Raw genomic sequence first — 113,931 nt, 5'->3', positions numbered from 1 at the left:
GAGGTCGAGTCCGAAGCGGTCGAACGGCCCGGGGGTGCGGAAGCGAAGTTCCACGTCGCCCGGCTGGAGGTCGCCGTCGTAGGGCTCCTCGGGGCATTCCACCGCGAGGGACACGAGATGCGGCAGGACCGAGCCGAGTTCGCGCAGGGTGGCTTCGGGAAGATGGGGCGCGTAGGTGATTTCCACGAGTGGCACGGACAACAGCCTAGGACAGGCGAAACTGCTATCGTGGCGGTAGTTGCTTGCTCGCGCGGGAAGATCCCCGGCTGCTGCACTGGAGCCGCACGTTTCTCCCGAGGAGCTGCCATGTCTCTTCCCCTTGCCCGTCGTATGGACGGTGTCACCAGTTCTCCCGTGCGCGATCTGCTCGCGCTCACCGCCCGCCCGGGCGTGATCTCGTTCGCCGGCGGCATACCCGCGCCGGAACTGTTCGATGTGGACGGCCTCCGCGCCGCCTTCGACCGGGCACTCGCGGACGGCGCCGCCCAGCGCGCCTTGCAGTATTCGCCCACTGAAGGGAATCCGCGGCTGCGTGAGCTGCTCGCGCAGCGGCTGTCCGGCCGCGGGCTCCCGACCACTGTGGACGATCTCCTGATCACCACGGGTTCGCAGCAGGGCCTGCAACTGCTGAGCACCGCGTTGCTCGACCCCGGCGCCACCGTGCTGGTGGAAGAACCGGTGTATCTCTCGGCGCTGCAGTGCTTCCAGCTCGCGGAGGCGCGCATCGTGCCCGTCCCCGGTGACGAGGAGGGGATCGACCCGGCGGCGCTGGACGAGATCGCGGCCAGGGAACGGCCTTCGCTGCTGTATCTGGTCCCGACGTTCTCGAATCCGTCCGGGCGCACGGTCAGCCCGGCGCGCCGGCGTGCGCTCGCGGAAGTGATCGCGCGCCACGGGTTCTGGCTCGTCGAGGACGACCCGTACCACGAACTCCGGTATCGCGGCGAACGCGAGGAACCGCTGTCGGCCCGTCCGGAACTCGCCGGGCGCACGATCTACCTCGGCACCTTCTCGAAGGTGATCTCCCCGGGGATGCGGCTGGGCTGGTTCCGGGCGCCGGGCGAGCTCCTGCGGCGGGTCACGATCCTCAAGCAGGCGACCGATCTGCACACGTCGACCATCGATCAGGCGGCCGCGGCCGAGTATCTGGCCGCCGCGGACCTCGACGCGCACGTGCGGCGGCTGTGCGCGACCTACCGCGTGCGCCGCGACGCGATGATGGCCGAACTGCCCGCGGTCACCCCGCCCGGAACGATCTGGACCGACCCGGACGGCGGGATGTTCGTCTGGGTCACCCTTCCCGGCGGCGCGGACACGGACCGGCTGCTCCCCGAGGCGTTGCGTCACGACGTCGCTTTCGTACCGGGCTCGGCGTTCCAGGTGGGGGAGCCGGACCGGTCGGCGTTGCGGCTGTCGTTCGCCGCGCACGGTGCGGAGACGATCGCCGAAGGGCTGCGGCGGTTGGGCAAGGTCTTGTCGCGGTGATCGCCGGGGCGTGGGCAAAGGCGTGACTCACGTGATCAGGCACGTAACTCGCGTGATCAGGGGCGTAACTCGCGTGATCAGAGGGACGACACGCGTGTCCAGAGGGACGACGCGCCGTGTCGCCCGAGCAGTCACGCCCATTCGGTGATCACGGCGGCCGTCTTCGCCGGTTGGTCCTCGGCCGTGTAGGCGTAGCTGTCGGAAATGGTCTTGAGCGGCGCGTCCAGCCGCTCGGCGAACCGCCGGGCGTGGGCGAGCGGGAACACGCGGTCCTCGGCGGCCCAGGCGAGCAGGATCGGCTTGGCGAAGCGGTCGGTGAGGCGGGCCGCCGCCTCACGGGTGTACCGCGCGGACACGCTCCCGATGGCCTTGCGGCCGTCGTGGCGGATCGCCGGATCAGTCAGCACCGGGCCGATGAAGCTCTCCATGGCCCGGGCGTCGATCGGGTACTTGGCCAGCCAGCCGTAAGTGTTGCGCCAGCGCCAGGTGCGGCGGATCCGCAGTGCCTGGTAGAGCGCCCGATAGGTCGCGGGATGGGCGGCGGTCGTCTTGAGGAGCTCGAAGCCGCCGGGGCCGGGCGGCCAGGAGCACTCCGGGGTTTCGCAGCTGTTGAGCACCAGGCGCGCGATGCGGTCGGGGTACGTCGTGGCGGCGATCTGGCTGTAGGCGCCGCCGGAATCGTTGCCGATCAGCGTGACGTCGGTCAGATCGAGCGCTTCGAGGAACTGCGCGATCACGGCGGCCATCCCCGGCGGGGTCAGGTCGGCGTCCCGCCGCATCGGGACGAGGTGCCCGCCGAGCGGCCAGTCCGGGGTGATGCAGCGGAAAGCGGGGGAGAGCAGCGGGACGAGCGCTCGCCAGAGATTCGCGTTCACCAGATAGCCGTGGACGAAAACGAGCACCGGACCCGTCCCGGTCTCGTGATAGCGCACGGTTCCCGAGGGGAGTTCCGCCTCCTTCACGGCGCCGAGCCGGGGATCGCGCCAGCTGGTACCTGCCCAGTTCGTCATGCCCGCCGCCTTTCGTCCGAGACTTCTTGTAATCGTTGCAAAACTGTAGCGTGGTTCTTGCAACGGTTACAAGAACCGGTAAGCTCACGGGGTGGACCCGCGCAAGGAACGGACCATCGCCGCGCTCCTGCGCGCCGCGGACGAGGTCTTTCGAGAACGCCCAGTCGACGACGTCACCGTCGAGGAGATCGCCGAACGGGCGAACGTCGCGGTCGGCTCGCTCTACAACCACTTCGGCTCGAAAGCGGGCCTGCATGCGGCGGTGGTGGAGCGCGCGCTCCAGGCCGATCGCGAGTACATGGATCGCGCGTATGTCCCCGGCCGCACGCCGATCGAGCAGATCTACGCCGCGGCCGACGAGTACCTGGCGTTCTATCTGGCCAACCCCGACTACTTCCGGATGCTGGCGTTCCCGCGCGAGCCCGGTGGCTACGCGGCGGGCCACGAACTCGCCGAGCGGCTCGCCCGGTCGGTCGCCGAGCAGAACGCGCGACTCGTGCGCGCCCTGCGGGAAGGCATGGCGGCGGGCGACTTACGGGACATCGACGCCGAGGAGGCCGCCACCGTGCTGTGGGCGGCGTGGAACGGCGTCATCAGTCTCGGCTGGCGGCCGGATGCCTTGCGGCGCGACGAAAAGCAGCTTCGCCGGCTGCTCACCGTGGCCACGGAGATCGCCGCGAAAGGTCTGCTCGTGCGTTAGTCGGCCTGCGGGTCCCAGGTCAGCAGCCGGACCTTGCTGACGGTCTGGACGTGCTGTCGCATCGCGTTCGCCGCCGCCTTCGGTGCGCCTGCCCGGATGGCCTCGGCGATCCTCTGGTGCTGGCTCAGCGAACGCCACGGCCTGCCGGGCTGCCGCAGCGACTCGTTCCGGCTTTCCGCGATCTGCATGTCGATCGAGCGCATGAACTCGGCGAGGAGGGCGTTCCTCGCAGCCGCGGTGATCGCTTCATGGAACCGGCGGTCGCCCTCGGCGCCGTGCCCACCGTCCTCGATCTCGGACTTCATGAACTCCAGCGCCGCGTCGATGGCGGCGAGATCCTCGTCGGATCGCCGCAGCGCGGCCAGCTCGGCCAGCTTGGTCTCCATCGCTTCCCGTGCTTCGAGCACTTCCGGAAGCCGGCTGCGACGGGCGACGAGTTCGTCGACCGGTTCGACGTCGAGGTGGTCGTTGCGCAGATAGGTGCCCCCGCCGTGGCGGGACTCGAGCAGCCCCTGCACTTCGAGCACGACGATCGCCTGCTTGATCGACGCACGGCTGACCCCGAGCCGCTCGGCGAGATCGCGTTCGCTGGGGAGCTTGTCTCCCGCGTGCAGGCCGGACTCCTCGACGTGCGCCTTGATCCGCTCGACGACCTGCTCGTAGAGCTTCGCCCGGTTCAACCGGCTCAACGCCTCCGGCACTCGGTCCCCTCCCGTGACTGGACAAGTGGCTCAGCCAATTTACCACCCATCCCTTCACTGGCTGATCCCTTGACAGAGTGAGCCACTCGCAGGGAAAGTGGCTCAGCCACTAGTCCACTCGGCCACTCGCCAGGGGGCTCCCGCCGTCAAGGAGGACGGTCATGTCCGCCCAGCTGATCTCGATCCTCGTCCTCGTGGTGATCTTCGCGCTCGCCACGACCCGCTCGATCAACATGGGGGCACTAGCCTTCGCCGGCGCGTTCCTCGTCGGCACTCTCGCCGGTGGACTGGACACCGACGGCATCTTCGCCGGCTTCCCCGGCGACATCTTCGTGGTGCTGGTGGGGGTCACCTATCTGTTCGCCATCGCCAGGGCCAACGGCACCACCGACTGGCTGGTGGCGGCGGCCGTCCGGCTGGTCGGCGGCCGGATCGCGCTCATCCCGTGGGTGATGTTCGTGGTCACCGGCGCGCTGACCGCGATCGGCGCGGTGAGCCCGGCGGCCTGCGCGATCGTCGCGCCGATCGCGCTCGGTTTCGCCGCCCGCTACAAGATCAGCCCGCTGCTCATGGGCGCCATGGTGGTGCACGGCGCGCAAGGCGGCGGGTTCTCGCCGATCAGCGTCTACGGCTCGATCGTCAACGGCATCGTCGAACGCAACCACATCGCCGGCAGCCCCGTGGTGCTGTTCTTCGCGAGCCTGGGCATGAACCTCGCCATCGCGGGCGTCCTCTTCGTCGTCCTCGGCGGGACCAAACTGCGGCGCCGCCAGCTCGTGACGGCGGGCGCCGGCGGAGCCGAGACCGACGAGGAGCCGCTGCCGCACGAACAGCGCATTCCCTTGGACGGCCCCAAGATCGTGACGCTGACCGGGCTGGTCGCGCTCGTCGTCGGCACCCTGGTGTTCGACCTCGACCCCGGGCTGACCGCCATCACCGTCGCCGTCCTGCTGAGCGTCGCGTGGCCCAAGACGAGCCGCTCCGCGGTTTCCGAAATCACCTGGCCGACGGTGCTGCTGATCTGCGGCGTGCTGACCTACGTGGCGGTGCTGAAGGAGATCGGCACCATCGACTACGTCGGCAACGCGGTCACCACCGTGGGGATCCCGCTGCTCGCGGCGCTTCTCCTCTGCTACATCGGCGGTGTGGTCTCCGCGTTCGCGTCTTCGGTCGGGTTGATGGGCGCGCTCATCCCGCTCGCCGTCCCGTTCCTGGCGCAGGGCACGATCGGGCCGGTCGGCATGATCGCCGCCCTCGCGGTCTCGGCGACGATGGTGGACGTCAGTCCCTTCTCCACCAACGGTGCGCTCGTCCTCGCCAACGCGAAGGACGTCGACCGCGACAAGTTCTTCAAACAACTTCTGGTCTACGGGGCGCTCGTGGTGGCCGTCGTGCCGCTGATCGCCTGGCTCGTGTTCGTCGTGCCCAACTGGGGCTGAGGAGGAGATCCATGCTGTCCGGACTGACCGCCGGGAACGACCGCGTCGCCCTGCGCTTCGGTGACGAATCCCTGACCTACGGCGAACTCGCGTCCGTCGCGGGGCCGATCGCCACCGGGCTCGCGGGCCGCACGCGGGTCGCGGTGTGGGCGACGCCGACGCTGCGGACCTGTGTCGCGATCGTGGCCGCGCTGACCGCCGGAGTCCCGGTGGTGCCGATCAACCCGAAGGCCGGATCGCGTGAACTCGCGCATATCGTCGCCGACAGCACGCCGGAGCTCGTGCTGGCCGAGCCAGATGTCGCGCTGCCACCGGAACTCGGGGCGCTGCAACGGGTTCCGGTCGAGCTGGACGTCTCGGGCACGCCGTGGCGAGGCGACGAACCGGATCCGGAGGCTCCGGCATTCGTCATCTACACCTCGGGCACCACCGGGCCACCGAAGGGAGTCCTGCTCCCGCGTCGCGCGGTGGCGTCGAATCTCGACGCGCTCGCCGAGATCTGGGCCTGGACCGAGGCCGACGTCCTCGTGCACGCCCTCCCGCTCTTCCATGTGCACGGCCTGATCCTGGGCGTGGTGGGCCCGCTGCGGCGGGGCGGCTCGCTGCACCACCTCGGGCGGTTCTCGAGTGAAGCCGCCGCGAAAGAACTCGCCGGGGACGGGACGATGCTCTTCGGTGTCCCGACGATGTATCACCGGCTGGCGGCCGATTGCGAGGCCGATCCCGCGCTGGCCGCCGGGGTGGGCGCGGCGCGGCTGCTCGTCTCGGGTTCGGCGGCCCTGCCCGCGACCGACCACGAGCGGATCACCGCCGCGACCGGGCAACGCGTCGTCGAACGTTATGGCATGACCGAGACGCTGATGAACTGCGGTGTCCGGGCCACGGGGGACCGGCGGCCCGGCGCGGTCGGACCGCCGGTGCCCGGTGTCGAACTGAGGCTGGTCGACGACGCCGGGGAACCACTCGACGGTGAGACGGTCGGCGAGATCGAGGTCCGCGGCCCGAACCTGTTCCTCGGCTACCTGAACCGGCCCGACGCCACGGAAGCCGCGCTGCACGACGGATGGTTCAAGACCGGAGACATGGCGATCCGCGACCCGGACGGCTACGTGCGCATCGTCGGCCGCCGGGCCACCGACCTGATCAAGAGCGGCGGCTACAAGATCGGCGCGGGCGAGATCGAGAACGCGCTCCTGGAACATCCGGGGGTCGTCGAAGCGGCCGTCACGGGGGAGCCGGACGACGACCTCGGCGAGCGCATCGTGGCCTGGATCGTCCCCGCCGCGGACAAACCGACGGCGGCCGAACTCGCCGACCACGTCGCCGGACTTCTGTCACCGCACAAGCGGCCGCGGGTGGTGCACTACCTGGAAGCGCTGCCGCGCAACGAGATGGGCAAGGTCCTCAAGAGGGCGCTCCATGACTGACCCGCTGGGCTGGGACGGTTACGCCGAATCCCTGGCGCGCGCCAGGGAACGTACGGGCACGGACGAGTCGGTCGTCTGGGAACGCGCGAAATTCGGCGGCCACGAGGCCGTGACGATCCGCTTCGAGTTCGGCTTCCTCGGCGGCTCGGTCGGCACCCGCACCGGCGCGCTGCTCGAAGAAGCGCTCGATCAGGCCCGCTCACACCGGCTTCCCGTCGTCTCCCTGTTGTCGACGGGCGGGACCCGGATGCAGGAAGGCGTTCCCGCGCTCCGGCAACTGCAACGGATCGCGCGTGGTCTCGCGCGGTTGCGGGAAGCAGGGCTGCCGCACATCACCGTCGCGCGGCACCCCACCACCGGCGGCGTGTGGGCCTCCCTCGGCGCCTATGCCGATGTCGTGCTCGCCGTACCCGGCGCGCAGGTGGGCTTCGCCGGCCGCCGGGTGCGGCCGCGGCGGTACGCCGACGATCCCGCATATACGGCGGAAAGCCAGTACGCGGCCGGATATGTCGACGAACTGGTGGCCGAGGACGAGATCGCCGACCGGCTGGAGATCTGGCTCGGCCTGCTGACCGGCGGTTCTCGGAACCGTCCGGCGGAGCTGCCCCGCGCGCTCGGCGCCCTCGATGCCGCGCCGGACGGCTGGCGGGCCGTCCAACGCGCCCGGTCGGCGGACAGGCCCCGCGCGGACCCTTACCTCGACGACTACTTCGACACCCGCGTCACCCTCAGGGGCGGCGTCGACGACGATGGCGCCGTCTGCGGGATCGGCAGCCGGGGCGGGCGGGCCATCGCGTTCGCGGCGCAGACCGGGACGGCGACCACCCCCGGCGGTTTCCGGTCCGCGACCCGGCTGATCCGTCTCGCCGACCGGCTGGGGCTGCCGGTGCTGACGCTCGTGGACACCCCGGGCGCGGCCGCCGATCCGGCCGCGGAGGCCGACGGCGCCGTGAACGCGATCGCCGAACTGTTCGGCACCATCGCGGCGGCGGAGGTGCCGATCACCACCCTGGTGATCGGTGAAGGGGGATCGGGCGGCGCGCTCGCCTTCTGCTCGGCGGACCGGATCTGGCTCACCCCGGACGCCTGTTTCTCCGTCATCGCCCCGGAACTGGCGGCCGGGATCCTCAAGCGGGGACACGAAGACGTTCCCACGCTCGCCGACGCGCTCAAGCCACGCCCCGAAGATCTGCTCGCCCTCGGTGCCATCGACGGCATCGCGGGACCGGAACCGGTCACCTTTACGAGATAAGGGGTTCGACATGTTCAAGCGGATATCCGCCGCGGTGCTCGCCGCGGCCTCGGTCGCCCTTCTGGCCACCCCGCCCGCGCAAGCGGACGCACCCGCCCGCTACGTCGCCATGGGCAGTTCCTTCGCGGCGGGGCCGGGAATCCCACCGCAGCAAACCGGAACTCCGGCGGCATGCGGACGTTCGACGAAGAACTACGCGAGTCTCGTCGCGGGGTCACGCGGTCTCGCCCTCACCGATGTCACCTGCAGCGGCGCGACGACGGCGAATATCCTCACCACCGGTCAAGCCGGGCAGCCGCCGCAGATCGAGGCCGTCACCCAGGACACCCGGCTCGTGACGATCACCATCGGCGGCAACGACGTCGGCTACGTCGGGAGCCTGTTCACCTACGGCTGCCAGAACACCGGCGGCGCGAACTGCGGTCAGGTCGACCGGAACGCCGTCCGCACGGCGCTCACCACGGTGCACGAGAAGATCGGCGCCGTCATCGCGGAGGTCCATCGGCGCGCGCCGCGGGCACGGGTGCTGGTCGTCGACTACCTGACGATCGTTCCGGGCGAAAGGCCCGCGTGTGACGGCGTTCCGCTCACGCCGGAGCAACTCGCCTTCGAACGCGAGGTGGCGGACCGGCTGGCGGTGGCGACCCGGCGGGCGGCGCGCGCCGAGCGGGCCACCCTGATCCCGGCGGCCGCGGCCAGTGCCGATCACGACGCCTGCGCCGCCGTCCCGTGGATGGAGCGCTACTCGACCACGCAGGGCCGCGTGCCGTACCACCCGAACGAGGCCGGGATGACGGCCGTCGCGGATCTGATCACGGCACGGCTGCGCTAGCCGCGCGGAAGGTGCGGCGGTAGCTGTCCGGCGGCACGCCGACGGTTCGGTTGAAGTGCCGCCGCAAGGTCGCGGCGGTGCCCATCCCGGTGGCCTCCGCGATCAGGTCGATGCTGTCGTCGGTCCGCTCCAGGAGTTCCTGCGCGCGGCGGATGCGCTGGGTCAGCAGCCAGCGCAGCGGCGTCGTCCCGGTCGCCGACCGGAAATGCCTGGCCAGGTTGCGGGAGCTCATGTTGGCCTGCCGGGCGAGGTCTTCGACGGTCAGCGGCCGGTCCAGCCGTTCGGTGACCCAGGGGAGCAGCCCGCCGAGCGGATGGTCGTCCTGGTCGGGCACCGGGGTGGTGACGAACTGGGCCTGCCCGCCCGCGCGGTGCGGCGGCACGACCAGACGGCGGGCGACGGTGTTCGCGACCGCCGAACCGTGGTCGCGGCGGACCAGGTGCAGGCACAGGTCCATCGCGGCGGCCTTGCCCGCCGAGGTCAGCACGCTGCCGTTGTCGACGTAGAGGACGTCGGGATCGACCTCGACCGCGGGATACCGGGCGGCGAGGACGTCGGTGTGCGCCCAATGCGTCGTCGCGCGGCGGCCGTCGAGCAGGCCGGCGGCCGCCAGGACGAACGCGCCCGTGCAGAGGGAGGCGACCCGCGCGCCCGCTTCGTGGGCGGCACGCACGGCCTCGACCAGGTCCGCGGGCGGATCGGTGTCGATGTCGGCCCAGCCGGGGACGATGACGGTGTGGGCACGCGCGAGACGTTCGAGCCCGTGATCCGGTTCGAGCAGGAAGCGCCCGACCTGCACCGCTTCCGAGCCGTAGACCCCGAATTCGTACAGGCCCGTGTCGAAGACCTCGTGGGCGATGGACAGCTCGAACTGCAGCATGCCGTCCGTGGCGGCGAGGGCGACCGTACTCATGTCCGAAAGTGTACGCATGATGGCGTTCCGGACACTGTCGACCGGCGTGCTCCGCCGACAGGATGGTCCACAGTGGATCAACCGAGGGCAGGAGAAACCATGGGTACGTACGACGTCGCGGTGTTCGGGGCCTACGGGCACACCGGGCGGTTCGTGGTGGCGGAATTGCGCGAGCGCGGCTTCGGCGTGCTCGCCGTCGGGCGCGACGAGGCCAAACTGCATGCCCTGCCTTGGACCGACGTCGAGATCCGTCAGGCTTCGGTCGACGACCCGGCTTCGCTCGACCGCGCGTTCGTGGGCGCGGACGCGGTGATCAACGCCGCCGGGCCGTTCGCGGACACCGCCGCGCCGGTGATCGAAGCGGCGCTGCGGGCAGGCGTCCCGTATCTGGACGTGGCCGCGGAACTCGAAGCGAACATGGACACCTTCGCGGACTTCGCCGGCCGTGCCGGGGGAGCGACGGTGGTCCCGGCGATGGCGTTCTTCGGCGGGCTCGGCGACCTGATGGTCACCGCCGCCATGGGCGAGTGGACTTCGGCGGACGAAGCGCACATCGCCTACGCGCTGAGCAGCTGGCATCCGACGGACGGGACCCGCGCGGCGGGCAAGGTCTCGCGGGAACGGCGCGACGGCAAGCGGATCCGGTTCTCCGGCGGCCGCATCGAACGCCGCGAGGACGAGCTGCCGGAGCTGGACTGGGACTTCCCCGCGCCGCTCGGGACCCGCGCCGTGCTCGGCGAGTTCACGATGGCCGACGTCGTCACCGTGCCGAGTCACCTCGACATCCCCGAAGTCACCACGTACATGACCGTGGACGCGGCACGCGAGGTGGTGACGCCCGAGACGCCCGCGCCTCCCTCCGACGGCCCGTCCTCGCAGGAGTTCGTGGTCGACGTCGTCGTGCGGTCTGGCGGGGAGGAACGGCGGATCGTCGCGCGGGGCCAGGACATCTACGCGATCACGGCGCCGCTGGTGGTGGAGGCCGTCCAGCGCGTGCTCGACGGACGGGTCAAGGCGACCGGGGTCGTGTCGGCGGGCGAGATCTTCGACGCGCCCGATTTCCTGGCGGCACTGGCACCGCGGATCACGGTCACCGGCTGACACCGGCCCGCCAGCCCGGATGCGGCAACCGCTCGGGCGGAACCTCGCCGGGCCGGTACTCGAAATGCCACCATTCGTTGTCGTAGATCCGGTAAAGCGCGAAGCGGGCGCCATGGTCCTCCAGCCACTGCGCGCCTTCGCGCGGCCGGACGTCCAGCGCGGTGCCCCGGACGTGCGCGGAATCCTTCGGTGGCAGGACCCGTTTCCGCCCGGCTTCGGCGAGGAACAGCCGATGCTGCTCGGCGGCGTCGCGATGGCCCGAGGTCACGCCGAGGAGCGTGCGATGCCGCCAGAACGCCTCGGTCCTGGCGTCGGTGAACGCGGCGAGCGTTCCGGGGGTGAGCCCGGCGAGGTTCTCGGCGGGGAACCGCAGCGACAGCGCCCAGCCGCAGGCGAGACCGCGGGCCCGGCCGGGGGAGACCAGCCACGCCGGGATCAGCAGCAGGACCGCGAGGACTCGGGTGATCGCCGCGAGCAGGAGTTCTTTCATGCCGTCAACGGTCGCGGCCGCCTGTCCGAACCCGATCGCGGCGACGTGCGCGAACGCCGACGAAAATGTCACCGTTCCGCACGGTTCACGTCGTGACGCAACGATGACATTCCGTGGACGTTCCGCGGAAACAGGATGGGCACCATGGCGTGTCATGGACGAGCGGATTCCGTCCGGCGCTGCGATAGTCGTCGGCATGCCCAGGGTGCTGCTCATCGAGGACGACCAAGCCGTGCGTGACGGGCTCAGCATGGCGCTGGGCGGACGCGGTCACGCGGTCGACGCGGTGGCCACCGGTGAGGAAGGCCTCGCCCGGCTCGCGTCGAAGCCGCCGGACATCGTCGTGCTGGACCTCATGCTGCCCGGACTCGACGGCTTCGAGGTGTGCCGCCGGATCCGCGCGGCGGGGGATCTGCCGATCATCATGCTCACCGCGCGCAACGAGGACATCGACGTGGTGGCCGGGCTCGCCGCGGCGGCGGACGACTACGTGGTCAAACCCGCCAGGGCCCAGGTGCTGGAGGCCAGGATCCGCGCGGTGCTGCGCCGCACCGGGCAACCGGCGCCCGCGGTGCCCGCGCCCGCCGAGAGCGAGCGGCACGGTGATCTCGGCGTCGACCGTGCCGGGCTGACGGTGACCAAGGCGGGCAAGCCGCTCGCCCTCGCCCCGACCGAACTGCGGCTGCTGCTCGAACTCACCCAGGTCCCCGGCCGCGTGCTCAGCCGCCAGTACCTGCTGGAAAGTGTGTGGGAGCACGGCTATTTCGGCGACTCCCGCGTCGTCGACGCCTGCGTGCAGAGGCTGCGCGCGAAGATCGAGGACGACTCGTCCGCGCCGGTGTACGTGCAGACGGTCCGCGGATTCGGTTACCGGTTCGGGCCGCTGTGAAACTTTGGGGTCTGCGTACGCGGCTGCTGGTCGCGTTCAGCCTGCTGGTCGTGATCACCGCCGCGACCGTCGCCGGCGGCACCTATGTCCAGTCCCGGACACTGATCCTCCAGCAGGCGCAGGACGCCACCGCCCGCGTCCTGGTCGACAAGGCCACCGCGCTGTATCCGCTCGGCCCGCTGCCGCCGAGCGACGCGACACTGAACCGGATCAGCGGGGAACTGTCGGATCGCGACCTGAACTCGCTGGTCTTCTACGAGGACAAGGCGGTCGGGAGCGAGCAGATGCGGGCGCTGATCTCGCCGGAACTCCGGGCGGCGGTCAAGTCCGGGTCGGTCGCGTGGCAGCGGGTCATGTCCGAAGGGAAACCGATGCTGGTGGTGGGAACCGCGTTCATCGTCGTCCTGCCGAACGGCAAACGGCAGGCGTCCGGGATCGAGGCCTATGTCGCCGGCTGGCTGGTGCCGGAGGAACGGAACATCGGTGAACTCGCCACCCGGGCCTGGCTGATCGGCGGGCTGGCGCTCGTTTTCGCGATCGGGCTGGCGCTGCTGGCCGCCCGCGGGGTCCTGCGGCCGGTGCGGGAACTGGGTGACGCGGCGCGGCGGCTGGGCAAAGGCGACCTGCGGGCCAGGGTCAGCGTCCGCGGTTCGGACGAACTGGCCGGGGTGGCGCGGACGTTCAACGAGACGGCCGACTCGCTGGAACGCCATGTCGGTGAGCTGGAGCGGATGGAAGCCGACGCGCGGCGGTTCGTCGCCGACGTCTCGCACGAACTGCGCACCCCGCTGGCCGCGATGACCGCGGTCGCGGACGTGCTGGAGCAGGAGGCGTCGAGCCTGCCGGGGGACGCCGGGCGCGCGGCGAAGATGAGCATCGAGGAGACGCACAATTTGACGCGGCTGGTGAACGACCTCATCGAGGTCTCCCGCTTCGACGCCGGGGCCGCCGCGCTGGCACCGGAGGAAGTCGACGTCGCCGAGGTGATCACGGCGAGCCTGCGCATCCGGGGCTGGACGAACGAGGTGGAAGGAGACCTGCCCTCCGGGATCTTCGCCGAGTGGGATCCGCGGCGGATCGACGTCATCGTGGCGAACCTGGTCGGAAACGCCTTGCGGCACGGGGAAAAGCCCGTCTCGCTCCGGCTTTCCGAGGCGGGGGAGCAGATCACGCTGGCGGTCTCGGATCGCGGTCCCGGACTGGCGCCCGAGGTGCTGCCGCACGTGTTCGACCGGTTCTACAAGGCGGATTCGGCCAGGGCGAGGTCCGGCGGCAGCGGGCTCGGGCTGGCGATCGCCTGGGAGAACGCCCGGCTGCACGGCGGCACCTTGAGCGCTGCCAACGGCACTGATGGTGGCGCGGTGTTCACCCTGCGCTTGCCCCGGCGGGGAGTGGCGGCATGAGGAAGATCTGGTTCTCGGCGTTTCTGCTCGTCTCGGTGGTCGCGGGCTGCGGTGTCCGGCCGAGCGCCGTGATCACCGGAGCGCCCGCACCGGCGGGCCCGGCCAATGCCGCGGTGCTCTACTTCCTGTCCGGTGGGCAACCGGTGCGGGTGTTGCGCCCGCTCGCCGACGAGTCGCCGCCGGTGAGCCTCGACCTGCTCGCCGCCGGACCGGACGAGAGCGAGCGGGAACGGCAGTACACCACCGAAGTCCCGTCCGGCACCACGGTGCTGGACCAGACACCCGCGCCGAACGGGGTCACGGTGACCCTGTCGATCGACGTCGCCGGGCTTTCGGCGAGGGCGGTCGACCAGATCGTGTGCACTGCCAGGGATTCTCTCGGCGGGAGTGCGCAGATCACGTTGCGGGGCGGGGGATCCGTGCGGGGTCCGCTGTCGTGTCCTTTGCCTGGTTAGGCGTCGTGTTCGTGTGCGGTGACGGCTGTGGGCTGAAGGCTCCCTTCGCCGCGTCTAATGTGACGAAAGGAGCCCCCGGCGGCCGCGAGAGTGGTGAAGGCCTCCTTCCCTACCTTCAGGGTAGTGAAGGAGGCCTTCACGGACTGCGGCCATGCACACGCGGACGCTCGCGCACCACGGCATTTTTGCCGTCCATGCCCCAAAGGGAAGTGTCCCGAATCACCGGTGTCGGTCCCTCGCTTTGTCCGAGCAGGCCCGATAGCTTAGGCAAGGCTAAGCAAACCGGATGTAGGGTGGTTGTGGCGTGGAGGGGATCGAGGGCAAGGTCGCGCTCGTCACCGGGGGTGCGCGCGGAATCGGGGCGGCCGTCGTCGACGGGCTCGCCGAGGCGGGCGCGATCGTGGCGGCGGTGGACCTGGTCGAAAGCGCTTCCCGGGACGGGGTGACCTCGTTCGTCGCGGACGTTGGTGATCCCGCCGCCGTCGCGAGGGTGGTCGAAGAGGTCGAAAGCGAACTCGGGCCGATCGGGATCGGGGCGTCCGTCGCGGGTGTACTGAAGCCGGGGTCCGTCTGCGACACGAGCGACGAGGACTGGGCGGCGACTTTCGCGGTCAACTCCACCGGAGTCTTCACTGTGCTCCGCGAGATTTCCCGCCGGATGCTGCCCCGCCGGAGCGGTGTGCTGGTGACGGTCGGGTCGAACGCGGCGGGAGTCCCACGCAGCGGGATGGCCGCGTACGCCGCGTCGAAGGCGGCCGCGACGATGCTGACCCGCTGCCTGGGGCTCGAACTCGCCGGCTCCGGCATCCGCTGCAACATCGTCTCGCCCGGTTCGACCGACACCGACATGCAACGTCTACTGTGGACGGACGAGAACGGCGCGGACCGTGTCATCGCGGGAAATCCGGGGCAATACCGTGTCGGCATACCACTGGGCCGGATAGCCGAACCGGCCGACATCGCCGACGCCGTCCTGTTTTTGGCCTCCGATCGCGCGCGGCACATCACGATGCAGAACCTCTACGTCGACGGCGGCGCGACGCTCCGCGCGTGATCTCGATGACGCAACGAAGACTTTTCGGGTCCGTACGATTAGGTTAGGCTAACCGAAAAGTCGTAGTCGGCGCTTCGTGCTGGGGTATCACGAGCGCCTGTTCGGTCAGTAGTATTCGCGAAAGGGAATCCAGTCGTGTCCTCACCTGCACCGGCCCGGCCAAGGCCGGTCCATCAGGCGGCCGATCTGCTGGCGGCATACCTGCCCGGATCGTTCTACTACTCGTCCGCCCGAGGATCGCTGCTCGCCGACGGGGTGTACGCGCCGGTCCACGCGGCGCCGGGCATGCGTGCCCGCGCCGCCGCGGAAGTCCTCGACGCCGCCCTCGTGGCGGGAGTGACCGAACCCGTCGTCGCCGGAGCGATCGGATTCCGGCCCGACGCGCCGAGCAGCCTGGTGGTGCCCGCGTTGGTGCGCAAGGCAGGACCACCGAAGGCGAGTGGTCCGGTCGCGCCGCTCGGCGGGAACTGGACGGTGTCGCCGCGGCCCGCGCCGGAGGTCTACACCACTGCCGTGGCGAGGGCGCTGGACGAGATCCGCGACGGCGACCTGCGCAAGATCGTGCTGGCCCGCTGCCTCGACGTCACCGGCGGCGGCCCCGTCGCCGTGCCGCGGCTGCTGGCGCGGCTCGTCCACGCGGACCCGGCCGCCCACGCCTTCGCCGTCGACGTCAGCGCGCCGGGGGATCCCGCGCCGCGCACCCTGATCGGCGCGAGCCCGGAACTGCTGGTCTCCCGCCGCGGTCGCGTCGTCACGGCCAACCCGCTCGCGGGATCGCGGCCGCGGGTGGCCGACGACGCCGAGAACTCCCGGCGGATCAGGGGGCTTCTCGCGTCCGAAAAGGACCGTGACGAACACGCGCACGTCGCCGCCCAGGTGGCCGAAGTGCTGGGCCGGTTCTGCGTCGACCTCGACGTCCCCGCCGAACCCGAAGTGATCGGCACGCCCACGATGTGGCATCTCTCGACCAAGATCAGCGGACGCCTCGCCGACGCGAGCGACGCCGGTTCGTCCGCGCTCGGACTGGCCGAGGCACTGCATCCGACACCGGCGGTCTGCGGCGTCCCGACCGGACTCGCCCGCGACACCATCGCCGCGCTCGAACCCGAGGATCGCGGCTATTACGCGGGTCTCGTCGGCTGGACCGATCAGGACGGTGACGGCGAATGGGTCGTCACCATCCGCTGCGCCGAGGTCCGGGACCGGACCGTCCGGCTGTTCGCCGGCGCGGGAGTGGTGGCGGGTTCCGATCCGGCGGCCGAACTCGCCGAGACCGGCGCGAAATTCGGCACCATGCTGCGGGCCCTCGGTCTGGAGGGAGTGGAATGACCGCCGATCACGTGCCCTGGCCGCCGGAAACCGCGGCGCGCTACCGGGCTTCGGGGTACTGGCGCGGCCAGACCTTCGGCAAGCTGCTGACCAGCCTCGCCGAGGCGTACGCCGAGCGCCTCGCCGTGATCGGCGAGAACGCCCGCTGGACGTTCGCCGAACTCGACGAGCGCGCGCACCGGCTCGCCGCCGGATTCGCCGGGGCCGGGATCCAGGCGGGCGACCGGGTCGTCGTGCAACTGCCGAACGTGCCGGAGTTCGCGTCCGTCGTGTTCGGGCTGTGGCGGGCCGGTGCGCTGCCGGTGTTCGCGCTGCCCGCGCACCGCGCGAGCGAACTGCGGCATTTCGCCGAGCAGAGCGAGGCCGCGGCGATCCTGACCGTCGGCGAACACGAACGGTTCGACCACGCGGCCATGGCGCGCGCGGTCGCGGCCGAGATCCCCTCGGTGCGCAACGTCTTCGTCGTCGGCACGGAGGAATTCGCCGTGCTCGAAGCGGCGACTCCGCGCGCTCTGCCGGATCCCGATCCCGCCGGGGTCGCGTTCCTCCAGTTGTCCGGTGGAAGCACCGGATTGCCCAAGCTGATCCCGCGCACGCACGACGACTACCTCTACAGCGTCCGGGAAAGCGCCCGGATCTGCGGCCTGCGCCCGGAAAGCGTGTACCTGGCCGCGTTGCCGGTCGCGCACAACTTCCCGCTCAGCTCGCCCGGCCTGCTCGGCGCGCTGCACGCGGGCGCGGCGACGGTGTTCGCGCCGCGGCCCGACGCCGACACCGCGTTCCGGCTCATCGAGGCCGAAGGCGTGACGATCACCGGGCTCGTACCGCCGCTCGCCGCGGCGTGGGCGCAGGCGGCCGCGCGGACCGGGCGCGATCTGTCCTCTTTGGACGTCCTGCTGGTCGGCGGTGCGAAATGCGCCCGTGAACTGGCCGAGAAGATCGGGCCCGCGCTGGGATGCCGTCTGCAGCAGGTGTTCGGCATGGCCGAGGGGCTGGTCTGCTACACCCGGCTCGACGACCCGGACGAGTACGTCCTCGCCACCCAGGGACGGCCGATCTCGCCGGACGACGAGATCCGCGTGGTGAATCCGGACGATCAACTGTCCACTTCGGACGACGTCGTCGCACCGGGGGAGGTCGGCGCGCTGCTGACCCGCGGCCCGTACACGATCCGCGGCTATTACCGCGCCGGGGAGCACAACAAGACCGCGTTCACCGAGGACGGTTTCTACCGCACCGGTGACCTCGTGCGACGGCATCCGTCCGGGCATCTGGAAGTGGTCGGCCGGGCCAAGGAACAGATCAACCGCGGCGGCGAGAAGGTGGCCGCGGAAGAGGTCGAGAACCACCTGATGGCCCACCCCGGCGTGCTCGATGCCGCCGTCGTCGCGGTGCCGGACCCGTACCTGGGCGAGCGCACCTGCGCCTACGTCGTCGCAGTGCCCGATCCGGATGTTGCCGCACCCGCCGCGGCGGAGCTGCGCCGGTTCGTCCGCGAACGCGGGGTCGCGGCGTTCAAGGTGCCCGATCTGGTCCAGGTGGTGCCGGAGTTCCCGGTGACCGGGGTCGGCAAGACCAGCAAACGCGAGCTGCGGGCGGCGCTGGCCGCTCTGGCGAAGGAGAAGTGAGAGTGTCACTGCCCAAGATCGAGCCCTACGCCCTCCCGACGGAGGCCGAGCTGCCCGCCGGACGGGTCGGCTGGAAACCCGACGCCGCCCGTGCCGCGCTGCTGGTGCACGACGCGCAGCGGTACTTCCTCGCGCCGTACGCGGGATCCCCGGTCCCGGAGATGGTCGCGAACATCGCCGCGCTGGCCGACGCCGCCCGCGCCGCGGGGGTCCCGGTGTTCTACACCGCGCAGCCCGGCCACCAGGCCGCCGAGGACCGTGGCCTGCTCACCGAGTTCTGGGGCGACGGGATCGGCGCGGTCATCGACGACGACCCGGCCGCGGCCGACGTGGTGGCCGAGCTCGCCCCGAAGCCGGGGGACAAGGTGCTGACGAAGTGGCGCTACAGCGCCTTCCAGCGCAGCACGTTCACCGAGCAGCTCGCGGAAGCGGGCCGGGATCAGCTGCTGATCACCGGGGTCTACGCGCATATCGGCTGCCAGGCCACCGCCGTCGAGGCGTTCATGCGCGACATCCAGCCGTTCCTGGTCGGCGACGCGGTCGCGGACTTCTCCCGCGAACGCCACGACCAGGCCTGCGAGTACGTCGCCCAGCGCTGCGGCGCATTGACCACCACGGCCGCCGCGCTCGCCGCGCTGGCCCCGATCCACGCCGGAGCACCGCGATGAGCTTGACCGTCGAAAAGATCCACGCCGACGTCGCCGAACTCCTCGGCTGCGACCCGGCCGAGCTGAAGCCGGAGACCGACCTCACCGACCTCGGCCTCGACTCGATGCGGATCATGGGCCTGGTCGAGCAGTGGCGCACCGAGGGCGCCGACACGCTCGAATTCGCCGACCTCGCCGAACAGCCGACCCTCGGCCACTGGACGCGGGTCCTCACCGGGAGCACCGCGTGAGCCGCGCCGACCATCGCCACCGGCATCTGGAGCGCATCGCCGAAGTCCGCGCGGGACGGCACGCGGAGAAGGTGCCGTATCCGATCCGCATCCGGCGGGCCGAGGTCGTGCGCACCGAGATGATCGGTTCCGGGCTGCTCCGGGTCACCCTCGGCGGGCCGGGAACGGCGGGTTTCGAGGCGCATTCGCCCGACGAGCACGTGAAGATCCTGTTCCCCGAACTCGACGCCGAGCCGAGGCTGCCGGTGCAGGACGGCGACATGCTGCGCTGGCCGAAGCCGTCGCCGACGTCGCGCGAGTACACGGTCCGCCGGTACGACCCGGCCTCCGGGGAACTCGACCTCGACGTCGCGCTGCACGAAGGCGGGCTCGGCTCCGGATGGGCCGAGAAGGTCACGCCCGGCACGCCGGTGCACGTCGCCGGTCCGCCCGGCGGGCTGATCGTGCCGCACACCTACGACCGCTACCTGCTCGCCGGCGACGTCACCGCGCTGCCCGCGATCGCGCGCTGGCTCGAAGAACTGCCGCGCACCGCCGCGGGCTGGGCGTTCATCGAGGTCACCGACGCGGGCGAGGAGATCGAGCTGTCCGCACCCGAAGACGTCGAGGTGCACTGGCTGCATCGAGGCGACGTCGCGCCGGGCGCTTCCGACGTCCTCGCCCGCGCGGTCCAGACCATCGAGGTCCCCGCCGGTGAACGGCTCTACGCCTGGGTCGCCGGTGAAGCGGGGCAGATCAAACCGCTGCGCCGCTGGCTCAAGAACGACCTCGGGCTCGGCAAGGACGACCACGACGTGACCGGCTACTGGAAACGCGGCGTCGCGGACTTCGACGACGAGCACGACCACTGATCCCCACCAAGAAAACCGAGGAAAACCCATGCGCACCACAAGAACCCGCCGTCTCGCCGGAGCGCTCGCGCTCGCTTTGACGGTCGTGACCGCGGCCACCGCCTGTGGGTCCGGCGACGCCGGGCAGGCGGATGGCGGTCCGACCCGGGTGTTCGCGGCCGACAACGGCCAGATCACCATCCCGGTCTCGCCGAAGCGGGTCATCGCCACCGGCTACGCCGTGCCCGCCCTGCTCGAAGCGGGCGCGCCGCTGGTCGGGGTGTCCAGCTGGAAGCGGGGGATCCCGCTGTTCAACGAGCAGGAGCGCAAGAAGTACGACGAGCTGGCGAAGGTCGCGGGCGAGTCGGCGTCGGAGACGAACTACGAGGCGATCGCGCAGGCGGATCCGGATCTCATCGTGATCGGCGTGCCGAAGCCGGTGCTCGCCGACATCGACATCAAGCGGCTCGAAGCGATCGCGCCGGTCGTGGCGATCGGCCCGTCGGTGCCGTCGATGTGGCGTGAGCTGTCGCGCAAGCAGGCCGACGCCGCCGGTGCGGCAGCCGGGTTCGACGCGCTGAAGACCGCGTACGACACCAAGGCCAAGGGAATCGCCGAGAAGTACAAGGCCGTGCTGCCGCAGCTGAAGCTGGGCCACGTCGGTGCCTACGGCGAGGTCGCCAAGGGCAACTTCCAGCGTGAGTTCAACGGTTCCTGGGGCACCAACGTCGCACAGGACGTCGGCGCCACCTACTACGGCCAGGTCAAGGTCAAGGGCGGCGGCTCGAAGGACGTCAGCGAGTACCCGTCGATCGAGGAGCTGACGACCGCGTTCGCGCAGGCCGACGCGATCACCTACTCGGTCGCCGCCGACGGCTCCGTGCCGGCGCCGGTCAAGTACGTCCTCGACTCGCCGCTGTGGAAGGAACTCCCCGCGGTGAAGGCGGGCAAGGTCTACCCGTTCCGCTACACCGAGGCCGCCACCTACCGGGCCGCGACGTCCACTTTGGACGCCGTCGACCAGGCGTTCGCGCCGCTGCTGAAGAAGTGACCACCACCGGGCGGTCCGCGCTGCTCGGCGCCGCACTGCTCGGGCTCGTCGTGGTCGCCGTGCTGAGCGTCGGCGTCGGCGCGCACGCCATCGCCCCCGGCGAGGTCGTGCGCGCCCTGCTGGGCGACGGGAGTCCGAGTGACCGGGCGGTGGTCCTGGACATCCGGATGCCGAGGGCGGTGCTGGCGATCGGGGTCGGCGCGGCGCTCGCCGTCGGCGGCGTGCTCGTGCAGGCCTTGTCCCGCAACGCTTTGGCCGAACCCGGCGTGCTCGGCGTGACCGCCGGGGCCGGGTTCGCCATCGCGGTGGGCTCCTCGTTCGGTCTGGCCGCGTCGGCGCCCGCCGAACTGGGCCTGGCGGTGCTGGGCGCGGTCGGCGCGTCGGCGCTGGTGTACGCGGTCGGCAGCAAGTCGCCGCTGCGGCTCGTGCTCGCCGGGACCGCGCTGAGCGCCGTGCTGCTGGGGCTCACCCTCGGCCTGCGGCTGCTGTTCCCGGACACCTTCGACGTCTACCGGTTCTGGTCGGTGGGTTCGCTGGCCGGTCGCGAACAGGCGCCGGTGACGGTCCCGCTGATCGTCATCGGCCTGTCCCTGCTGGGCGCGTTCGCGGTGAGCCGTCAGCTGAACGCCATCGCGCTCGGCGAGACGGTCGCGCATACGCTCGGCGCGAACGTCGCCCGCGTCCGGACGGTCACCCTGCTGCTGATCACGCTGATGGCGGGCGCGGCGACCGCGCTGGCCGGGCCGATCCTGTTCGTCGGGCTGATCGTGCCGCATCTGGCCCGGCGGGTGGCGGGGGCGTCGATCCCGTGGCTGATCGCGTTCGCCGCGCTGCTCGGCCCGGTCCTGATGCTGGCCGCGGACGTCGGCTCCCGGATCCTGCTGCCGACCGGTGAGGTCCCGGTCGCGATCGTGACCGCGTTCCTCGGCGGCCCGGTGCTGATCTGGGCCGTCCGCAAATACGGGGCGGCGCCGCTGTGAGCACCCTCGTCCTGCGGCGCGGGCGGTTCTCCGCCCGGATGGAACGCCGCACCCTTGTCTTCCTCGTGGCGATGCTGGTGGTCATCGCCGGTCTGACGCTGCTCGGGCTCTGCTACGGCGCGGCGTGGGCGAGCCCCGCCCGGGTGTTCGCCGCGCTCACCGGATCCGGTGGCGGGCCGGGCGTGGTCATCCGCGAATGGCGGCTGCCCCGGGTACTGGCCGGGCTGGTGTTCGGTGCCGCGCTCGGCCTGGCGGGCGCGATCTTCCAGAACGTCACCCGCAACCCGCTCGGCAGCCCGGACGTGATCGGTCTCGACGCCGGCGCGTACACCGGCGCGCTGTTCGCGATCACCGTCCTCTCGGGGACGTCGACGCAGCTGACCATCGGTTCGGTGCTCGGCGGCGTGATCACGGCGGCCGTCGTCTACGCCTTGTCGCTCGGCGGCGGACTGTCCGGGCTGCGGCTGGTCGTCATCGGGATCGCGATCAACGCGATGCTGACCGCACTCAACTCGTGGATCGTGCTGCGCGCGGAACTCGAGATCGCGATCGCGGCCGTCGGCTGGAACGCCGGTTCCCTCAACGGGGTCGGCTGGGACGACGTCGCCATCCCGTTCGGGGTGCTCGCGGTGCTGTTCGTCGTGCTGTTCACCAGGGCACCCGCGCTGCACCAGGCCGCGCTCGGCGGCGCACTGGCGGTCACCACCGGTGTCCGCTGGGACCGCCTGCGGCTGGTCCTGGTGCTGATCGGGGTCGGCTGCACGGCCACGGTGACCGCCGTGGCGGGCCCGATCGCGTTCATCGCGCTGGCGGCACCGCAGATCGGGCGGCGGCTCGCCCGCACGCCCGGTATCGCCCTTTTGCCCGCCGCCCTCACCGGCGCCGTGCTGCTGACCAGTGCCGACCTGGCCGCCCAGATGTTGCTCGCGCCGGAATCGCTGCCGGTCGGTGTGGTCAGCACCGTGATCGGCGGCGGCTACCTGATCTGGCTGCTCACCAAGGAGGTTCGGCGCACATGAGTGCCCGCTTGACCGCTCGGGACCTGACCCTGCGCTACGGCGACCGGGTCGTGTCGACCCGGCTGAGCCTCGACGTGCCCGACCGCGCGTTCACCGCCGTCGTCGGACCGAACGCGTGCGGCAAGTCCACCTTGCTGCGCGCGTTCGTCCGGCTGCTGCGTCCGGCGGACGGCGAGGTCCTGCTCGACGGCAAGGACGTGGGCTCCTTCCCCGGCAAGGGTTTGGCGCGGGAGCTCGGGTTCCTGCCGCAGGATCCGGTCGCCCCGGAGGACGTCCGCGTCCGGCAGCTGATCGCGCGCGGCCGGTTCCCGCACCAGTCGTTGTTCGCCACCTGGTCCGAAGAGGACGAACGCGCGGTGCTCGACGCGATGACCGCGGCCGGGGTGGCGGGGCTGGCCGACCGGCCGGTGCAGGAGCTTTCCGGCGGACAGCGTCAGCGCGTGTGGGTGGCGCTGGTGCTGGCGCAGAAGACGCCGTACCTGCTGCTCGACGAACCGACGTCCTTTTTGGACATCGCGCACCAGTACCAGTTGCTGGGTCTGCTGGCGCGCCTGCGTGACGAGGGCCGCACGGTGATCGCCGTCCTGCACGACATCAACCAGGCCTGCCGGTACGCCGATCACCTCGTCGCACTGCGGGACGGCCGGATCGTCGCCGAGGGCGCGCCGTCCGACATCGTCGACGCGGAATTGATGAAGGAGGTCTTCGATCTCCCCAGTGTCGTCGTGCCCGACCCGGTGACCGGAACCCCGATGGTGGTGCCTTCATGCTGAACTTGACCGGTGCCCAGCTGGGGATCTGGACCGCGCAGCGCCTCGAACCCGATTCTCCTTACTACGTCGTCGGTGATGTCATCGAGATCGTCGGTGACGACCCGGTCGACGTCGTCGCGCTCACCGAAGCGATCCGGGCGACCGCTGAGGAGGCGGACAGCCTGCGGCTGCGGGTGTTCGAGACGCCGGACGGTCCGCGTCAGGTCGTGTCGGAGGAAGCGCTGCCGTTGCCGCAGGTGGTGGACCTGCGCGGTGAGGCCGATCCGGTCGCCGCCGCGCACGAGCGCGTGGACGCCGAACGCCGCCGGGTCGCCGAAGCCTGCCGCGGGATGGTGGACCGGCCGCTGTTCGCCCATCTCGTGCTGCGGCTGTCCGAGTCGCACGTGTGGTTCACCCAGCTCGGGCACCACCTGGTGTTCGACGGTTACACCGCGGCGATGCTCGCGCGCCGGACGGCGGCCCGCTACACCGCGTCGGTGCGGGGTAAGGAAGTCCCGGCCTCGACGTTCGCCCGGTTCGCCGACCTCGTCGAGGCCGACCGCGCCTACCGCGAGAGCGAACGGTTCGCCCAGGATCGCGAGTACTGGCGGGAGCGGTTCACGCCGTTGCCGGATCTCGACGACGCCGGCGGCGCGTCAGGGCCGCCCGAGCAGACTGTCACCGCCCGGTCGATCTTGCCCGCTTCCGATCTGGCCCGGCTTCGTGAACTGGGCAAACGTGCCGGGACGACGTGGGGTGACGCGCTGATCGCCTGCTACGCCGCGTTCCTGCACCGCGTGCTCGGCTGGACCGACGTCGTGTTCGCGATGCCGTTGATGTGCCGCGAAGGTGCGGCGCTGCGGACCCCGGCGATGGCGGTCAACGTGCTGCCGTTGCGGGTCACGGTGCTCCCGGAGGATTCGGCGGCCGAGCTGACCGCGCGGGTCGCGGGCGCGCTGAAGGAGATGCGCACGTATCAGCGGTATCGCGGGGAAGACCTGCCGCAGGATCTCGCGGTGCCCGGCGCCGGGGCGCTGCTGCACGGCCGCGGCATCAATCTCAAGGCGTTCGATCTGAAGCTCGACTTCGCGTGCTCGCACGGCACGATGCGCAACGTCGCGGGCGGGCCGCCCGAGGACATGGGGCTGTCGGTGCTGCCGACCTCGGACGGCGGGCTGCTGCTCGGGTTCGAGGTCGACGCGCGGACGCACGACCAGGCCGCCGTCGACGCCAAGCTGACCGCGTTGCGCTGTCTGATCACCGCGCTGACCGAACCGGACGGCCCGGCGGTCGCCGGAGCGGATCTGGTCCCGGCCGGGGAGCGGGACACGCTGCTGGAGGCGTGGTCGACACCCGCCCCGGAGAGCGAACTCCTTGACGTATCCGAACTTCTCGACCGGTTGGATCCCGGCCAGACCGCCTTGGTCTTCGGCGACGAACGGCTGACCGCGGGCGAACTCGTCACGCGGGTCCACCGCCTCGCCCGGGCACTGCGGGCTCGCGGTGTCGGAGCGGACGACGTCGTCGCGCTGGCCCTGCCGCGGTCCGCCGATCTCGTCGTCGCCCTGCTCGCGGTGCTCGACGCCGGGGCCGCCTTCTTGCCGCTGGATCTGGCGCATCCCGTCGAGCGCCTGCGGGAACTCGCCGCCGAAGCCGGCGCGGTGCTCACGGTGGCCCACGATCCGGGAATCGTGCCGGGGCCGCACCTGCTGCTCGATGAAACCGATCTGTCCACTCTGGACACTTCGCCGCTGCGGATTCCCCGCCATCCGGAACATCTGGCCTATGTCATCTTCACCTCCGGCTCGACCGGGCGGCCCAAGGGCGTCCTCGGCCGGGTCGGCGGGCTCGCGACGCTGCTGCGCCACCACCGCGCGACCACCGTCGCCGAGACCGAGCGCGCCGCGGGCAGGCGGCTGCGCGTCGCGCACACTTACTCGTTCGCCTTCGACTCCGCGCTCGACCAGTTGATGTGGCTGCTGTTCGGGCACGAACTCCACGTCTACGGCACCGACGTCGCGCGGGACGCCGAGGAACTGCTGGCCGCGTTCGCCCGCGACCGGATCGACGTCGTCGACACCACGCCGTCGATGGCCGCGCCGCTCGTCGACGCCGGGCTGCTTGACGGTCCAGACGCGCCCGCGCTGCTCGTCCTCGGTGGCGAGGCGACTCCGCCCGCGCTGTGGCGCCGCGTCGCCGAGTCCGGTGTCCGCGCCCGCAACATGTACGGCCCGACCGAGGCCACTGTGGACGGTGCCGGATCCTGGCTGGACGACGGGGAACCGACCATCGGCACCGCGGTGCCGGGTACGGCGGTCCGGGTGCTCGACGCCGCGCTGCGGCCCGCGCCCGCCGGAACGCCGGGAGAGCTCTACCTGGCGGGGCCGCATCTGGCGCGTGGTTATCTCGGACGTCCCGGCGCGACCGCCGAACGATTCGTCGCCGATCCGTTCGGCGCGCCCGGTGACCGGATGTACCGCACCGGGGACCTCGTCCGCTGGGTGCCCGGCCGTGGGCTGGAGTACCTGGGCCGCCGCGACGGCCAGGTGAAGGTGCGCGGTCACCGCGTCGAACTCGGTGAGGTCGAGGCCGCGCTGGCCGCCGTTCCGGGCGTGCGCACGGCCGCCGCCGCGGTGCGCGGGCCCAGGCTCGTCGGTTACGTCGTCGGCGAGGTCGTGCCGGACGAGGTCCGCGCGGAACTCGCCGGGCGGGTGCCGGAGCATCTCGTGCCCGCCGCGGTCGTCGTTCTCGACTCGCTTCCGTTGACCCCCAACGGGAAGATCGATCGTCCGGCGCTGCCCGCCCCGCGCGCGGCGGCCGGACGCGTCGCGGCCACTGACCGCGAACGGCTGCTGTGCGCCACCATCGCCGAGGTGATCGGTGTCGACGAGGTCGCCGTCGACGACGACTTCTTCGCGCTGGGCGGTGACAGCATCACCGCGATCAGCGTCAGCAGCAGGCTGCGTGCGCACGGCCTCGACCTGCGCCCGCGTGATCTGCTGGCCCGCCGCAGCTTCGAGGCGCTGGCGGCGGCGAGCGTGGAGATCGGCGCCCCGGCCGCCCCGCAGGGCGAGCCGGTCGGCGTGGTGCCCGCCCCGCCGATCGCCCGCGCGCTGCTCGATCCGCATCCGGACGTCACGACGATTTCCGGGTACACCCAGTGGACCGCCGTCCGGCTCGACGAGGACCTCCCGCCCGCCCTGCTGACCGAGGGCGTGCAAACGCTGCTGGACCACCACGACGTCCTCCGTCTGCATTTAGAGGACGAAATGCGGGTCCGGGAACGCGGGGCGGTGCGGGCGTCCGACGTGGTCATCGAGACGACCGGTGAACCGGCCGAGGTCGCGGCGGAACTCGCTGAGTCCCTCGATCTCCGGGCCGGGGTGCTCAGGGTCGCGTTGCTGCCGGACCACCTCGTGATCGTGCTGCACCACTTGGCGGTCGACGGGGTTTCGTGGCGGGTGCTGCTGCCGGATCTGCGTGCAGCCTGTGCCGGTGAACCGCTCGAAGCGGTCGGGACTTCGTGGCGGCGGCACGCGCTTCTCCTTGCCGAGCAGGGCACTTCCGGTGCCCGGCGGGGCGAACTCGACCACTGGCGCGGCGCGCTCGGCGGTCCGCGTCTCGGTCACCGGCCGCTCGACCGGGCCACCGACACGGTCGCGACAGCGCGGCGGTCGGTCACCCTCGCCACCCCGGAGCAGACCGAAGCGGTGCTCACCGCGTTGCCCGCGGCCTACCGCGCGGGACCGGACGACGTGCTGCTCGCGGCGCTCGTGCTGGCACTGCGGTCTTGGCGTGATGTCCCGGTCGAGGCCGAAACCGTGTCGCTCGAAGGACACGGCCGGGACCACGACGGCCTGGATCTTTCGCGCACCGTCGGCTGGTTCACCGCCGAATATCCGTTGCGCATTCCCTCTGGCGTAGCGGATGCCGGAAGGCTGCTGCGAGCCGCCAAGGAAGCCAAACGCGCGGTCCCTGACAACGGTGTCGGCTTCGGTGTCCTGCGGTACCTCGACCCGCTCACCCGGGACGAATTGGCCGCCGTCCCGCCGCCGGACGTCGTGCTGAACTACCTCGGCCGGTTCGCGGCCCTGCCCGGAACCGGCTGGCGGCTGCCCGAGGAGGACCCGTTCGCGGTCACCGAACCGGACGCCAAGTCGCTGGAACAGGTGCTGGCGCTGAACTGCTTCGTCCGCGAGGAAGGCCGTCCCCGGCTCGCCGTCGAATGGACCGCGGCCGGTGCCGTCCTGTCCCAGGAAAGCGTTGCCGCGCTTCAAGAAGCGTGGTCACTCGCGCTGGAAGCGATGGCGGCGCACGCCGCCCGGATCGGCCCGGACGGCGGCGGGCTCACCCCGTCGGATCTCCCGCTGGTCAGCCTCGGCCAGGCCGACATCGACGCGCTCGAACGCCTCGGCCGGGTCGAGGACGTCCTGCCCGCGACCCCGCTGCAAACCGGGCTTTCGTTCCACACGCTGGCACGCGGCGCCGAAGACACCGACGTCTACGTGGTCCAGGCCGTCACCCTGCTCAGCGGCGCGCTCGACGCGGACCGCATGCGCGAGGCCGCGGCGGAAGTGCTTCGGCGGCATCCCGCGCTGCGCGTCCACCTGCACACCACCGACGCGGGCGAGGTCGTCCAGGTGGTGCCCGCCGAGGTCACGCTGGACTGGCGGTTCGCGAACGTCTCGCCGGACCGGGTCGAGGCCGAATGCCGCACCGAACTCGCCCGCCCCTTCGACCCGGCGACCCCGCCGCTGATCCGGTTCCTGCTGCTCACCCTCGGCCCGGACGAGCACCGCCTGGTGCTCACGAATCACCACGCGCTGCTCGACGGCTGGTCGATGCCGCTGGTCGGCCGCACCCTGCTGGCCACCTACGCCGAACTCGGCGGCGGCCCGGCGGCCCCGGTCGCGCCCCCGCTTTCGGAGTACCACCGGGTGCTCGGCGAACGCGACCCGGACGCCGCACTGGAAGCATGGCGCGAGGCACTGTCCGGATTGGACGAAGGAACGCGGCTCGCCCCGGCCAGCGTCGAGTCCACTGTAGAGCGTCCGGAACGCGTCACGGTGCAACTCGGCGGGGAGTTCAGCGAACGGCTGCGTGCTTTCGCCCGCGAACGCGGTATCACCCCGACGACGGTGTTCCAGACCGCCTGGGGAGCGTTGCTCGCCCGGCTGACCGGCCGCCGCGACGTGGTGTTCGGCTGCCCGGTCTCCGGCCGCCCCGCCGACGTCCCCGGTGTCGAGCGCATGATCGGCCAGCTGGGCAGCACGATCCCGGTGCGCGTGCGGTTCGACGCCGCCGACACCGCGTCCACCGTGCTGGAACGCGTGCACACCGAAAGCGTGCGGCTCACCGACCACCATCACGCCGGGCTGCCGGACATCCAGCGCGCGGCCGGGGTCGGCGACCTGTTCGACACGATGCTGGTGATGGAGAACTTCCCGCTCTCCAGCCGCGCCCGGACCACGCTGGCGCCGGGCCTCGACCTCGTCGGCGTCGACATCACCGACGCGACGCACTACCCGCTCACGGTGATCGTGCTGCCCGGCGACGAGTTCACGGTCGGCCTCGGCTATCAGCCCCAGGCGTTCACCCGCGAGGAGGCCGAGTCCTACGGCCGCTGGCTGCGGGCGATACTGCACGAGATCGTCGCCGACCCGGCGCGACCGGTCTCCCGGCTGCGGGCGCTCGGCGCCGAGGAGGAACGCGCGATGCTGCGTCTCGGTGAGGGTCCGGAACCGAAACGCGAACGCGGCGGCATGCTGGCGGAGTTCGGCCGCTGGGTCCGGGAGACGCCGGACGCAGAAGCCGTCGTGTGCCGCGACCGGAGCCTGACCTACGCCGAACTGGACCGCCGGGCCAACCGGCTCGCGCACACCCTGATCGACGCCGGGGTGAAACCGCAGGATCCGGTCGCGGTCCTGTTGCGCCGCGACGTCGACCTCGTGGTCGTGCTGTTCGGCGTGATCAAGGCCGGTGCGGTGCACGTGCCGATGGACCCGGACTACCCGGCCGACCGGCTGGCCTACATGCTGGACGACATCCGGCCCGCCGCCGTCGTGTCCACTTCGCACGTCGAAGGTCTTCCGGTGATCGACCCGGCCGAACTGTCCACTGAGGACTCGGACCCGGCAGTGCCCTCGTGCCCGGAGGCGATCGCCTACGTCATCTACACCTCGGGCACCACCGGCAAACCCAAGGGTGTGGCGGTGCCGCATCGCGGCGTGCCGAGCCTGATCGCGCTGCAGGAGGACATCGTCGGGATCGGGACCGCCGAGCGGTACCTGCATTTCGCCTCGACGAGTTTCGACGTCGCGTTCTGGCAGTTCATGCTGCCGTTGCTGTCCGGCGGCACGTCGGTGATCGCGCCGGAGGAGGTGCGGGTCTCCGGCGACGACCTTCTGGCGTACGCCGCCGAACACCGCGTCACCGGGCTCAACCTGTTGCCGTCGTTCCTGTCCGCGATGCCCGACGACGCGACCGTCGACCCGGACGTGTTCTTCGTCGTCGGCGCCGAACGGCTCGATCCGGAACTGGCGCGGCGCTGGGGGAACCGGCGGGCGCTGTTCAACGCCTACGGGCCGACCGAGGTCACCATCAACTCGGTCACCTGGCACTACGACCCGGCCGACCCCGGCCCGCTGCCGATCGGCCGTCCGGATCCGGAGGTCCGCGCGTACGTGCTGGACGGCGGTCTGCTCCCGGTCGGCACGAACGTCACCGGCGAGCTGTACCTGGCCGGGCCGAAGCTCGCACAGGGCTACGTCGGCCGGGCGGCGCTGACCGCGGAACGGTTCGTCGCCGATCCGTTCGGGCCGCCGGGGGAGCGGATGTACCGCACCGGTGACCTGGTCCGCTGGCGTCCGGACGGGCAGATCGTCTTCCTCGGCCGCGCCGACCACCAGGTCAAACTGCGCGGGTTCCGGATCGAACTCGGCGAGATCGAGACCGCGCTGACCGCGCACGACGACGTGCGTGCCGCCGCGGTGATCGTCCGCGAGGACCGGCTGGTCGCCTACGTCGTCCCCGTGGACGGCGCCGACCCCGATCCCGCCGCGCTGCGCGAGTACCTCGCTGCGGAACTGCCCGCGTACATGGTGCCGGCCGCGTTCGTACCGCTGGACCGGCTCCCGCTCGGCCCGAGCGGCAAACTGGACCGGGCCGCGCTGCCCGCGCCGGAAGCCCGCTCCGACGGCGGACGGGAACCCGCCACCCCGGCGGAAGCCGTGCTGCTGCGGGTGGTCCGCGAGCTGCTCGGTCCCGACGTCGGCCTCGACGACGGGTTCCTCGACGCGGGCGGCGACAGCATCGCCTCGCTGCGGGTGGTCTCCCGCGCCCGCCGCGAAGGGCTGCACCTGACCGCGCGCGACGTCCTCGAAGGCGGCACGGTCGCCGGGATCGCCGCGTGCTGCGGCGAACCCGAGCGGGCCGAGGAAGCCCACGCGGTCGGCGACGCCCCGCTCACGCCGATCATGCGGGATCTGCTGCGGCGCGCGGGAAAGGCGGCCGACGGGTTCTGCCAGTGGGTCGAGATCTGCGTGCCTTCGGCGGACGACGTCCCACGCTGGACCGCGGTGCTCGACGCCGTTCTCGCCCGCCACGACGTCCTGCGCGCACATCTGGTCGAGGACGCGCTGCGCGTCCCGGACGTCGGGGCCGTGACCGGTGCCGACGTGCTCACCGCCGTCCGCGTCTCCGGTGATCCTCGTGCGGCGCTCGACGCCCAGGTCGAGGAGATCGTCGCTCGGATGGACCCGCGCTCCGGACCGCTGGTGCGGGCGGTGCTGGCGGACGCCGGGGACCGGCCCGGACGGTTGCTGCTGGTGGCACACCACCTGGTCGCCGACGCGGTGACCTGGCGTGTCCTGCTCGACGACCTCGAACAGGCCTTCCACGGCCACACCCTGCACCGGCGCGGCCAGTCGTTCCTGGGCTGGGCGCGGTCGCTGCGCGCGGCCGCCCCGCATCGAGAGGACGAAATGCGGCACTGGGAGGGCGTCGCCGCCGCGCCGGTGAGCACGCTCGGCCGGAGCGAGCTCGATCCGGGGCGCGACACCGTGGCGACCGCACGGCATCACCGGATCGACCTCGGCGAGGCCACGACCCACGCCGTGCTCACCGCGCTGCCGACGGCTTACCGCACCGGTCCGGACACCGTGCTGCTGACCGCGCTGGCCCGTGCCGTCGCCGCCTGGCGCGGGACCGGAGCCGACCTGCTCGTCGCCGTCGAGAGCCACGGACGTCCGGGACACACCCCGGACTTCGCGGGCACGGTCGATCTGGCGCAGACCGCCGGCTGGTTCACCGCCGTGCATCCGGCGCGGATCGCGCCGCCGTCCGGGCCGTTTCCGGACGCGCTGCGCGCGGTGCGTGATCACCTGCGCGCGGCTGGAGACGGGCTCGGACACGGGATTCTCGAGGTCGACGGCCCTCGGCCGGAGGTGGCCTGGAACTACCTCGGCCGCTTCCCGGCGGCCCCGGTCGAGGAGACCTTGTGGCAGCGCCCGCCGGACGCGGATCCGCTCGGTTCGGGTGGCGGCGCGGAGATGCCGTTGCCGTACGCGCTGACGGTGAACGCGATGGTCCCCGACGGCGGCACGCTCGGTGTCCGCTTCACCTGGCCGTCCGCGCTGTTCACCGAGGACGAGATCACCGTGCTGGGCGAGCACTTCCGGCGTGAGCTGGACACTCTCGCCGCCGACGTGCCCGGGCCCGGCGAGATCCTGCCACTGACCCCGTTGCAGGAGGTGATCCTGCGCGAGTCCCAGGCGGCGGACGACGATCCGTATCGAGTGCAGGCGGCGTTCACGCTGACCGGCGACCTGGACGTCGACGCGCTGCGGAGGGCGGCGGACGCACTGGTGCGACGGCAGCCGAATCTGGGCGCGGTGTTCCCGCCGTCGCACGAGGTCCAGGTGATCCCCGCCGAGCCGCGGGCCGGTTTCCGCGTGCGCGACGTGTCCGAAGTGGACACGGCGTTGGACGAGGAACTGGCGGAACCGTTCGACCTGGCGCACGGTCCGCTGTGGCGGGTCACCGTCCTGAGGCACGGCAGTCACACGCTGGTGCTGACCAGCCATCATCTGCTGTCCGACGGCTGGTCCGCGCCGCGCATCCTCGGCGAGCTGTTCGCGCTGTACGCGGGAAAGCCATTGCCGGAGCCGGTGCCGCCGACGCGGTACACGCGACTGCTCGCCGCGGCCGGTCACTCGGCCGACGTCCGGGCGTGGCGCAGGGAACTGGACGGCCTTCCCGAAGGCGACCATCTGCCGCGTACCGGAGGCTCCGCCGATCCCGCTCTGTTCACTGTGGACGATCGGCTGGTCGCGGAACTGACCAAGCTGGGCGCGGAACGAGGGCTCACCGTCAACACCCTGCTGCAGGGTGCGTGGGCGGCCGTGCTCGCGACCCACGCCGGACGCCCCGATGTCAGCTTCGGGGTGATGACCTCGAATCGCACGTCCGATGTGGACGGTGTCGAGGACATCATCGGCCTGCTGGCGAACAGCGTCCCGGTCCGGGCCAGGTTCACCGGGACCGTCACCGAGGCGCTCGCCGATCTGCAGGCACGGCAGCAGGCGATGGCCGCGCACCACCGGATGGGCCTGCCGGAACTCGCGTCGCTGGCCGGGCGCGAGCGGCTGTTCGACAGCCTGCTCGTCTTCGAGAACTATCCGGTGGATCCGGCGAAGCTGCGCGAACCCGCGCCAGGCCTGACCGTCACCGGGACGCGGTTCCGCGAGCGCACGCATCACCCGGTGAGCGTCACGGTCGTCCCCGGCGAGCAAGGCTGGGAAGGCGTTCTGTACGCGAAGGAGACCGACGCCCGGTCGCTCGCCGACGACCTGGTCGGCCATCTCCGGAAGCTGCCGTCCTGGCTCGACGGCGACGCCGCCGGTTTCGTGGGGGAGCGGTGACCGCGCGCCCGATCGACGCCGCGCTGTGGCGCACGGCGGCCGTGCTGGTGCTCGGCACCTTCATGGCCACTTTGGACAGCACGATCGTCTCGGTCGGCGTCGACACCCTCGCCGACGAGTTCGGAGCGCCGGTCACCGGCGTCCACTGGGTGACGACGGCGTATCTGCTGGCCGTGGTCACCGCCGTGCCGGCGTCCGGCTGGCTCGCCGACCGGTTCGGCGGCCGCCGCGTCTGGCTCACCGCCGTCGTCGTGTTCCTGCTGGCGTCCTTGTTGTGCGCGCTGGCGCCGACACTGCCCGCGCTCATCGCGTTCCGTGTCCTGCAAGGGCTCGCGGGCGGTCTGCTCCCGCCGACCGGCCAGGCGTTGCTGGCGCGGGCCGCCGGACGCGACCGCATCGGCCGCGTGATCGCCGTCGTCGGTCTCGTCCCGCTCCTGTCGCCGGTGCTCGGCCCGCTGGCGAGCGGCACGATCCTCGCGGTCGCCGACTGGCCGTGGCTGTTCTACGTCAACCTCCCGATCGGTGTGGTGGCGGTGTTCCTGGCCCGGCGCTGGGTTCCCGAGAACGAACCCGGGGGCAAGGGCGAGCGCTTCGACTTCCGGGGCGCGCTGCTGCTCTCGCCGGGGCTGGCCGTCCTGGTCTTCGGGCTCACCTGGTTCGACCAGGGGACACCGATGGTCGCCGGGATCGCCGTCGCGCTCGGCGTCGTGATGCTGGTTGCGTTCGTCCGGCATGGTCTTCGGGCCGAAGCCCCGTTGCTGGATCCACGCTTGTTCACCAAGCCGCCGTTCGGGGTGGCCGCGCTGGCACTGGTGCTGCTCGGCGCGTCGGTGTTCGGCACGATGTTCCTGCTCCCGCTGTATCTCCAGCGCGGCCCTGGACTGTCCACTTGGGACACCGGCCTGCTGCTGGTGCCCCAGGGCATCGGCGCGGCGGCCGGTTCGGTACTGGTGAACCGGCTCGTCGACCGGATCTCGCCGCGCACGCTGGTGCTGAGCGGGATCGGGCTGGTCACCCTCGGCACCGCCCCGTTCACCCAGCTCGGCCCGGGTCTTCCGGACTGGGTGATCGTGGTTTCCCTGCTGCTGCGCGGTTTCGGCGCGGCGCTGATCGGCGCGCCGGTGATGACGATCGTCTACCGCCGCGTCGAACCCGCCCGGCTGCCCCGCGCGGCCGGGGCACTGAATCTGCTCAACACGCTCGGCGGCTCGATCGGCACCGCGGTGCTGGCCGTGGTGCTGCAGGCCCGGCTGGCCGTGCGCGGCGCGGATGTCGCGGCCGCCTTCGCCGACGCGTTCTGGTGTGTTCTCGGCCTCGCCGTCGTGGCGGTGGCCGGTGCGACGCGGCTGCCCCAGGCCGCCCCCGACAAGAAGAAAGGTCATGCGGATGCTTGACCAGTTGCCCAGCCCGGCCGAGGTGGCCACGAGCGGCTTCGTGCCGGAGGAGATCATCCGGCACCGCGAAACCGTCGCCGACGTGCTGGCTCGGCGCGACTCGCGGCTGCTCGTCGTCGTGGGCCCGTGTTCGGTGCACGACACCGACGGCGCGCTCGAGTACGCGCACCGGCTCGCGGAGGCGTCGCGCCGGTTCGCCGACGACCTCGTCGTGGTCCTGCGCGCCTACCTGGAGAAACCGCGGACGATCGCGGGCTGGACCGGCCTGGTGCCCGACCCCACCCTGGACGGCAAGGGCGATCTCGCTTCCGGCGTCCGGATCGGACGGCGGTTCCTGGACGACGCCGCCGCGACCGGGCTGCCGCTGGCGTACGAGTTCGTCGATCCGTTCCTGGCGCCGTATTTCGCGGACACCATCAGCTGGGGCGCGATCGGCGCGCGGACCGTCGCCAGCCAGCCGCACCGGCAGCTGGCGTCGTGGCTCCCGATGCCGGTGGGCATGAAGAACTGCGTGTCCGGGCGGCTGGACACCGCCGTCGACGCGGTCCGGTCGGCCGCGCTGCCCCACGTCTTCCCGGGCGCCGCCGCCGACGGACGGCCGCGGATCCAGCGCAGCTCCGGGAATCCGGACGCGCACCTCGTGCTGCGCGGGGGCCCGAAACCCAATCACCACGCCCACGCGGTCGCGGACGCCCTCGACGCGCTGACCGCCGCCGGCCTGCCGCACCGGCTCGTCGTCGACGCTTCGCACGGCAACAGCGGCAAGGACCACAACCGGCAGCCCGTCGTCGTCGCCGACCTGGCGGACCAGATCTCGGCGGGCAACGACGCACTGGCCGGCGTGATGATCGAGTCGTACCTCTCCGACGGCAGGCAGGACGTCGGTTCCGCACGCCCCCGGCCCGACCTGAGCATCACGGACGCCTGCCTGGGCTGGGACCGGACGGTCCCGCTCCTGGAGTCCCTCGCCTGCGCGAACGCGGTGCGACGCCTGAGCGGCCCCGTCGCGTCACCCCGCGCCTAGCCGTATCACGCGTGATTGAAGGCGGAACTCTCGTGATTGAAGGCGGAACGGCTCCAATCACGCGTGTTACGCCTTCAATCACGAGAGTTACGCCAAGGGGGACGGGTCACAGCGCTTCGAGGGCCGCCTTCATCGCCGGGACCAGCTCGTCGCCCATCTTCTCGAACTGCCGCTTGAGGAAGGGGTCCGCGAGTTTCGCCAGGCCGTGGAACTCGATGGTGGCGTGGTAGCTGACGGTCGTCGTGCCGTCCGCTTCGGAGATGGTCAGATCGTCGGTGGACGTCGCGGTCTTGTTGTTGCCGACGAACACGATCCTGTCCGGCTCCAGCCGGTCGAGCCGATAGGTGAGCTCCGTCTTCTTGCCGCGGAACTCCGACACGTTGTGCCACCGCGAGCCGACGGCGATGGGGCCGGTGTCGGTGCGGGTGCAGGACACGGTGCCGGGGTCCCAGGACTCGGCGTGCGCGAAGTCCCGCAGATAGCCGACGACGGTCTGGGCGGGGGTTCGGACGGTGATCGTCCGGTGCACGTGGACCATCACGACAACGCTACGCAGGAGAACCGGCTCCCGCAGCGTCAGCGAAGCGCGTGAAGGCCCCCTTCCCTCGGCTCAGCAGAGGGAAGGGGGCCTTCACGCGCGATCGGACTACTTCTTCCAGACGATCGGGTCGTCCTTGTACCCGTCGCCGTCGTTGAATTCCGCGCCGCCGACCTCGCCGCCGTCCCTGATGGCCTGCAGCTCACAGGTCTCGTAGGTCGCGCCGGCGGTCTTGAAGTCCCTCTTCGCCGACTCGGACTGGCAGGCGGTGGTCTCGCCGGTGATGATCACGCCGGTGCTCTTGTTGTCCGGGCCGACCGCGCGCATCCGCACCGTGCTGTAGCTGAGGTCCGTGCCGCCGACATTCTCCACCGTCATCCGGATGTACACCGGCGTCATGCCCTTGGCCTTCTCGCCGTAGGAGGCGAGGTCCTCCTTCGGGCCGAGTTCGATCGCCTTGACGGTGATCGCGATGGTGCCGCTCTTGTCGTTGCCGTACTTGAACGGGACGACGGCGCGCTCGCCGACCTTCAGCGCGGTGCCGGGCGCCGTGGCGTCCGCGTTCGAAACCGGGACCGTACCGCTGGTCGTGGGCGAGGACGCGGATGCCGACGTCGGCGCGGGCGACGGGGCGGGGGCGGGGCTGCCGCCCTTCTCTTCCCCGCCACAGGCGGAAAGCAGCAGCACAGCGGCGCAGCCGGTGGCGGACAGAGCGATACGGTCGAACTTCATGGATCTCCTCGGACTCCCCGCCGAACCCTGCTCCGGCGTTCTCGCCACGCACCGTAGTCGATGATGGAGTACATCTGTGTGGTCCATTCGCACCACCACGGGTAACGAATCGATTACGCTGTTCGGCTCAATGAGGGACGCGGTCACTTCTTCCAGGTGATGGGGTCGTCCTGGTAGTCGCCTTCCCGGAAGATCACGCCGCCGACCTCGCCGCCGTCCTTGACGCCTTCGGTCTTGCAGGTCTCGTAGGTCGCGCCCGCGGTGGTGAAGTTCTCCGGCGCCGACCCGCCTTTGCAGGCCGCGGTGCTGTTGGCCAGGATCACCTTGGTGCTCTTGCCGTTCGGGTCCACCGCGCGCACCGACACCGAAGTATCGGAGAGATCCGTGCCGCCGACGTTCTCGACCACCATCCGGACGTAGACCGGGAGCATGCCTTCGCCCTTGTTCTTGAACCCGGCGAGGTCTTCCTTCGGGCCGAGGTCGACCGACTTCACGGTGATCGCGATCGTGCCGGACTTGTTCGCGTCGCTGAACGGGACGACGGCGCGTTCGCCGACCTTCAACGTGCTGCCGGGCGCCATGGTGCCGTCGGCCCGGACGGTCTTGTCACCCTTCTCTTCCCCGCCGCAGGCGGAAAGCAGCAGTGCGGCGGCGCAGCAGGTGACGATCAGGGCGGACTTCATGGATCTCCTCGGACTCGTGACTCGTCACGCAACGTAGTCGCAGAATGAAGGCGTGAGAGTGGTCCGTTCGCACCACAACCGATCACAAATCGCTTACGCCGATCAGCCCGTCCTGGATCGCCCGTGCGACGAGCGCGGCCTTGGTCGGGGCCTCCCTGCCCATCTGGGCGTACTTCACCCGGATCCGCTCGAGATGCGAGTTCACCGTGTTCGGCGAGATCCCCAGCCGGTGCGCCACGAAGTCCTTCGACTCGGACTGGAACCACTCGATGAGCACCTCGGTCTCGCGCGCGGAGAGGGCGGGCCGCCGCTCGGAGCGGTCCCCGGCCATCGCGCCCGCCAGCGACGGCGGCGTGTACGACCGGTCGGCCGCCGCGGCGCGCACGGCTTCGAGGAGATGTTCCGCGCCCTCGGCCTTCGTCAGGTAGCTGAGCGCGCCGAGTTCGAGGCACTGCAGCACGGTCTCGTCGTCGGCCCGCATCGAGTAGACGACGACGCGGCGGCCCGCTTCGGTGAGCCGTCGCAGATCGCCCATCGCCGGCGTGGTGCTGTTGAGGTGCAGGTCGAGGATGACGACGTCGGCCTGCGCGCCCTCGCCGATCCACGCGGCGCGCACGTCCTCGCCCTCGGCCACGACGCTGACCGGCGGGGTGCCGCAGGACAGCCAGTGCACGACTCCGGCCCGTACGGCCGGATGATCGTCGACGACCACCGCGGTCAGTTCGGTCGCGAACGCCATTTCGCCTCCATCCACGATCGTTCTCCCAGTGCGTGCCATTCGACGTCGACGGCGCCCGATCCGTTCTCCGTCACACCCGGTTCACCGTCCGTGATCGCCGCGACACGGATCTCGTCGTCGGCGCGCAGGACGCTGACCCTGGCCTGCGACCGGGCGGCGACCAGCGCGGTCATCAGCGGACCGGTCAGTTCGCGGCGGACCGCGGTCGGGACCGGGGCCGGTTCGCCGCTGACCGCCAGCGTCACCGTCAGCCCCCGCCGCTCGGCGAGATCGACACAGGCCGAGACCTCGTGCAGAAGCGGGTCGGGGACGTCGTCGTTCTCCGCGAACAACCGCCGCAATTGCGTGGCCGCGAGCGCGCACCGCCGCCGGACCGCGTCGTCACGCGGGTCGAGGGTGCGGTCGGCCAGCCCGGCCAGCAGCGGCAAGGTGGCGCCGAGCTGTCCGGCGAACCGGTTCCGCTGGTCGGCCTCCCGTTCCTCGGCGAGCGCCTTGCGATGGGCTTGGCGGTCTCGTTCCGCGGAGGCTTCGGCGGCCTCACCCGCCCGCCGGTTGACCACCCTGATCAGCGCCAGCGTCGCGGCCTGGAAGGTGAGCACGCTGAGCGCGACGATCACCACGCTGCCGATCTCGCCGCGATCGGTGAGTTCCACGCCGAACTGCCGGACGACGGTGAGCGTCATCTGGAGGACGAGCGCGGCCATCGCGATCGCGGGGCGGTCCATCAGCAGGACCAGCAGATGCCAGCCCGCGAGACCGGACGCCCAGTTCTCGTCGCCGAAGAGCCGGTCCGGCGGTAGCGTCCAGACCGCGACCGTCGACGCGGCGAGCACCACCGCCGCCCCCGTGATCGCGACCGGCCAGGGGACCGGCTTCCAGCGCAGCACCCACCACGCCGCCACGACGAGCACACCGGCGAGGGCCGCGTACGCGACCCGGCCCGGGGTGTCGGTCAGCCGCGCCAGGCTCAGTCCGATCTGGATCGCCGCCGTCGCGAGCAGGACCGCGATCCGGCAGCCACCGAGGACGCGGTCCGCGGTCTCATTCATGCGGCCACACCAGTTCCACCGTGGTGCCCGCGCCGGGCGCGGAGGTCACCCCGGCCCGGCCGCCCGCCGCGGCCATGCGTTCGACGAGCGATTCCCGGATACCTCGACGCTGTGCCGGGATCTTCGCCGGATCGAATCCTCGGCCCTCGTCCCGCACGGTCACGCGTACGCCGTCTTCGACCGTCAGCCGGGCCTCGCGGACACCCGCGTGCCGGTCGACGTTCACCAGCGCCTCGCGCACCGCGCGGACCAGCGCGAGCGCCGCCGACGCCGGGATCGGCGCGACCGGCGACCAGTGCGTCTCGACCTTCACCGGGCTTTGCGCGAGCACGCCGCGCAACGACGTTTCGAGGTCGACCACACTGCCCGGACCGGATTCGCCGGTGAGGATCGCGAGATCGCGGCGGGCGTAGCCGGCGACCTCGGCCGGATCCGTCGTTTCCCCGCGCTGGGCCACGGTGAGAAAGGTGGCCGCGGCCGTGTCGTGCAGTACGGCCAGATACTCCCGTTCCCGCAATCGTCGTTCCACGGCAAGGGATTCCTCACGGGTAAGCCGGGCCCGGCGCTCACGGAGATGGTCGATCCGGCGCGTGGTCCGCGACAGCAGGAGGAAGGCGCCGCGGGCGAGGGTGGCTTCGATGAGCACTCGCAGGACCACCGAGAAGCCGTCCTCGAAGCCGAGCGGCACCACTTCGATCGCCAGCAGGCAGGCGATGGCGGGCACGGTGATCTTCGGCGGCCATTCCCATTGGAGGGTGATCGCGGTGAGGGTGAGCACGTTGAGCGCCCACTGGTTCAGCTCGCCCGCTTCGGGCGCGGTCAGGAACTGGGTGCCGCAGATCGCCCCGGCGCGCACCAAGGTCAGCGCGAACGCCAGCGGCCTGCCCCGGCCCGTCTTCCCGACGACGTACTCGGCCACGGCGGTGACCAAGGCCAGCGCCAGCAGACCGAAGGCGAGCGGGAGCGCGCCCGAAGGCGTGGCGAGCACGCCGAAAACGCTGATCACGAGCAGTCCGGCGCCCCTGGCCGGACCGGCGAACCGGCCGACCACCCGAGAGAACTCCGCTTCGACGGAGGTCTCACGATCGGACGGCACGGCAGCAGTCAAACAGATGCCTCGAGCGTGCGCAGGTCCAGTACCCGCCAGGTGAGCGCCTCGTTCCCGCCCACCGACCACCACACGTACGGCCCCCGCGCCAGCACGGTGCCGAACTCCGCGGCCAGGTCGGCCAGCCTGCCGGTGGCGGTGTCGTAGAGGACGAGCACACCGCGGTCGTCGTCGACCACGATCGCGTACCGGTCGAGCACGACGACGTCGCCGAACGCGGGCCGGATCCCCTTCCCGCCGACCCGCCGTCGTTCGGAGCCGTCGGGTTTCATCAGGTCGAACCGCGCGGTCCCGCTCTGGCGCAGCACCTGGACCCGGCACCAGGACGGCGTGCAGTCGACCAGTTCGACGTTCTGCCCGCCGACCCGCGAGACCCGGCCGTCGCGGAGGTCCACCAGTTCCGACGGTCCCGCCTGCTCGACGGCGGCCGACGTCGCGAACGGCCACGCGGTGAGCGCGAAGTCGCCGGGCAGCGGCGTGCTCGCCACGGGGCCGCCGGACAACGCGACCGTCCGCACCTCGGTGACGTCGCCCCGCACGGCCGCCCAGGACGCTTGGCCTTCGTGCAGGACGAGGTCGTACTGGGAATCCAGGAGGACGACCCGCCCGGTGTCGGCGGTGACCAGGACCGGGTTCTCCCCGCGTGGCCCGGCGCGCCACAACGCGCCCGTCCCGGTGATGTCGGACAGTTCCAGCCACACCAGCGAGTCCGGGGAAGTGGCGAGAACGAACCGGGGCGAGCCCGACAGCGGGACTTCGCGGAGCACTCGTTCGCCCAGCGTCAGCCGGAGCGAATCGCTCGCCCGGGTGATCCCGGCGGAGATCCCGGAATCGAGGTACGCCAAGGGTGTGTAGGGCGGCCCGGTGACGGTGTTCGCGGCGATCCGCGCGCCGGGCCAGACGTCGGCGACCGTCGCGGAGACCGGAGCCTTGACCGCCGGGACCGGCGCGGGCAGGACCACGACCACGACGGCGGCCACCGCCGCGAGAGCCAGGCCGACCGGGGTGCAGTCACGGGGGATCACCGCACCACCGCGGGGGAGGAGGCGTTCGCGCGGAGGAGCGCGGGCGCGCCGGTGCCGTCGGCGGGGACGGAGTAGATCGCCTTGTCCCGGCCGTAGGCGACGGTCCGGTCGTCCAGCCACTGCGCCTGGTCGTCCAGATGCGCCGGATCGGCCAGCGGGACGTCACGGCCGTCGTCGAGGGACAGCACGTGCAGGCGCCAGCGGTCGCCGTCACGGAACTTGTAGGCGACGCGGGTGCCGTCCGGCGAGAGGGAGGGACACTCGACGTTGCGCCGCAGCGCGGTCAGCGTGCGGCCGCGGAGATCGCCTCGCACCAGCCAGGTGCCGCCCGCGGACCGGGCGGTGGCGTAGAAGGTCAGATCGTCGCGGGCGAAGGTCACTCCCCAGTAGTTCAGATCCTGGGCGGGGTGAGGCTTTCCGTCGACGGTGAGCGCGAAGTCCTCCAGCGAGCCGTAATGGTTCCCGGTGGCCAGGTCGTAGATCCCGGCGGTGGTGGAGAACGTGCCCACCCCGCCCAGATACGAGTCCCCGGCGCGGAACACCGTCCAGCCCACCAGCCGTCCGGACGGCGACATCCGGACCCGCGACGGCATTCCCCACTCGGAGATCCGCCGCGGTTCCGCCCCCGGTTTCGTGACGATCAGTTCGGCCTGGTCGGGCACCGCCGTCGCGCGCAGGCACGCCAGAGTGCCCGCGGCGACGTCGACGCGCTGACAGGACGGGCCGACGCGGTCGTCCTGCCGGACACGGCCCGATTCGTCGACGTACAGCAGCCCGCCTTGAGCGAGGTCCAGCCGCTGTTCCGCCACCGCGTCGCCGGTGCGCAGCCCGACGAAGACCGCCCCGGCCACCACCGTGACCACGAGCGCCGCGACGCCCGCCCACATCCGCTTCATGCCATCCTCGATCCGGCCAGTACCGACACCAGCAACGCCACGGCGAACACCGCGAACGCGGGGGCCGGCGCCATCCCCGCCGCGAGCGCGCCGAACAGCACCGCACCGGCGGCCCTGGCCAGCGCCTGTCCGGTTTGGACGAACGCGAGACCGGTGGCCCGCAACGATTCCGGCACGTGCGGCGCCGCGTGTGCCATCAGCACGCCGTCCGTGCACGCGTAGAACACGCCGTGTGCCGCCAGGACGACCACCGCGACGAGCCACCCGGTCGCCGAAGCGGCCAGGACGACATACGCGGCGAGCAACACGACGTGCCCGGCCAGGAACACCTTCCACCGCCCGAGCCGGTCCGCGAGCCGACCGATCGGCGACGCCAGCACCATGAACGTCAGCGCCGTCGCCAGCGGCAGCAGGGGAAGCGCCCCGGGCGGCAGCCCCGCGGACCGCTGCACACCGACGAACAGGAACATGTCGCCGACCGTGCACACACCGAGAAGCGCCGCGGCCACGCAGGTCCCGCGGAGGCCCGGCCCGCGCAGCAAGGCGAATCCGGCACGCAACCGGACCCGCGACCGCTCGACGGCACCGGCGGGGGCGCGGACGAACACCGCCAGCACGATCACCGCGATCACGGCGAGGCAGAAGCTCACCCCGAACACCGCCGGGTAGTCGCCGACGAGCACGGTCAGCAGGCCGAAGGCGGCGATCGGCCCGAGCAGCGCGCCGGCGGTGTCCATGGCGCGGTGGACCCCGAACGCGCGGCCCAGGCCGTCGGCCGGGGTGGCGAGGGTGATCATCGCGTCCCGCGGGGCGGTGCGGATGCCCTTGCCCGCCCGGTCCGCGCCGATCACCAGGCCGATCGCGCCGAGCGAGGACCCGGCGGCGGGAAACGCGAGTTTGGTCGCCGCCGAGAGGCCGTAGCCCACCAGGGCCACGGCCTTCGGACGACCCAGGCGGTCGGCGAAGTAGCCGCCCGCCAGCCGCAGCAACGCCGTCGCCCCCGTGTACAGCCCGTCGATCGCGCCCAGCTGCAGGTACCCGACGCCGAGGCCGTACACGAGGTAGAGCGGGAGGACGGCGGTGACCATCTCGGCGGACAGGTCGGTGATCAGGCTGACCACACCCAGCCCGATGACCGTGCCGGGGACCGCGTGCTTCGTGCGGCCCGCGGGCCGGGCGGGATCGGCCGAGCGGATGGAGGAGACGTACATGGCGCTACGCGGTGACGCGGATGTCGTCGACCGCGGACTCCCACAGCGACGCGGTACTCGCGTCGGCGGCTTCGACCAGCAGCCGCACGCTACGGCCGGCGAACGACGACAGATCCGCCGTCCCGTTTTGCCAGACCCCGGCCACCTCGGTCGCGGACCCGGTCTTCTCGAACACCGTCGTCGGCGTGGTCCCGTCGAGGACCCGGATCCGTAGGTAGTCCGCGGACGTCGCGTTGTCGCCGTGCGCGAAGGTGTAGGAGAAGCTCAGTTTCGCGCCCGCGGGCACCGTGAACGCCGGTGAGGCCATCGACGACGCCCCGCCGTCGAGGTCGTTGACGCCGTACTCCGATCCGGCCAGCCGCCCGGTGACCAGGCAGTTCGTGCCGCTGGTGGTGTCGCCGCGCTGTTTGATCTGGTTGCTGTAGGTCGAGGTGGTCTGTTCGGGATCGCCCCGCTCCCATTTGCCCGCCGTTGCGGTGTCCGCCCCGGCCGCGTTGAGCCGCCAGCCCTTGTCGGTCTCGAAGTCGTCGGCGAACGCCTCACCGCCCGCCGCGCCGACGCTCACCGTGACCTTCGCCGTCTGGGTCGTGGACCCCGAGGTCCCGGTGACCGTGGCGGACGCCGATCCGGACGCCGTGTCCGACGCGGTGAGGGTCAGCGTCGCGGTCGCCGTGCCGTTCGCGGGAGGTGCGACCGACGAGGGGGAGATCGTCCCGGTCACGCCCGTGGGCAGGCCGGAGACCGAGAGCGTGGTCGCCGCGGTGAAGCCGCCGGTGCTGCCGACGTTCACCGTCACCGACGCCGTCCCGCCCGGTCGCACCGACACCGAAGACGGGCTGGTGCCGACGGAGAAGGCGGGGGAGGAGACGGCCTTCTTGCATTTGCCGGTCGCGGTGTCGGTGAAGGTGCGGCCCGGCACCGGTACGAAGTCGCTGCGGTAGTCGGTCGCGCTCAGCGTCAGCTTCCCGACGCCGAAGGTGTTGGTGTTGCCCGCCTCCTGCACGGCGGCCGACGACTGGTCGAAGTTGTAGTAGCCCCGGCCACCGGTCCCGATCAGCAGTTCGCGGACGCCGTTCGCGTCGTCGCGTGTGCCGTCCGGCCGGGACGGCGCGTAGCGCTGGTAATTGTGGTCGTGGCCGACGACGACGAGGTCGGCCTTCGCGTCGTAGAGCGCCTGGAAGAACGGCCTGACCGACGTGTCGTCGCCGTGGGAGCCGCGGCTGAAGCGCGGATGGTGGAAGAACGCGGCCGTGCAGGGTTTGGTGCTCGCCGCCAGATCGTTCTTCAGCCAGGTTTCCTGCGCCGAGCCGGTGCCGCGGGTGATGTTCGAGTTGAGCGCCACGAAATGCCAGTCACCGACGTCGAAGCTGTAGTAGCCCTTGCCGCGTTCACCGGCCCGCGCGCCGAAGTAATCGAAGTAGCCGGACGCGCCGGAGGTGTTGTATTCGTGGTTGCCCGGCGTCGGATAGGTGATCGCTTTGAACTGCCCGTAGTAAGGGTCGTAGTTGTTCTTGTATTCCGACAGCGTGCCCGAACTGTAGGCGTTGTCCCCGGCCAGGATCAGTGCCTGGGGATTCATGTTCTTGATCAGCGGCGCGGTCTGGTTGCACGAAGACCCGCAAACGTCGCCGACGGCGGCCACCGTGGTCGTCGCCTCGGCGAGCGGCCGGTCGCCCGCCTGGTAGGCGTCGATGGCGAAGCGGCTGGCGGGATCGGTCAGCGCCGCCGACACGCGCACACAGTCGCCTTCGAACGCGCGGGTGTGGAACGCCTTGCCCGGCCAATGCCGGGAAGTGAGGGTGAACGAGCCCGTGCCGCTGCCGGTCAAGGTCACGGAATCGTTGCCGCGCAACGAAAGCTCCGTGAAACGAACGCGTAGCCAGTGCGCGCCGGGCGCGCAGACGGACCGATCGGCCGAAATGGACGTTCCGCCACCGGATACCGACGCGGGGCCGGCGGTGACACCCGCTTCGACCAGTTGCGGAACCTGATCGGCCACTTCGGGGACGGCGGGCGGCGCGGCTCCACCGGCCTGGGGGTGCGCGGCGACCAGGAAGGCCCCGGCCGCCAGCGTGGAGGTCGCGACGGCGAGCGTGCGACGGCGCCATCGTTTCGTGGTTGAGCGCATGCGAGATCATCCTCTTCGGTCATCGGCGGGAGGACGTGCGAGTCGTCGGCGATTCGGGGATTCTTCCGACGATTTCGACCCTAATCGCGGCCGGGGGCGCGTCAACGAAAAGCCGCGGCGAGGCTGGATAACTCTGAACGGCGCCCGTTCACCCGACGAAAGTCGGGCGTTTCGGACGGTACGCTGCGCCTTCATGACGAGTCTCGCTCCGGCGGAATTCGGTGCCGCACTGCGCGCCGCGATCGAACGCAGCGGGCTGAGTCTCAGCGAGATCAGCCGCCGGTTGCGCGACCACGAGACGCCGGTCAGCGTCAGTGCGCTGAGCTATTGGCAGAATGGCGAGAATCGGCCGGAACGGGCGAGTTCCCTCGCCGCGGTGACCGCGCTGGAGGTCATTCTCGGGCAATCGCCGGAAACACTCACCGGGTTGCTCGGCCCGCGCCGCCCCCGCGGCCGCTGGACCGTCCGTACCGGACACGCCCTGAGCTACGACCAGGTGTGGCGGCGGCCGGAGGAGGTGGTGCGCGCACTGTCCAAAATGGACGTGACGCCGGACGAACTCGACACCCCGCACCGGCTTTCGCAATATCTCACCTACCGGGTCGACGGCGACGGCAACCAGGAATCGGTCCGGGTCCGGCGGCTGATCCGCGCCGACCGGGACGGCACCTCCCGGTTCGTCTTCGTGAACCGGTGCTCCAGCATCACCCAGCCGCCGTCCGTGCTGTACACCGACGGTTGCCGCCCGGCGCGGTTCCGCGCGGACGTCCCGTCGTCCACCTGCGTCTTCGAGTTCGCCCTCGACCGCACCTTGGCCGCCGGCGAACTCGCCGTCGTCGAGTTCGGCGTGCGGTATCCGCCGGGCCAGGGCCGGAGGCACGTGCAGGTCGCGCTCTACCGGCCGGCGCGGGACGTCGCGGTGCAGGTCAGCTTCGATCCCGGACGGCTGCCGCGGCGCTGCGCCGGGTTCTTCCGGCCGCGCGGCGTCCTGCCGCCCGAGGAACGGTGCGAGGCGAAGTTCGACCGGGACACCAGCACCTTCCAGTTCATCACCCTCGATCCGCAGCCCGGCCAGTACGGGATCCAGTGGAGCTGGACCTGACTATTCGTAAGGGCGCTCGGGCGCGGGGACCGGTGTCGCGCTTTCGACCTTGAGGAACGGGATGCGTTCCCCGTTGACCTCGTCCACCACGGACCCCGGCCGGAACGTGCCGGTGACCTCGATCCAGGTGTCGGGTTCGCTCGGGACGCGGCCGTCCAGCACGACCTTCACCGGCCGCCCGTCCGCGGCGCAGCAGGTCAGGATCATCCGGACGAGCAGTGACGCGCCATCGGCACCGGTGGCGGTGAAGCCGGTGAGCACGACCCGCCTCGTGCCGAGGGAACGGCCCTCGTCGAACACCGCGCGCGAGGCGTAGTCCAGGACGGTCACCTTCACCGGGTCGCCGTCGGGGAGGGGCGGGTATTCGCCGGAGCGCGTCAGCGCCATGCCCGCGTTGCCCGCCGCGTAACTGCCGAGCGGCTGCGGGGCGACCAGCAGCAGGGCGAGCACCGGAAGCGGGAGCAGCCACCCCACTTTCGGGTGACGATGGCGGTTCGCGGCCGCGAGCACCAGGACCAGGAGACCGGACGCGAGCAGGAACGGCCAAAGACCTTCCTTGACGTAGCGCAGGTACTGGCCGGTCAGGCAGACCTTGAGCACCGCCGCACCCAGCAGGAGCAGCACGACGGTCGCCGCGGTCCGGTTCACCAGAGCACCGTCCCGGTCACGGCCGCGCAGGTGAGCGCGACCACGAACGTGGCGGGCGCGAATCGCGACGCGAACCGCCTGCCGAAGGTGCCGGCCTGCATGGCGAACAGTTTCAGGTCGACCATCGGCCCGACCACCAGGAACGCCAGGCGGGCGGTGAGGGAGAACTGGGTCAGTGAGGCGGCGACGAAGGCGTCCGCCTCGCTGCAGATCGACAACAGGACCGCCAGCAGCGACAACGCGAGGACACCGAGCACCGGGTGGTCGGCGACGACCTGGAGCCAGCGTCCCGGGATCAGGACGTTGAGCGTCGCGGCCGCCATGGCCCCGACGACCAGGAAGCCGCCCGCGTGCACCAGGTCGTGGCCCGCCGCGCCGGCGAACGCCCGCCAGCGCGTGTCACCGTGGGCGTGTTCGGGCAGTTTGATCCACTCCGTCCGGCCGAGGCCGAGCCACAGCCAGCCCATCAGGACCGAAGCGGCGAGCCCGGCCGCCGCCCTGGCGAAGACCATCGACGGCCGGTCCGGGAACGCGATCGCCGTCGCGGCCAGCACGACCGGGTTGAGGGCGGGGGCCGCGAGCAGGAACGCGAGCGCCGCGGCCGGGGTGACCCCCTTGCGCACCAGCGCGCCGGCCACCGGGACCGAACCGCATTCGCAGCCCGGCAGCACCATTCCGGTCGCCGCGGCGGCCGGAACCGCGAGTGCCGGATGTTTCGGCAGGGCTTTCGCGAAGAATTCCCGCGGCACGAAGACCGCGATCGCGGCGGAAAGCGTCACGCCGAAGACGAGGAACGGAACGGCCTGGAGCACGATCGAAACGAAGACCGTCGTCCAGGTCTGCACGATCGGCGTCCCGAGGACGTCGCCGAGAAGCCACCGCGCGAGCAGGATCAGGACGAGAAAGCCCGCGAGCGCTTCCACCGAACCGATGCGCGTGCGCACTCCGGTGCCCGTCATGTGGCGAACCTCCCATCGTCGGTCAGGACTTTAGGGATTTCGCGGTCCACCTGGAATTTCGTTCTCTGGACAACACTGGACGCCCCCGAATGGGCCGGGTCACCCGCCTCGCCCGGTCGGGGGTATTTCCGGATTCCGATTGTGTTCCCCCGGCCGGTGGGCACAAGAATCGCCGCATGCGTGCAAGGCGATTCGCCTCTCTTTCCGCCGGTGCCGCCGCCGCGGTGTGCGTGGCGGCCCTCGTGGTCACCGACGGCGCGGCGGCCGCCCCGTTACCGGGCGGGCTGGGGCCGTGTGTCGGTCCGGCCTGCCCGGAGAAATACCCGCCGGTGAACAACAAGGATTACGCGGGCCGGGACAACGGCATCAACGTCTATGTCGGCGGTGAATTCCAGGTACGGGAAGCGGCGGCCGAAGCCGAAGGACGGGTCGTCGTCCTCGGCGATTTCGACATGGCGAAACGAGCGGGCGCATCGTCCGTCTACAACGTCGGCATCGCCGGGGTCGGATCACGCGTTCCGCCGCCCGACGGTGCTGACTTCCTGACCACGGGCGGGAACGTCAGCGTCGCCGCCGACCAGCGGCTGCTCGCCGACGGCGGGGTCGTCCGGCACGCGGGAACCGTCACCGGGACGGTGACCGGCACCCTCGAACAGGACCCCGACGCGGCGAAACCCTATTTGAGCCTGCGCGAGGATCTGCGAGTGGCGAGCAAGTGCTACGCACGCGAAGGCACCACGCCGCGGCCCGCGACCGGCACGGCGGTCAACCAGGGTTATCGCACCCTGTTCACCGGGGACGGCAAATCGGCGCTGCAAGTGTTCAATGTCGACTTCGACCTGACCGGCGCCACCGGCGGCATGCAGGGAATCGAGTTCGAGGGCATCCCGGCGGGGGCGACGATCCTGGTCAACATGGTGGGCGCCGCCCGCACGATCAACACCTACACCGGCGACCTGAACGATCAGGACCCGCTGAACAAACTGCGCGAGCGGCTGCTGTGGAACTTCCCGGACGCCACCCAGGTGAAGATCGCCGGTGGCGCCCAGTTCCAGGGAAGCGTGCTGATCGGCGAGCCCGGGAGCACCGCGACCGTCACCGCGTCCGGGATGAACGGCCGGTTCTTCACCACGGGCTCGCTGGTGCACAGCTCCGAAGCGACCGGCGGTGGCGGGCAAGAGTTCCACGCCTACCCGTTCGACGGTGATCTGCCCGAGTGCATCAGCGCGCCGACGACTACGCCGAGCAGCTCGTCTTCTTCCTCGTCTTCGTCTTCGTCTTCGTCTTCGTCGAGCAGCAGTTCCACGTCGACGAGCCCGACTTCGACCTCGACGTCCACGTCCAGCTCGCCGACGTCGACCACATCCACGTCGACCTCGACGTCGAGCTCCTCGACGTCGGCCACGTCCACTTCCACGACACCGACATCGACCACCTCGTCGAGCCCTACGAGCAGCACGTCGACCAGCCCGACGTCGAGCAGCACCTCGTCCAGTGCGACGTCGTCGAGCCCGACGTCGACGAGTTCCACCTCGTCGAGCGCTACTTCGAGCAGCACGTCGCCGACCACCACCAGCAGTTCTTCGAGCACGACCCCGGGCCCCGGGGTGACCACCTACACGACACCGGGCCAGCCGGGAGGGACCACACCGGGCGGCGGACCGTCCGACAGCGGCCCGCTGGCGTCGACCGGCAGCGAGGTCCGAGGTCTGCTGGTGTCCGGCCTCTTCCTGCTGCTGGTCGGTGGTGTGCTCGTCGCGCTCACGATCCGGTCGAGGCGGCGCGAGTCCTGAGGGCGGTGTCGATGACGTCGCGGCGGTCCACCAGCAGGGCCTCCGCGGCTGTCCGGCCGGTCGCGGCCAGGTAGGCGTCGACGAGCCGGTTGCCGACCGCGTACCCGGCGCCGGTCGGCAGGCCGACGGGAGTGCCGCCGTAGCGGGCGGCGGTCTCGTCTCCGTGCACCCAGGCCGCGAAGTTCTGCATACCGGTGATCTCCAAGCCGGAGACGACCTTCTCGAACACCGCGTCGTCGCGCAGATGCGCCACACCGATACGGGCGTAGCCGAGTTCGTCGCCGTACAACTGGCGGGCGAACGCGTCGGCCAGTCCCTCGGACACGATCTGCTCGCCGACCGTGACGGTCGCCGGATCCCAGATCACCCCGCCGGGGCCGTAGCGCAGGTTGTGGTTCAGCTCGTGGACGGCGGTGGCCTCCAGCCTCGCCAGGTTCTCGGGGTACGGCCAGAAGTTGAGATAGAGGTAACCGGACACGCTGCCGTTGGCCGACATCCCCAGGTTCGGTCCCATGAAGTGCCGGTCGCCGGGATCACCCAGCACGGTGAGCACGGTGATGTCCGGGATCGTCAGTCCGGGTGTCGCGGTGAGCTGCGCGGTGACGGCGTCGTCGAGTGCTCGCCGGATGCGGTTCCAGGCGTCCGCTTCGTGCAGGGCTTCTAGAGCCTCCAGACAGCGATCCTCGTCGCGGTCGAGCGGGAACCCGGAGCTCATCGCGTGCATCGCCACAAGGTCGACGTCGCCGGGGAAGTAGCGGTACATCCCGGCGGCGGGCTCGACCATCGCCTTGAGCAGCGCCGCGCGGTCCTCCCGAGGCGCGCGCAGGATCTCGCGCATGGCGGGGTAGGTGTCGAGAACGGTGATCGTCATGGGAGCGACGGTAAAGGCTCCAGTGGGTGGAGACTCAAGTCTCGGCCAGGAATTCCGCCACCGCCTTCCGCCCGGCCACTCCCCGCTCCCGGTACTGAAGGGAATGCGCCGCTCCTTCGACGATCACGACCTTGCCCCGCGGTGCCTTTTCGGCCTCCGTGTACGCCCACTCCATCGGCGTCGACAGGTCGCGGTCGCCGTTGAGAAGCAGCACCGGGACGTCCGGCAGCTTCCCGGCCGGGTTCGAGCTCGCCGGGACTTCCGGCCACGGCAGGCAGGTCCGCACGAACCCGACCCCGGTCGCGACGGCGGGGCTGAACGGCCAGGTATCTCGGGCGCTCAACCGCTTCTCGGCCAGTTCGAGCAGCGGCTCGCGGACGAGACCGGGTGTTTCCGCGTCACCCCAAGGGAAACGCATGTCCGCGCACAGTGTCGCGGCGTGCAGGCCCGCGCTGAACGACGTGAGCGGGTCGCCGCCGGCCGCGAGATCCCGCAGGAGCGAGTCGAGCTTCGTGGTGTCGCCACCGCGCGCGGTCCGCAGCGCGGTGATCAAGTCGGTCCCCAACGCCGACGGGTCCCGATAGCTCGGGTCTACGAACTCGTAGGTGACGATCATGTCGAACAGCGCCACGCCCGCCGCCGTGTCCCGGTTCCGGACCAGCCACGCGAGATCCTCCGCCGGATCGGAGCCGCATACGGGCGGCTCGGCGCAGGCATCCCGCAGGACGCGCGCGGTCGCCTTCAGCGCCTGGAGATACAGCGACTGGTCGGCGGTCGCGTGGTGGGGGAGCACCGAATCGAGGACCAGTTTCGAGACGTTGCCGGGATGCGCGACGGCGTATCGCGACGCGGTGAACGAACCATAGGAGACCCCGTCCACCACCATCGTCGGCACGCCCAGGGCGCGGCGGAGCAGATCGAGATCGGCGACCGTCGCGTCACTGCCATGGAACCGGGCCTTGTCGCCGAGTGCCGCGGCGCACCGGGTCACCGCCTCGCGAGTCGGCGGTTCGATGTCGGAACCGCCCACCTCGGCCTGCAGATCCGGGCAGTCGAGGGCCTTCGCGCCGGTACCGCGCTGGTCGATCATCACCAGCCGGTGGTCGGCGAACACCTCCGGCATCCGGTCGAAGAGCTTGGTGCTGACCGGAATTCCGGGCTGCCCCGGCCCGCCGGTGAGGAACAGCAGCACCCCCTTGGCCGCGTTGGCGTTGTTCGCGGTGGCGACCTGGAGTTCGAGCGTGCCCGGTGTCCGGCCGTGATGGTCGAGCGGCACGGTCAACGTCGAACAGGTGAACCGCGCGTCGTGCGCGCAAGGCCGCGCGTCTTCCAGCCGCGGCCCGGCGGCGGCGACGGTGGCGGGTCCGGCGAGCCCTGCGGTCAAAGTGACGATCGCGGCGAGGACGAGCGTTTTCGATCGCATGGACCGATTCTGACCAGGGGCGAGAGGGCGGCGCTCGGGTTTCGTCCAAGTCGGCCCGTTCGGCGGACCGCCGGCCCGGTACGGAGCCGGACCGGCGGTCACCGGCGGTTTCTATCGCAGGGCGAGGCCGTCCGTGACGGCTTTGACACCGCTCAAACCGGGAACCTCCACCGGCACCGTCGTGTAGTACGGATAGCTCATGACAGCGCCACCCAGCCCGAAACTGTCGTTGCTGCCCCAGCCCAGGACGGTCCCGTCCGCGCGGACCGCGTAACCGCCTCCGCCGAACCGCCCGATCGCCTTGGCATCGGTCACGCCACGGACCTGCACGGGGACCGTGGACAGGCAGCCCGGGCCACAGTCCGAGCCGTTGCCCAGTCCGCCGCTCCCGTTGTCACCCCACGAGAAGACCGTGCCGTCGGATTTCAGGGCGAAGGCGCGTGCCCAGCCACCGGTCACCGAGGTGACCCCGGTCAAGCCGGAAACCTGGACAGGGACCCGGGAAAAGCAAGCCGACGGTGTCGTGCACGTGACTCCGTTGCCCAACTGGCCCTGGGAGTTGTCACCCCAAGCCGCGACCGTGCCGTCCGTTTTGATCGCGTATCCGTTGGCGCCGCTCGCGGCGCCGAGTGACTTGATCCCGGTGAGCCCGGAGACGCGCACCGGAGTCGAGGAGCTCGAGACCGTGGAGCCGTTCCCCAGTTCACCGCGGGTGTTGCCGCCCCACGACCACACCGTGCCGTCGGCTTTGAGCGCGTATCCCGTTTCCCTGGACGCCGAGATGGCGGTGACCCCGGTCAGCCCGGAGACCTGCACCGGCGTGACGACGTTCTGGCCCCACTGCCACACGGTGCCGTCGGACTTCAGCGCGTAACCCTTGGTGTCACCGCTCGCGATGGCTTTGACGGAGGTGAGCCCCACGACGGGGACCGGGGACTCCGAGGTGGTGGCGCCGCCCGCCCACCAGCCGTTGCCGAGCCGCCCGGCCGAGGTGGCGCCCCAGGCCTTGACGGTGCCGTCGGCGCGCAACGCGTATCCGCTGTCGGACCAGCCGGCGAGCTCGACGACGTCACTCAGGCCGCTGAACGGTTTCATCGCCATCGGGAGCACGTCGCCCTGCTCCCAGGAGTAGGGCCCCCACGTCGTCACACAATTCGCCAGGCAGTCGGCGGGTGGCAGCGTGAAGTATCCCGACAGATCGGCCGTCACGTCGATGGAACCGGCGCGGTTGTGGACGTAGGTCGTGCGGACGACGTCACCGGCGGTGGCGGGAGACCCGAAGATGGATCCGACGAGCGGGGCGACCGCCACCGAGATGGTCTGTCCCGGAACCACGTGCACACTGGGCGGCGGTTCACTGCTCGATCGATTCTCCCAGGCGGTGATGGCGGTGTTCGCCGTCGCCGAGTACCCGGTCAGGTTGAGCGCCAACGCGAGAGCGTTGGACGGAATCGACCGTTGCAGCCGGTAGGACAGGTCGCTCTTCGGGCCGATCTTCCGGGCCTGACCGTCGAAGACGCCGAGACCGGTGCGGCTGTCGAGGACTCGTTCCGGAGCCACCGGGGTGAAGAGCGCTCCGTAGTCGGTGGCGTAGAACCCGATCACGTTGGCTTCCACCTGCACCGTGCCGGCCAGGTTGTACAGGTCGATCGAGCGGTTGGCGCCGATCTTGACCGTGATCAGGTTCGAGCCCTGACCGCCCGGGTACGCGGCGACGCTCGCCATGGTCGGCCGTGGCGTGGCAGCGGGGGAAGCGGTGACGTAGGTGGCGACGGTGGGCTGGCTCAGCGTCAAGCTGAAAGTGACCGCGGTGGCCGTGGCCGGGACTTCGCCGGTGAGGGCCAGCCGGGTCGTGGCGTTGTGGCCGATCGAGGCGATCGGCAGTCGCGCGGCGCTGACCGGGGTGTACCGCGAACCCGGCGCGGTCGTGTAGTACCCCATGATGCTGACGACCAGGTGGGTCGACCCGGACTCGTTGTAGAAGTCGAGTGCCCGGTCGGCGCCGACCTGCACGGTGACCTGATTGGACCGTCGTTTACCGTTCTGCACCAACAGATTCGGCAGGCTCGGCCGCGCGGTGCCGTGCGGGAAGACGGTCACCGCGGTGTCCGCGGTCGGGCCTTCCGCCCAGACGTTCACCACGACCGCGGTGGTGCCTTCGGGCGCCAGGCCCGCCGCGCTGCCGGTGACCGTGGTGCGGGCGCCGACCGGTCCGACCGGGATCCCGACGCCTCGGACGGTGTCCAGGAACCGGGTCGGCTGAACGGCCGTGAAGCTCGACGCCGGTGAGGTGAGGGCCGCGGCGGGTGCGGCCTCGGCGGCGAAGCCCGTCACGACCGAGGAAAGCGTGAGGATCCCTGCGGCCAAAGCCGCCACTCGGGATCTGAAAGTCGACAGTGGACGTGAAGTGTCCAGCGCAGGACTCATGTTCCCCCCAGAGAAGGCCCAAAACGGGCTCTGGGAATCTACCTTCGCGCGGCTGAGCCCCGGTAGCGGCCGTTCGGGCGAGTACCACGACCCTGAGGCCGGACCAGGGGAAAGCCCGGATGTCCCCGCCGCCGCCCGCTTCTAACGTCGTGATCATGATCCGACGGCTACTCCTGACGGTGCTCGCCGGTGCGGCGGTCCTGCTCGTGCCCTGGACCGTCTACCTCGCGCACACCCTGCCCGACCGGTACGACACCGGGCAGTGGCGCGCGGCCTGGGTCGGATTCGACATCGCCCTCCTGCTGTGTTTCGCGGCCGGAGCCTGGCTGGGGCTGCGCCGTCGGCGGGCGGCCGTGCCGCTGCTGTCGGCGACGGCCGCGATGTTGTGCTGCGACGCGTGGTTCGACGTCATGCTGGGCTGGACGTCGGCCGAGCGGTGGACCAGTGTCGCGCTCGCCGTCTTCGTCGAGATCCCGGTCGCGGTGGTGCTGGCCTTCGCCGCGCGACGGCTGCTGGGCGACGCGCTGCCGAAGCGATCGGTGAACCTGTGCGACATCGCGATGCGCGAGGACCTGCGGTACCACCTGGTGACGCGCGAGCTTCCCGCCTCGGAGGAGGACGTCGCGCGCCGGACCGGGCTGGCGCGCGCCGAAGTCGCCGAATGCCTGAAAACCCTGCAGGAAACCGGTTTCGTGCGCCGTGACCGGAAAGGGAACTGGATCCCGATCCCGCAGGACCTGCGCGAGCCGAAGCCGGACGACTACGACGGCGCGGACCGGGAACGGGTCACCGCGTTCCTCGACGCCAAGTACGCGAACGAGGTCGCCGTGCTGTCCTGGGCCGCGGAGCACCGTGACGAGTTCGGCCCGTGGGCGACGGCACAACGGACGTCGACGAGGCTGACCGAGGCGGAATTCCGGGAACTGGAAGCGGAATACCGCGAGCTGATCACGCGGTACTGCCGTCGTCGTCCGGGGGCGCAAGCGAAAGAGCTTTCCGTGCGCTTCTACGCCTTCCCGCCACCGGAGACGGTTCCCGTTTAGGGATGCCGCCAGGCCAGGAACGTCTCCAAAGTGGTCAACCGGTGCTCGCGTACGGCCAGTTCGATCTCCCCGGCAGGCGCGTTCCGGTCGAACAGGTCGAGGATCTTCTGGTGCTCCTGCACGGATTCGTGCGCGCGGCCGGGCACGAAGCTGAACGTCGACGTGCGCAGCCCGGCCAGCCGGTTCCAGCCTCGGTTGACCAGATCGAGCACCTGCGGATTGGGGCAGGTGCCGAACAGGACGCGGTGGAAGTCGCGGTTGAGCGCGGTGAACCGCGACGGCTCGAAGTTGTCGAGACACGCCGTCAGTTCCGCGTTGAGCCCCTTGGCCTGGTCGAGTGCCTCGCCGGGCAGGGACGGCGCCGCCAGCGCGGCGGCGTACCCCTCGACCAGCGCGAGCGTCTGCATGGTGTGCTGGTAGTCGCTCTCGTCGGCCATCGCGACCTGCGCGCCGACGTTGTGCTCATAGGTCACCAGCCCCTCGGCCTCCAGCCGCCGCACCGCCTCGCGCACGGGCACGGTGCTGACGCCGAGCTCCTGTGCGATCTGCCCGAACACGAGGCGGTAACCGGGGGAGAAGGTGCCGTCGTCGATCCTCGCCTTGATCCAGTGGTAGGCGATCTGCGACTTGCTCATCGGCGTCGAGTTGATCGCGTCGCCCGCGGTCACGAGTAGTGCAGCCAGACTGACTTGATCTCGGTGTAGGCGTCGATCGCCCACGGACCCATCTCGCGGCCCCAGCCCGACGCCTTGTACCCGCCCCACGGCGCGGCCATGTCGGGGATCGGCGGCATGTTGACGAACACCGCGCCCGCGCGGATGCCGTTGGCGAACCGCTGCGCGACGCCGAGATCGCGGGTCCACACGGTGGCGGCGAGCCCGTATTCGGTGTCGTTCGCCCGCGCCAGCAACTCGTCCGGGTCGTCGTAGGCGGTGACGGCGAGGACCGGGCCGAAGATCTCCTCGCGCATGATCGTCATGTCGTCGGCGACCCCGGCGAACAGCGTCGGGGTGTAGAAGTAGCCGTCGCGATCGACGGGTTTGCCGCCGGTGACCAGCTCCGCGCCCTGCTCGCTGCCGGTGGAGACGAGGAAGTCCACGTGCTCGCGGTGCTTGGCGGACACGAGGGGCCCGAGCTGCGTCGACTCGTCCAGCCCCGGCCCGAGCTTGAGACCTTCGAGCCCGGCCGCCAGCTTCGCCACGAACTCCTGTTCCCGCTTGCGGTCCACGAAGAACCGGGTGTACGCGGCACAGACCTGGCCGCTGTTCAGCGTCGCGCCCGCGAGGTTGCCGGCGACGGCGGCGTCGATGTCGGCGTCGCCGGAGATGATGCTGGGCGCCTTGCCGCCGAGTTCGAGGGTGAGCCGTTTGAGGTTCGACTCGGCGCTGGCCGCCGTGATCAGCTTCCCGACCGCGGTCGACCCGGTGTAGGACAGGTGGTCGACGTCGTCGTGCCTGCTCAGGAGCGCGCCCACCGCGCCGTCGCCGGTGACCAGGTTGACCACGCCCGGCGGGAACCCGGCCTCGTGCACGAGCTCGACCAGCCGGATGCTGGTCAGCGGCGTGACCTCGCTGGGCTTGATCACCACGGTGTTGCCGGTGGCCAGCGCGGGCGCGAGCTTCCACACGAGGATCATCAGCGGGAAGTTCCACGGCGTGATCAGCGCGTTCACCCCGACCGGCTCGCGGCGGGTGTAGTGCAGCGTGTCCGGGAAGGACACCGGGTTCGTGGTGCCCTGGATCTTGGTGACCCAGCCCGCGAAGTACCGCAGATGCTCGGCCGCGCCGGTCACGCTGACCTGACGGGAGATCCCGATCGGCTGGCCCTGGTCGCGGGTCTCGAGCGCGGCCAGTTCCTCGTGGTGCTCGTCCACCAGCGACGCGAGCTTGAACAGCAGCGCGGCACGCTGAACTGGCAGCAGCCCCGCCCAGGCGGGGTCGTTCAGTGCCTTGCGCGCGGCACCGACGGCCGCGTCGACGTCGGCCGCCGACGCGGTGCCGACCTCCTCGATCACATGGCCGGTGGCCGGATCGTACGTCGGCAGGGACCCGCCTCCCGCGGCGGTCCACTGTCCGTCGATGAACAGGCGTGTGGCCATGGCTAGCTCCTCCTCGACCGGTGTGTGATCGAGTATCGGGCGCCGCGAGGTCTCCGGTCTTGCCCGCCAGGGCACGCCGATTGTCGGCCAGCGAACCGAATCCGCCGGACGTCCGCGGGCCTTGCGAGGGTGGGGGACATGGACGTCATCGTGGTGGGAGCGGGTTCGGCCGGTTCGGTGGTCGCCAGGCGGCTGGCCGACTCCGGGGCATGGGTCACCCTGCTCGAAGCGGGCGGGCCGGACACCAATCCGGCCATTCACGACCCTTCGCGGGCCGGTGAGCTGTGGCACGGGCCGGAGGACTGGGACTACTACACCGTGCCGCAGCCGCACGCGGCGAACCGGCGGCTGCATCTGCCGCGCGGCAAGGTGCTCGGCGGGTCCCATTCGCTCAACGCGATGATCTGGGTGCGCGGCGCCCCGGCCGACTACGACGGCTGGGATGTGCCCGGCTGGCGCTGGGACGACGTCCGCCCGGTGTTCGAACGGATCGAGAAGGATCTGCTCGACGTCGTACCGAACGAGCCGCTGCACCCGATCCAGCAGTCCATAGTGGACGCGGCGGTGCAGATCGGGCTGCCGTTCAACCCGGACTACAACGGCGACGAGCTCGACGGTGTGTCCGTGCAGCGGGTCACCACCCGCGACGGCAAACGCCTCAACACCTGGCTCGCCTACGGACAGCCCGCCGCCGAACGGATGACCGTCCACACGGGAGCGCTCGTCCACCGGTTGCTCTTCGAAGGCGACCGGGTGACCGGCGTGCTCGCCGAGGTCGACGGTGAACTGCGCAAGGTCTTCGCCGACGAGGTCGCGCTGGCCGCCGGCGCGCTGGCGTCACCGGCGATCCTGCTGCGCAGCGGGGTCGGCCCGCTCGACGAACTGGAGGTGCACGGCATCGACGTCGTCGCGGAGCTGCCCGGCGTCGGGAAGAACCTGCACGACCACTTGCTCTCGCCGGTCATCTTCGCGACCGATCGCCGCCGGGTCGATCCGCCCGCGCCGGGGCGGTCGGTGACGCAGACACATCTGTTCTGGCGCAGCCGCCCCGCCCTGGCGGTACCCGACACCCAGCCGATCCACTTCAGCGTGCCGATGTACGAGTCGTGGATGACGGGTCCGGAAACCGGGTTCTCGCTGATGGCGGGCATGGTCACGCCGCGCAGCCGGGGCAGTCTGCGGCTTTCGGGGCCTAGCCCGCTCGACGAACCGCTGATCGATCTCGCCGCGCTGGAGGATCCGGCCGACTTCGAGAGCCTGGTCGCGTCGGTGGAGCAGTGCCGGGAGATCGGCCGCGCGTCCGCGCTGGCGGAGGAATGGGGTGCCCGTGAGTTGTACCCGGGGCCGGAGGCCGACGTCCGCGAGTACGTCCGCCGGACCGCGATCACCTATCACCACCAGGTCGGGACCTGCCGGATGGGCACCGACGCGGACTCCGTCGTCGACCCGGAACTCGCCGTGCACGGGCTGAGCGGGCTCCGGATCGCCGACGCGTCGGTGCTGCCGCGGGTGACCACGGGCAACACCAACGCGCCGGCGGTGCTGGTCGGCGAACAGGCCGCCCGGTTCATGCTCGGCCGATAGTGCGGCGCAGCCAGGAGGCCCGGGCGGCGAGCGCGGCCCGGGTCACCTCGCTGTCCGGGGCGATCCGGTCGAAGCCGTGGTACGCGCCCGCCCAGACGTGCAGTTCGGTGGGCACGCCGGCCTGCCAGAGCCGCCGCGCGTAGTCGACGTCCTCGTCACGGAAGATCTCGGCCGCGCCGACCTCGATGAAGGCGGGTGGGAGCCCGGTGAGATCTTCCGCGGTGGCGGGGACCGCGTACGGCGATGTCTGTCCATTGAGGAGTGACCGCCAGCCGAATTCGTTGGCCGCCCGGCCCCACACGCCGCGTTCCGCGAATTCCATTGTGGACGCCGAATCGTTGCGGCTGTCGATCATCGGGCACAGCAGGAGCTGCCCGGCCAGCGCCGGGCCGCCGCGATCCCTGGCCAGCAGGGCGATCCCCGCGCCGAGGCCACCTCCCGCACTGCCGCCGCCGACGATCAGCCTGCCGGGATCGAAACCGAGTTCGGCTGCGTGCTCGGCCATCCACGTCAAGCCCGCGTAGCAGTCTTCGATCGGCGCCGGATGCGGATGCTCGGGCGCGAGCCGGTAGTCCACGGTCACCGCGACGAAGCCGAACTCCTCGACCAGCGCGACCATCCGGGGCAGGTCGGCGAACCGGTCGTCCAGCACCATGCCGCCACCGTGGATGTTGTAGAAGCCCGGCGCGTCCCGGGCATCCCGCGGCTTGACGACGGTGACGACCACGTCGGTGCCGGGCACCTGGTGGTCTTCCCAGACGAGATCCCGGTCGCCGATCGCCTCGGCGCAGGTCAGGTTCCCCTCGGCCATCGCCTGGCGGATGCCCGCCAGCGAGTCCGCGCTCAGCGGAGGCCCGGAGGGCAAACCTTCGAGGGCTGCGGCGAGTTCGGGATCGAAGGCCGTCACGGTCCCTCCGGATCGACGACGCCGCGGTCGGCCCAGTACGGCTCGACCAGTTCCCGGAGCCGCTCCGCGCCCACGCGCTCGACGAGGTCGACGGCGCCCAGGTTGTCCTTGAGCTGCTCGGTGCTCGTCGCGCCGAAGAGGGTGGTCGTGTTGGCCGGGTGGGTGAGGGTGAACGCGAGGCACAGCTGCGCCGGTGTCGCGTCCAGCTCGGCCGCGATCTTCGCCAGGGCCGGGGCGGAGGCGGCGATGCGCTCGCGGATGTCACCGGGATCGCGGCCCACCTGGCGCGCGCCACTGTTCTTGCCCAGCAGGACGCCACCCTCGAAGATGTCCGAAGACTGGAGCGTGACGCCCAGGTCACCGAAGACCTTCGCGAACGGCTCACCGTCCGGAATGGATCGTCGCGCGACGCTGTACTTCAGCTGCGCGATGGCGGGGCCTGGCACGTTCTCGGCCGCGGCGAAATCGTGCAGCGCCTGGATCGTGGTGGCGCTCCAGTTGTTCACGCCCCACTGGCCGATGAGCCCGGTCTCGCGGAGTTCGTTCAGATCGAGCACCAGCCGGTGCAGGTCGGTGTCGTCGCGCCGGAGATCGCCCAGCACCACGACATCGGCGTGCTCGACTCCGGCGCGGAACAACGCATTGTCCAGCTGGTCGCGGAGGTTGTGCTCCGGGTAGCCCTCCAGCCAGAGCTTGGCCGAAAGCAGGTAGTCCTCGCGGCGGAGGCCCGCGGCGCGGACCATCGCGGAGAACAGCACGTCGGTGAAGACCGGGGTGGCACCGGGGAAGCCGTACACGCCGACGTCGAAGAGCGTGATGCCGGAATCGACCGCCGTGCGGACGAGGTCCACCGCCTCCCGGAAGTCCATCCGGTCGTAGGTGTGCCAGGAGCCGAGCGAGAGGACGCCGGTGAGCGGGCCGTCGCGGCCGATGCGGCGCTGGGGGATGGTCATTCGGGTCTCCTAGGGGAGGCGGGGATCGATGACGGCTTTGAGCTCGCCGAGCCGCGACATCGACTCGACACGCTGGGAAGCTTCGGAAAGACCGACCGGTTCGCTGAAGAGTTCGTCCCACGGCAGCCGATCGGCGAAGGTGCGGAAGAAGTCCACCGAGCGGTGGTAGTCGGCGATGTCGCCGTTGAGCGAGCCGGCGACCGTGAGTTCCTTGCCCATCACCGTGCCCAGCGCCACGGGGGAGGGCACGGGGCCGGTGGAGCCGACGATCGCGATGGTGCCGCGCTGGGCGGCGAAGGCGACGGCCTCCTCGCCGATGGTCGGCCCGCCCGCGAAGTCGAAGACGTGATCGGCGCCCCGGCCGTCGGTGAGTTCCTCGACCCGTTCGATCCGGTCTTCGACGGTGCCGTCGACCGGGATCGTCGCCGTCGCCCCGAAACGCTCGGCGGTCTTCAGCCGGTCTTCGGGCCCGCCGATGGTGATGACGTCGCCCGCGCCGGAGATCCGCGCGACGGCTGTGGCGAACACGCCCAGCGCGCCCGCGCCCTGCACCACGACCGTCGCACCGGGACGGATCCCGCCGGCGCGGGAGACGGCGCGCAGCACGGTTTTGCCCGCACAGCCCGACATCGACGCCCACGTGTCCTTGACGTCGTCGGGAAGCAGGAGCTTGGCGGCGCCGGAAGTCACGTAGCAGTACCGCACGAGCCCGCCGGTGGCGTACGGGAAGACGTCGGAGCGCTGCAGGAATCCGTATCCGCGCTTCTCGCAGGCGACCGGCTCGCGCAAGATCGTGCAGCCGTAACACTTTCCGCAGGTCGATTCGGACCAGCCGATGCGGTCGCCCTCGGCGATCTCGCGGCCGAGCGTGTCGGTGGTGCCCGGTCCGACGGCCACCACCTCGCCGATCATTTCGTGCCCCAGCACCATCGGGAGCATACCGGGGAAGGTCATCTGGCCGGACCAGAGGTGCACGTCGGTGCCACACAGCGTGGTGCAGGTGATCCGGACCAGCGCGGCGCCCGGTTCCGGCTCCTCGGGCAGCGGTAGTTCCCGCAGGGTGAGCGCGGAGCCGTGTTCGGTGAGCACCGCCGCTTCGGTTCTGTTGACCATCTTTTTAGTCTACAGTCGTAGGAGAAAAAGTCCAGATCCTGGAGGAAACCATGCCGTCGCAACGTATTCGTCCCGCTTCGCTTGTGGTTCGCGGCGGTCCTGTGCTCACCTTCGACCCGGCGGGCACGGTCGTGCGGGCGATGGCCGTGCGAGACGACCGGATCATCGCCCTCGGTGACGTCGCGCTGGATCACATCGGCCCGGAGACCGAGGTGATCGACCTCGCGGGGAGAACCGTTCTGCCCGGTATCAACGATTCTCACCTGCACGCGACCTGGCTCGGCGCACGCTGGCCGGACACCCTGATCGGCGGCGCCGGATTCACCGGGGGAGAAGAGAAAACGGTGCGGACCGCGGCCGAACGGCGGGCCGCCATCCTGCGCGCGGGTGGGCTGTGCGCGTCATTGGGCATCACGAGCTACACCGAACCCGGCCTGGGCCCAGGCGAGACGGGCTGTTTCGGCGCTGAAGTGCTGGAGGAATACGCGGCGCTGGCCGGCGAAGGCCTGTTACGCACGAGGGTGACCGCGCTGCGCTTGTTCGGCCTGCTCGACGGCGCGAGCTCGCTGGAGGACTTCCGGCGAGGCCTGGCGACGTCGTCCCCGGCCGCGAATCCGTTGTGGCTCACCGTGCCCGGGGTGAAGATCTTCGCCGACGGTATCCCGCCGATGCGCTCCGCGTGGACGCATCATTGCTACGCCGACGGTTCGCACGGTGCGCTCCTCGTCGACGGCGACGACGATCCGGGCCGCGCGGACAACCTGGCCGCGATGATCCGGCTCGCCCACGACGCCGGGATGACGGTCGCCGTGCACGCCACGGGGGATCGCAGCATCGAAGCCGCGCTCGGATCGCTTCGCCGCGGTGATCACCTGGTGCACGGCGATCTGGTGACGCCGGATCAGCTGGCTCGCATGGCGGCGGCGGGGGTCGGACTGACCACGCAGCCCGCGATCGCGGTGGCGATGCGGGGAATGCTGACGGACGCGCTCGGCGCCGAGGTCGGCGCGCGGGCCTGGCCGCTGGCGGAAATGCTCGCGTCGGGTGTTCCGCTGACGTTGAGCAGCGACGCGCCGGTGGTGACCCCCGACTGGCGGGTGCACATCGCCGCGGCGGCCGGGATGCTGTCGGCGTCCGAAGTGGACGCCGAACTGATGGCCCGGTTGCTGCGCTGCTACACGGTCGCGGCCGCCGAGCAGGACGGCGCGGCGGACTGGAAGGGATCGCTGACCGTGGGCCGCGTCGCGGACTTCTGTGTGCTGGCGGCGAATCCGCTCGAGGTGGCGTTCGCGGACCTGCCGGACGTCGGTGTGGAACTCACCGTGTCCGGCGGCCGCGTCGTGTACTCAGGTGAGCAGTTGCCCGCCGTCGACCTGGAGGCTCACGCCGGTGAGATGGCCGGCGTCGGCGGAGGCGAGGAACAGGACTGACGGCACCACGTCGGCGACGGAAGCGATGGTTCCCAACGGAATCCTCGCTTCCCACGCCGCGCGGGCGGCGGTGTCGGAGGCGAAACCGGCGGTCATCGGCGTGAGCACCGGGCCGGGTGCGACGGCGTTGACCCGGATGCCGTGCGGCGCCAGTTCGAGCGCGGCCGAGCGGGTGAGCGCCTCGACGGCGGCCTTGGTGGCCTCGTAGTGGCCGAGCCCCGGGGTCGGCTGCCGGGCGCCGATGGAGGTGATGTTGACGATGGCGCCCCGGGTGCCCGCCTCGACCATCCGCGCGCCGACCGCGCGGGTCATCAGGAAGGTGCCGCGGAAGTTCACCCGCATGCACAGGTCGAAGACGCCGATGTCCAGTCCCACCAACGGTCCACCGCCGCCGGCGAGACCGGCGTTGTTGACCAGCACCTCGACCGGGCCGAAGCGATCGGTGACCAGCGCCAGTGCCGCGTCGACCGAACCGGGGTCGGAGATGTCGAGTTCCACGTGCTCCGCGCCGAGTTCGGCGGCGAGGTCGTGGGCCGCCCGGGTGTCGACGTCGGCGATGACCACGCGGTCGCCCGCGGACTGGAAGGCTTCGGCGACTCCGCGGCCGATGCCACTGGCACCGCCGGTCACCACTACGAGTCTCTTGTTCATTCTACGATCGTAGACTAAAACTTGTTTCCGTTGCCAGCGAAAGGAAAACTCGTGAACGAGAAGCGGAACGGGCTGGGCTTCGCCACTTCGGCGCTGAGCCTCGGATCCTGGAACACGTGGGACCGCATGGACTTCGAGGACGCGGTGCGCCTGATCCGGCACGCCGTCGATTCCGGGGTCACGCTGTTCGACGTGGCCCACTACGACATGGGGCCGCATGCCGAACAGTCGCGCACGGATCTCTTGTTCGGCGAGGCCGTTCGCGCCGCCGGGATCAAGCGTGACGAGTACCAGCTGTGCGGCAAACTCTGGCTCTGGGACTACCCGAACACCGGTTTCGCGGAGCAGCTCGACACCTCGTTCGACCGTGTTGGCGTCGACCGCGCGGAAGCCGTCGTGGTCGGCGACTACTTCGAACGGCCGGACATCCCTCGCATCGTCACCGAGGTGGCCGAGCAGATCCGGCTCGGCCGGTTCGACGTCTGGGGCGTGAACAACTGGCACGCGCCGGATCTCGATCTCGCCCTGGAGTTCGCCGCGCGTGAAGGACTTCCGGCGCCTCGTTTCGCCCAGCTGAAGTACAGCATCGCACGCCGGTCGATGGCCGAGGGTTCCTTCTATGGCAGGCATTTCGAGGCCGGCCGGTTGACTTTGCAGGCGTCGGACGTGTTCGAGGGCGGTGTGCTGCTCGGCAAGGCCCCGGCACGGAAGATCGGGGCGGATCCGGGCGGTATCCGGGAGCCGATCCGTGCCGCCGCCGCGCGTGTCGCCGCTGTCGCCGGGGACTTCGGGGTGAGCTCGTCGCAGCTGGCTCTCGCGTTCTGTCTCGCTTACGAGCCGGTGGCGAACGTGTTGTTCGGGGTGAGCCGTCTTGTGCAACTGGAGGACAATCTGGGTGCTGTCGCGCTGGCCGCTTCTCGTGGTGCGGAGGTGCGGGCGGCTCTGGAGGATCTCTGGCTGGACCGCTCTGTTGCCGCCGATGGGACGTTCTGACGTCAGGAGACGTTGCGAAAGCCACTTCGCAACCTTCAACGTTGCGAAAGTGGCTTTCGCAACGCGACGGGGCCACCCGTGTCGCGCTCTAGATGTCATGAAAGGGTCGTTCAGGACGAAAGACGTCCTGAACGACCCTTTCATGACACAAGCGCAATCCTCAGCCGAGGAAGTCGAGCACAGCAGCCTTGAACTCCGGACTCCGCAAAGCCCCACCATGATCCCCGGGCACCCGCACGAGCGAGGATCCCGGCACCAGCTCCACCAGAGTCTCGATGCCCTGGCTCACCGGATCCTCCACCCCCGCCACGAACCGGGTCGGCACCGACACCGCGCCAAGAACCGGTGCGAACGGCTCCGCACGCAGATCCTCGATACACCGCGCGAGCGCCGCGGGATTCCGCCCCGGCGCGGTGATCATATGCGCGATCATCCCGGTCAGCGGATCCGACGGAGCCTTGCCGCCACCGGCGAAGGCCAGCGCGGCCGCCACATCGACGGCGCCGAACGGTTCGAACGGGCTCACCCCCGCGAGCACGAGGCGCCGCACCGGAGCCTGGGCGGGAAGCTCCCAGGAAAGCCGTGCGCCAAGTGAATAGCCGACAACGTCCACTTCGGACAGATCGGCGACGAGCCGCGACAGTTCCGCGGTGATCGCGGCGGCGCCGAGCGAACCCGAGGGGGCCGGGCTGGAGCCGTGCGCGGGGAGGTCCGGTATCAGCACCTCCCGGTCCGCGGCGGTGAGCGCGGCGGGCCACCCGGTGGTGATCCAGTCGGTGTGCCCGTCGGAGGCGAATCCGTGCACCAGGAGCACCGGCGGTCCCGAGACGGTTTCGGGGGCGAATCGGCGCACGGCCAAGGAAGTAGTGGCAGACAACGGGATCCTTTCTCAGCTGCCGGAGGGGCGGCGGGTGCGCAGGCGCTGCATCTCGCTCAGCGTCCGCGCGCGGGCGTCGACGGCGATCCGCAGCGACGATCCGATGAGATTCAGCAGGAAGACGCACACCATGATCGTCACGCCGGGCACGATCACCAGCCACGGCGCCTGCACCAGGTAAGACCGGCCTTCGGCGATCATGTTGCCCCAGGTCGGGGTCGGGGGAGCGATACCGAGACCGAGGAAGCTCATCGCCCCGTCCACCAGCATCGCCGCCGCGGACAGGATCACCACCTGCACCAGCGCGAGCGGCAGCACGTTCGGGAACACGTGCACGACGAGGATCTTCCACCGGCTCATTCCCGAAACCCGCGCCGCGCCGATGTAGGCGCGGCCGGCGATGCCGAGTACCCGGCTGCGGATGACGCGGGCGGTGAACGGCGTGAAGATCACCGTCAGCGCGATCAGCTCGGTCCAGATGCTCGCGCCCAGCGAGATCGCCAGCGCCATCGCGAGGATGATCGCCGGGAACGACATCCAGGCGTCCATCACCCGCATCAGCACCGCGTCGGCCGCCCGGAAGAACCCGCTGATCAGCCCGATCACCAGGCCGGTGAAGGCCGCGCACAGGGTGATCAGGGCGGACAACCCGAGCGACGCGCGGCCGCCGGACACGAGCCGGGCGAGCACGTCGCGGCCGAACGAGTCCGTGCCGAGGGGATGCGCGGCCGACGGTGGCAGCAGCCGGTTCACCGGGTCGGTCGCGCTGACGCTCGGCAGGAAGAACGGCAGCACGATCACGGCCAGGACGATCACCGCCAGGATGGCCGTGGTGATCACCAGCATCCGGTTGCGGCGGAACACCTTGGCCGCGCGGCCGGACGACGGCTTCTCACGCACCGGCGACGTCTTTTCCACGAGAGCGACGCTCACGAGACACGCACCTTCGGGTCGAGCAGCGCGTACGACAGGTCCACCAGCAGGTTGACCAGCACGAACAGCACCGCGACGAACAGCGTCACACCCTGGATCAGCGGGAAGTCCCGGGTGGACACCGCGCCCATCAGCAGGTGGCCGAGCCCCGGCACGACGAAGATGGACTCGATGATCACGATCCCGCCGACCAGCATGGCGAAGTTGCTGCCCAGCTGGGTGATCAGCGGCATCAGTGCGTTCGGCAGGACGTGTTTGGTCATCACCTGCCGCTCCGAGAGCCCTTTGACCCGCGCGGTGCGCAGATACGCCAGCGGCAGCTCACCGAGCAGGCTTTCCCGCAGGGTGAGCACGAACAACGCGGTCTGCCCGATGACCAGCACGGTCAGCGGCAGCACCAGCGCGGGCACCGCCGTCGCCGGATCGGTGAACAGATTCTCGTAGCCGCTGGAGGGGAACCAGCGCAGCGTCACCGAGAACACGAGCACGAGCATCAGCGAGATCCAGAAGTCCGGCATCGCCATGCCGAGCGCGGACAGCCGGTCCAGCGCCCGCGCCACCGGGTTGCGCGGCGACACCGCCTGCCACGAGGTGATCGCGACCGAGAGGAAGAAGCTGATCACGGTCGAGAGCACGGCGAGCGTCAGCGTCGGCAGGATGTGGTCGGCGACCACGCCGAGCACCGGCGCGTGGTAGGTGATCGAGGTGCCGAAGTCGCCGTGCAGCACGTTCCCGGCCCACGTGAGGTACTGCTCCCACAAGGGCCCGTTCAGCCCCATGCTCTCCCGCAGGGCGTCCACATCGGACGGTCGCGCGGTCGGGCCGAGGATGGCCTGCGCCGGGTCGCCCGGGATCAGCCGGATGACGAAGAACATCATCGTCCCGACGATCACGAGGATGATCAGCAGATCGCGCAGCCTGCGCAGCAGCAGACCGGTCATGACGCCAGCCAGGTGTTCCAGAAGACGCGGTAGAAGTCGCCGTAACCCTTGAGCTTGGGGGAGTAGGCCGCGTACAGCTTGGACTGGCTCAGCGTGATCACCGAAAGCTGCTTCCAGGTGAACGCCTGCAGCTTGTCCACCACCGCCTTCGCCTGCTCAGGAGTGGTCGAGGCGTTGAACTCCGCCATGAGCCCGTCCAGCTCGGGCGAGGTCGAACCGTTCAGCGTGCCCAGGGTGAGCGCGGGCATCTGCGCGGGCGAGGTCAGCGCCGAGTCGAAGAACAGGGTGGTGATGTCCCAGCCGCCCGGTTCCTTGGTCAGCGTGCCGAGCATGGTGGCGAAGTCGAAGGTGTCGATCTTGGTATTGATGCCGATCTTCGACAGGCTGTCCTGGATCAGCACGGCCCACTTGCCGAACTCCGGGTACGAATTCGTGGTGACGATGCGGATGGTCGCGCCGGCGTTGATGCCCGCCGCGGCCAGCAGTTGCTTGGCCTTCTCCGGGTCGTGCGCCTTGTAGACCTCTTCGCCCGCGGTGGAATAGAACTGCTTGTTGTCCGGAGAGGCGAAGGCGCCCGTCTCGAGGGTGAGGTCCTTGCTGCCGCCGGTGGCCGCGTTGATCGCGGGCTTGTCCAGCAGCAGGTTCAGCGCCTCGCGGGCACGGGGGTCGGCGAACTTGGAACCGGTGTTGAAGTTCGGGATCACCACGTTGTCGTTGCCGCCGGGCAGGTTGTGCACGACCACGGCCGGGTTGTTGCGCAGCGGTTCGTACTGGTCGTTCGTGGGCATGATGTGGTCCCACTGCCCGGTCTGGAGGCCGTTGATCAGCGCGTCCTGGTCGGAGACCACCTTGTAGGTCACGGTGTCCAGGTACGCGTGCTTGGCGCCCGCCTGCCCGCCCCAGTCCTCCTCGGACCGCGACTTGTAACCGGTGTACCGCTCCAGCACCAGTTCACGGCCGATGTCCCAGCTCTTCAGCTTGTACGGCCCGGTCCCGATCGCCTTGTCCTGGGCGAACCCGGTCGGCGCGACACCGCTGAGGTTCTTCGCCTCGTAGATCTCCGTGCCCGCGCCGGCGAGTTCGTTGATCAGCGGGTAGCGCGGCTTCTTGAGCTTGATGGTCACCGTCGCCGGATCGGTCGGGGTGATCGCGTCGATGTCCGGTGTGACCAGCTGACCGGTGCGATGTACCTGCTGCCACCGCTTCAGGCTCGCGACGACGTCCTCGGACGTCAGCGGGTTGCCGTCGTGGAAGGTGACGCCCTGGCGGAGCTTGAAGGTGTAGGTGAGGCGGTCCGGGCTGGTGGTGTAGTCCTCGACCAGCATGGGCCGGGCGGTGAAACCGCGATCCACCTCGAACAGCTTCTCGTACATCATGTTGCCGATATGCGCGGTCACCTGGCCGGGGTTCGCGACCATGTCGAGCGACTGCGGGTCGGTGGGCACGGCCACGTTCAGGTTGCCGCCGGGCTTCGGGGGCCCGTCCGCGGCACCACCACCGGCCTGCCCTCCCATACACGAGCCGAGCAGCAGGACGGTCGCCAGGCCGAGGGCGGCCGAGGTCAGGGTTCGTCTCATGGGTTCCGCACTCCAGTGTGGGGGTGGGCGGGCAGTTCGGGATTCGCCGCGAGGAGACGGCGGGTGTACTCGTGCCGGGGGCGGAGCCGGATCTCGTCCGGTCCGCCGATCTCGATCAGCTCTCCCCGGTACATCACGCCGACCCGGTCGGCGACCGACAGCACCAGGCTGAGGTTGTGCGTGATGAACAGGAAGCTGAGCGCGCGGGTGCGCCGCAGGTCCAGCAACAGGTTCATCACCTGGCCCTGCACCGAGACGTCGAGCGCGGAGGTCGGCTCGTCGGCGACGATGAGGTCGGGTTCGGCCGCGATCGCGCGGGCGATCGAGACGCGCTGCCGCTGTCCGCCGGAAAGCTGCGAGGGCAGTTTCTTCGCGGTGTCGGCGGGAAGCCCGACCTCGTCGATCAGTTCGGTGACGCGGCGGTCGAGTTCCGCGCCGCGGAGTCCGGTGAGCTCCCGCAGCGGCTCGGCGATGATCCTGGCGGCGGTGTGCCGGGGATCGAGTGAGCTCTGCGGATCCTGGAAGATGAGTTGCGCGCGGCGGCGGAACGCGCGCTCGTCGCCTTCGAGACCGGACGGCGTGCACCGGTGCTCACCGAAGGAGATGCTGCCTTCGGTCGGGTCTTCCAGCGCGCTCACCAGGCGGCCGAGCGTGGTCTTGCCCGAACCGGATTCCCCGACCAGGCCGAAGAACTCGCCCGGCGCGATCTCCAGCGAGACGTCCTTGACCGCGTGCACCTCGGGCTCGCGGCTCAGCGAGAACCGGCCACGCCGTCCGTACACTTTGGACACCGAGTCGATGACGAGCGCGGTGCCCTCGTTCGTCTCCCTGGTCTGCGGACGGCTCAACGACCTGGTTTCGGTCGCGACCGCCGATTCGCCGTTCATCGCGGCTTCGAGCAGTGCCTCGGAGATCGTGGGGAAGCCGTCGCGCCTGCTCACCCCGAGCTGCGGGACGCAGTCGAGCAACGCCTTGGTGTACGGATGCTTCGGCGAGTGCAAAATGTCCTCTGTGGACCCGAGCTCGACCAGTTCGCCCCGGTACATCACCGCGATCCGGTCCGCCACCTGCGCGGCCACGCCCATGTCGTGCGTGATGAAGACGCACGCGGTGCCGTGGTCGCGGCGGACGCGGTCGAACAGGGTGAGGATCTCCGCCTGCGTGGTCACGTCCAGTGCGGTGGTCGGCTCGTCGGCGATCAGCAGGCTCGGGTCGGCCATCAGGGCGAGCGCGATCATCACGCGCTGCTGCATGCCGCCCGACATCTGGTGCGGATACAGGGAAAGCACGCGGTCGGTGTCGGTGAGGCCGACCTCCTTCAAGAGGCCGCGTGCCTTCGCCTCGGCCTCGCGGTGCAACGGCGTGCCCTTGCGCGCGGCTTGACGCGGCAGGGAGCCGGGCTTCCGGTAGGCCTCGATCAGCTGCTTGCCGACCCGTTGGCTGGGATTGAGCGAATCCAGCGCCTCCTGGAAGATCATGCCGATCCGCGGACCGCGGTACGCGCGCATCTCGTCGGCGGAAAGCCGCGTGAGATCCACGCCGTCGACGCTGATCTCGCCGCGAGTGAACACCGGCGCGACGAACTCCAGTAACCGGATGATCGACAAGGCCGTCACCGTTTTACCGCTGCCGGATTCGCCGACCACGCAGAGTGTCCGGCCTTGGTCGAGGTCGAACGAAAGTTCGCGCACCAGTTCGCGTTCGGTTTCGTCGGCGATGACACCGACGGTGAGTTCTCGTAATTCGAGCAGGGTCATGAATCCCCTTTCCCGAGCCCGCCCGGAGCGGACCGCACTGCCGGGGAACGGACCTCCGGCGGGGGTAGTTCTACGCATGTTGACACCGGGGGAGTGCGCTGTCAATGGGTATATTCTACGAATGTAGGAAGTTGATATCCGGCGGGTTTTTCCTGGTGGTGGGCGAAAACTTGCACTGGATTCTTTTGTCTACAGCTGTAGACTCTCGGCGGAAACGAGCTAAGGAGGGCACCCGTGAGCGGGTCGACCAAGACTGCCGGTCCCGAGCGGATCGTGGACATCGCCGTGGGCTACATGGCGGCCAAGCAACTCTTCGCGGCGAGCCGGATCGGCCTGTTCACCGCGCTCGCCGGCGGGCCCTTGACCGCCGCGGAACTGGCGGAGAAGACCGGCAAGCCGGAGAAGATCACCCGCATCCTCGGTGACGCCATGTCATCACTCGGCCTGCTGTCCCGTGTGGACGGACGCTACGCACTGGCCGAAGACGCCGCGGAGTACCTCGGGGGCGGAGAGCTCGATCTGGCGCCGTTCCTCACGTTCCTGGACTCGATCAGCTACCCGCATTGGCTGCAGTTCGGCCACACGGCCGACAGCGGCGAGCCGGGCAAGCTGGAGATGGACGACGCGCGCTGGGGCACGTTCATGGCGGGCGTCATGACGTATAACGCCCTGCACGCCAAGATGCTGGCCGGCGCCTACGATTTCGGCTCCCACCGCAAGGCGCTGGACCTCGGCGGCCTCTCCAGCGCATTCGCCGTTGAAGCCATGAAGACCAACGACGAACTGCACACCACGTTCGTCTTCGATCCGGGCTTCACCGAGTCGGTCACCACCGCGGCGGCCGAAGCCGGGCTCGCGGACCGCGCGACCGTCGTCGGGGCGGAGACGCCCACCGCGCGTCCCGAGGGCGAGTTCGACCTGGTGATGGTCAACCACGTCGTCCACCGTTTCGACGCGGAGCAGAACGCCGGGATCCTGCGCAACGCGCGCGCCGCCGCCGCGCCGGGGGCGACGTTGCTGCTGCTCGACTTCTTCCTCGACGACGACGCCGTCCAGCGGCCGATCGACGCGCTGCACGCGGGGGAGTACCTGGTGATCGACGGGACGGTCGTCTACCCGGAGGCCGAAGTCCGCGGCTGGCTGGACGATGCCGGCTGGCGGGTCACCGGCCGGCTCGCGCTGCCGGGCAGCCCGCGGGTGCTCGTCGCGGAAGCGGTGTGACCGTGACCCTCGATCCCGCGGTCAAGGAACTGCTGGCCCGTAGCGCTCCCTCGGAGGCTCCGGCCGGGCCGCTGACGGCTCCCGAGCTGCGTGCCGCGTTCGCCGCTTCGTGGCGACGTCCCGATTCGGTCGAAGAGGTCGCTTCGGTGAGCGACCACGTGCTGCCTTCTGGCGTGCGGGTGCGGATCTACCTGCCGGAGGCCACGGCGCCGGTGCCCGCCTTCGTCTGGATCCACGGCGGGGGCTGGACGATCGGATCGATCGACGAGAACGAGGTCGCGTCGCGGGCGGTGTGCAACGCGGCCGGGGTCGCCGTCGTGGCGGTCGACTACCGGCTCGCGCCCGAGCATCCGTACCCGGCGGCCCCGGACGACTGCTACGCCGTCGTCGAATGGCTCGCCGCGGGCGGTGCCGGTCCGGCGGTGGACGGGGCGCGGATCGCCATCGGCGGCGAAAGCGCGGGCGGCAACCTGTCGACGGTGGTGTCGATGATGTCCCGTGACCGGGGCGGCCCGCCGGTGGCCGCGCAGGTGCTGATCTGCCCGGTCTTCGGTCACCCGGACGACGGGTTCCGGTCCTATGTGGACTTCGCCGAGGGCTTCGGCATGACCGCGGGGGCGATGCGGTTCTTCTTCGAGCAGTACGTGTCGGATCCGGCTCAGCTGAACGATCCGTACCTGCTGCCGTTGCGCTCCGAGGACCTGACCCGGCTCCCGCCGGCGCTGGTGCTCACGGCCGAGTACGACGTCCTGCGGGACGAGGGCGAGGAGTTCGCGCGGCGCCTGACCGATGCCGGGACCCAGGTGGAGATGACGCGCTACTCGGGCCAGATCCACGGTTTCTACGGTCTGTACACGGATCTTCCCGCTTCGCCGCGCTCGCACCGGCATGTGGCGAGCTTCCTGACCCGGACCTTCGACCCCCGCGTTTAGTCCTCTGAATGCTGCCGTTCGCACCACGTACTACCGCATTCAGAGGACGAAATGCGGTAGTACGTGGTGTCAGGGGCGGGTCAGGCGGGCGAAGAAGGACTCCAGGTGTTGCCGCTGCAGGGCGATCGTCGAGAACTCGCCGGCGACCAGGCTCATCACGTTCGCCCCGGCGTTGATCAGCACGACCTCGTCGACCAGCTGCTCGTCGGGCGTTTCGGTGACGATGTCGCCGTCCTCGCGGCCCTCGGTGAGATACCGGTGCAGCAGACCCCGCCACGAGCGGATGTGCTCGAGGTACTTGTCCTGCAGCTTCGGGTTGGTCAGCGACAGCTGCCAGAAAGTGAGCAGGACGCGCCCCGCGGCGATGCGGTCCTCGTCGATGGGCATCGACGAGACGCACAGCTCGCGGAGCGCGGTCAGCCCGCGCAGCTCGTCCAGCTCCACGTACTCGCGCATCATGCCGAGCGCGCGTTCGTAGGTGGCCTGGATGATGTCTTCCTTGCTCGGGAAGTACAGCTTGAGCGCGCCGTTGGCGAAGCCGGCGGCCGCCGCGATCTCGCGCATGGTGGCGGCCTCGATCCCGCCCTGGGTGATCAAATCCCAGGTGACGTCGACGATGTGGCTGCGCCGCTCGTCGTGGTCGATGATCTTCGGCATCGGCAGACCTCCCGCACTGGTTCTTCTACCAGTGTAGGAGATCAGGCCCGGTGATACACGCGGTGCCCGGCGAACCACGTTTGCGTCACGTTCGTCTTGACGAGCGCGGACGGATCGGTCTCGAACGGATCGCGGTCCAGTACGACGAAATCCGCCGACTTCCCAGGGGCCAGCGAGCCGGTGACGTCGCCCAGCCCCATCGCGCGGGCGGCGGCCAGGGTGAAGACCTCGATCGCCTCGGCCAGGGTGATCGCCTGCTCCGGCCACAGCGCGCCGGGGAACGTGCCGGTCGGATCCTGGCGCGTGACCAGGCCGTGGATGCCTTCCCACGCGTTCGGCGACTCGCTGACCGGCCAGTCGGAACCGCCGGCCACCAGCGCGCCCTCGTCCAGCAGCGACCGGTTCGGCTGCATCCGCCCGGCCCGCTCGCCGGGCAGCACCTCGGCGATGGCCGCCGGGATGACACCGGGGACCCACAGGAACGGCGAGATGTCCGCGGCGACACCGAGTGCTGCGAAGCGCGGCAGATCGTCGGGATGCACGAACTGGCCGTGCGCGACCTGGAAACGCGCGTCGGCGAAGCCTTCGGCACGCACCTTCTCGACGGCGTCGAGCGTCGCGCGCACCGACGCGTCCCCGGTGCAGTGCACCTTGGCCGACAACCCCGCCGCGGCCGCCGTGCGCAGCCAGCCCACGAGTTCGTCACCCGGCATGGTGGTGGCACCGTGGTGGCAGGCTCCGTGCGCGGCGTCCGGCAGGTACGGCTCCAGGAAGGCGGCTGTCCGCGTCGGTGGCACCCCGTCGAGGAAGATCTTCACGAAGTCCGGCTGGTGGTGCTCGCTCCGGTACTGCCCGGCGACCTCCAGCAACGGTGCCCCGATCGGATCGAAACCGAAGATCGGGTCGTTGATCAACAGCGACGAGACGACCCATGCGTGCAGATCACCGGCGTCGTCGAGCGCTTTGAGCGCGCCCAGGATGTCCGCGGAGACCCCGGCGTCCTGGAACGCGGTGACCCCGTACGAATGCAGGGTGCCGATCCCGTGCCGCGACGCCGCCACATGCTGCTCCGCGGTGAGCGTCCGTGTCTCGCTGAGCGCCCGTTCGACGGCGACGCCCGCCGCTTCGAGCAGAACCCCGACGGGTTCCCCGGTGGCGGGATCCCGGACGATCTCGCCGCCCGCCGGATCAGGCGTCGAGGCGGTGACCCCCGCGAGCTCCAGGGCCCGGCTGCTCACCCAGCGGTTGTGCCTGCTGTCGTCCGAAAGCATGACCGGACGCCCGCCGGCGGCCTCGTCGAGCGCGTGCCGGGCCGAAACCCGCGAAAGGGTGCCGACCAGGGTGGACGCCCAGGCGCCGCCGACCACCCACTCGTCCGGTCCGAGCCCCGCGGCCCGCTCGCGGACCGCGGCGAGGATGTCGTCCAGGCCCGCGTCGAGGCCGAAGTTCAGCTCGAACAGCGCCGCGCGCCCGGCCAGGGCGTGATGGTTGTGCACGTCGACCAGGCCGGGCATCACGAACGCGCCGCCGAGGTCGACGACCTCGGTGCTCGGCCCGCGCTCGATGTCCTCCAGCGACAGCACCTTGCCGTCCTTGATCGCCAGTGACGACGCCCAGGGGCGGTGACCGTCCACTGTGTACACCGTGGCGTTGGTGAGGACGATGTCGGCGGTCAAGGCTCAGCTCCCGGCCGGGTCGTACGCCTCGGGGTGCACGGTGGTGCTGAGCAGCTTGCCGTGCGCGCCGAAGGTGAAGTGGGTGGGGGTGCTCCCGCTGGCGTCCAGTCCGAAAAGGACACCGTGCGACCGCAGCCGCTTCGCGTCCCGGTGGTCGGCGACGGTCACCGAGGCGCACGGGATCACCTTCTCCCGCCAGGCGAAGACGTAGATACCCGGCCGCAGCTCGTAGACCGAGTTCTCGTCGGTGTCCGCGAGCCCCCGCTCCGGCCCGGCCAGGCACTGCCACGTGTACCAATGCGGGCTGAGGTACACGTGCTCGTACGCGTGCTCCGTGCTGTACACCCACAGCACCCGGCGTCCGACCAGCGACGTGGTCGGGGCGAGCGGTTCCCCGGCAGGCTCGATGCCGCCGATCGTGGCCGCCACGAAAGACTGCGTGACCCGGGGCGAGGTGTCGCCGATCTTGCTCAGCACCAGCAGCGCCCGGCCGCGGCGCAGGTCCAGCAGCAGCGTGAACGCCTCGTCCTGCCTGGCCTGCGGGTGGAACTGGACGTAGTACAGGTCGTCGTCGACCAGAAACGTCTCGCAGCGGTCGGTGCCCTTGCCGTGGTAGGTCCAGTCGATCCGGGTGCCGGAGAAGGCGGCGGTGAACGTCGTGCCGTCTTCACAGGCGAGTTCGAAGGTACGGCCGTGCAGGTCGCCGACCGTGGGCGCCTTGTTCGCGTCGAAGCCGGGGGCGAGTCCGTCCAGCGGCAGCCAGGTGGACGTGTCGGACAGGGTCAGTTCGGGCATGGAAAGAGTCCTAGTGCTCGTGGGCGGAACAGTGCTCATCGGAGGCGCCAGAAGGCAGGTCGAGGGCCGGGTTTCGGTCCAAGAAGCCGTAGGGGCGCAAGGAAAAACCGGAGTAGTCGACCGGCATGACCGGCCAGTCCTCCGGACGGGGGATATGGGTCGGGCCGAACACGTGCCACAGCACGAGATCGGTGTCGGTGAGGTCGCGGTCGGCGGCGGTCCAGTCGGGCAGCCCCGCGCCACCGGGATGCGCGTTCGGGCGGTCGCCCGCCGGGAAGCGTTCGTCCGCGCGGTACGGCGTCGCCCACAGATGGCGGGTGGCGAACGTCGCCCGCTGGTGGACGGTCGATTCCGGCTGCGCCATCAGCGTCGCGGAAGGCCGCGGCACGAGCTGGTACGCCGTGGGGGAGCCGAGGCGGTTGGTGCGCTCCGCGCTGCGGATCTCCCAGACGCGAGCCTTGGCCGGATCCGCGAACCGCTGGGCCTCCTGTTCGGTCCGCAGCGGGGTTTCCTTCCAGGTGAACGCGTTCCCGTACGGGTTCCGCTCACCCATGGGGACGCGTTCGACGTCGACCTCGACGAGCGAGTTGCGTTCGCCGTCGATCGCCACGTCGAGCCGCGCGCAGAACAGGTGCTGGTGCACCGGCGCGAACAGACCGGGGGCGATCTCGTTGGCATGCGGGTGATCCGTGCCCGGATGCGCGGCGCCGGCGAACACGATGCCGGTGGCCTTCGCCTCCAGTTCCACGGTGCCGTCGAGGTAGAGGTACCAGAAGAAGCCGTAGTCGTAGTTGCCGATGGTGGAGATCGACGAGATCACCAGCCGCCGCGATCGGCGGACCTCGGCGCGGCCGTCGAGATCCGTGTGCTTCCAGAGGATGCCGTAGTCCTCCTCGTGCATGCAGATCGCGCGCGGGATCTCGACCGGGTGGCCGTGGTCGTCGGCGACGAACGCGGGGAAGTAGTGGATGACACCGAGGCAGTCGCAGCCCAGCCGCAGGTCGTTCGCGTTCTTGCCGAGCAGGTACTCGCCCGCGTCGAAGTAGCTGATCCAGAACCGGCCTGGCGCGGTGTCGCCGTAGGGCACCACCATCTCCGGTACCGACGCGCGATGCAGCACCGACCGGTCCTGGAAGCCGACCTGGTGCAGCGTCAGACCCTCGCGGGCGTTGAAGCCGACGCGGAGCTTCCAACCCTCCCAGGTGACCTCGTTGCCGTCGACGGTGAAGCTCGGACCCTCCGGCTGGGTGATCTCGATCGGCTTGAGCGTGGTGCGGGCCTGGACGCCGTCGTAGCGGCCGTGCTCCGGCGGCACGGGGACGTCGCCCTCGTCCTCGACGCGGATGACGCGCTGCTCGGTCAGGTCGATGTGGACGATCAGGCCCTCGACGGGATGCGCCCACGGGCTGTCGGACTCGTCGTCACGCAGGAACGTCAGCGAGCGGATGACCCGGCCGGTCTCGTCCGGCCTGCCGAAGAACCCGGGCGCCAGGGGAGCGCAGAAGGCGTGCCCGATCCGGTCGCCGAGGCCGCGCCGCTCCATCGCGGCCTGCCATTCGGGTGACGCCTTGGTGATCGACGCGGCGAGGTCGTACTCCTCGAACAGGTACGCGGGCTGGCCCGGGCCGCAGTCCTCGGTGGAGACCACTTCGCGTTTCGCCAGCGAAACGACCACGTCGCGGGCCTCGCCGGTCGCGGTGTCCAGCAGCGTGTACCGGACGCGGCGGTCGGGGGCGGCGTCGCCCTTCTCCGGCTCCACCGGCAGCACGGCCGGGAACCGGGTGGTGGCGGTGAGCAGGCCTTCGGCGGTCAGGATCGCTCGGCCTGCGGTGAGTTCGTCGGCGGTCAGCGGGTCGAGTGGATGCGGCCTGGTCATGTTTCGCAGTCTTGCCGGTCCGGCTCCGGCTGAAAAGGCCGTCATGCGGCTGCGGACAAGAAGGATGCACTGACGGCCAAGCTCCGTGAAAGGTCCGGACCGGAGGATGACGTCATGGGACTGGAGCTCGCGGGCAAGGCCGTGCTGGTGACCGGCGCGGCATCCGGTATCGGCCTTGCCTGCGTCCAGGCCTTCCTCGCCGAGGGCGCGCGGGTCGGCGCCCTCGATCGCGCACCCGTGCCCACGCTGGCCGACGGTCTCCTGGCGCTCGAGGCCGACGTGACCGACGAGCCGTCGGTGGCCGCCGCGATCGACACCGTCGTGAGCCGCTTCGGCGGGCTCGACGTCGTGGTCGGCTGCGCCGGGATCTCCGGTCCGGTGGGGACGCCGGTCACCGAAACCGCCGCGGCGGAGTTCGCCGCGCTCATGGCGGTCAATGTGACCGGCCAGTTCCTGCTGGTCAAACACGCCGCGCCCTGGCTCACCGCGTCGGGTGGCTCGGTGGTACTGCTGGCCAGCGACTCGGCGTTCACCAGCGCGCCCGGCATGGTCCCGTACTGCGCTTCGAAAGGCGCCGTGGTCGCGATGACCAGGGCACTCGCGGTCGATCTCCCCGGCGTCCGGGTGAACTGCGTCTGCCCGTCGGTGGTCGACACCCCGATGGCGCGCGGCGATCTCGGCGAGGTGCTCGACGATCCCGCGTTTCCGGTGCAGGCTCCGGAAGAGGTCGCCTGGCAGGTGCTCCATCTCGCGTCCGCGCGTTCGCGGGCGGTCAACGGCCAGGCCGTGCTCGCCGATTTCGGCGTCTCGGCCCGCTCCGGTTTTCCCGCTTAGAAAGGACTCCGCAAGTGAAGAAGGTTGTCGCGATCACGGGTGGCGGTACCGGAATCGGTGCCGCGGTCGCCCGCCGGTACGCCGACGAGGGTGCCCAGGTGGTGGTGCTCGGACGGCGGCTCGAGCCGCTGGAGAAGGTGGCCGCCGAAACCGGCGCGCACGTCATCTCGTGTGACGCCAGCGATCGCGAAGCCGCCGAGAACGCCGTGGCGGAGATCGTCGGCAAATTCGGCAGGCTGGACGTCGTGGTGGCCAACGCCGGTGGGCACGGGCTGTCCTCGGTAGTCGACACCGGTGACGAGGAATGGGAACTGGCGCTGCGCTCGAACCTGTCGAGCGCGTTCGTGTTCTGCCGGGCCACGCTGCCGTCGCTGATCGAAACCGGCGGCCAGGTCGTCGTCGTGTCGTCGCTGGCCGGGCTGTTCGCCGGGCCGAACGTCGCCGGCTACACCGTCGCGAAGCACGCGCTGATCGGGCTGACGCGTTCGATCGCCCGCGACTACGGGCCGAAGGGCGTCCGCGCGAACGCGGTCTGCCCCGGCTGGGTGCGCACGCCGATGGCGGACGGCGAGATGGACCAGTTCGCCGAGGCCGCGGGCTTCGACGGCGGCCACGACGAGGGCTACCGGCGCGTGACCGCCGAGGTCCCGCTGCGGCGTCCCGCCGAACCGGAGGAGATCGCGTCGATCGTGCGGTTCCTGGGGTCTTCGGAGTCGTCGTACATCACCGGTGCGGTGATCGTGGCGGACGGCGGCGCGCACGCGGTGGATCTGCCGACGCTGGCGTTCGAACGGGCGGGGATGGGTTCTTAGCGACGTTGCGTGTGTGAAGTCCGTGAAGGCCTCCTTCACTACCTTGAGGGTAGGGAAGGAGGCCTTCACGGACCTAGGGAGCGTGATCGCCCGGTACCGGATGTCATGAAAGGGGCGTTCAGGACGAAATGTGTCCTGAACGCCCCTTTCATGACATCCGGACAGCCGCGAAGGGCGAGTTCGGCTGTCCGTGAAGGTCTCCTTGAGGGACCCAGAGTCCCTCAAGGAGGCCTTCACGGACTTACGAACGGTCAGGATTCCCCGAGGTAGGCCGAATGCAGGGTGCCGGGCGAGTCCAGCAAGCCCTGCGCCGAGCCCGCATACGTGACCCGCCCCGAAGAAACCACCACAGCGTCGCTCGCCACGCCGAGGGCCAGATGCGTGAACTGCTCGACCAGCAGGATCGCCGCGCCCTCCTCGGCGAACCGGGTCACCATCGGCAGCAGCCGGGTGAACACCACGGGCGCGAGGCCCAGCGACATCTCGTCGATCAGCAGGAACGACGGCCGCGCGGCGAACGCCCGCGCCAGCACCACCATCTGCTGCTCGCCCCCGCTGAGCAACGCGGCCGGCGAGTCGCGGCGTTTCTCCAGCTCGGGGAACGCCTCGAACAGTTCGTCGGCCCGCGCGCGGGTGCGCGCGGTCAGCATCAGGTTCTCCAGCACCGTCAGGCCGCCGAACACCGCGCGACCCTGTTCGATATGCGCCAGACCCCGCCGTGCGCGAGCCACCCTCGACTGTTTCGTGATCTCGTCGGCTCCGATGTGGACGGTCCCCGAAGCGGCGGGCACCACGCCGGAGACGGCCTCCAGCAGGCTGGTCTTCCCGGCACCGTTGGGGCCGACGAGGGCCGTGATCCGTCCCGGTTCCAAGGTCAGGTCGACGTCGCGGATCACCGGCCCCGCCCCGCGGGTGACCGTCAGCCCCGCTATCCGCAAAGCGTTCACAGCATCTCCGTTTCACCCATGTACGCCTTGAGCACGGCGGGATCGGCGAGCACTTCGGCCTGCGGGCCGGAAGCCAGCACCCGGCCGAAGTCGAGGACGGTGATCGTGTCGCAGACCGAGCGCACCAGGTCCAGATCGTGCTCGATGAGCAGGACCGAAACCCCGAACCGCGCGGGAACCTGCCGCAGCCGTTCCCCGAACGCGACGTGCTCCTCGTGCGGAAGGCCCGCGGCGGGCTCGTCGAGGAGCAGGACCCGCGGCCGGGCCAGCAGATGCCCGACGACCTCGACCAGCCTGCGCGCACCGACGTCCACTTGCGACAGTGGGGTGCGGGCGGCGGGGCAGCCGAAGAAGTCCAGGGCATCGCCGATCTCGTCGGCGGTGAGGCGCCGCCTGGCGAGGAACTTCAGGTACGCGCCGACCGTCAGCCCTGGCGGGACGCGGTCCTGCTGGAACGTCCGGCGCAACCCGGCGCGGGCCCGGTTCGACGGCGATCCGGTCAGCGGGCGGCCACCGAGTTCGACGGCGCCCTCGGCGTTGGGCAGGAATCCGCTGATCGCGTCGACCAGCGTCGACTTGCCCGCGCCGTTCGGCCCGATGACCCCGAGCACGCCGTGCTCCGGAACCGAGATGTCCACTGAGGACAGTGCGGCCACGTGCCCGAAGTTCACGCTCAGGCCGCGGACGGTGAGCACCGGTGGACCAGGGGAGACCGGTTCGACGTCGCTCGCACCGATGGCGAGGTCGAGTTTCGCAGGTTCCTTCTTGGACCTTCGGTACCAGACCTGCCGCACCGTGGTGCCCAGGTTCCCGCCGCCGGCCAGCGCCTGCACCCCGAGCACGCCGAACACCACGAAACCCCAGTCCTGCGGGATTCCCCAGCGTTTGAGCAGTTCCGGCACGCCGACCCACAGGATCGCGCCGAACACGGCCATGTCGATCAGATGCGCGCCCGACATGATCGCCAGCACGTACAACGCCAGCGACTGGATCGCGGTGAAACTGGCCGGGAAGGCGACCCCGACCTGACCGGTGAGCAGGCCGCCGCTGATCCCGCCGAGGGTGGCGCTCACGGCGAACGCGGTCAGCTTCGACGTCCGCACGCTCGTGCCGGCGGCCGCCGTGCCGCGTTCGGAGAACGCCACCGCCTGCCAGGCGCTGCCCCAGCGCCCGCGGCGCAGGAAGTACACGGCGAGGCAGCACAGCACCAGCACCACCACGGCGAGCTGGAAATACGACCGGTCGTCGGAGAAGGCGTCCGGCCGTTCGACCGAGATCCCGGCGGAGACACCGGGGAACTGCAACTGGACGAGCGCGAGGTCCACCGCCGCGGCGAGGCCCAGCGTGACGACGGCGAGGTTGATCCCGCGCAGCCGCAACGCCGGGAGCCCGACGAGCACCCCGACCAGCCCGGCGGCGAGACCGCCCAGCACCAGCCAGGTGAGGAACCCGCCGGGCGCCTGCGCCTCGTTCAGCGCCGACACCGTCCAGGCGCCGACGGCGCCGAAGGTCAGCTGGCACAGGGAGATCATGCCCGCGCTGCCGGTGACCACGCCCAGCCCGAGCAACGAGATCCCGGCGACGACGGCGCTCATGCCGAGGTAGACGAAGTACCCGTCGAGCCCGGCGCTCAGGCCGTACCCGGCCGCGATCGCCACGATGGCCACCGCGAACGGGATCCCGCGTTCAGCGAGCCGCATCCCACACCTCCTTGCGCTGCGACCACAGCAGCAGCGCGACGATCACTGCGAACGGCAGGAAGTACCGCACCACCGAAAGGCCGTCGACCTGCGCGGCCGCGCCCTGGATCAGGCCGAGGCCGAGGCCGCCCCCGACCGCGAGGTCGAGACGGCCGAGTCCGCCGAGCAGGGCCGCCGCGGCCGCCGGGACCACCAGCATCGCCAGCGACGTCGCGTCGTTGGACTGCGACGGCGCCACGATCGAGATGACCAGCGTGCTGACCACCCCGGTGACCGCCCAGACCGCGACGCTGAGCCGTTTCGCCGGGATGCCCAGCAACTCCGCGGTGGTCGGGCGTTCTGACAGCGCCCTGAGCTGGACCCCCGCCGGGGTCCGGCTCAGCACGATCCGGCTGGCCACCGCCACCAGGATCGCCAGCGCGACGGTGACCACGGTGACCTGGCTGATCACCACCCCGCCGACGGTGACCGCCGGACCGTCCAGGATCGGGTGGAACGGCTGCGGTTTGTTGCCGAACAGGATGAACGACAACGAGATCAGCAGGAGCAGCACCGCGACGGTGACCGCCGAGCGGGTGCCGGTGTCCGCCTCGGCGAGCCAGGTGGACACGATCCAGCCGAGCAGCGCGCTGAGCAGCCCGCCGAGCACGATCCCCGCGACGGTGGCGAGCCACATCGGCAGGCCCAGATCGACGGACAGGAACACCGCCACGTAGCAACCGAACATCCCGGTGGCCGACTGGGCGAAGTTCACCACCCGCACCAGGCGTGACATCAGCGTCAGGCATACCGCCAGCACCGCGTACAGTCCGCCGGCGGCCAGGCCTGCCAGCGCTCCCTGCAGCATCGAATCCTCCCGTTACTTCTTCGGAATCCGCAGCCAGTCGTTCGCGACGAGCTCCCATTTGTTGGTGCCGGAGGCGAGCTTGATCGGCCAGCCCGCGGTGTTGTCGTGGTGCGTCTGGCCGGGGCCGAAGACGTACGGCGTGCCGACCATCGGATCGGTGATCGGCTTCATCTGGCGCAGCGCCTTGGTCACCGATTCACGCGTGATGTCGCCCTGGATGCCGCGGACGACGTCGAGGAAGTACTTCGCCGCCAGGTAACCGCCCTGGCTGAACGAGGTGAGCGGGATGTTGTTCTTGGTCATCAGCTCGCGCCAGTCCTTGTTCTGCGGGCTGGTCGCGTCGGTGAACGGGTAGAACTCGGCGGGCACGTACACCCCGGCACCGGCGTTGGTGATGGCCTTGGCGTAGTTCTCGCTGTAGACGCTGGTGAGCAGCAGCCACGTGACGTCGTTCCAGCCCTGCGCCGCGGCGGCCTTCAGCTGCCCGATGGAGTCCGGCTCGACCGGGTTCACCGTGATCGCCTTGCAGCCCGCGTTGCGCGCCTTGACGATGTAGGAGGTGTAGTCGGAGCCGCCGTAGGGCACGGTCGCGTCGAGGTACTTGAGCTTCTTGCCGGTGATGGCCGACCACTCGTCGATCGCGGCCTGGTACGACGGCAGCGTGTTGCCCGCGATCTCCAGCAGCGCGCAGATGTCGTTCAGCTTCAGCGTTTCCGAGCCGTAGAGCAGGGTCAGCGTCATGTCGTGGTACGGGCCGACGTTGACCGGGGCGATGTTCGGGCTGGAGAAACAGGCCGGGTCCACGCCGATGCCCTGCATGGACAGGATCTTCTGCTGCTCGTAGTACTTGTTGTTGATCTCGCACTCGATGAGGCTGGACGAGCCGACGAGCGCCACCGCCTCGTCCCGTCCGACGACCTCGCGGGCCGCGGCGGCCGCGGCCGCCGGGTCACCCTTGTCGTCGAGGGCCTTGTACTGGATCTGTCTTCCGTTCACGCCGCCGCTCGCGTTGGCCGCGTCGAAGACCGCCTTGGCCGCCTGTGAGGCCTCGGGGAAGGTCGCCGCGCCGCTCAGCGCGTTGACCGAACCGACCACGATCGGCCCGCTCGCACCGCTGTCGGATCCGGCGCAGCCCGCCGTCGCGAGCAGGACGGCCGAGGCGAGGGCGACGAGGCGCCGCGCGGGTTTCACCGGTTCTCCATGGCTTCGACCACGGGCACCGAGTCGACGATCTGCTCGAACGAGGTCACCTTGCCGCCGTCGAACCGCCACACGTGCGCGACGCGGGCGGTGAACGATCGGCCGGTCTCGCGGTGCTTGGCCTGGTAAGTGCCGAGGCCGATCACCGTGTCACCGGCGTCGAGAAGGTCGCCGAGGGTGAAGGTGTAGCCGTCCCAGTCCTTCGCGATGGCACCGAAGACGTTGTCCCGCACCTCTTCCGGACCGGTGTACGTGCCGGCGTAAGGGAAACCGGCCGCCTCCGTCCAGGTGGTGTCGGGACCGAGCGGGGCCAGCATGCCCGCCAGATCGCCCCGGTCGCTCGCGGCGTAGTGCGCGGCGATGATGTCGAGATTGGACACTGAGGCTCCTTAGACCGGTTGGGCGTCGGGGTAGGCGACGGCACCGAGTGGGTAGATGTGCCCGCCCGCGCGGGAGTGCTCCGACCGGCCGTCGCCGGTCAGGCCGAGGAAGACGCCGGTGGTCTTCAGCGCGTAGCCGAGGTCGTGCAGCCACACACTGGCCACGGCGATGCGGAATTCGCGGAAGCAGAACAGGTAGAGCCCGTCCTGGAACTTCCAGACCGTCGACAGGTCCATGTCCCCGTGGCCGCGCTGCACGCCTTCGAGGCATTGCCAGGCATAGCGTTGCGAAGACACGTACACGTGCTCGTAGAGGTGTTCCGGGCTGTAGCGGTAGACGTTGCGTTTGCCGATCAGGTCGCGCGACGGGCCGGGAACCTCGCCTGACGGCGTTCCCTCGTCGGTCGTGCCGGACCAGAACGTCTGGGAGACACGGGGAACGCCTTCGACATCCTCGGCGCCGATGACCGAGCGTACGGCGAGCGCGCGATGCGTCGTCGTGGAGAAGACGACGGTGAGCGCTTCCCCTTCGACGCTGGTGTGTGGGAGATTGACGAAGAAGACGTCTTCCCGGACGGCGACCGCGTCGTACGGATCCTTGATGCCGTTGCAGGTTACGGTTTCAGCGTCTTCGAACCGCAGCGCGAGCGTCTTCCCGTCGTCGAGGGTGACGGTGAGCTCGCGTCCCGACAGGTCCGCGTTCGGCAGGCGGTAGGTGGCTATTCCGGCGGCGAACTCGTCATAGGTACGCCACTGTTCCTCGGGTGCTTCGGGCATGCGGTCATCGTCGAGGCGACCGCCCTGGCAGGGGAAGCCGTCACGCGCTGGGCGGCAACAACCGGTCGCTCACGGTCAAGCCACGGCGCAGTTCGCTCGGCGAGCAGCCGAATTCCGTCTTGAACACGCGGCTGAAATGCGGCGCGTCGACGAAACCCCACTTCGCCGCGATGGCCGCGACGGGCCGCGAAGTGTGCACGGGGTCGAGCAATTCGCGGCGGCAGTGTTCGAGGCGCCGGGTGCGGATCCAGCCCGAGACGGTGGTGCCCTGCTCGTGGAAGAGGCCGTGCAGATGCCGGGTCGAGATGTAGTGCTCGGCGGCGATCTGTGCCGGTCCGAGGTCGGTGGAGGAGAGGTTGGCGTCGATGTAGGCGAGGACGCGGCGCATCAGTTCGTGATGCGGCCCGGCACTCGCGCGGGCGAGGTCGAGCTCGCTGGCGAACAGCGTGGCGAGCAGGTCGACCGCGGTATGCGCGAGCCGGACGCCCGCCGGCCCGCCGAGCTGGTCGAGGTTGCTGCCGAGCTGCGCGAGGAAGGGCACCACCACGTTGCCCATGCCCCGTTTGCCCGACATCGGCACCGCGGTCAGCTGGCCGACCAGGTCGCGGGGGAGATCGATGAGCCGCTGCGGGAACATCACCACGAGCGTGCGGAAATCCTCTTCGAACGCCAGGGTGTACGGCCGGTGCGTGTCGTACAACGCCACGTCGCCGGGACGCAGCATCGCCTCACGGTTGTCCTGCACCAGCAGGCCGGTGCCGGACAGGATCAGGCTCAGCTTGTAGTAGTGCCTGTCCGCCCTGGCGATGAGTTCGGGGGTCCGCTCGACCACGTGCGCCGACGCGGTCACCTCGGTCAGCTGCACGTCGTCGGCTCCGCACGAGCGGATGCGGCCGCGGAAGTGGTCGCGGTGCTCGCTCGTCACGTGCAGTGGCACGAAGGATTGTGACACCACCGTGCGGAAATCGGTGAAATCTCGCGCGACCGTGGTGGTGGTCGGGTCGGCGGTGGCGGTGGTCACGGGGGTCACCTCGCAGCATCGGGGGGTGAATTTCATATACGATAAGCGATACGATGCTGCCGGGCAATGATCGCGGCGAGGTCAGTCGGCGAGGCGGAACAGAAGGGTTCCCGGGTCCACGTCGACGGGTACCACCGTGCCCGTTTCGTAGCGGCCGACGTCCTCGGTGAGCACGCGCGCACTGAACGGAGCGACGCCCGGGCCGGTGACGACGAGGTCGACGTCGTCGGCGGGTGTGCTCACCTCGCCGACCCAGATCCGCTTGCTGGACACGACTTCGGCGTTCGCGCGGACCCCTTTCCGGTCGAGCCCGCGATGGAGCTCCCTGGCCTTGGCGTTCTGCCAGAGGTGCGAGCCGACGGTGCCGGCGCCGCCGAGGGTGAACACGGCGCCCATGGCGACGACCACCAGGCGGTCGTCGTCGCCGGGATCGAAGTGGGTACTGATCCAGAGCAGTGCCGGGCCGATCAGGACCAGTACCGTCATGAAGAAGCCCAAGAGGCAGCCGATGACGGTGAAGGCGGGCAGTTCCGGGGCTTCGGTGCCTTCGCGGTCCGTCTTCACCGGCGTGAGGTTACTGACCGGTTTCGCGTGCCGGTTCGGTAAAAATGCCCGCTTGCCCGGCCGTGAGCCGTCCGGCGAGCGAGGCGACGAGTTCGTAGGAGCGACGGCGGTCGGCGTGGTGGTAGAGCGGCGTGGTCACCATGATCTCGCCGGAACTCGTCTCGTCGAGGATCCGCTGGAGTTTCGGGACGAGCGTGTCCGGGCTGCCGGTGAGCACGGCGTCGGAGCGCTTCGCGATTTCGGTGCGATCGTCGGCGGTGTAAGGGAAAGCCGCCGCCTCTTCGGGGCTGGGCAACCGGATGCGGGTGCCGCGGATCCGGCTGAGGACCTTTAGCCTGGTCGAACCCGCGAGCCACTCGGCGCGCTCGTCGTCCTCGGCCGCGATGACGGAGACACTGACCAGATCGGCCTTGATCGGCGCGTCGGGAGCCAGGTGATGCGCGAAGGCGTACTTGAGTCCGCGCGCGGCGGCGAGCGCCGCGCTTTCGGGGGACCGACCGAGCAGCCAGAGTGCCGGGACATTGCCGCCGAGCACGGGGATCGCCTTCACCTCGGCGTCTTCGGGCGGGTGGAGGTAATGCTGGAGTTCCGTGAGTTGTTCACCGAAGGCTTTCGTCCTTTGTGGACGAATGGCGGCGGAGGCCGCCTTCGAACCGCCCGGCGCGCGGCCGAGACCGAGGTCGATGCGGCCCGGATGCAGGGCGGCCAGCGTCCCGAACTGTTCCGCGACGACGAGCGGCGGGTGATTCGGCAGCAGGACCCCGCCGGCGCCGATCCTCAGGCGCGTCGTGGCGCTCGCGAGGTGGGCGATGAGGACCGCGGGCGCGGAGCTGGCGACGCCGCGCATGCCGTGATGCTCGGGGACCCAGTAACGGTGGTAGCCGAGGTCTTCGGCGAGCCGCGCGAGGTCGACGGTGTTGAGCAGGGCTTCGCGCGGTGTCGAGCCCTCGACGATGGGGGAGGTGTCGAGGACCGAGAGGGCTACGGAAGACATTCGGGCGCCTCTCGTGAGTGGTAAGGACGGTTCTAACCGTCTTTACCACTCACGAGGACGTGATCGAAGCCGGATCTCGCGTGATTGAAGCCGGATTTCGCGTGATCGAAGCCGCAACTCGCGTGATCAGGGGCGGAACACGCGAGTGCGGCGTCCAGTCACGCGAGTTACGCCTTCACGGACCTGCGCTCAACTGCCGCCACATCCCTACCGGGGAACCACTACTAACGAGTCAGATGAGCGCGGCCGGAAGCGTTTCGAAGCCGCGCAGGATCCGGGTCTCCCGCCGTCGGCCGCCACTCAGCAGCCGCAGATCGGGAAAGCGCTCGAAGATCGACCGCAGCCCGATCTCGCCTTCCATCCTCGCCAGCGAAGCGCCGAGACAATAGTGCCGCCCGGCGCCGAACGACACGTGGTCCCGCGCGTTCGACCGGCCGACGTCGAAGGCGGCCGGGTCGTCAAAGATCTCCGGGTCCCGGTTGGCGCCCGCGAGCACGGTGCTGACGATCGCCCCGCGGGCGATGGGGGTCCCGCCGATCTCGGTGTCCCGGGCGGCCAGCCTGCCGGTGAGCAAAACGGGCGGGTCGTAACGGAGGACCTCGTCGACGGCGTTGCTCCACAGGTCCGGATCCGCCCGCAGTTTCGCGAGTTCGTCCGGATGCCGCGTCAGCAGGGCGATTCCGTTGCCGAGAAGGTTGACCGTGGTTTCGAAGCCGGCCGCCAGCACCAGCCCCGCGGTGGCCTTGAGCTCCCGCTCGGTCAGGCCCACGCCGTCCTCGCGCGCGGCGATCAGCTTGCTGAGCAGGTTGTCGCCGGGGTTCGCCCGCAGCTTCTCCAGATGCACGGTGAGCCACGAGTCGAACTCGGCCAGCGTCGCCTCCACCGTCCGGAACGTCCGCCACGGCAGCCCGAGGTCCAGGCTCGGCGCCGCGGCCCCGCCCAGTGCGAGCACCTTGTCGCGTTCCTCCGGCGGGACGCCGAGGATCTGGCTGATCACGGTGACCGGCAGGAGCCCGCAGTACTGCTCGATGAGATCGACCGGGCTCGTCGGGTCGAGGCCGTCGAGCAGCTCGTCGGTGATCGCCTGCGTGCGCTCCCGCAACTGCTCCACCGCGCGGGCGGTGAAGACGCGGGTGACCAGCTTCCGGTAGCGCGTGTGGTCGGGCGGTTCGCTGGCGAGCAGCGACGGCGGCTCGATCGGATGGATCAGACCGGACGATGACCAGGCGACGAGCCGGTTGAGCAGCGGATTGTCCGGGACGAACCGCACGGTCTTGAACGCGTCGCTGGTCAGGATCTCCTTGCACGCCGAATGCCGGGTGGTGACGTGCCCGACCCGGGTGGTGGCGATGGCGCCTTGCGAGCGGATCTCGTCGAACAGGCCGGTCAGGTTCGCCCCGCCGCTCGCCTCGACGGACAACCTGCCCTGAAGGTCGCCCCGGCGCGCCGCGGCCCGCAGGGCGACCCGGGGGATGGCATGGCCGATGCTCCAGCGGGTGACCGGTTTGGCGATCGCCTCCGCCTTGTGCCGGAAGGTCAGTGCGAACATCAGGACTCCGTCCGTGCGTCTTCCTTCGAAGGTAGCGGAACGACGTGTCAGTAGCGAGCGGCTCCGATATCTGCGATCCCGCTTCGCGCTCGGTAATGTTCTGCACTTCGGGCGGGCCGGGGAGTGCTTGTGGGCGGCTACGGGTTCGACATCGCGCTGGTCGCGGTGCTGGTGGTGCTCAACGCGGTGTTCGCGGGCAGCGAGATGGCGCTGATCTCGCTGCGTGAAGGACAGCTGCGGGCGTTGGAACGGGACGGCCGCGCCGCCGCCCGCACGCTGGTGCGGCTGGCACGCGACCCGAATCGGTTCCTGGCGACGATCCAGATCGGCATCACGCTCGCCGGGTTCCTCGCCTCGGCGACGGCGGCGGTGTCGCTCGCGCAACCCCTGGTGCCGCTGCTGGGTTTCCTCGGCAACGCGGCCGGGGCGGTGGCCGTCGCGCTGGTGACGATGGTCCTTACGTTCCTGACCCTGGTGCTCGGCGAACTGGCGCCGAAGCGGCTGGCGATGCAGAACGCGCTGCGGTGGGCGTTGCTGGTGGCGCGCCCGCTGAACCTCTTGTCGGCGATCTCGCGGCCCGTGGTGTGGGCGCTGAGCGTGTCGACGAACTTCGTCGTACGGGCGCTGGGCGGGCGACCGGAAGCCGATCCGGACCAGATGTCGCCCGAGGAGCTCCGGGAACTGGTGTCGGCGCAGCGCGGCCTGAACGCCGAGCAGCGCATGATCATCAACGGTGCCTTGGAGATCCACGAACGACGGCTGCGGGAGGTGCTCGTACCCCGCCGCGCGGTGCTGACCCTGGCCGCCGAACAGGATCTGCTCTCGGCACGCAGGCAGCTGGCTGAATCCGGCCATTCCCGGGCGCCGGTCGCGCGCGGCGGCCATCTGGACGACGTCGTCGGTGTCGTGCGGTTGCGTGACCTGCTCGACGACCACGAAGACCTGGCCGAAGTGGTCCGGCCGGCGGTGGTGTTCCCCGATTCGCTGCGGGTGTCGGACGCGCTCCGGAGTTTCAAGGCCGAACGGGAGCAGATGGCGCTGGTGGTCGACGAGCACGGCGCCGTCGCGGGCATGGTCACGCTGGAGGATCTGCTGGAGGAGATCGTCGGCGAGATCTACGACGAGACCGACCGGGACGTGCTGGCCGTGCGCGACGGCAAGGACGGTTCCCTGGTCCTGCCCGGCACCTTCCCGGTGCACGACCTCGTCGACGTCGGGGTCGAACTGCGCGACGCGCCGCCGGGGGAGTACGCGACCATCGCGGGGCTGATCCTCGTGATCCTCGGGCGGATCCCGGAGAAGCCGGGCGACCACGTGGTGGTCTCCGGCTGGACGGCCGAGGTGCTCGGCGTCGAGCACCACGCGATCACGCGCGTGGCGCTGCACCGTGGGACGAACCCGGAGTGATGAGTTGCGCCGGACGCGCGGGGTTGGCAGCGTGCCCGGTGTCCCGCCACGAAGGAAGGTGCCCCGATGCCGCAAGACCAGCCGGATTTGAAACCTCGTTCGCGCGACGTGACCGACGGCCTGGAGCGCGCGGCGGCCCGCGGGATGCTCCGCGCGGTCGGGATGGGCGACGACGACTTCGCCAAACCGCAGATCGGCGTGGCGTCCTCGTGGAACGAGATCACGCCGTGCAATCTGTCGCTCGACCGGCTGGCCAAGGCGGTCAAGAACGGCGTGCACGCGGCCGGCGGCTACCCGCTGGAGTTCGGCACGATCTCGGTGTCCGACGGAATTTCCATGGGCCACGAGGGAATGCACTTCTCGCTGGTGTCCCGCGAGGTGATCGCCGATTCGGTCGAGACGGTGATGATGGCCGAGCGGCTGGACGGCTCCGTGCTGCTGGCGGGCTGTGACAAGTCCTTGCCGGGCATGCTCATGGCCGCGGCCCGGCTCGATCTCGCGTCCGTCTTCCTTTACGCCGGCTCGATCATGCCCGGTCAGGTCGACGGTCAGGACGTCACCATCATCGACGCGTTCGAAGCCGTGGGCGCGTGTCTCGCGGGCAAGATCAGCCGCGCCGAAGTGGACAAGATCGAACGCGCGATCTGCCCCGGCGAAGGCGCCTGCGGCGGCATGTACACCGCCAACACGATGGCGTCGGTCGCCGAAGCGCTCGGCATGTCGCTGCCCGGATCGGCCGCCCCGCCCGCCGTCGACCGGCGTCGTGACGGGTTCGCGCACCGGTCGGGGGAGGCCGTGGTCGGCATGCTCCGCCAGGGCATCACCGCGCGGCAGATCATGACCATGGAGGCGTTCGAGAACGCCATCGCCGTCGTGATGGCGCTGGGCGGTTCGACCAACGCCGTCCTCCACCTGCTCGCGATCGCGCGCGAGGCGGAGGTCGATCTGCGCATCGACGACTTCAACCGGATCGGCGACAAGGTTCCGCACCTCGGCGATCTCAAACCGTTCGGGAAGTACGTGATGAACGACGTCGACAAGGTCGGCGGCATCCCCGTGGTGATGAAGGCGCTGCTCGACGCCGGGCTCATGCACGGCGACGTGCTCACCGTGACCGGGAAGACGATGGCCGAGAACCTCGAAGGCATCGCCCCGGCCGGGGTCGACGGCGAGATCATCCGCCCGCTCGACCGCCCGATCCACAAGACCGGCGGGCTGACCATCCTCAAGGGCTCGCTGGCGCCCGAAGGCGCGGTCGTGAAGTCGGCGGGCTTCGACGAATCGACGTTCACCGGTACCGCGCGGGTCTTCGACGGCGAGCGGGCCGCTCTCGACGCGCTCGCCGAGGGCCGGATCGTTGCCGGCGACGTCGTCGTCATCCGCTACGAGGGTCCCAAGGGCGGACCGGGGATGCGGGAGATGCTCGCCATCACCGGCGCGATCAAGGGCGCCGGGCTCGGCAAGGACGTCCTGCTCATCACCGACGGCCGGTTCAGCGGCGGCACGACCGGCCTCTGCGTCGGCCACATCGCCCCGGAAGCCGTCGACGCCGGGCCGATCGCCTTCGTGCGCGACGGTGACCCGATCACCCTCGACGTCGCGAACCGGACGCTGGAAGTCGGGATCGACGACATCGAGGCGCGCAAGGAGGGCTGGACGCCGAAGGCGCCCGCGTACACGCGCGGGGTGCTCGGCAAGTACGCCAAGGTCGTGCGGAGCGCTGCGCACGGAGCCGTCTGCGAGTAGGAGGGCAGCCGGGGGCCGCGCGGGGGATGGTATGTGTCCATGAAGGAATTGGGACGTCCAACGTCCCAATTCCTTCATGAACGGCCAGGTCCGGCCTGCCGAACACCACTACGCCGGGCGTGTCCAGATTTTTTCCGCGATTCGGGAAGCGAGGAGCTGGGAGCGTTCCTCGATGTCTTCCTCGGTCCAACGAGCCTGATCGGCGAGGAGGTGCTTGTTGAGCATCAACACGCTGTGCTCGGCGATGCCCTCCCGCTTGCCTTGGTGGTGCTCGTTGCCGGACCAGCCGCTGTTCGAGAGGACAGGGTTCAACCGGCTCGTGAGCAGAGTGAGATTTCCCAGCCGTTGTACGCGATGGTCACGCCGCAGTCGGCTATCGGCGTCATCCGCCAGCCCGGTGCCCCAGTTCTTTTCCCAGCTGACAGGCATGATGTGTTCGATGGTGAGGCTACCTCGTGGACAGTGCGCATCCTCGCTCTTGGGAGACCGGTAGCTGTCTTCCAAGGCTTCCAGGACCATGCGTCCACGTCGCCGTGGGATCATCACGGAGTAGAAACGAATCTTCCGCAGGCTGTCGATCACCTCGACGTCGAGCGGCCATCGCCGCGAGTCGCCGGTCTGCTCGGCCAGGAACCTTTCGGTCGCGGTTCCGATTTCGTGCGGTTGTTGGAGACCCAGATGTTTGATGAGCTCGACGACGACACTGTTCGTGTCGGCGAGAGTCGTGCGGCACAGCATGCGCCTGACCAGCCAACTTTCGACGGCCTTCAGTGCCTGGTCGCGAGCAGCCGGAGGAACTGACGAGGCTGGTCGCAGGAGCCAGAGAAGTAAGGGCATCGTGGCGGCGATGTCCATCACTTCGATTACTCGGTAATGAAAAGTGCCCGGTGTCGAGTACGGTGCAAGGCTGTCGAGTTGCCGGTAACACTGAGCGTCGCTCTTCAGTTCCGCGAGGACTGTCCGCACGTCCTCCGCTGGCGTGAGGACGTGGTCCCGGAAGTCCGTGAAGATCCGATCCGAGGGAACCAGGTGTGCTCGCCGCATGGTGAGCCAGTAGTTGAGGAAGACATCGATCCGGGGCCTGTTCAGGCGGCCTTGACGGAGCTCTTTACGCCAAAAATCTCCGGATACGGCTTCCCAGTAGTCCCGGTCGAGTTGTTCGGTGTCCAGGTGCTGCCGCTCGGCGGCCTGGAAAACGGCATTCTTCACCAAGTCCGCAGCCAGCAGCGGACTACCACGGTCGTTGAGTGCTTCGAAGATCGCTTGCGCATTGTCGCCAGGCTCGAGATCAATCACGACTAGCTTGAGATGCCGTGCCAGGGTGGTGGTCAGAGACCGCAGTCGATCACTGGCTTCGTCCTCGCCGCTTTCGAGGGCCCAGCTCCGAATGCGCTCGCGCAGGAAGACGATCGCTTGGCTTACCCGGTGTTCGCCGGAGTCGTTTGCTGGATCGTCATCCATGGCATCCTGGAACGGTGCCCGGTCAGCCAAGATCGGCCATACCTTCAGTAACTCGTCGTCCTCCTCGATGATGTGCTCGGGATTGCGGACGAGGGCTTTGAGCAAAGCCGCGTCGCGCGAACGGCCATACTTCTCGGCGACCTGCCGTACTGCGTTGAGCAGCAGTTGCAGGGTGATCAAGCGCTGCTGGCCATCGATGACGTGCCGTACCTGGATGTATCCTGCGGGATTCGGCTGTTGGTCGAGGACGACCGCTCCCAAGAAGTGCGCAGGCACATCGGGGTGATGAGCGAGGTCCTGTGCCTCAAGAAGTTCTTCGGCGACCGCCCGGACGTCTGCCCATAGCGGCTCCCACTGCTTTTCGATTTCCCACACATAGGGCCGCTGGAACACCGGGATCACGTAGCGAACCTGCGGTTCGAACAGTTTCTGCGGCGTCAGTGTGTTGGCCTGCACTGGATCTCCCCTGAAGCATCGACTCGAGCTAGTTGCCAGTCGCTCGATCGCCTGGAGGCGTTACGTTCAGATCAGTAGCTGATTGCTTCATGTCGATCACGTTCTGTGCTCGGCGGTGGCGGCCATCGATGCTCCGGCGTCTGAGGCCTCCACGAACGGGTGATGCGTAGGCCCGCCGGGCCCGAGTACGTAATTCACCCGATGTGCCCCGCTACTCCGGAGTAGCAGACTCGGCGGCCCGACGATTCCCGCTGCTCCGGAGGTCGACGATGACCGCGTCCCACGCCCCAGCCCGCTCCGCCGCCCTCGTGATCGCCCGCGTGGTCGTCGACGGGATCCGGCATTCGCTGCCCGAGCACGCGCCGCTGTTCGACGCGCGTGCCACCGAGTTCGTCGCCTCGGTACTCGAGCGAGACGGGATGAACCTGGGTATCGCGGCGGGTGCGGACGCCTTCCGTCAGGTCGGCGTCGCCGAGTACGCGGCGGGCAAGGAGCTGGACCGGCTCTCCCGGGCCTACCACTCGGCCGGCCGCGGCGCCCTTCCCGCGCTGGCGTCGCTGTCGCGGCAGCCCGGGGCCGGGTCCGCCCTGATGGACACCGGGGTGGAGGCCCTGCTCCGCTGCTCCGACGTCCTGATCCGGCTGTCCACCGCGGCCTACCGCGCCGCCCACACGCCCTCGGTCGCCGAGCTGCGCCGTGACCTGCTGAAAGAGATCTTGAGCGGCCGCCCGCCCGCGAAATGGGCGGGACTCGCGGCGGAAGCGGGCTGGGTGCCGCCCGCGCGGGTGGTGGCCGTCGCCGCCGAGCCCGGCGCCGTCCGTGCCTCGTTCGGCCCGGAGGTGCTGGCCGACCTCGCCGGGGAGTACCCGCATCTGCTCGTGCCCGACGACGTCGAGATCGGCGGTGTCCTGGCGGGGACGCGCGCGGCGGTCGGGCCCGCGGTGGCACCCGCCGACGCCGCGGTGTCCCTGCGGTGGGCGCGCCGGACGCTGGAGCTGGTCCGCCGCGAGGTGATCGAGGACGGCCCGCTCGTGCGCTGGTCGGATCACCTGACCACGCATTGGCTGTTCGCCGACGAGGTGCTCACCACCGCACTGGTGAACCGCAGTCTCGCGCCGATCGCCGACCTGCCCGCCAACGAGCGCGCCAAGCTCGCCGAAACCCTCGACGCCATGCTTTCCGCCCGCGGCGGGGCACCCGAGATCGCGAACAACCTCGGCGTCCACCCGCAGACGGTCCGGAACCGCATGCGGCGGCTGCGGGTCCTGTTCGGTGCACGGCTCGACGACCCTCAGTCCCGTCTGGACCTGCGGATCGCCCTGCGCGCGGAGCTGCTCACGGTCGAACCGGCCGGGTCCGCCCCGATGAAGGTGGCGTGAGCGTCAGACGGGATCCGCGGACCGGGTCACCCAGGTGGCGACCTGGACGCGGTTCGAGTAGCCGAGCTTGGTGAGGATGTGGTCGATATGGGTGTCCACCGTGCGCCGGGCGATGCCGAGCCGGTCGGCGATCTCCTGGTTCGTCAGGCCCTCGGCGATCACGTGCGCGATCTCGGTCTCGCGTTTGGTGAGCACCTGCGCGGTCTGTTTCCGCGGGCCGGGGGTGCGTTCTTCGAGGGCGTACGCGATGGCGTCGCGGGTGGGCATCGCGGCGCCGTCGGCGAATTCCTTGACCGCGACCTCCCAGCCCAGCGCGCTCGTCACGGTGTCGGTGTCGGCGAGCAGCGGTTCGGTGAACGCCTCGTACCGGGTCGGCCACGCGCCGACCGTGCGCCAGACGTTCATCGCGGCACCCTGCAGGATCGCCGCCCGGTTGGGGCGTTTGGTCCGGGCCGCGCAGCCCGCCATCACGGTGAGCGTGAACCCGACGACGACGCGGTCGTCCACCCGCTCGTGCAGGCGAAGGACCTGCTCGCAGCAGCGCTCGGCGACGGCGAGATCACCTTGCAGGTATTCGGCGGCGGCGCGGGACCAGAGTGCCCAGCCGCGCCAGAACACCTCACCGCGCCGTTCGCAGCGCTCGACGGCTTCCGCGAGCACCTTCCGGCCACTGTCCATGTCGCCGTTCAGCCAGACGGCGAGCCCGTGGTTGTAACTCGCCCAGAGGTCGCCCCCCTCGTCGCCGTGGGCACGGAACAGGTCGATGGCCGTGCCGAACAGGCGTGACGCTTCGGCCATGTCGTCGCCGATCAGCGCGGCGTAGGCGCGGACGTGGAGCACATACGCGGCGGCGAGTTCGTCGCCGCTCGCCTCGGCTTCGGCGGATGCCCTCTCCACCATGCACCGGTGGGCGGACATGTCTCCCTGCACCACCGCCAGGAACCCGGAGAGCCACAGCCCGTGCGCCCGCTCGGGGACACCCGGCGCCGCGGCCTCGTCGAGGCGGCGGACCCACATCCGGCCTTCGGTGTTGAGCCCGCGGACGATCCAGAACTCCTTGACGTCGCGCAACATCCGCAGCCCGACGACCGCGTCCTCGGGGGTGCCGGTGCAGTAGTCGAGGGCGACGCGCAGGTTCGCGTGTTCGCGCCGCAGCCGTCCGATCCAGCCGAGCTGATCGGTCTCCAGCCATTCGGTGGCGTACCGGCCGGCGAGTTCGGCGAACCAGTCCCGGTGCCGTTTCCGGAACTCCGCCGTCCCGCCCGTCTCGCTGAGCCTGTCGGCGCCGTACTCGCGCACCGATTCCAGCATGCGGTACCGCACGCCGCCGGGGTATTCCTCGCGCAGCAGGATGGACTTGTCGAGCAGCCCGTCGACGACTTCGAGGACCTGTTCGCGCGGCAGTTCGCCACCGCAGCAGACCTGCTCGGCGGCGTCGAGGTCGAAGCTGCCGGAGAACACCGACGCGCGTGCCCACAGCAGCCGTTCGGGCGCGGTGCACAGGTCGTGGCTCCAGTCGATCAGGGCCCGCATGGTCTCGTGTCGCTCCGGCCGCCCCCGCCGGTCCTTCGTGAGCACCGAGAACTGCCGGTCGAGGCGGTCGGCCAGCTGCCGGACGGACAGCGCCCGCGCGCGGACGGCGGCCAGTTCGATGGCCAGCGGCAGCCCGTCGAGCCTGCGGCACAGCCGGATCAGCGGCTCGACGTCGGACTCGGTGAGCTGGAACGACGGCGCGACCGCGGTCGCGCGATCGACGAACAGGCGCACGGAATCGTCGTTCATCACGCGTTCGAAGGAGTCGCCCTGTTCCGGGATCGCCAGCGGCGGCACCGGCAGGACACGCTCGCCCGCCACGCCGAGCGACTGCCTGCTCGTGGCCAGCACGGTCACCTGGGGACAGGCCCTGACCACGGTGTCGGCGAACCAGGCGCAGCTGTCGACCAGATGCTCGCAGTTGTCGAGCACGAGCAGCAGACGGCTCGCCTGCAGGGCTTCGACGACGACGTCGATGGCCGGTTTCGCCGAGCGGTCACCGAAGCCGAGCACGTTCGCCACCGTCGGCACCAGCAACGCGGGTTCCCGCAGCTCGGCCAGCGACACGAACGCGACCTCGTCGGCCGTGGCCTCCCGGTGGGCCGCCGCGATCCGCCAGGCGAGCCTGGTCTTTCCCACCCCGCCCGGCCCCGTGAGCGTGACCAGCGACGAGGCCTCCAGCAGACGCCTCGCCTCGCCGGTCTCGGCGTCCCGGCCGACGTAGCTGGTCACTTCGGTGGGATCGGCAGACCACCCCGCAAGCGAGCCAACTCCGTCCGCCATGCACTCTCCCGCGATCGACCAGCCCCGCGTTTCCGTCCGATGTAGACGGAAAACGCCCGGCTGCGGATACTAGCGGACCGGCGCGGGCCTAGCGGGCCACTCGCTTGGCGCGGTCGTGCGCCCAGCCCGCCAGCACCGTCCCGGTGGCCGCGAGCAGCAGGAACACGATCAACCTGCCGCCCCACTCACCGGGTACCCAGTCGAACGCGCCCCACAACTGGGTCGAGGAACGATCGAAGAGGCTGCGGATGGCGGCCTGCGCGAAGACGGCGACGGCCACCATCCCGAAGATCTGCAGCCCCAGATAGCCGCCCTTGGTCATACTCCCTACCTCCTGCTCCACGGTCGGGCCCAGCATCGCCCGCGCGGAGCCCGGCGCACATCGGCAGCGCGTCGCACCTCGTGTTCGACCAAAGTCGATCCCCGTCGCGACCGAGGTCGGGGCCGGGATCGTCCCGTGTCCGGCTGCGCCGCCGCGGGCCGGTCGACCATGATGGGCCGGTGATCGCCGACGCCCAGCCGCCCGTCCGTCCCTGGGGACACGCCTGGCGCCTGCTCGCCGCGGCGGGGCTGGGCGTGCTGCTCTGGATCATCACGGCGTCGCAATTGCCGGTGGGTGCGTCGGGCCCGAGGGTCGAGTGGATGATCACCGGCGATCCGCTGATCGCGCTCGCCTGCCTGGTCGCCCTGCTGTGGCGCCGCCGCTTCCCGGTCGTGATCGCCATCGCGGTCATCCTCGCCTCGACGGCGTCGGTGCTGGCCGGCGGCGCGTCGCTGCTGGCGCTCTGTTCGCTGGCCACCCGGCGGCGACCGGCCGAAACGGCGGTCGCGGCGGTGCTTTCCGTGGTCACGGCGATTCTGATCATCGACCTGTACCCGATGCGCGAGACGCCGGGGCCGCTGTGGCTGATGATCAGCATCCCCACCTTGCTGGTGGGCATCGTGGTGGCCGTGGGCGCCGCGATCGGGGCGCGCCGGGAGGAGGTGCGCTCCCTGCGGGAACGGGTCGAAAGCGTGGAACGGGAGCAGGCCGCGCGGGCGGCCGAGGCGCGGATCGTGGAGCGGCACCGGATCGCGCGCGAGATGCACGACGTCCTCGCGCACCGGGTCTCGCTGGTCGCGATGCAGGCCGGGGTGCTGGGGCACCGCCCGGATCTGCCCGCCGAGCAGGTCGCGGAGCTGGCGCGCGGCATCGCCGACGGCTCCCACCAGGCGCTGGAGGAACTTCGGGACGTCCTCGGCGTGCTGCGGGCGGACCCGGACGAGCTGGAACCACCGCAACCCTCGTTGGCGGATCTGCCCGCGCTCGTCGCGGACGCGCGGGCGCTGGGACTGGACGTCACGATGAACATCACGACCGAGAGCGAGCCGCCGGACGCGATCGCGAGGACCGTCTACCGGATCGTGCAGGAAGGGCTGACCAACGCGGGCAAACACGCGCCCGGCGCGGACGTGGTCGTCGCCGTCGAAGGAAAACCGGGCGACGGGCTGCGCGCGACGATCCGGGATTCCGGTGCGGCGCGGGCGATCACGGGCCCGCCGGCGTCGGGATTCGGCCTGCTGGGCCTGTCCGAGCGGGTCGGACTGGCAGGCGGCGAACTGGACCACCACGCGGAACCCGGCGGCGGATTCGTGCTCGCCGCGCGTCTGCCGTGGCCGGTCCGCGAAGGGAGCGAGTGAATGGACGGCGAGCGGGTGCGGGTCGTGCTGGTCGACGACGAGCATCTGGTGCGGATGGCGCTGCGGCTCATCGTCGACGGCGAGCCCGACCTCGTCGTGGTCGGTGAAGCCGCCGACGGCGACGCCGCGGTCGGCGTGGTGGGGGAGCAGCGGCCCGACGTCGTCCTGATGGACGTCCGGATGCCCGGACGCGACGGGCTGAGCGCGACCGAGGAGATCCTCGGCCTCCCGCACCCGCCCCGGGTGCTGGTGCTCACCACGTTCGACTCGGACGAGATGGTGCTGGGCGCGCTGCGTGTCGGCGCGCTCGGATTCCTGCTCAAGGACACCCCGCCGCCGCGGATCCTCGCGGCGATCCGCACGGTCGCGACCGGCGAACCCGCGCTCTCGCCCGCCGCCACGGCTCGGCTGATCAGCGCGGCCACCGGGCCGCATTCGTCCGACGCGCGCCGGGCGTCGCGGGAAACCGCACGCGGGCTGCTGGCCACGCTGACCGACCGCGAACGCGAGACGGCGGGCGCCATCGCCGAGGGCCTGTCCAACACCGACGTCGCGCGCAAGCTGGACATCACCGTCGCGACGGTGAAGGCGCACACGAGCAGCATGCTCGCCAAGCTCGGCGTCGAGAACAGGGTCCAGATCGCCTTGCTGGTCCGCGACGCCGAAGATTGAGAAATTTTTTTCCGGCGCGGTGTCGAATCCGTCGTTCCCCGGTCGACGCAGTGTCGAAAGCAGTTCGGAACCATCAAGGAGAAACCAGATGCGCACCCTGATCGCCACCGCGTTCGTCTCGCTCGACGGCGTCGTCGAAGGGCCCGGCGGAGAGCCGGGCTACCGCAACTCCGGCTGGACCTTCAACGGCATCGAGTTCGACGAAGCGGCCTACGAGCTCAAGGGGCGTGAGCAGGGCGAAGCCACGGCGATGATGATGGGCCGGGTCAGCTACCAGGCGTTCTCGCCGGTGTGGCCCGGTATGACCGAGGAGTTCGCCGAATACAACGCGATGCCGAAATACGTCGTGTCGACCACGCTGCGGGACGAGGACCTCGTCGACAACTGGGGGGAGACCACGATCCTGCGCTCGCTCGACGACGTCGCGAAGCTCAAGGAGACCGAGGGCGGGCCGATCATCCTCCACGGCAGCGCGGAACTGGACCGGAACCTCGCCGACGCCGGCCTGATCGACCGCTACCACCTGCTGGTGTTCCCGGTCCTGCTCGGCGCGGGGAAGAGGCTGTTCAGCGACACCGACAAGGACAAGCAGAGCCTCAAGCTCGTCGAGAGCGAGGCCTACGGCAACGGCATCCAGAAGCTGGTCTACGACGTCATCCGATGATCGGACCCCGACCGGGTGACGGCCGCGTGCCCTGCGATCATGAACCGCGTGAACAAGCCCGTCTTCGTACAGCCGAACCTCGACGGACCGGCGGTGGAGCTTTCCGGGGTCGAGGTGCACGTCGGCCGGGTGCCGCTGGTGTCGGACGTCGACTGGCGGGTGGACTACGGCCAGCGGTGGGTCGTCCTCGGCCGCAACGGCGCGGGGAAGTCGACGATCCTTTCGGTGGCCTCGACCCAGCGGTTCCCCAGCGCGGGCACGGCCGTCGTGCTCGGCCACCGGATGGGCGCGGTCGACCTGCGTGACGTGCGGACGCACATCGGCTTCGTCGGCGCGAACCAGCGGCTGCCCGACGCGGAGAACCACGACGCGCACACCGTGGTGCTCACCGGGTACAGCGGAAGCGTGCTCCCGCTCTGGGACCGCTACGACGACGCGATCCGCGACAGGGCGTCGAAGCTGCTCGAACTGGTCGGCTGCACCGAACTGCGCGACCGGCCGGTGCGCGTCTGCTCGCAGGGCGAGCGCGCCCGGGTCCGGCTCGCCAGGGCGCTCATGGCCGATCCGCTGCTGCTCCTGCTGGACGAGCCGTTCGCCGGTCTCGACCTGCCCGGCCGCGAGGATCTCCTGATGGCATTGGAGAACCTGACGCTGGCTCAGCCGGAACTGGCCACGGTGACCGTGACCCATCACCTGGAGGAGATCCCGGCGACGGCCACACACGCCCTGATGGTGCGCCGCGGCAGGATCACCGCCGCGGGGCCGATCGACGAGGTCCTCACCGACGAAGGGCTTTCCGCCTGTTACGAGCGGGACGTCGAGATCCACCGCATCAACGGACGGTGGGCCGCGCACGCGGTCCGCCGCTCCTGAAGTCGGTCAGCGGGAAGGGCAGGGCCAGGCGAGCCGGACGATGGTCCCGGTGGGAGTGCTCGTCACCGAGGCCTCCGGCGCGAAGGCGCGGATGATCGGCAAGCCGCGGCCGCCCTCCGGACGGGGGCCGTCGCGCCAGCGCCCCTCGTCGGCCACGCTGATCTTGAGGTGGCCGTCGTCGTGGGCGGCGGTCACCGTCATGACGTTGCCTTCGGTGCCGTCCGGGTAGGCGTGCTTGACGACGTTCGTCATCGCTTCGTAGGCGGTGAGCTTGAGATCCTCGGCCAGGTCACGGGGAAGACCGTGGTCGAGGGCCCATTTCGCCAGGATGTCCCGCAACGCGGCGGCCTGGGCGGGGACGGCGGCGACCTCGAGGACCAGCCCGTCGGTGTTCTCGCGCACCGGCTCGTCGATCGGCATCACGGAGCTTCTCCTCGTCGTCCGCCGCGGTCCACGACCGCCGGATCCTTCGACAAGGCTAAGGCACCGCCGGGGCCGGGACGCACGAGCCGCGCGAGCGGGCACCGTCATCCGATATGTTCAGGACTGTCGGGTACCGATCGTGAGGGGTGGATGACGGTGACGAGCGGAGACGGCGAACACCGGGAGGTCCCGTTCTCGGTGTCCGTCGCCAGGCCCGATGGCGCCGAGGTCGTCATCGCGGTGGCGGGCGAGATCGATCTGACGACCTCCGAAGATCTCAAGGAGACGTTCGAGGAGGCGCTGGAGCCCGTGCCGGGCAGGCTCGTCGTCGACCTCGAAGGCGTGGAGTTCTGCGATTCCACCGGTTTGGCGACCCTGGTCGGGATCAACGACCGGTGCAGTACTCAGGGAGTCGCGCTGCGCTTCCTGCCGTCGCCCACGATCCTGCGGCTGGCTTCGAAGACGGGACTGGCCACGCTCCTGCCGCTCGCCTGATCCTCAGCGGCTGGGCACCTCCAGGATCGCGTGGTCGAGGCGCCGGTACACCGGGATCTGGGTCTCGGTGGCGAAGAGATGCAGCAGACGCAGGACCGGCCGGGTGTCGGCGACGACGCCGGTGGTGCGGTGTTCGGCGCGGGCGCGGGCCGCGGCGGATTCGATGACCCGTAATCCGGCGACACCGAGGAAGCCGACCTCGCTGAGATCGAGCACCGTGGCGGCCGGGAGGCGGCCGCGCAGGGCATGGTCCAGTCTTCCCGCGGTGGCGAGGTCGATCTCCCCGGCCGCGGCGATGACCAGCAGGTCTTCGTTCCATCGGATCCGCTGAATCCGCAACAGGTTCTCGGCCGACGGGCGCGGTCGCGGAATGGCGGGGCCGTCGCGGCTGCTCCGCGTGAAAGTAATGCGTTCGGTCATGATGGTGTCTCCCGGATAGCCGGGGACGAGACGGACAACGGGCAAGCCTGCACAACTGCTGCGCAAGTCAACTCGCCGCCGCGTCGCCCTGGAAAAGTGCTGGGCCGCGGACATGCGGGTCGTTCGCGCGGGCTGGTGGACTCAACCTCACGTACTGCTCACCGTACGCCGCTCACCTCTCCTGGCAAGGCCCGGTGCGGTGAACGGTGGGTTACGCGGTCACTCGCGCAGTGCCTTTTCCCAGGCGAGGCCCCATTTTTCCAGTGGGTGCAACGCGTCGAGGAGCCGTCCCCCGAGTGGGGTCAGGCGGTAACCCTCCCCGCCGGTCTCGACGATGCGGGCTTCGGTGAGCTCACCCAGCCTGGTGGCGAGCACGCTCGACGACATGTGCTCACAGCGCCGCCGGAGTTCCCGGAAGCCGACTTCGCCCTCGCGCAGTTCCCAGATCACCCGCAGGGTCCATCGGCGGCCCAGCAGATCGAGGGCGGCCATGAGGGGGCGGCCGGTTTCGGAGCCGCGGACCGGCCGTCCGGGCCGTGGGATCGGTTGGTCGGGCATGGCACCCCCTTGTGCTTCGACTTTCGAAGCAGCATAGTGGTTCTGAAATCGAAGCGCCGGAGGTGGTCATGGTCCGTATCGCCCCACTCGCCCCGCCCTACGAGGCGGACGTCGGACAAGCCCTGCGGAAATGGATGCCGCCCGGCGTGAGGGAGGAGCCGTTGGCGTTGTTCAGGGTGCTGCAGCACCATCGGGAGCTGGCGTCGCGGATGCGCGTCCTGGGCGCCGGTCTGCTCGCGCACGGCGAATTACCCGCGCTGGACCGGGAAATCGTCATCGCGCGGGTAACCGCCCGCTGCGGATGCCGCTACGAATGGGGTGTCCACGCTACGGTTTTCGCACCGGCGGTCGGCCTGACGCCGGAACAGCTCGAAGCGACCGTGTCCGGCGACTCCAGGCATCCCGCCTGGCCGGAGCGCCACCGCGCCCTGATCGCCGCCGTCGACGAACTCCACGACACGGCAACGGTTTCCGACGCCGCGTGGGCCGCACTCGCCGAGCACTATCCGGCTTCGCAGCTCCTGGAGTTCCTCGTGCTGGCGGGCTGGTACCGGACGATCGCGTACGTCGCCGGCGGGGTCGGCCTCGACGAGGAGCCGTGGGCCGCCCCCTATCCCGGTGGTTAGGGCCGGTGCGAGTCGATTTCCCTTGTGTCGTCCCGTTCTTGTTTCGGAGCCCTCCAAGCGGCGAGGACGCACAGGAGCGCCGCCACGAAGCCGACCGCGGTGAGCGTCCCGGCCCAGACGGCGCCGGTGCTGGCGAGAAGGTAGAGCTGGACCACGGCGGTGCACGTGTAGACGACCGCCAGTCCCAGCCACAGCCGTTGCGTCATCATCTCCCGTCTCCGTTCGCCCGGTACGGGAGGTCAATCGCGGCGAGGCGGGATCGGGTTACAGGCTGTTCGAAACCCGGAAGAAGTCCACCAGCCCGTCCCACGACTGGGAATCCCGCCGCCGCTCCCACCACGTCCGGAACGGCGTCGACGCCATCGCGTGCCGCGTGTACGACGTCATCACCGCGCGGTAGACGTTCTCCGCCTGGTCCCACGTCAGCCGTTCCTTGCGCCACGCCAGCACGAGCCGCATCCGCATGGGGTCGCCCTTCAACGGCCGGACGACCATGCCGGGCAGTTCGGGCGCGGTGGGCTCCACGAGCTGCACCGCCTGTCCCGCGGCGATCAGGTGGCGTCCGCCGCCGTTCGGGCATTCGAAGCGGATCCGCGGCGTGAACCCGGCGCGATGCGTCGCCGCGCGCAGCGACGTCAGCGAGCCGTCCTCGGGGCCGGGCGGCCCGATCCACGCCTCGTCCGCGAGGTCGGCGAGGTCGACCTCGAAACCGCCGGCGAGCCGGTGCCTGGCCGGAAGACCGACGAACACGGGCAGCCACGAGAAGAGCACCCGGTGCCCGAGATGCTTCGCCAGCGGCACTTCCTGGTCGTCGGACATGGCGATGACGGCGATGTCCAGTGTCGCGCGGGCGAGTGCCTGTGCCAGCACCGAGCTGGAGGGTTCCACATGGACGGTCACGTCCAGCCCCGGCAGCGCGTCGTCCAGCCGCTCGACGAAGGTGGGCAGACAGTCCATTTGGGACGATCCGAGCCGCACCGGGCCGTCACCGAGCGCGCCGAGGAGGTCGCTCTCGAACCGGTCGAACTCCACGAGCAGGGTCAGCGCGCGGCGCAACGTCTGCTCGCCGACCGGGGTCGGGGTCACGCCGGTGTGGCTGCGGACGAACAAGGGCGCGCCGATCTGCCGTTCGAGCCGCTGGAGCAGCGAGGTCAGCGACGGCTGGGACATGCCCAGCGCGGCGGCCGCCTGCGAGAGGCTGCCCGCTTCGGCGATGGCGCAGATCGCCCGCAGGTGCCGGATCTCCAGGGCCATAGGCGGAGTCTATCGCCGCCGGTCATTACGGCCGGCTCCGTCGCGGTGCGAAGGTGCGGCCAGGACCATGACTACCTGAAAGGGGTGCCGATGACCGGCGACCGAACCCGGCCGGATCTGCGCGCGCTGCTGGCCGCCAAGGGGTTCCGGACCTGGATCAGCGACGGCTGGGAGCCCGCGGACGACGTGGTGGAGGTGCCGCCGGGCACCGCCGAGGCGGCCGCCGCCCATCGCGGCAGGCTGTCGGCGGAGCTGCCCGGTCAGCGGATCGCGCTCGCGGCGGGCCGGGCCGTGGTGCGGTCCAACGACACCTTCCACGGCTTCCGTGCCGACAGCGACTTCGTCTGGCTCACCGGTTGCCAGCGCGAGGGCGCGATCCTGGTGATGACCCCGGCGGGGGACAGCCACCACGCCACGCTGTACGTGCCGCGTCCGGCCGAGGCGCACGAGCCCGACTTCGTGGGCGACGCCGACACCAGTCCGCTGTGGGTCGGCTCCGCCGCCGGACCGGCCGCGTACGGCGACGCGCTCGGCATCGAATGCCGCCCGCTGGAGGATCTGCCGCACGGTCTGCGCGGGCGGAATCCGAGCTTCCTGGTCGGTGCCGGGGTCGATCCCGCGCTCGACGGGTACCGCTTCGGCCACAGTGAGCGGCTGAGGACGGTCCTCGCCGAGCTGCGCCGGATCAAGGACGACTGGGAGATCGGCCAGCTGCGCGACGCCGTCGACGCGACCGCCCTGGGCTTCGCGGACGTGCTGGCCGCGCTCCCGGAGGCGGTCCGCGGCGGCGGGGAACGCTGGCTGCAGGGCACTTTCGACCGTCGTGCGCGGACCGAGGGCACCGGGCCCGGCTACACCTCCATCGTGGCGGCCGGGCCGCACGCCCCGATCCTGCACTGGACGCGCTGCGACGGGAAGGTGACCGAGGACAGTCTCCTGCTGCTCGACGCCGGCGTCGAGGTGGATTCCTTGTACACGGCCGATATCACCCGGACCTTCCCGGTCGGCGGCGAGTTCACGAAGGCCCAGCGCGACGTCTACGACCTGGTGCACAAGGCGCACGTCGCGGCGCTGGGCGAGGTCCGGCCCGGTCAGGACTACGGCGCGTTCCAGGCGACGGCGCTGCGCGTGCTCGCGGAGGGACTGCACGATTGGGGCCTCCTCCCGGTGTCGGTGGACGAAGCGCTGTCGCCGGACGGGCAGCAGCACCGCCGGTACATCGTCTGCGGTACCGGTCATTTCCTCGGGCTGGACGTCCACGACTGCGCCGCCGCGCATCCGTCGGCGTACCGCGAGGGCACGCTCGCCGAGGGGATGGCGCTGGCGGTCGAGCCGGGTCTGTACTTCCACGCCGGTGACCGCACCGTGCCGCCCGAGCTGCGCGGCCTCGGCGTCCGCATCGAGGACGACGTCGTGGTCACCGGATCGGGATACGACCTGCTGTCCGGCGGTTTCCCTTCGACCGCCGACGAGATCACCGCCTGGGTCCAGGCAGCCAGGGGCTGAAGGACGCTTTCCCCGCATCCGACGCGGTGAAGGGGACTTTCGGCGCAAGGCCGGTGTGTCTTAGGTACCTACGATCGTGCGGTTTCGCGTGACTGAATGGACGACACGCGTGACTGAATGGACGACACGTGTGTCTGGACGGACGACACTCTCGCGGGCGAGTCCCACCGCGTGTCGTCCATCCAGTCACGCGTGTCGTCCATGTAGTCACGCGTGTCGTCCCTTACGACCCGCTGCGATGACGCCATCGACCACCGCACTCACCAGCCGATGGCGTCCTCACACGCCGCGTCAGTACCGGATGGTGTGCCCGGCGAGGATCCGCTCGGCGGCACCGGTGGTGGACAGGCCCGCGGCGGGCCGGTCCTCGGTGAAGTACTCGCGGAAGTCCTGGCTGAAGTCGCGGGTCATCAACGCGATCGTCCGGTTCCAGTTCCCGCCGTCCGGTCCGTCCGCCGCCCACAGGTCCAGTAGCGACGAGCCGACCCGCCCCTGCACGGTGTCGCCGTCGTCCCAGCCGGGCGTCGAAGCGTCGTTCTCGAAGCTGTACGAGCTGCCGTCGTCGTACACGTACCGGTAGTCACCGAGGGCGTAAGCGGCGACGGCGTCGGCGAAGCCTTCGGTCCACGCGCAGGATTCCGAGCTGTGCTTCTCGATGTAGTGCGGGTTGCAGCCGTCGACGACGGGGAAGGCGCGACCGTAGAGCTGCCACTGCAGCCAGTGCCCGGCCTCGTGGAGGATGAGGTGCTTCGAGTCGGGCATCGTGTTGCCGAGGAAGACGTAGTTCGTGTTCGGGTAGTCCCAGTAACCACCGTCGGCGATCTTCGGATCCCAGACGAAGGTGAGCTGATCGCAGCGTCCGTCGGACTGCCGGGCCGTCCAGCACGAGGACGACGGGTTGGCGCGCTTCCAGTACAAGACGTTCAGCGTGTCCACGACCTTCCAGGCGCGCTGAAGCGTGGACGGCACCTTCACCGTGCCGAGGTCCTGCGTGCCGGAGACGTTCGTGCGGCGAGCCGAGTCGAACGTGTAGTCGGTGGTGTTGTTCGCGGCCTTGACCACCCGCCACATCGAGGTGCTGCTCGACCGGAAGCGCACGTACGCCTCGGCCAGGGACGCCGTGTGGCAGGCGGTGAACCGGCCGTCGGAGGCACCGGTGATGCCGGCGGCGAGCCTGGTCGCCGTGCCGGAACCGGTGCGGCCCCACAGTTCCCAGTTCGCGTTCCGGGCCACCTGCGTGCGCAGTGGCTTGCTGGTCCCGGCCTCCGCGTCGAGATGGTCGAAGACGAGGGTGCCGGTGAGACAGGCGTTCGCGGCCGCCGTCGCCGGCGTGGCGGCGACGGCCGCGGTCAGGCCGAGCGTGGTGATGAGCACCGCGCCGAACGCCCGAAGTCGTCGGCCTGCGGATCTGCGGATCAGCTGCACGGGAATCTCCTCGCTGAAAGGAAACGACGGTGCGCCCGTGACCCTGTGTCGACGGTGACACACCGGTTGGTGAAGGAGTTTCATCGCGGCCCGCGCCGCCCACCATCGCGCCGCCCCATCGGCCGCGGCTATGCCCTCCCCGTCGCGGGGCGTGTCATGATGTCCGCGAACTCGATCGGCAAAGCGAACGAGGTCGTACGGTTTGACGAACGACAGGGGACAAGCGGTGGAGGACGAGACGCCCTCGATCCGGGACATGCTGGCGGTCAACCTGCGCGCGGCCAGGGCGGCGAGGGGAATTTCGCTGTCGGAGCTCTCGCGGCGATCCGGGATCGGCAAGGCGACGCTGTCCCAGCTGGAGTCCGGCGGCGGCAATCCGACCATCGAGACCGTGTTCAGCCTGTCCAGGGTGCTGGAGGTGGCGATCTCCGACCTGCTCGACCATCGGGCGGGCGGCGCGCTCACCGTGGTGCGCGGCGCCGACGTCGAGGTGCTCAGCGGTGAGGGAGTGGATCTCCGGCCACTGCGGCGGATCGAGACCGGTGACGGCGTCTTCGAGGTGTACGACCAGGTGGTGCGCGGGGACGCGCCGCAACGTTCGCAGGGACACGTCGGGGTCGAGCACACCATCGTGCAGACCGGGTCGCTGCTGGTCGAGGTGGCGGGCCGGACCGTCGAGGTCGGCCCGGGGGACTACGTCGCCTTCGATGCCCGCGAGCCGCATTGCTACACCGCTTCGGACGGGCCGGTGCACTCGGTCCTGCTGCTGCAGTACCGCGCCGACGAACGGCTCGACGGCAGGCCGCATCCGGTGCTGAAGGGCTGACCGCGCCCGAGGTATTGACACCCGTCCGGGGCGGAACCTACTCTCCGATCGTTCGCTTTACCGAACGCTGGAGGGTCGATGAACCGAACGCGTGTGGTCGTCCTCGGCGCGGGGATCGTCGGCGCCGCGTGCGCCCGTGAGCTGACCCTGGCGGGATTCGACGTCGTGGTCGTGGATCGCGGCCGTCCCGCCGGAGGGACCACGTCGCACGGCGAGGGCAACATCCTGGTCTCCGACAAGGGTCCTGGCGCGGAACTCGAACTCGCGAAGCTCTCGATCGCGTTGTGGCCCCAGGTGGTCGCCGAGATCGCCGACGAGGACGCGCGTGCCGCTTCGTCGATCGAGTACGACCCCAAGGGCGGCATCGTCGTCGCCACCACGGACGACGGCGCCGTCGCGCTTGCCGCGTTCGCCGCCTCGCAACCCGGGGTCCGTGCGGAACCGTTGTCCCCCAAGGAACTCGCCGACGTCGAACCCGCGCTGACCCGCGAGGTGACCGCCGCGTTCCACTACCCGGAGGACGCGCAGGTCCAGCCCGCGGGCGCGGCGCTGGCCCTGCTGGGTTCTGCGCTGCGCCACGGCGCACGGCTGCGCTCCGACACCGAGGTCGTCGGCGCGAGCGTCCACAACGGACGGATCACCGGCGTCCGCGTGCCCGGCGAAGTGATCGAAGCCGACGTCGTCGTGAACGCCGCGGGCCCGTGGGCCGGCCAGGTGTCGGCGTGCTTGGGTGCCCCGATCGCCGTCCGCCCCCGCCGCGGTGAGGTACTGGTGACCACGCCGATGCCGGGTGTCGTCCGGCACAAGGTCTACGACGCCGATTACGTCGGCGCGGTCGGCGCCGATTCGGGGGAGTTGCAGACCTCGGCCGTCGTCGAGTCGACCTGGGGCGGCACCGTGCTGATCGGCTCTTCACGCCGCCGGGTGGGGTTCGACGAAACGATCCGCCCGGAGGTGCTGAGCGCCATCGCGGTCAAGGCGCTGCGGCTGTTCCCGTCGCTCGCCGACGCCGCGATCATGCGCGCGTACGGCGGCTTCCGGCCGTACGTCGACGATCACCTCCCGGTGCTCGGCGAGGATCCGCGGCTCGGAAACCTCTGGCACGCCACCGGGCACGAGGGCGCCGGGATCGGGCTGAGCGTCGGCACCGCGCGGTTGCTGCGGGAACTGCTCACCGGAACCGAACCCGCGATGCCGGTCGCGGAGTTCACTGTGGACCGTCCCGCGGTGGTGGCGGCATGAGCGGATGGCTGCTGCCGCGCGACCGCGATCCGGTGGACCGGACCGACCGGCCGATCACGATCAGCGTCGACGGCGAACCCGTGACCGGGATCGAGGGGCAGAGCGTGGCGGGGATGCTGCTCGCCGCGGGACGGACCTCCTGGCGGACCACGCGTTCCGGGGCCCCGCGCGGCGTGTTCTGTGGGATCGGCGCGTGTTTCGACTGCCTGCTCACGGTGAACGACGTGCCGGACGTCCGCGCGTGCCGCCGTCCGGCCGCCGACGGCGACGAAGTCCGCACCCAGTCACGGGAGGAGACCGCGTGAACGTGGTGATCGTCGGCTCCGGGCCCGCCGGGCTCGCGGCGGCCGAGCACGCGCTGCGGGCCGGTGCCCAGGTCACGGTGCTGGACCAGGCGGAGACCCCCGGCGGCCAGTACCACCGGATGCTTCCCGAGGTCTATGCGGCGAAGCGTCCGGACCGGATTCAGCACGGCAGGGCGGAGTTCGACCGGCGCCGCCGGGTGCTCGCGCATCCGCGATGCCGGTGGTGGCCCGGCTCCACCGTCTGGGCGTTCGACCGGGTGGAGAAGCGGGTGCACGTCCTGCGGGGACCGTCCGACGGCTCCGGACGGCGGCGGCTGACCCTCGTCCCGGACGCGCTGATCCTGGCGACCGGCGCGCACGACCGCACCCTGCCGTTCCCCGGCTGGGAGCTGCCCGGCGTGTACACCGCGGGCGCGGCCCAGGCGCTGGCGAAAGGGGAGCGGGTCGCGATCGGCGGGCGTGTCCTCGTCGCCGGTGCCGGGCCGTTCCTGCTGCCGGTCGCGGAATCCTTGCTGGGCGTCGGGGCCGAGGTGGTCGCGGTGCTGGAGGCGAACCCGGCCTCGACTGTCCGAAGAGGATGGTCGGACCGGCCGTGGCGCCTGGCCGCGCACGCCGGGAAGGCGGGTGAACTCGTGCGTTACGCCGCGACGCTGGCCAGGCACCGGGTCCCGTACCGGACGGGCCGGGCGGTGATCGAAGCCCGAGGCGCGGACCGCGTCCGCGAGGTCGTGACCGCGAAGGTCCGCGCGGATTGGTCCGTCGTCCCCGGCACCGAACGCGTCTACGAGGTCGACGCGGTCTGCGTCGGGCACGGTTTCAGCCCCCAGCCGGAACTGGCCGTCGCCGCGGGCTGCGTCCTGGACGACGGTTTCGTCCGGGTCGACGCCGTCCAACAGACCACAGTGGACGGTGTCTTCGCCGCGGGCGAGATCACCGGGATCGGCGGTGCGGTCACCGCCGCGGCCGAAGGCGCGGTCGCCGGCCGTGCCGCGGCGGGAGAAACGCCGGACGCGGCACTGGTCCGTGCCCGCGATCGGGCCCGCGCCTTCGCCGATCGGCTCGCCGCGGCCCATCCGATCGGCCCGGGCTGGCGAAGCTGGCTGCGCGAGGACACGATCGTCTGCCGCTGCGAGGAGACCACGTACCGCGAACTGACACGTGCGGCCGCGGACGAATCGTGTCCCGGCCCGCACGCGCTGAAACTCGGCACCCGGGCCGGACTCGGCCCGTGCCAAGGCCGGATCTGCGGC

At 70.3% G+C, this 113,931-nt stretch carries 101 protein-coding genes (2 of these 101 running past the window's edge); 47 read left to right on the top strand and 54 right to left on the bottom strand.

The features are described from left to right. Positions 1–195 carry the 5' portion of a hypothetical protein gene (locus tag DMC61_RS20615; protein WP_125690672.1) on the bottom strand. The gene continues 156 nt to the left of window position 1, outside the view, so only the first 195 of its 351 coding nucleotides appear in the window; the start codon lies at positions 193–195; its stop codon lies beyond the left edge, outside the window. A 111-nt stretch (positions 196–306) separates the two neighbouring features. On the opposite strand from DMC61_RS20615, the gene DMC61_RS20610 reads away from it, so the two are divergent. Then, the gene (locus tag DMC61_RS20610; RefSeq protein WP_233594875.1) at positions 307–1,485 is read left to right on the top strand and encodes a PLP-dependent aminotransferase family protein; all 1,179 of its coding nucleotides are present in this window, start codon (positions 307–309) and stop codon (positions 1,483–1,485) included. A 131-nt stretch (positions 1,486–1,616) separates the two neighbouring features. On the opposite strand, the gene DMC61_RS20605 is transcribed toward DMC61_RS20610, so the two are convergent. Further along, positions 1,617–2,495: an alpha/beta fold hydrolase gene (locus DMC61_RS20605; protein WP_125690671.1), complete on the bottom strand. Its 879-nt coding sequence runs from the start codon at positions 2,493–2,495 to the stop codon at positions 1,617–1,619. A 91-nt stretch (positions 2,496–2,586) separates the two neighbouring features. Between DMC61_RS20605 and DMC61_RS20600 the strand changes: the two genes are divergently transcribed. Beyond that, positions 2,587–3,195, top strand: a complete 609-nt coding sequence (locus tag DMC61_RS20600; protein ID WP_125690670.1) for a TetR/AcrR family transcriptional regulator — start codon at positions 2,587–2,589, stop codon at positions 3,193–3,195. On the opposite strand, the gene DMC61_RS20595 is transcribed toward DMC61_RS20600, so the two are convergent. Then, on the bottom strand, positions 3,192–3,896 hold the full coding sequence (locus tag DMC61_RS20595) for a FadR/GntR family transcriptional regulator (protein ID WP_125690669.1): 705 nt from the start codon (positions 3,894–3,896) through the stop codon (positions 3,192–3,194). The two genes, DMC61_RS20600 and DMC61_RS20595, sit on opposite strands and share 4 nt — an antisense overlap. 161 nt (positions 3,897–4,057) lie before the next feature. On the opposite strand from DMC61_RS20595, the gene DMC61_RS20590 reads away from it, so the two are divergent. From DMC61_RS20590 to DMC61_RS20575, 4 genes are read left to right on the top strand one after another with little or no spacing between them, the layout of a single operon-like run. Further along, complete coding sequence (locus tag DMC61_RS20590) at positions 4,058–5,335, top strand: SLC13 family permease (RefSeq protein WP_125690668.1); 1,278 nt, start codon at positions 4,058–4,060, stop codon at positions 5,333–5,335. Positions 5,336–5,346: 11 nt separating this feature from the next. Further along, the gene (locus tag DMC61_RS20585; RefSeq protein WP_125690667.1) at positions 5,347–6,762 is read left to right on the top strand and encodes an acyl-CoA synthetase; all 1,416 of its coding nucleotides are present in this window, start codon (positions 5,347–5,349) and stop codon (positions 6,760–6,762) included. After that, positions 6,755–8,014: a carboxyl transferase domain-containing protein gene (locus DMC61_RS20580; protein WP_125690666.1), complete on the top strand. Its 1,260-nt coding sequence runs from the start codon at positions 6,755–6,757 to the stop codon at positions 8,012–8,014. Before DMC61_RS20585 ends, DMC61_RS20580 begins: the two co-directional genes overlap by 8 nt. Positions 8,015–8,024: 10 nt before the next feature. Then, the gene (locus DMC61_RS20575; RefSeq protein ID WP_125690665.1) at positions 8,025–8,846 is read left to right on the top strand and encodes an SGNH/GDSL hydrolase family protein; all 822 of its coding nucleotides are present in this window, start codon (positions 8,025–8,027) and stop codon (positions 8,844–8,846) included. Here the strand turns inward: DMC61_RS20575 and DMC61_RS20570 are convergent. Next, positions 8,827–9,759: a helix-turn-helix domain-containing protein gene (locus tag DMC61_RS20570; protein WP_199750049.1), complete on the bottom strand. Its 933-nt coding sequence runs from the start codon at positions 9,757–9,759 to the stop codon at positions 8,827–8,829. The two genes, DMC61_RS20575 and DMC61_RS20570, sit on opposite strands and share 20 nt — an antisense overlap. Positions 9,760–9,858: 99 nt before the next feature. Here DMC61_RS20570 and DMC61_RS20565 point away from each other — a divergent pair, with 99 nt between their 5' ends. After that, positions 9,859–10,860: a trans-acting enoyl reductase family protein gene (locus DMC61_RS20565; protein ID WP_125690664.1), complete on the top strand. Its 1,002-nt coding sequence runs from the start codon at positions 9,859–9,861 to the stop codon at positions 10,858–10,860. Here the strand turns inward: DMC61_RS20565 and DMC61_RS20560 are convergent. Continuing rightward, on the bottom strand, positions 10,850–11,350 hold the full coding sequence (locus DMC61_RS20560) for a M15 family metallopeptidase (RefSeq protein WP_125690954.1): 501 nt from the start codon (positions 11,348–11,350) through the stop codon (positions 10,850–10,852). The two genes, DMC61_RS20565 and DMC61_RS20560, sit on opposite strands and share 11 nt — an antisense overlap. A 154-nt stretch (positions 11,351–11,504) precedes the next feature. Between DMC61_RS20560 and DMC61_RS20555 the strand changes: the two genes are divergently transcribed. From DMC61_RS20555 to DMC61_RS20480, 16 genes are all read left to right on the top strand, one after another. Then, positions 11,505–12,239 carry a response regulator transcription factor gene (locus DMC61_RS20555; RefSeq protein ID WP_125690663.1) on the top strand — a complete coding sequence of 245 codons (735 nt, stop codon included), beginning with the start codon at positions 11,505–11,507 and terminating at the stop codon, positions 12,237–12,239. Continuing rightward, a complete protein-coding gene (locus DMC61_RS20550; RefSeq protein WP_125690662.1) occupies positions 12,236–13,642 on the top strand; it encodes an ATP-binding protein in 1,407 nt (468 codons plus the stop codon). Before DMC61_RS20555 ends, DMC61_RS20550 begins: the two co-directional genes overlap by 4 nt. Further along, complete coding sequence (locus tag DMC61_RS20545) at positions 13,639–14,097, top strand: GerMN domain-containing protein (RefSeq protein ID WP_125690661.1); 459 nt, start codon at positions 13,639–13,641, stop codon at positions 14,095–14,097. Before DMC61_RS20550 ends, DMC61_RS20545 begins: the two co-directional genes overlap by 4 nt. Positions 14,098–14,401: 304 nt before the next feature. Further along, entirely contained in the window at positions 14,402–15,151 is a 750-nt protein-coding gene (gene dhbA / locus DMC61_RS20540; protein WP_125690660.1) for a 2,3-dihydro-2,3-dihydroxybenzoate dehydrogenase, read from the top strand. A gap of 135 nt (positions 15,152–15,286) precedes the next feature. Further along, positions 15,287–16,480 (top strand): isochorismate synthase, encoded by a 1,194-nt coding sequence (locus DMC61_RS20535; RefSeq protein WP_125690659.1) that lies wholly within the window; start codon positions 15,287–15,289, stop codon positions 16,478–16,480. After that, on the top strand, positions 16,477–18,108 hold the full coding sequence (locus DMC61_RS20530) for a (2,3-dihydroxybenzoyl)adenylate synthase (RefSeq protein WP_125690658.1): 1,632 nt from the start codon (positions 16,477–16,479) through the stop codon (positions 18,106–18,108). Before DMC61_RS20535 ends, DMC61_RS20530 begins: the two co-directional genes overlap by 4 nt. Further along, a complete protein-coding gene (locus DMC61_RS20525; protein ID WP_043848092.1) occupies positions 18,105–18,776 on the top strand; it encodes an isochorismatase family protein in 672 nt (223 codons plus the stop codon). Before DMC61_RS20530 ends, DMC61_RS20525 begins: the two co-directional genes overlap by 4 nt. Continuing rightward, positions 18,773–19,006 (top strand): phosphopantetheine-binding protein, encoded by a 234-nt coding sequence (locus tag DMC61_RS20520; protein WP_016333892.1) that lies wholly within the window; start codon positions 18,773–18,775, stop codon positions 19,004–19,006. Before DMC61_RS20525 ends, DMC61_RS20520 begins: the two co-directional genes overlap by 4 nt. Beyond that, positions 19,003–19,857, top strand: a complete 855-nt coding sequence (locus tag DMC61_RS20515) for a siderophore-interacting protein (protein ID WP_125690657.1) — start codon at positions 19,003–19,005, stop codon at positions 19,855–19,857. The genes DMC61_RS20520 and DMC61_RS20515 overlap by 4 nt, the downstream gene beginning before the upstream one ends. A 28-nt stretch (positions 19,858–19,885) precedes the next feature. Further along, positions 19,886–20,887, top strand: coding sequence for an ABC transporter substrate-binding protein (locus DMC61_RS20510; RefSeq protein ID WP_125690656.1), 1,002 nt, complete (start codon positions 19,886–19,888; stop codon positions 20,885–20,887). Continuing rightward, complete coding sequence (locus DMC61_RS20505) at positions 20,884–21,867, top strand: iron ABC transporter permease (RefSeq protein WP_125690655.1); 984 nt, start codon at positions 20,884–20,886, stop codon at positions 21,865–21,867. The genes DMC61_RS20510 and DMC61_RS20505 overlap by 4 nt, the downstream gene beginning before the upstream one ends. 38 nt (positions 21,868–21,905) lie before the next feature. Continuing rightward, positions 21,906–22,886, top strand: a complete 981-nt coding sequence (locus DMC61_RS20500) for an iron chelate uptake ABC transporter family permease subunit (RefSeq protein WP_125690952.1) — start codon at positions 21,906–21,908, stop codon at positions 22,884–22,886. Beyond that, the gene (locus DMC61_RS20495) at positions 22,883–23,659 is read left to right on the top strand and encodes an ABC transporter ATP-binding protein (protein ID WP_125690654.1); all 777 of its coding nucleotides are present in this window, start codon (positions 22,883–22,885) and stop codon (positions 23,657–23,659) included. Before DMC61_RS20500 ends, DMC61_RS20495 begins: the two co-directional genes overlap by 4 nt. Beyond that, positions 23,653–33,558: a non-ribosomal peptide synthetase gene (locus tag DMC61_RS20490; protein ID WP_125690653.1), complete on the top strand. Its 9,906-nt coding sequence runs from the start codon at positions 23,653–23,655 to the stop codon at positions 33,556–33,558. The genes DMC61_RS20495 and DMC61_RS20490 overlap by 7 nt, the downstream gene beginning before the upstream one ends. After that, complete coding sequence (locus tag DMC61_RS20485; RefSeq protein WP_125690652.1) at positions 33,555–34,952, top strand: DHA2 family efflux MFS transporter permease subunit; 1,398 nt, start codon at positions 33,555–33,557, stop codon at positions 34,950–34,952. The genes DMC61_RS20490 and DMC61_RS20485 overlap by 4 nt, the downstream gene beginning before the upstream one ends. Continuing rightward, complete coding sequence (locus DMC61_RS20480; RefSeq protein ID WP_125690651.1) at positions 34,939–35,976, top strand: 3-deoxy-7-phosphoheptulonate synthase; 1,038 nt, start codon at positions 34,939–34,941, stop codon at positions 35,974–35,976. The genes DMC61_RS20485 and DMC61_RS20480 overlap by 14 nt, the downstream gene beginning before the upstream one ends. Positions 35,977–36,082: 106 nt before the next feature. Here the strand turns inward: DMC61_RS20480 and DMC61_RS20475 are convergent, their stop codons facing one another. From DMC61_RS20475 to DMC61_RS20430, 10 genes are all read right to left on the bottom strand, one after another. Next, positions 36,083–36,514: an SRPBCC family protein gene (locus tag DMC61_RS20475; RefSeq protein WP_125690650.1), complete on the bottom strand. Its 432-nt coding sequence runs from the start codon at positions 36,512–36,514 to the stop codon at positions 36,083–36,085. A 108-nt stretch (positions 36,515–36,622) separates the two neighbouring features. Then, entirely contained in the window at positions 36,623–37,246 is a 624-nt protein-coding gene (locus DMC61_RS20470) for a hypothetical protein (RefSeq protein ID WP_125690649.1), read from the bottom strand. A 143-nt stretch (positions 37,247–37,389) separates the two neighbouring features. Then, complete coding sequence (locus DMC61_RS20465; RefSeq protein WP_125690648.1) at positions 37,390–37,929, bottom strand: hypothetical protein; 540 nt, start codon at positions 37,927–37,929, stop codon at positions 37,390–37,392. Between the two features lie 82 nt (positions 37,930–38,011). Then, the gene (locus tag DMC61_RS20460; protein WP_125690647.1) at positions 38,012–38,668 is read right to left on the bottom strand and encodes a response regulator transcription factor; all 657 of its coding nucleotides are present in this window, start codon (positions 38,666–38,668) and stop codon (positions 38,012–38,014) included. After that, positions 38,647–39,717, bottom strand: coding sequence for a histidine kinase (locus DMC61_RS20455; protein ID WP_125690646.1), 1,071 nt, complete (start codon positions 39,715–39,717; stop codon positions 38,647–38,649). Before DMC61_RS20455 ends, DMC61_RS20460 begins: the two co-directional genes overlap by 22 nt. After that, positions 39,710–40,813, bottom strand: a complete 1,104-nt coding sequence (locus DMC61_RS20450) for a sensor histidine kinase (RefSeq protein ID WP_125690645.1) — start codon at positions 40,811–40,813, stop codon at positions 39,710–39,712. Before DMC61_RS20450 ends, DMC61_RS20455 begins: the two co-directional genes overlap by 8 nt. Positions 40,814–40,821: 8 nt before the next feature. Next, positions 40,822–41,850, bottom strand: coding sequence for a hypothetical protein (locus DMC61_RS20445; protein ID WP_125690644.1), 1,029 nt, complete (start codon positions 41,848–41,850; stop codon positions 40,822–40,824). Further along, entirely contained in the window at positions 41,847–42,746 is a 900-nt protein-coding gene (locus tag DMC61_RS20440; RefSeq protein ID WP_125690643.1) for a hypothetical protein, read from the bottom strand. The genes DMC61_RS20445 and DMC61_RS20440 overlap by 4 nt, the downstream gene beginning before the upstream one ends. Next, the gene (locus DMC61_RS20435; RefSeq protein WP_125690642.1) at positions 42,743–43,957 is read right to left on the bottom strand and encodes an MFS transporter; all 1,215 of its coding nucleotides are present in this window, start codon (positions 43,955–43,957) and stop codon (positions 42,743–42,745) included. The genes DMC61_RS20440 and DMC61_RS20435 overlap by 4 nt, the downstream gene beginning before the upstream one ends. A gap of 4 nt (positions 43,958–43,961) precedes the next feature. Then, positions 43,962–46,085 carry a metallophosphoesterase gene (locus tag DMC61_RS20430; RefSeq protein WP_125690641.1) on the bottom strand — a complete coding sequence of 708 codons (2,124 nt, stop codon included), beginning with the start codon at positions 46,083–46,085 and terminating at the stop codon, positions 43,962–43,964. A 193-nt stretch (positions 46,086–46,278) separates the two neighbouring features. Between DMC61_RS20430 and DMC61_RS20425 the strand changes: the two genes are divergently transcribed. After that, positions 46,279–47,187, top strand: coding sequence for a helix-turn-helix domain-containing protein (locus DMC61_RS20425; protein ID WP_125690640.1), 909 nt, complete (start codon positions 46,279–46,281; stop codon positions 47,185–47,187). Here the strand turns inward: DMC61_RS20425 and DMC61_RS20420 are convergent, their stop codons facing one another. Beyond that, positions 47,188–47,835 carry a TIGR03943 family protein gene (locus DMC61_RS20420; RefSeq protein ID WP_125690639.1) on the bottom strand — a complete coding sequence of 216 codons (648 nt, stop codon included), beginning with the start codon at positions 47,833–47,835 and terminating at the stop codon, positions 47,188–47,190. It abuts the gene before it with no gap. Further along, a complete protein-coding gene (locus DMC61_RS20415; RefSeq protein ID WP_125690638.1) occupies positions 47,832–48,794 on the bottom strand; it encodes a permease in 963 nt (320 codons plus the stop codon). Before DMC61_RS20415 ends, DMC61_RS20420 begins: the two co-directional genes overlap by 4 nt. Positions 48,795–48,970: 176 nt before the next feature. Between DMC61_RS20415 and DMC61_RS20410 the strand changes: the two genes are divergently transcribed. Then, positions 48,971–50,587: a choice-of-anchor A family protein gene (locus DMC61_RS20410; RefSeq protein ID WP_233594874.1), complete on the top strand. Its 1,617-nt coding sequence runs from the start codon at positions 48,971–48,973 to the stop codon at positions 50,585–50,587. On the opposite strand, the gene DMC61_RS20405 is transcribed toward DMC61_RS20410, so the two are convergent. The 3 genes from DMC61_RS20405 to DMC61_RS20395 all read right to left on the bottom strand — a co-directional run bounded on the left by DMC61_RS20405 (position 50,556) and on the right by DMC61_RS20395 (position 55,248). Further along, positions 50,556–51,458, bottom strand: a complete 903-nt coding sequence (locus DMC61_RS20405) for a DUF2268 domain-containing protein (protein WP_125690637.1) — start codon at positions 51,456–51,458, stop codon at positions 50,556–50,558. The two genes, DMC61_RS20410 and DMC61_RS20405, sit on opposite strands and share 32 nt — an antisense overlap. 34 nt (positions 51,459–51,492) lie before the next feature. Continuing rightward, positions 51,493–52,881: an alpha/beta fold hydrolase gene (locus DMC61_RS20400; RefSeq protein ID WP_125690636.1), complete on the bottom strand. Its 1,389-nt coding sequence runs from the start codon at positions 52,879–52,881 to the stop codon at positions 51,493–51,495. Positions 52,882–52,992: 111 nt separating this feature from the next. Beyond that, positions 52,993–55,248, bottom strand: coding sequence for a hypothetical protein (locus tag DMC61_RS20395; protein WP_125690635.1), 2,256 nt, complete (start codon positions 55,246–55,248; stop codon positions 52,993–52,995). A gap of 215 nt (positions 55,249–55,463) precedes the next feature. On the opposite strand from DMC61_RS20395, the gene DMC61_RS20390 reads away from it, so the two are divergent. After that, positions 55,464–56,351: a helix-turn-helix domain-containing protein gene (locus DMC61_RS20390; RefSeq protein ID WP_125690634.1), complete on the top strand. Its 888-nt coding sequence runs from the start codon at positions 55,464–55,466 to the stop codon at positions 56,349–56,351. Here DMC61_RS20390 and DMC61_RS20385 read toward each other — a convergent pair. Then, positions 56,348–57,019, bottom strand: a complete 672-nt coding sequence (locus tag DMC61_RS20385) for a GntR family transcriptional regulator (RefSeq protein ID WP_125690633.1) — start codon at positions 57,017–57,019, stop codon at positions 56,348–56,350. The two genes, DMC61_RS20390 and DMC61_RS20385, sit on opposite strands and share 4 nt — an antisense overlap. Then, entirely contained in the window at positions 57,016–58,449 is a 1,434-nt protein-coding gene (locus tag DMC61_RS20380; protein ID WP_072027390.1) for an aldehyde dehydrogenase, read from the bottom strand. The genes DMC61_RS20385 and DMC61_RS20380 overlap by 4 nt, the downstream gene beginning before the upstream one ends. A 138-nt stretch (positions 58,450–58,587) precedes the next feature. Here DMC61_RS20380 and DMC61_RS20375 point away from each other — a divergent pair, with 138 nt between their 5' ends. Continuing rightward, positions 58,588–60,033 (top strand): GMC family oxidoreductase, encoded by a 1,446-nt coding sequence (locus tag DMC61_RS20375; RefSeq protein WP_125690632.1) that lies wholly within the window; start codon positions 58,588–58,590, stop codon positions 60,031–60,033. On the opposite strand, the gene DMC61_RS20370 is transcribed toward DMC61_RS20375, so the two are convergent. From DMC61_RS20370 to DMC61_RS20360, 3 genes are read right to left on the bottom strand one after another with little or no spacing between them, the layout of a single operon-like run. Beyond that, positions 60,017–60,940, bottom strand: a complete 924-nt coding sequence (locus tag DMC61_RS20370; protein ID WP_125690631.1) for an alpha/beta hydrolase — start codon at positions 60,938–60,940, stop codon at positions 60,017–60,019. The two genes, DMC61_RS20375 and DMC61_RS20370, sit on opposite strands and share 17 nt — an antisense overlap. Continuing rightward, the gene (locus DMC61_RS20365; RefSeq protein WP_125690630.1) at positions 60,937–61,893 is read right to left on the bottom strand and encodes an aldo/keto reductase; all 957 of its coding nucleotides are present in this window, start codon (positions 61,891–61,893) and stop codon (positions 60,937–60,939) included. Before DMC61_RS20365 ends, DMC61_RS20370 begins: the two co-directional genes overlap by 4 nt. A gap of 9 nt (positions 61,894–61,902) precedes the next feature. Then, entirely contained in the window at positions 61,903–63,006 is a 1,104-nt protein-coding gene (locus DMC61_RS20360; protein WP_125690629.1) for a zinc-binding dehydrogenase, read from the bottom strand. Between the two features lie 101 nt (positions 63,007–63,107). Between DMC61_RS20360 and DMC61_RS20355 the strand changes: the two genes are divergently transcribed. After that, the gene (locus DMC61_RS20355) at positions 63,108–64,436 is read left to right on the top strand and encodes an amidohydrolase (RefSeq protein WP_125690628.1); all 1,329 of its coding nucleotides are present in this window, start codon (positions 63,108–63,110) and stop codon (positions 64,434–64,436) included. Here the strand turns inward: DMC61_RS20355 and DMC61_RS20350 are convergent. Then, positions 64,353–65,069, bottom strand: a complete 717-nt coding sequence (locus tag DMC61_RS20350; RefSeq protein WP_125690948.1) for an SDR family NAD(P)-dependent oxidoreductase — start codon at positions 65,067–65,069, stop codon at positions 64,353–64,355. The genes DMC61_RS20355 and DMC61_RS20350 overlap by 84 nt on opposite strands. 69 nt (positions 65,070–65,138) lie before the next feature. Between DMC61_RS20350 and DMC61_RS20345 the strand changes: the two genes are divergently transcribed. Then, positions 65,139–66,080 carry an aldo/keto reductase gene (locus tag DMC61_RS20345; RefSeq protein WP_125690627.1) on the top strand — a complete coding sequence of 314 codons (942 nt, stop codon included), beginning with the start codon at positions 65,139–65,141 and terminating at the stop codon, positions 66,078–66,080. Positions 66,081–66,240: 160 nt separating this feature from the next. On the opposite strand, the gene DMC61_RS20340 is transcribed toward DMC61_RS20345, so the two are convergent. The 5 genes from DMC61_RS20340 to DMC61_RS20320 form a co-directional block, all read right to left on the bottom strand. Beyond that, positions 66,241–66,894: an alpha/beta fold hydrolase gene (locus DMC61_RS20340; RefSeq protein ID WP_125690946.1), complete on the bottom strand. Its 654-nt coding sequence runs from the start codon at positions 66,892–66,894 to the stop codon at positions 66,241–66,243. Between the two features lie 75 nt (positions 66,895–66,969). Further along, positions 66,970–67,890, bottom strand: coding sequence for an ABC transporter permease (locus DMC61_RS20335; RefSeq protein WP_073842623.1), 921 nt, complete (start codon positions 67,888–67,890; stop codon positions 66,970–66,972). Further along, positions 67,887–68,831, bottom strand: a complete 945-nt coding sequence (locus tag DMC61_RS20330) for an ABC transporter permease (RefSeq protein WP_016333927.1) — start codon at positions 68,829–68,831, stop codon at positions 67,887–67,889. The genes DMC61_RS20335 and DMC61_RS20330 overlap by 4 nt, the downstream gene beginning before the upstream one ends. Beyond that, positions 68,828–70,408, bottom strand: a complete 1,581-nt coding sequence (locus tag DMC61_RS20325; RefSeq protein ID WP_125690626.1) for an ABC transporter substrate-binding protein — start codon at positions 70,406–70,408, stop codon at positions 68,828–68,830. The genes DMC61_RS20330 and DMC61_RS20325 overlap by 4 nt, the downstream gene beginning before the upstream one ends. Next, positions 70,405–72,165, bottom strand: a complete 1,761-nt coding sequence (locus DMC61_RS20320) for an ABC transporter ATP-binding protein (protein WP_125690625.1) — start codon at positions 72,163–72,165, stop codon at positions 70,405–70,407. The genes DMC61_RS20325 and DMC61_RS20320 overlap by 4 nt, the downstream gene beginning before the upstream one ends. A 234-nt stretch (positions 72,166–72,399) precedes the next feature. Here DMC61_RS20320 and DMC61_RS20315 point away from each other — a divergent pair, with 234 nt between their 5' ends. Together DMC61_RS20315 and DMC61_RS20310 are read left to right on the top strand one after the other, a co-directional pair. Further along, positions 72,400–73,386, top strand: a complete 987-nt coding sequence (locus DMC61_RS20315; RefSeq protein WP_125690624.1) for a methyltransferase dimerization domain-containing protein — start codon at positions 72,400–72,402, stop codon at positions 73,384–73,386. After that, positions 73,383–74,318: an alpha/beta hydrolase gene (locus DMC61_RS20310; RefSeq protein WP_125690623.1), complete on the top strand. Its 936-nt coding sequence runs from the start codon at positions 73,383–73,385 to the stop codon at positions 74,316–74,318. The genes DMC61_RS20315 and DMC61_RS20310 overlap by 4 nt, the downstream gene beginning before the upstream one ends. Before the next feature lie 69 nt (positions 74,319–74,387). On the opposite strand, the gene DMC61_RS20305 is transcribed toward DMC61_RS20310, so the two are convergent. From DMC61_RS20305 to DMC61_RS20290, 4 genes are read right to left on the bottom strand one after another with little or no spacing between them, the layout of a single operon-like run. Then, positions 74,388–74,975 carry a TetR/AcrR family transcriptional regulator gene (locus DMC61_RS20305; RefSeq protein WP_016333932.1) on the bottom strand — a complete coding sequence of 196 codons (588 nt, stop codon included), beginning with the start codon at positions 74,973–74,975 and terminating at the stop codon, positions 74,388–74,390. A 41-nt stretch (positions 74,976–75,016) separates the two neighbouring features. Continuing rightward, positions 75,017–76,651 (bottom strand): amidohydrolase, encoded by a 1,635-nt coding sequence (locus DMC61_RS20300; protein WP_125690622.1) that lies wholly within the window; start codon positions 76,649–76,651, stop codon positions 75,017–75,019. Between the two features lie 3 nt (positions 76,652–76,654). Continuing rightward, positions 76,655–77,446 carry a molybdenum cofactor biosynthesis F family protein gene (locus DMC61_RS20295; RefSeq protein ID WP_016333934.1) on the bottom strand — a complete coding sequence of 264 codons (792 nt, stop codon included), beginning with the start codon at positions 77,444–77,446 and terminating at the stop codon, positions 76,655–76,657. Positions 77,447–77,456: 10 nt separating this feature from the next. Then, positions 77,457–79,322 (bottom strand): primary-amine oxidase, encoded by a 1,866-nt coding sequence (locus DMC61_RS20290; protein WP_125690621.1) that lies wholly within the window; start codon positions 79,320–79,322, stop codon positions 77,457–77,459. A gap of 114 nt (positions 79,323–79,436) precedes the next feature. Here DMC61_RS20290 and DMC61_RS20285 point away from each other — a divergent pair, with 114 nt between their 5' ends. Then, a complete protein-coding gene (locus tag DMC61_RS20285) occupies positions 79,437–80,156 on the top strand; it encodes an SDR family NAD(P)-dependent oxidoreductase (RefSeq protein WP_125690620.1) in 720 nt (239 codons plus the stop codon). A gap of 14 nt (positions 80,157–80,170) precedes the next feature. Then, positions 80,171–80,968 (top strand): SDR family NAD(P)-dependent oxidoreductase, encoded by a 798-nt coding sequence (locus DMC61_RS20280; RefSeq protein WP_063275290.1) that lies wholly within the window; start codon positions 80,171–80,173, stop codon positions 80,966–80,968. A gap of 251 nt (positions 80,969–81,219) precedes the next feature. Here the strand turns inward: DMC61_RS20280 and DMC61_RS20275 are convergent, their stop codons facing one another. The 10 genes from DMC61_RS20275 to DMC61_RS20230 form a co-directional block, all read right to left on the bottom strand. Then, complete coding sequence (locus DMC61_RS20275) at positions 81,220–81,915, bottom strand: ABC transporter ATP-binding protein (RefSeq protein WP_125690619.1); 696 nt, start codon at positions 81,913–81,915, stop codon at positions 81,220–81,222. Next, positions 81,912–83,615, bottom strand: coding sequence for an ATP-binding cassette domain-containing protein (locus DMC61_RS20270; protein WP_125690618.1), 1,704 nt, complete (start codon positions 83,613–83,615; stop codon positions 81,912–81,914). The genes DMC61_RS20275 and DMC61_RS20270 overlap by 4 nt, the downstream gene beginning before the upstream one ends. Next, positions 83,602–84,462 (bottom strand): branched-chain amino acid ABC transporter permease, encoded by an 861-nt coding sequence (locus DMC61_RS20265; protein ID WP_125690617.1) that lies wholly within the window; start codon positions 84,460–84,462, stop codon positions 83,602–83,604. Before DMC61_RS20265 ends, DMC61_RS20270 begins: the two co-directional genes overlap by 14 nt. Before the next feature lie 12 nt (positions 84,463–84,474). Beyond that, complete coding sequence (locus DMC61_RS20260; RefSeq protein WP_125690616.1) at positions 84,475–85,653, bottom strand: ABC transporter substrate-binding protein; 1,179 nt, start codon at positions 85,651–85,653, stop codon at positions 84,475–84,477. After that, positions 85,650–86,042: a nuclear transport factor 2 family protein gene (locus DMC61_RS20255; protein WP_016333942.1), complete on the bottom strand. Its 393-nt coding sequence runs from the start codon at positions 86,040–86,042 to the stop codon at positions 85,650–85,652. The genes DMC61_RS20260 and DMC61_RS20255 overlap by 4 nt, the downstream gene beginning before the upstream one ends. Positions 86,043–86,051: 9 nt before the next feature. After that, positions 86,052–86,819: a MoaF C-terminal domain-containing protein gene (locus DMC61_RS20250; RefSeq protein ID WP_125690615.1), complete on the bottom strand. Its 768-nt coding sequence runs from the start codon at positions 86,817–86,819 to the stop codon at positions 86,052–86,054. Positions 86,820–86,859: 40 nt separating this feature from the next. Further along, positions 86,860–87,840, bottom strand: coding sequence for a helix-turn-helix domain-containing protein (locus DMC61_RS20245; RefSeq protein WP_016333944.1), 981 nt, complete (start codon positions 87,838–87,840; stop codon positions 86,860–86,862). A gap of 81 nt (positions 87,841–87,921) precedes the next feature. Continuing rightward, entirely contained in the window at positions 87,922–88,404 is a 483-nt protein-coding gene (locus DMC61_RS20240; RefSeq protein ID WP_063275286.1) for a hypothetical protein, read from the bottom strand. A gap of 10 nt (positions 88,405–88,414) precedes the next feature. After that, the gene (locus tag DMC61_RS20235; RefSeq protein ID WP_125690614.1) at positions 88,415–89,398 is read right to left on the bottom strand and encodes an LLM class flavin-dependent oxidoreductase; all 984 of its coding nucleotides are present in this window, start codon (positions 89,396–89,398) and stop codon (positions 88,415–88,417) included. A 232-nt stretch (positions 89,399–89,630) separates the two neighbouring features. Then, complete coding sequence (locus tag DMC61_RS20230; RefSeq protein WP_125690613.1) at positions 89,631–90,947, bottom strand: cytochrome P450; 1,317 nt, start codon at positions 90,945–90,947, stop codon at positions 89,631–89,633. 129 nt (positions 90,948–91,076) lie between these two features. On the opposite strand from DMC61_RS20230, the gene DMC61_RS20225 reads away from it, so the two are divergent. Further along, positions 91,077–92,354, top strand: coding sequence for a hemolysin family protein (locus tag DMC61_RS20225; RefSeq protein WP_125690612.1), 1,278 nt, complete (start codon positions 91,077–91,079; stop codon positions 92,352–92,354). A 66-nt stretch (positions 92,355–92,420) separates the two neighbouring features. Next, a complete protein-coding gene (gene ilvD / locus DMC61_RS20220) occupies positions 92,421–94,100 on the top strand; it encodes a dihydroxy-acid dehydratase (protein ID WP_063275280.1) in 1,680 nt (559 codons plus the stop codon). Between the two features lie 108 nt (positions 94,101–94,208). Here ilvD and DMC61_RS20215 read toward each other — a convergent pair whose 3' ends face one another. Next, positions 94,209–96,017 carry a DUF262 domain-containing protein gene (locus tag DMC61_RS20215; RefSeq protein ID WP_125690611.1) on the bottom strand — a complete coding sequence of 603 codons (1,809 nt, stop codon included), beginning with the start codon at positions 96,015–96,017 and terminating at the stop codon, positions 94,209–94,211. A 269-nt stretch (positions 96,018–96,286) separates the two neighbouring features. Here DMC61_RS20215 and DMC61_RS20210 point away from each other — a divergent pair, with 269 nt between their 5' ends. Next, positions 96,287–97,396: a helix-turn-helix domain-containing protein gene (locus DMC61_RS20210; RefSeq protein ID WP_125690610.1), complete on the top strand. Its 1,110-nt coding sequence runs from the start codon at positions 96,287–96,289 to the stop codon at positions 97,394–97,396. A gap of 3 nt (positions 97,397–97,399) precedes the next feature. Here the strand turns inward: DMC61_RS20210 and DMC61_RS20205 are convergent, their stop codons facing one another. Next, on the bottom strand, positions 97,400–99,712 hold the full coding sequence (locus DMC61_RS20205; RefSeq protein WP_125690609.1) for a LuxR C-terminal-related transcriptional regulator: 2,313 nt from the start codon (positions 99,710–99,712) through the stop codon (positions 97,400–97,402). An 88-nt stretch (positions 99,713–99,800) separates the two neighbouring features. After that, positions 99,801–100,034, bottom strand: coding sequence for a hypothetical protein (locus DMC61_RS20200; RefSeq protein ID WP_125690608.1), 234 nt, complete (start codon positions 100,032–100,034; stop codon positions 99,801–99,803). Between the two features lie 179 nt (positions 100,035–100,213). Here DMC61_RS20200 and DMC61_RS20195 point away from each other — a divergent pair, with 179 nt between their 5' ends. The 4 genes from DMC61_RS20195 (at position 100,214) to DMC61_RS20180 (ending at position 103,601) form a co-directional block, all read left to right on the top strand. Further along, a complete protein-coding gene (locus DMC61_RS20195; RefSeq protein WP_125690607.1) occupies positions 100,214–101,392 on the top strand; it encodes a sensor histidine kinase in 1,179 nt (392 codons plus the stop codon). Beyond that, positions 101,393–102,064, top strand: a complete 672-nt coding sequence (locus DMC61_RS20190; protein WP_125690606.1) for a response regulator transcription factor — start codon at positions 101,393–101,395, stop codon at positions 102,062–102,064. It begins immediately after the preceding gene. An 88-nt stretch (positions 102,065–102,152) separates the two neighbouring features. Then, entirely contained in the window at positions 102,153–102,728 is a 576-nt protein-coding gene (locus DMC61_RS20185) for a dihydrofolate reductase family protein (protein WP_016333956.1), read from the top strand. Positions 102,729–102,767: 39 nt separating this feature from the next. After that, on the top strand, positions 102,768–103,601 hold the full coding sequence (locus DMC61_RS20180; protein ID WP_125690605.1) for an ABC transporter ATP-binding protein: 834 nt from the start codon (positions 102,768–102,770) through the stop codon (positions 103,599–103,601). Between the two features lie 6 nt (positions 103,602–103,607). On the opposite strand, the gene DMC61_RS20175 is transcribed toward DMC61_RS20180, so the two are convergent. Beyond that, entirely contained in the window at positions 103,608–104,021 is a 414-nt protein-coding gene (locus tag DMC61_RS20175; RefSeq protein WP_043848096.1) for an ATP-binding protein, read from the bottom strand. Positions 104,022–104,174: 153 nt separating this feature from the next. On the opposite strand from DMC61_RS20175, the gene DMC61_RS20170 reads away from it, so the two are divergent. Further along, a complete protein-coding gene (locus tag DMC61_RS20170; protein ID WP_125690604.1) occupies positions 104,175–104,519 on the top strand; it encodes an STAS domain-containing protein in 345 nt (114 codons plus the stop codon). A gap of 3 nt (positions 104,520–104,522) precedes the next feature. On the opposite strand, the gene DMC61_RS20165 is transcribed toward DMC61_RS20170, so the two are convergent. Together DMC61_RS20165 and DMC61_RS20160 are read right to left on the bottom strand one after the other, a co-directional pair. Next, on the bottom strand, positions 104,523–104,939 hold the full coding sequence (locus tag DMC61_RS20165) for an STAS domain-containing protein (protein WP_125690603.1): 417 nt from the start codon (positions 104,937–104,939) through the stop codon (positions 104,523–104,525). Between the two features lie 219 nt (positions 104,940–105,158). Continuing rightward, positions 105,159–105,497 (bottom strand): helix-turn-helix domain-containing protein, encoded by a 339-nt coding sequence (locus DMC61_RS20160; RefSeq protein WP_125690602.1) that lies wholly within the window; start codon positions 105,495–105,497, stop codon positions 105,159–105,161. A gap of 68 nt (positions 105,498–105,565) precedes the next feature. Between DMC61_RS20160 and DMC61_RS20155 the strand changes: the two genes are divergently transcribed. Beyond that, positions 105,566–106,123 carry a carboxymuconolactone decarboxylase family protein gene (locus DMC61_RS20155; RefSeq protein WP_125690601.1) on the top strand — a complete coding sequence of 186 codons (558 nt, stop codon included), beginning with the start codon at positions 105,566–105,568 and terminating at the stop codon, positions 106,121–106,123. Here DMC61_RS20155 and DMC61_RS20150 read toward each other — a convergent pair. Together DMC61_RS20150 and DMC61_RS20145 are read right to left on the bottom strand one after the other, a co-directional pair. Then, the gene (locus DMC61_RS20150) at positions 106,120–106,332 is read right to left on the bottom strand and encodes a hypothetical protein (protein WP_125690600.1); all 213 of its coding nucleotides are present in this window, start codon (positions 106,330–106,332) and stop codon (positions 106,120–106,122) included. The genes DMC61_RS20155 and DMC61_RS20150 overlap by 4 nt on opposite strands. Positions 106,333–106,387: 55 nt before the next feature. Then, positions 106,388–107,377, bottom strand: coding sequence for a LysR family transcriptional regulator (locus DMC61_RS20145; protein ID WP_125690599.1), 990 nt, complete (start codon positions 107,375–107,377; stop codon positions 106,388–106,390). Between the two features lie 90 nt (positions 107,378–107,467). Between DMC61_RS20145 and DMC61_RS20140 the strand changes: the two genes are divergently transcribed. Continuing rightward, positions 107,468–108,883, top strand: a complete 1,416-nt coding sequence (locus tag DMC61_RS20140) for an aminopeptidase P family protein (RefSeq protein ID WP_125690598.1) — start codon at positions 107,468–107,470, stop codon at positions 108,881–108,883. Positions 108,884–109,174: 291 nt separating this feature from the next. Here the strand turns inward: DMC61_RS20140 and DMC61_RS20135 are convergent, their stop codons facing one another. Then, positions 109,175–110,308 (bottom strand): metalloprotease, encoded by a 1,134-nt coding sequence (locus tag DMC61_RS20135; RefSeq protein ID WP_125690597.1) that lies wholly within the window; start codon positions 110,306–110,308, stop codon positions 109,175–109,177. 226 nt (positions 110,309–110,534) lie between these two features. Here DMC61_RS20135 and DMC61_RS20130 point away from each other — a divergent pair, with 226 nt between their 5' ends. The 4 genes from DMC61_RS20130 to DMC61_RS20115 form a co-directional block, all read left to right on the top strand. Then, positions 110,535–111,134, top strand: coding sequence for an XRE family transcriptional regulator (locus DMC61_RS20130; protein WP_199750068.1), 600 nt, complete (start codon positions 110,535–110,537; stop codon positions 111,132–111,134). A 78-nt stretch (positions 111,135–111,212) separates the two neighbouring features. Beyond that, positions 111,213–112,376, top strand: coding sequence for an FAD-binding oxidoreductase (locus tag DMC61_RS20125; protein ID WP_125690596.1), 1,164 nt, complete (start codon positions 111,213–111,215; stop codon positions 112,374–112,376). Next, positions 112,373–112,681: a (2Fe-2S)-binding protein gene (locus tag DMC61_RS20120; RefSeq protein WP_125690595.1), complete on the top strand. Its 309-nt coding sequence runs from the start codon at positions 112,373–112,375 to the stop codon at positions 112,679–112,681. The genes DMC61_RS20125 and DMC61_RS20120 overlap by 4 nt, the downstream gene beginning before the upstream one ends. Continuing rightward, positions 112,678–113,931: the 5' portion of an FAD-dependent oxidoreductase gene (locus tag DMC61_RS20115; protein ID WP_125690594.1), read on the top strand. The gene runs 108 nt beyond the window's last position; only the first 1,254 of its 1,362 coding nucleotides appear in the window; it begins with the start codon at positions 112,678–112,680; its stop codon lies off the right edge, out of view. Before DMC61_RS20120 ends, DMC61_RS20115 begins: the two co-directional genes overlap by 4 nt.

The organism is Amycolatopsis sp. WAC 04169 (assembly GCF_003947535.1).
Lineage (GTDB): Bacteria > Actinomycetota > Actinomycetes > Mycobacteriales > Pseudonocardiaceae > Amycolatopsis > Amycolatopsis keratiniphila.
This window is presented reverse-complemented; position numbering and strand designations above follow the sequence as displayed.

What these genes read in the sequence shown, in the direction of transcription:
- DMC61_RS20610 (WP_233594875.1), top strand. Translation starts at nt 307, where the DNA reads ATGTCTCTTCCCCTTGCCCGTCGTATGGACGGTGTCACCAGTTCTCCC.
- DMC61_RS20605 (WP_125690671.1), bottom strand. Translation starts at nt 2,495, where the DNA reads ATGACGAACTGGGCAGGTACCAGCTGGCGCGATCCCCGGCTCGGCGCC.
- DMC61_RS20590 (WP_125690668.1), top strand. Translation starts at nt 4,058, where the DNA reads ATGTCCGCCCAGCTGATCTCGATCCTCGTCCTCGTGGTGATCTTCGCG.
- DMC61_RS20585 (WP_125690667.1), top strand. Translation starts at nt 5,347, where the DNA reads ATGCTGTCCGGACTGACCGCCGGGAACGACCGCGTCGCCCTGCGCTTC.
- DMC61_RS20580 (WP_125690666.1), top strand. Translation starts at nt 6,755, where the DNA reads ATGACTGACCCGCTGGGCTGGGACGGTTACGCCGAATCCCTGGCGCGC.
- DMC61_RS20575 (WP_125690665.1), top strand. Translation starts at nt 8,025, where the DNA reads ATGTTCAAGCGGATATCCGCCGCGGTGCTCGCCGCGGCCTCGGTCGCC.
- DMC61_RS20570 (WP_199750049.1), bottom strand. Translation starts at nt 9,759, where the DNA reads ATGAGTACGGTCGCCCTCGCCGCCACGGACGGCATGCTGCAGTTCGAG.
- DMC61_RS20565 (WP_125690664.1), top strand. Translation starts at nt 9,859, where the DNA reads ATGGGTACGTACGACGTCGCGGTGTTCGGGGCCTACGGGCACACCGGG.
- DMC61_RS20560 (WP_125690954.1), bottom strand. Translation starts at nt 11,350, where the DNA reads ATGAAAGAACTCCTGCTCGCGGCGATCACCCGAGTCCTCGCGGTCCTG.
- DMC61_RS20555 (WP_125690663.1), top strand. Translation starts at nt 11,505, where the DNA reads ATGGACGAGCGGATTCCGTCCGGCGCTGCGATAGTCGTCGGCATGCCC.
- DMC61_RS20545 (WP_125690661.1), top strand. Translation starts at nt 13,639, where the DNA reads ATGAGGAAGATCTGGTTCTCGGCGTTTCTGCTCGTCTCGGTGGTCGCG.
- DMC61_RS20530 (WP_125690658.1), top strand. Translation starts at nt 16,477, where the DNA reads ATGACCGCCGATCACGTGCCCTGGCCGCCGGAAACCGCGGCGCGCTAC.
- DMC61_RS20520 (WP_016333892.1), top strand. Translation starts at nt 18,773, where the DNA reads ATGAGCTTGACCGTCGAAAAGATCCACGCCGACGTCGCCGAACTCCTC.
- DMC61_RS20510 (WP_125690656.1), top strand. Translation starts at nt 19,886, where the DNA reads ATGCGCACCACAAGAACCCGCCGTCTCGCCGGAGCGCTCGCGCTCGCT.
- DMC61_RS20500 (WP_125690952.1), top strand. Translation starts at nt 21,906, where the DNA reads ATGGAACGCCGCACCCTTGTCTTCCTCGTGGCGATGCTGGTGGTCATC.
- DMC61_RS20495 (WP_125690654.1), top strand. Translation starts at nt 22,883, where the DNA reads ATGAGTGCCCGCTTGACCGCTCGGGACCTGACCCTGCGCTACGGCGAC.
- DMC61_RS20490 (WP_125690653.1), top strand. Translation starts at nt 23,653, where the DNA reads ATGCTGAACTTGACCGGTGCCCAGCTGGGGATCTGGACCGCGCAGCGC.
- DMC61_RS20480 (WP_125690651.1), top strand. Translation starts at nt 34,939, where the DNA reads ATGCGGATGCTTGACCAGTTGCCCAGCCCGGCCGAGGTGGCCACGAGC.
- DMC61_RS20475 (WP_125690650.1), bottom strand. Translation starts at nt 36,514, where the DNA reads ATGGTCCACGTGCACCGGACGATCACCGTCCGAACCCCCGCCCAGACC.
- DMC61_RS20470 (WP_125690649.1), bottom strand. Translation starts at nt 37,246, where the DNA reads ATGAAGTTCGACCGTATCGCTCTGTCCGCCACCGGCTGCGCCGCTGTG.
- DMC61_RS20465 (WP_125690648.1), bottom strand. Translation starts at nt 37,929, where the DNA reads ATGAAGTCCGCCCTGATCGTCACCTGCTGCGCCGCCGCACTGCTGCTT.
- DMC61_RS20460 (WP_125690647.1), bottom strand. Translation starts at nt 38,668, where the DNA reads ATGGCGTTCGCGACCGAACTGACCGCGGTGGTCGTCGACGATCATCCG.
- DMC61_RS20455 (WP_125690646.1), bottom strand. Translation starts at nt 39,717, where the DNA reads ATGAATGAGACCGCGGACCGCGTCCTCGGTGGCTGCCGGATCGCGGTC.
- DMC61_RS20440 (WP_125690643.1), bottom strand. Translation starts at nt 42,746, where the DNA reads ATGAAGCGGATGTGGGCGGGCGTCGCGGCGCTCGTGGTCACGGTGGTG.
- DMC61_RS20435 (WP_125690642.1), bottom strand. Translation starts at nt 43,957, where the DNA reads ATGTACGTCTCCTCCATCCGCTCGGCCGATCCCGCCCGGCCCGCGGGC.
- DMC61_RS20430 (WP_125690641.1), bottom strand. Translation starts at nt 46,085, where the DNA reads ATGCGCTCAACCACGAAACGATGGCGCCGTCGCACGCTCGCCGTCGCG.
- DMC61_RS20425 (WP_125690640.1), top strand. Translation starts at nt 46,279, where the DNA reads ATGACGAGTCTCGCTCCGGCGGAATTCGGTGCCGCACTGCGCGCCGCG.
- DMC61_RS20415 (WP_125690638.1), bottom strand. Translation starts at nt 48,794, where the DNA reads ATGACGGGCACCGGAGTGCGCACGCGCATCGGTTCGGTGGAAGCGCTC.
- DMC61_RS20410 (WP_233594874.1), top strand. Translation starts at nt 48,971, where the DNA reads ATGCGTGCAAGGCGATTCGCCTCTCTTTCCGCCGGTGCCGCCGCCGCG.
- DMC61_RS20405 (WP_125690637.1), bottom strand. Translation starts at nt 51,458, where the DNA reads ATGACGATCACCGTTCTCGACACCTACCCCGCCATGCGCGAGATCCTG.
- DMC61_RS20400 (WP_125690636.1), bottom strand. Translation starts at nt 52,881, where the DNA reads ATGCGATCGAAAACGCTCGTCCTCGCCGCGATCGTCACTTTGACCGCA.
- DMC61_RS20390 (WP_125690634.1), top strand. Translation starts at nt 55,464, where the DNA reads ATGATCCGACGGCTACTCCTGACGGTGCTCGCCGGTGCGGCGGTCCTG.
- DMC61_RS20380 (WP_072027390.1), bottom strand. Translation starts at nt 58,449, where the DNA reads ATGGCCACACGCCTGTTCATCGACGGACAGTGGACCGCCGCGGGAGGC.
- DMC61_RS20375 (WP_125690632.1), top strand. Translation starts at nt 58,588, where the DNA reads ATGGACGTCATCGTGGTGGGAGCGGGTTCGGCCGGTTCGGTGGTCGCC.
- DMC61_RS20365 (WP_125690630.1), bottom strand. Translation starts at nt 61,893, where the DNA reads ATGACCATCCCCCAGCGCCGCATCGGCCGCGACGGCCCGCTCACCGGC.
- DMC61_RS20360 (WP_125690629.1), bottom strand. Translation starts at nt 63,006, where the DNA reads ATGGTCAACAGAACCGAAGCGGCGGTGCTCACCGAACACGGCTCCGCG.
- DMC61_RS20330 (WP_016333927.1), bottom strand. Translation starts at nt 68,831, where the DNA reads ATGACCGGTCTGCTGCTGCGCAGGCTGCGCGATCTGCTGATCATCCTC.
- DMC61_RS20325 (WP_125690626.1), bottom strand. Translation starts at nt 70,408, where the DNA reads ATGAGACGAACCCTGACCTCGGCCGCCCTCGGCCTGGCGACCGTCCTG.
- DMC61_RS20320 (WP_125690625.1), bottom strand. Translation starts at nt 72,165, where the DNA reads ATGACCCTGCTCGAATTACGAGAACTCACCGTCGGTGTCATCGCCGAC.
- DMC61_RS20305 (WP_016333932.1), bottom strand. Translation starts at nt 74,975, where the DNA reads ATGCCGAAGATCATCGACCACGACGAGCGGCGCAGCCACATCGTCGAC.
- DMC61_RS20295 (WP_016333934.1), bottom strand. Translation starts at nt 77,446, where the DNA reads ATGCCCGAACTGACCCTGTCCGACACGTCCACCTGGCTGCCGCTGGAC.
- DMC61_RS20290 (WP_125690621.1), bottom strand. Translation starts at nt 79,322, where the DNA reads ATGACCAGGCCGCATCCACTCGACCCGCTGACCGCCGACGAACTCACC.
- DMC61_RS20285 (WP_125690620.1), top strand. Translation starts at nt 79,437, where the DNA reads ATGGGACTGGAGCTCGCGGGCAAGGCCGTGCTGGTGACCGGCGCGGCA.
- DMC61_RS20270 (WP_125690618.1), bottom strand. Translation starts at nt 83,615, where the DNA reads ATGCGGCTCGCTGAACGCGGGATCCCGTTCGCGGTGGCCATCGTGGCG.
- DMC61_RS20265 (WP_125690617.1), bottom strand. Translation starts at nt 84,462, where the DNA reads ATGCTGCAGGGAGCGCTGGCAGGCCTGGCCGCCGGCGGACTGTACGCG.
- DMC61_RS20250 (WP_125690615.1), bottom strand. Translation starts at nt 86,819, where the DNA reads ATGCCCGAAGCACCCGAGGAACAGTGGCGTACCTATGACGAGTTCGCC.
- DMC61_RS20235 (WP_125690614.1), bottom strand. Translation starts at nt 89,398, where the DNA reads ATGTCTTCCGTAGCCCTCTCGGTCCTCGACACCTCCCCCATCGTCGAG.
- DMC61_RS20230 (WP_125690613.1), bottom strand. Translation starts at nt 90,947, where the DNA reads ATGTTCGCACTGACCTTCCGGCACAAGGCGGAGGCGATCGCCAAACCG.
- ilvD (WP_063275280.1), top strand. Translation starts at nt 92,421, where the DNA reads ATGCCGCAAGACCAGCCGGATTTGAAACCTCGTTCGCGCGACGTGACC.
- DMC61_RS20210 (WP_125690610.1), top strand. Translation starts at nt 96,287, where the DNA reads ATGACCGCGTCCCACGCCCCAGCCCGCTCCGCCGCCCTCGTGATCGCC.
- DMC61_RS20205 (WP_125690609.1), bottom strand. Translation starts at nt 99,712, where the DNA reads ATGGCGGACGGAGTTGGCTCGCTTGCGGGGTGGTCTGCCGATCCCACC.
- DMC61_RS20200 (WP_125690608.1), bottom strand. Translation starts at nt 100,034, where the DNA reads ATGACCAAGGGCGGCTATCTGGGGCTGCAGATCTTCGGGATGGTGGCC.
- DMC61_RS20190 (WP_125690606.1), top strand. Translation starts at nt 101,393, where the DNA reads ATGGACGGCGAGCGGGTGCGGGTCGTGCTGGTCGACGACGAGCATCTG.
- DMC61_RS20185 (WP_016333956.1), top strand. Translation starts at nt 102,153, where the DNA reads ATGCGCACCCTGATCGCCACCGCGTTCGTCTCGCTCGACGGCGTCGTC.
- DMC61_RS20180 (WP_125690605.1), top strand. Translation starts at nt 102,768, where the DNA reads ATGAACCGCGTGAACAAGCCCGTCTTCGTACAGCCGAACCTCGACGGA.
- DMC61_RS20175 (WP_043848096.1), bottom strand. Translation starts at nt 104,021, where the DNA reads ATGCCGATCGACGAGCCGGTGCGCGAGAACACCGACGGGCTGGTCCTC.
- DMC61_RS20170 (WP_125690604.1), top strand. Translation starts at nt 104,175, where the DNA reads ATGACGGTGACGAGCGGAGACGGCGAACACCGGGAGGTCCCGTTCTCG.
- DMC61_RS20165 (WP_125690603.1), bottom strand. Translation starts at nt 104,939, where the DNA reads ATGACCGAACGCATTACTTTCACGCGGAGCAGCCGCGACGGCCCCGCC.
- DMC61_RS20160 (WP_125690602.1), bottom strand. Translation starts at nt 105,497, where the DNA reads ATGCCCGACCAACCGATCCCACGGCCCGGACGGCCGGTCCGCGGCTCC.
- DMC61_RS20155 (WP_125690601.1), top strand. Translation starts at nt 105,566, where the DNA reads ATGGTCCGTATCGCCCCACTCGCCCCGCCCTACGAGGCGGACGTCGGA.
- DMC61_RS20150 (WP_125690600.1), bottom strand. Translation starts at nt 106,332, where the DNA reads ATGATGACGCAACGGCTGTGGCTGGGACTGGCGGTCGTCTACACGTGC.
- DMC61_RS20145 (WP_125690599.1), bottom strand. Translation starts at nt 107,377, where the DNA reads ATGGCCCTGGAGATCCGGCACCTGCGGGCGATCTGCGCCATCGCCGAA.
- DMC61_RS20140 (WP_125690598.1), top strand. Translation starts at nt 107,468, where the DNA reads ATGACCGGCGACCGAACCCGGCCGGATCTGCGCGCGCTGCTGGCCGCC.
- DMC61_RS20125 (WP_125690596.1), top strand. Translation starts at nt 111,213, where the DNA reads ATGAACCGAACGCGTGTGGTCGTCCTCGGCGCGGGGATCGTCGGCGCC.
- DMC61_RS20120 (WP_125690595.1), top strand. Translation starts at nt 112,373, where the DNA reads ATGAGCGGATGGCTGCTGCCGCGCGACCGCGATCCGGTGGACCGGACC.